The organism is Cellulosimicrobium arenosum (assembly GCF_014837295.1).
In the GTDB taxonomy this organism is placed as follows: Bacteria; Actinomycetota; Actinomycetes; order Actinomycetales; family Cellulomonadaceae; genus Cellulosimicrobium; species Cellulosimicrobium arenosum.
The window spans coordinates 115,344-230,686 of the sequence record NZ_JACYHB010000002.1 but is presented as its reverse complement, the minus strand read 5'-3'; the positions used below and the strand labels follow the sequence as shown (position 1 = coordinate 230,686).

General features: G+C 72.1%; 95 protein-coding genes (2 of these 95 cut by a window edge). 62 read left to right on the top strand and 33 right to left on the bottom strand.

The annotated features are described in order from the left end of the window. The 6 genes in view from IF651_RS03965 to IF651_RS03940 are tightly spaced (at most 34 nt apart) and all read left to right on the top strand, a layout consistent with a single transcriptional unit that may run on beyond the window. Positions 1–981, top strand: partial view of an N-6 DNA methylase gene (locus tag IF651_RS03965; protein ID WP_191827775.1) — the 3' portion only. The gene continues 861 nt to the left of window position 1, outside the view; 981 of the gene's 1,842 nt are visible here — the last part of the coding sequence; the start codon falls outside the window, past its left edge; it ends in the stop codon at positions 979–981. Continuing rightward, positions 978–2,189: a restriction endonuclease subunit S gene (locus IF651_RS03960; protein WP_191827774.1), complete on the top strand. Its 1,212-nt coding sequence runs from the start codon at positions 978–980 to the stop codon at positions 2,187–2,189. The genes IF651_RS03965 and IF651_RS03960 overlap by 4 nt, the downstream gene beginning before the upstream one ends. Continuing rightward, on the top strand, positions 2,186–5,131 hold the full coding sequence (locus IF651_RS03955; protein WP_191827773.1) for a type I restriction endonuclease subunit R: 2,946 nt from the start codon (positions 2,186–2,188) through the stop codon (positions 5,129–5,131). Before IF651_RS03960 ends, IF651_RS03955 begins: the two co-directional genes overlap by 4 nt. Further along, a complete protein-coding gene (locus tag IF651_RS03950; protein ID WP_191827772.1) occupies positions 5,131–5,460 on the top strand; it encodes a M48 metallopeptidase family protein in 330 nt (109 codons plus the stop codon). Before IF651_RS03955 ends, IF651_RS03950 begins: the two co-directional genes overlap by 1 nt. Continuing rightward, a complete protein-coding gene (locus IF651_RS03945) occupies positions 5,457–6,686 on the top strand; it encodes an AAA family ATPase (protein WP_191827771.1) in 1,230 nt (409 codons plus the stop codon). The genes IF651_RS03950 and IF651_RS03945 overlap by 4 nt, the downstream gene beginning before the upstream one ends. A 34-nt stretch (positions 6,687–6,720) precedes the next feature. Then, complete coding sequence (locus IF651_RS03940) at positions 6,721–8,037, top strand: DUF6414 family protein (RefSeq protein ID WP_191827770.1); 1,317 nt, start codon at positions 6,721–6,723, stop codon at positions 8,035–8,037. Positions 8,038–8,076: 39 nt separating this feature from the next. Here the strand turns inward: IF651_RS03940 and IF651_RS03935 are convergent, their stop codons facing one another. From IF651_RS03935 to IF651_RS03920, 4 genes are all read right to left on the bottom strand, one after another. Beyond that, entirely contained in the window at positions 8,077–8,757 is a 681-nt protein-coding gene (locus IF651_RS03935; RefSeq protein WP_206715115.1) for a site-specific integrase, read from the bottom strand. Positions 8,758–8,807: 50 nt separating this feature from the next. Further along, entirely contained in the window at positions 8,808–9,596 is a 789-nt protein-coding gene (gene istB, locus IF651_RS03930; RefSeq protein WP_191827769.1) for an IS21-like element helper ATPase IstB, read from the bottom strand. Beyond that, on the bottom strand, positions 9,593–11,110 hold the full coding sequence (gene istA / locus IF651_RS03925) for an IS21 family transposase (protein ID WP_422110441.1): 1,518 nt from the start codon (positions 11,108–11,110) through the stop codon (positions 9,593–9,595). Before istA ends, istB begins: the two co-directional genes overlap by 4 nt. 105 nt (positions 11,111–11,215) lie before the next feature. Next, positions 11,216–12,004: a hypothetical protein gene (locus tag IF651_RS03920; protein WP_206715112.1), complete on the bottom strand. Its 789-nt coding sequence runs from the start codon at positions 12,002–12,004 to the stop codon at positions 11,216–11,218. A gap of 125 nt (positions 12,005–12,129) precedes the next feature. Here IF651_RS03920 and IF651_RS03915 point away from each other — a divergent pair, with 125 nt between their 5' ends. The 5 genes from IF651_RS03915 to IF651_RS03895 all read left to right on the top strand — a co-directional run bounded on the left by IF651_RS03915 (position 12,130) and on the right by IF651_RS03895 (position 16,656). Then, positions 12,130–14,061 (top strand): thioredoxin domain-containing protein, encoded by a 1,932-nt coding sequence (locus tag IF651_RS03915; protein WP_191827768.1) that lies wholly within the window; start codon positions 12,130–12,132, stop codon positions 14,059–14,061. Between the two features lie 57 nt (positions 14,062–14,118). Beyond that, positions 14,119–14,595 (top strand): dsRBD fold-containing protein, encoded by a 477-nt coding sequence (locus IF651_RS03910; RefSeq protein ID WP_191827767.1) that lies wholly within the window; start codon positions 14,119–14,121, stop codon positions 14,593–14,595. Further along, a complete protein-coding gene (locus tag IF651_RS03905; protein WP_191827766.1) occupies positions 14,592–14,837 on the top strand; it encodes an acylphosphatase in 246 nt (81 codons plus the stop codon). The genes IF651_RS03910 and IF651_RS03905 overlap by 4 nt, the downstream gene beginning before the upstream one ends. A gap of 84 nt (positions 14,838–14,921) precedes the next feature. Then, positions 14,922–16,052, top strand: coding sequence for a DUF2235 domain-containing protein (locus IF651_RS03900; RefSeq protein ID WP_191827765.1), 1,131 nt, complete (start codon positions 14,922–14,924; stop codon positions 16,050–16,052). 49 nt (positions 16,053–16,101) lie between these two features. Continuing rightward, complete coding sequence (locus IF651_RS03895; RefSeq protein ID WP_338403759.1) at positions 16,102–16,656, top strand: DsbA family protein; 555 nt, start codon at positions 16,102–16,104, stop codon at positions 16,654–16,656. Positions 16,657–16,674: 18 nt separating this feature from the next. Here the strand turns inward: IF651_RS03895 and nhaA (IF651_RS03890) are convergent, their stop codons facing one another. Then, complete coding sequence (nhaA, locus tag IF651_RS03890) at positions 16,675–18,090, bottom strand: Na+/H+ antiporter NhaA (protein ID WP_241744081.1); 1,416 nt, start codon at positions 18,088–18,090, stop codon at positions 16,675–16,677. A 366-nt stretch (positions 18,091–18,456) separates the two neighbouring features. Here nhaA (IF651_RS03890) and IF651_RS03885 point away from each other — a divergent pair, with 366 nt between their 5' ends. Together IF651_RS03885 and IF651_RS03880 are read left to right on the top strand one after the other, a co-directional pair. After that, the gene (locus IF651_RS03885; protein WP_191827763.1) at positions 18,457–18,975 is read left to right on the top strand and encodes a nucleoside deaminase; all 519 of its coding nucleotides are present in this window, start codon (positions 18,457–18,459) and stop codon (positions 18,973–18,975) included. Between the two features lie 50 nt (positions 18,976–19,025). Next, complete coding sequence (locus tag IF651_RS03880) at positions 19,026–20,528, top strand: NCS2 family permease (protein ID WP_338403758.1); 1,503 nt, start codon at positions 19,026–19,028, stop codon at positions 20,526–20,528. A gap of 45 nt (positions 20,529–20,573) precedes the next feature. On the opposite strand, the gene IF651_RS03875 is transcribed toward IF651_RS03880, so the two are convergent. Further along, positions 20,574–21,458, bottom strand: coding sequence for a cytochrome c biogenesis protein CcdA (locus tag IF651_RS03875; RefSeq protein WP_191827762.1), 885 nt, complete (start codon positions 21,456–21,458; stop codon positions 20,574–20,576). Between the two features lie 3 nt (positions 21,459–21,461). After that, positions 21,462–22,076 carry a redoxin domain-containing protein gene (locus IF651_RS03870; protein ID WP_191827761.1) on the bottom strand — a complete coding sequence of 205 codons (615 nt, stop codon included), beginning with the start codon at positions 22,074–22,076 and terminating at the stop codon, positions 21,462–21,464. Between the two features lie 134 nt (positions 22,077–22,210). On the opposite strand from IF651_RS03870, the gene IF651_RS03865 reads away from it, so the two are divergent. Further along, the gene (locus tag IF651_RS03865) at positions 22,211–23,404 is read left to right on the top strand and encodes a molybdopterin molybdotransferase MoeA (protein WP_191827760.1); all 1,194 of its coding nucleotides are present in this window, start codon (positions 22,211–22,213) and stop codon (positions 23,402–23,404) included. Further along, entirely contained in the window at positions 23,401–23,859 is a 459-nt protein-coding gene (locus tag IF651_RS03860) for a molybdenum cofactor biosynthesis protein MoaE (protein WP_338403757.1), read from the top strand. The genes IF651_RS03865 and IF651_RS03860 overlap by 4 nt, the downstream gene beginning before the upstream one ends. 10 nt (positions 23,860–23,869) lie before the next feature. Here the strand turns inward: IF651_RS03860 and IF651_RS03855 are convergent, their stop codons facing one another. Both IF651_RS03855 and moaA read right to left on the bottom strand, forming a co-directional pair. After that, positions 23,870–24,121, bottom strand: coding sequence for a hypothetical protein (locus IF651_RS03855; protein ID WP_191827759.1), 252 nt, complete (start codon positions 24,119–24,121; stop codon positions 23,870–23,872). Positions 24,122–24,294: 173 nt separating this feature from the next. Next, positions 24,295–25,395: a GTP 3',8-cyclase MoaA gene (gene moaA, locus IF651_RS03850; RefSeq protein ID WP_191827758.1), complete on the bottom strand. Its 1,101-nt coding sequence runs from the start codon at positions 25,393–25,395 to the stop codon at positions 24,295–24,297. Positions 25,396–25,619: 224 nt separating this feature from the next. Between moaA and IF651_RS03845 the strand changes: the two genes are divergently transcribed. Genes IF651_RS03845 through IF651_RS03835 form a run of 3 tightly spaced genes read left to right on the top strand, consistent with a single transcriptional unit; the run spans position 25,620 to position 30,630 of the window. Next, positions 25,620–26,831, top strand: a complete 1,212-nt coding sequence (locus IF651_RS03845) for an XdhC family protein (protein WP_191827757.1) — start codon at positions 25,620–25,622, stop codon at positions 26,829–26,831. Continuing rightward, positions 26,831–27,724 carry an FAD binding domain-containing protein gene (locus tag IF651_RS03840; protein ID WP_191827756.1) on the top strand — a complete coding sequence of 298 codons (894 nt, stop codon included), beginning with the start codon at positions 26,831–26,833 and terminating at the stop codon, positions 27,722–27,724. The genes IF651_RS03845 and IF651_RS03840 overlap by 1 nt, the downstream gene beginning before the upstream one ends. After that, positions 27,721–30,630 carry a molybdopterin-dependent oxidoreductase gene (locus IF651_RS03835; protein ID WP_191827755.1) on the top strand — a complete coding sequence of 970 codons (2,910 nt, stop codon included), beginning with the start codon at positions 27,721–27,723 and terminating at the stop codon, positions 30,628–30,630. Before IF651_RS03840 ends, IF651_RS03835 begins: the two co-directional genes overlap by 4 nt. Before the next feature lie 58 nt (positions 30,631–30,688). On the opposite strand, the gene IF651_RS03830 is transcribed toward IF651_RS03835, so the two are convergent. Continuing rightward, positions 30,689–31,330 (bottom strand): nucleotidyltransferase family protein, encoded by a 642-nt coding sequence (locus IF651_RS03830; protein WP_191827754.1) that lies wholly within the window; start codon positions 31,328–31,330, stop codon positions 30,689–30,691. Positions 31,331–31,493: 163 nt separating this feature from the next. Between IF651_RS03830 and IF651_RS03825 the strand changes: the two genes are divergently transcribed. The 3 genes from IF651_RS03825 to IF651_RS03815 all read left to right on the top strand — a co-directional run bounded on the left by IF651_RS03825 (position 31,494) and on the right by IF651_RS03815 (position 34,737). Beyond that, positions 31,494–32,651 (top strand): SPFH domain-containing protein, encoded by a 1,158-nt coding sequence (locus IF651_RS03825; protein ID WP_191827753.1) that lies wholly within the window; start codon positions 31,494–31,496, stop codon positions 32,649–32,651. Then, positions 32,648–33,706 carry a hypothetical protein gene (locus tag IF651_RS03820; RefSeq protein WP_191827752.1) on the top strand — a complete coding sequence of 353 codons (1,059 nt, stop codon included), beginning with the start codon at positions 32,648–32,650 and terminating at the stop codon, positions 33,704–33,706. The genes IF651_RS03825 and IF651_RS03820 overlap by 4 nt, the downstream gene beginning before the upstream one ends. A gap of 128 nt (positions 33,707–33,834) precedes the next feature. After that, positions 33,835–34,737, top strand: a complete 903-nt coding sequence (locus IF651_RS03815) for a VOC family protein (RefSeq protein WP_191827914.1) — start codon at positions 33,835–33,837, stop codon at positions 34,735–34,737. 14 nt (positions 34,738–34,751) lie between these two features. On the opposite strand, the gene IF651_RS03810 is transcribed toward IF651_RS03815, so the two are convergent. Both IF651_RS03810 and IF651_RS03805 read right to left on the bottom strand, forming a co-directional pair. Then, positions 34,752–35,135, bottom strand: coding sequence for a universal stress protein (locus tag IF651_RS03810; RefSeq protein WP_191827751.1), 384 nt, complete (start codon positions 35,133–35,135; stop codon positions 34,752–34,754). A gap of 43 nt (positions 35,136–35,178) precedes the next feature. Next, positions 35,179–35,982 carry an IclR family transcriptional regulator gene (locus IF651_RS03805; protein WP_191827750.1) on the bottom strand — a complete coding sequence of 268 codons (804 nt, stop codon included), beginning with the start codon at positions 35,980–35,982 and terminating at the stop codon, positions 35,179–35,181. A 69-nt stretch (positions 35,983–36,051) separates the two neighbouring features. On the opposite strand from IF651_RS03805, the gene eda reads away from it, so the two are divergent. From eda to IF651_RS03780, 5 genes are all read left to right on the top strand, one after another. Continuing rightward, a complete protein-coding gene (gene eda, locus IF651_RS03800; protein WP_191827749.1) occupies positions 36,052–36,711 on the top strand; it encodes a bifunctional 4-hydroxy-2-oxoglutarate aldolase/2-dehydro-3-deoxy-phosphogluconate aldolase in 660 nt (219 codons plus the stop codon). A 3-nt stretch (positions 36,712–36,714) separates the two neighbouring features. After that, positions 36,715–37,842 carry a PfkB family carbohydrate kinase gene (locus IF651_RS03795; protein ID WP_191827748.1) on the top strand — a complete coding sequence of 376 codons (1,128 nt, stop codon included), beginning with the start codon at positions 36,715–36,717 and terminating at the stop codon, positions 37,840–37,842. 179 nt (positions 37,843–38,021) lie between these two features. Continuing rightward, on the top strand, positions 38,022–38,933 hold the full coding sequence (locus IF651_RS18135; RefSeq protein ID WP_338403756.1) for a TFIIB-type zinc ribbon-containing protein: 912 nt from the start codon (positions 38,022–38,024) through the stop codon (positions 38,931–38,933). A gap of 61 nt (positions 38,934–38,994) precedes the next feature. Then, positions 38,995–39,978, top strand: coding sequence for a bile acid:sodium symporter (locus IF651_RS03785; protein ID WP_191827747.1), 984 nt, complete (start codon positions 38,995–38,997; stop codon positions 39,976–39,978). Between the two features lie 114 nt (positions 39,979–40,092). Further along, the gene (locus IF651_RS03780; RefSeq protein ID WP_191827746.1) at positions 40,093–40,386 is read left to right on the top strand and encodes a DUF3175 domain-containing protein; all 294 of its coding nucleotides are present in this window, start codon (positions 40,093–40,095) and stop codon (positions 40,384–40,386) included. Between the two features lie 90 nt (positions 40,387–40,476). Here the strand turns inward: IF651_RS03780 and IF651_RS03775 are convergent, their stop codons facing one another. The 6 genes from IF651_RS03775 to IF651_RS03750 all read right to left on the bottom strand — a co-directional run bounded on the left by IF651_RS03775 (position 40,477) and on the right by IF651_RS03750 (position 44,383). After that, positions 40,477–40,950, bottom strand: coding sequence for a SufE family protein (locus IF651_RS03775; RefSeq protein ID WP_191827745.1), 474 nt, complete (start codon positions 40,948–40,950; stop codon positions 40,477–40,479). A gap of 200 nt (positions 40,951–41,150) precedes the next feature. Next, positions 41,151–42,062 (bottom strand): sulfurtransferase, encoded by a 912-nt coding sequence (locus tag IF651_RS03770; RefSeq protein ID WP_191827744.1) that lies wholly within the window; start codon positions 42,060–42,062, stop codon positions 41,151–41,153. 144 nt (positions 42,063–42,206) lie between these two features. Next, positions 42,207–42,800 (bottom strand): hypothetical protein, encoded by a 594-nt coding sequence (locus IF651_RS03765; RefSeq protein WP_191827743.1) that lies wholly within the window; start codon positions 42,798–42,800, stop codon positions 42,207–42,209. A 351-nt stretch (positions 42,801–43,151) separates the two neighbouring features. Then, complete coding sequence (locus IF651_RS03760) at positions 43,152–43,910, bottom strand: hypothetical protein (protein ID WP_191827742.1); 759 nt, start codon at positions 43,908–43,910, stop codon at positions 43,152–43,154. A 23-nt stretch (positions 43,911–43,933) separates the two neighbouring features. Further along, the gene (locus IF651_RS03755; protein WP_191827741.1) at positions 43,934–44,215 is read right to left on the bottom strand and encodes a DUF3892 domain-containing protein; all 282 of its coding nucleotides are present in this window, start codon (positions 44,213–44,215) and stop codon (positions 43,934–43,936) included. Positions 44,216–44,227: 12 nt separating this feature from the next. Beyond that, entirely contained in the window at positions 44,228–44,383 is a 156-nt protein-coding gene (locus IF651_RS03750; protein ID WP_191827740.1) for a hypothetical protein, read from the bottom strand. Positions 44,384–44,525: 142 nt separating this feature from the next. Between IF651_RS03750 and IF651_RS03745 the strand changes: the two genes are divergently transcribed. From IF651_RS03745 to IF651_RS03730, 4 genes are all read left to right on the top strand, one after another. Then, positions 44,526–46,598 carry a hypothetical protein gene (locus IF651_RS03745; RefSeq protein WP_191827739.1) on the top strand — a complete coding sequence of 691 codons (2,073 nt, stop codon included), beginning with the start codon at positions 44,526–44,528 and terminating at the stop codon, positions 46,596–46,598. A 92-nt stretch (positions 46,599–46,690) separates the two neighbouring features. Then, positions 46,691–48,271: a class I SAM-dependent DNA methyltransferase gene (locus tag IF651_RS03740; protein ID WP_194719885.1), complete on the top strand. Its 1,581-nt coding sequence runs from the start codon at positions 46,691–46,693 to the stop codon at positions 48,269–48,271. Further along, positions 48,264–49,562, top strand: coding sequence for a restriction endonuclease subunit S (locus IF651_RS03735; protein WP_191827737.1), 1,299 nt, complete (start codon positions 48,264–48,266; stop codon positions 49,560–49,562). Before IF651_RS03740 ends, IF651_RS03735 begins: the two co-directional genes overlap by 8 nt. 596 nt (positions 49,563–50,158) lie before the next feature. Then, positions 50,159–50,794 (top strand): SHOCT domain-containing protein, encoded by a 636-nt coding sequence (locus IF651_RS03730; RefSeq protein ID WP_206715110.1) that lies wholly within the window; start codon positions 50,159–50,161, stop codon positions 50,792–50,794. 135 nt (positions 50,795–50,929) lie between these two features. On the opposite strand, the gene IF651_RS03725 is transcribed toward IF651_RS03730, so the two are convergent. Continuing rightward, positions 50,930–52,459 (bottom strand): exonuclease domain-containing protein, encoded by a 1,530-nt coding sequence (locus IF651_RS03725; protein WP_191827735.1) that lies wholly within the window; start codon positions 52,457–52,459, stop codon positions 50,930–50,932. Between the two features lie 179 nt (positions 52,460–52,638). Further along, on the bottom strand, positions 52,639–54,102 hold the full coding sequence (locus IF651_RS03720) for an HNH endonuclease signature motif containing protein (RefSeq protein WP_191827734.1): 1,464 nt from the start codon (positions 54,100–54,102) through the stop codon (positions 52,639–52,641). A gap of 126 nt (positions 54,103–54,228) precedes the next feature. Here IF651_RS03720 and IF651_RS03715 point away from each other — a divergent pair, with 126 nt between their 5' ends. Together IF651_RS03715 and IF651_RS03710 are read left to right on the top strand one after the other, a co-directional pair. Further along, positions 54,229–55,419, top strand: coding sequence for a Fic family protein (locus IF651_RS03715; RefSeq protein ID WP_191827733.1), 1,191 nt, complete (start codon positions 54,229–54,231; stop codon positions 55,417–55,419). Between the two features lie 138 nt (positions 55,420–55,557). Next, positions 55,558–58,866, top strand: coding sequence for a type I restriction endonuclease subunit R (locus IF651_RS03710; protein ID WP_191827732.1), 3,309 nt, complete (start codon positions 55,558–55,560; stop codon positions 58,864–58,866). Between the two features lie 18 nt (positions 58,867–58,884). Here IF651_RS03710 and IF651_RS03705 read toward each other — a convergent pair whose 3' ends face one another. Then, the gene (locus IF651_RS03705; protein ID WP_191827731.1) at positions 58,885–60,741 is read right to left on the bottom strand and encodes a SulP family inorganic anion transporter; all 1,857 of its coding nucleotides are present in this window, start codon (positions 60,739–60,741) and stop codon (positions 58,885–58,887) included. A gap of 128 nt (positions 60,742–60,869) precedes the next feature. On the opposite strand from IF651_RS03705, the gene IF651_RS03700 reads away from it, so the two are divergent. Further along, on the top strand, positions 60,870–61,748 hold the full coding sequence (locus tag IF651_RS03700) for an aminoglycoside phosphotransferase/kinase family protein (RefSeq protein ID WP_191827730.1): 879 nt from the start codon (positions 60,870–60,872) through the stop codon (positions 61,746–61,748). Positions 61,749–61,787: 39 nt separating this feature from the next. On the opposite strand, the gene aceB is transcribed toward IF651_RS03700, so the two are convergent. Together aceB and aceA are read right to left on the bottom strand one after the other, a co-directional pair. Next, complete coding sequence (gene aceB, locus IF651_RS03695) at positions 61,788–63,530, bottom strand: malate synthase A (protein WP_191827729.1); 1,743 nt, start codon at positions 63,528–63,530, stop codon at positions 61,788–61,790. A 135-nt stretch (positions 63,531–63,665) separates the two neighbouring features. After that, on the bottom strand, positions 63,666–65,012 hold the full coding sequence (aceA, locus tag IF651_RS03690; protein ID WP_191827912.1) for an isocitrate lyase: 1,347 nt from the start codon (positions 65,010–65,012) through the stop codon (positions 63,666–63,668). Between the two features lie 206 nt (positions 65,013–65,218). On the opposite strand from aceA, the gene IF651_RS03685 reads away from it, so the two are divergent. Together IF651_RS03685 and IF651_RS03680 are read left to right on the top strand one after the other, a co-directional pair. Further along, positions 65,219–66,715: an XRE family transcriptional regulator gene (locus IF651_RS03685; protein ID WP_191827728.1), complete on the top strand. Its 1,497-nt coding sequence runs from the start codon at positions 65,219–65,221 to the stop codon at positions 66,713–66,715. A gap of 79 nt (positions 66,716–66,794) precedes the next feature. After that, positions 66,795–67,322, top strand: coding sequence for a DUF3060 domain-containing protein (locus tag IF651_RS03680; protein WP_191827727.1), 528 nt, complete (start codon positions 66,795–66,797; stop codon positions 67,320–67,322). Positions 67,323–67,344: 22 nt separating this feature from the next. Here the strand turns inward: IF651_RS03680 and nhaA (IF651_RS03675) are convergent, their stop codons facing one another. The 3 genes from nhaA (IF651_RS03675) to IF651_RS03665 form a co-directional block, all read right to left on the bottom strand. Further along, positions 67,345–68,664: a Na+/H+ antiporter NhaA gene (gene nhaA / locus IF651_RS03675; protein ID WP_338403755.1), complete on the bottom strand. Its 1,320-nt coding sequence runs from the start codon at positions 68,662–68,664 to the stop codon at positions 67,345–67,347. 89 nt (positions 68,665–68,753) lie between these two features. Next, a complete protein-coding gene (locus IF651_RS03670; protein WP_191827726.1) occupies positions 68,754–69,338 on the bottom strand; it encodes a DUF1697 domain-containing protein in 585 nt (194 codons plus the stop codon). Continuing rightward, a complete protein-coding gene (locus tag IF651_RS03665) occupies positions 69,335–70,816 on the bottom strand; it encodes an amidase (RefSeq protein ID WP_191827725.1) in 1,482 nt (493 codons plus the stop codon). Before IF651_RS03665 ends, IF651_RS03670 begins: the two co-directional genes overlap by 4 nt. A gap of 327 nt (positions 70,817–71,143) precedes the next feature. Between IF651_RS03665 and IF651_RS03660 the strand changes: the two genes are divergently transcribed. Further along, positions 71,144–72,505, top strand: coding sequence for a PhoH family protein (locus IF651_RS03660; RefSeq protein WP_191827724.1), 1,362 nt, complete (start codon positions 71,144–71,146; stop codon positions 72,503–72,505). A gap of 88 nt (positions 72,506–72,593) precedes the next feature. Here the strand turns inward: IF651_RS03660 and IF651_RS03655 are convergent, their stop codons facing one another. Together IF651_RS03655 and IF651_RS03650 are read right to left on the bottom strand one after the other, a co-directional pair. Then, complete coding sequence (locus IF651_RS03655) at positions 72,594–74,033, bottom strand: class II fumarate hydratase (RefSeq protein ID WP_191827723.1); 1,440 nt, start codon at positions 74,031–74,033, stop codon at positions 72,594–72,596. Positions 74,034–74,096: 63 nt separating this feature from the next. Then, positions 74,097–74,741, bottom strand: a complete 645-nt coding sequence (locus tag IF651_RS03650; protein ID WP_191827722.1) for a carbonic anhydrase — start codon at positions 74,739–74,741, stop codon at positions 74,097–74,099. Positions 74,742–74,856: 115 nt separating this feature from the next. On the opposite strand from IF651_RS03650, the gene IF651_RS03645 reads away from it, so the two are divergent. The 4 genes from IF651_RS03645 to IF651_RS03630 all read left to right on the top strand — a co-directional run bounded on the left by IF651_RS03645 (position 74,857) and on the right by IF651_RS03630 (position 79,301). Beyond that, positions 74,857–76,149: an extracellular solute-binding protein gene (locus tag IF651_RS03645; RefSeq protein ID WP_422110440.1), complete on the top strand. Its 1,293-nt coding sequence runs from the start codon at positions 74,857–74,859 to the stop codon at positions 76,147–76,149. Beyond that, positions 76,146–77,135 carry a carbohydrate ABC transporter permease gene (locus IF651_RS03640; protein ID WP_338403754.1) on the top strand — a complete coding sequence of 330 codons (990 nt, stop codon included), beginning with the start codon at positions 76,146–76,148 and terminating at the stop codon, positions 77,133–77,135. Before IF651_RS03645 ends, IF651_RS03640 begins: the two co-directional genes overlap by 4 nt. Next, complete coding sequence (locus IF651_RS03635) at positions 77,135–77,986, top strand: carbohydrate ABC transporter permease (RefSeq protein ID WP_191827721.1); 852 nt, start codon at positions 77,135–77,137, stop codon at positions 77,984–77,986. The genes IF651_RS03640 and IF651_RS03635 overlap by 1 nt, the downstream gene beginning before the upstream one ends. A gap of 61 nt (positions 77,987–78,047) precedes the next feature. Beyond that, the gene (locus IF651_RS03630; RefSeq protein WP_191827720.1) at positions 78,048–79,301 is read left to right on the top strand and encodes an ABC transporter ATP-binding protein; all 1,254 of its coding nucleotides are present in this window, start codon (positions 78,048–78,050) and stop codon (positions 79,299–79,301) included. Positions 79,302–79,329: 28 nt separating this feature from the next. Here IF651_RS03630 and IF651_RS03625 read toward each other — a convergent pair whose 3' ends face one another. From IF651_RS03625 to xseA, 3 genes are all read right to left on the bottom strand, one after another. Beyond that, a complete protein-coding gene (locus IF651_RS03625) occupies positions 79,330–80,328 on the bottom strand; it encodes a carbohydrate kinase family protein (RefSeq protein ID WP_191827719.1) in 999 nt (332 codons plus the stop codon). Next, complete coding sequence (locus IF651_RS03620) at positions 80,325–80,654, bottom strand: exodeoxyribonuclease VII small subunit (RefSeq protein ID WP_191827718.1); 330 nt, start codon at positions 80,652–80,654, stop codon at positions 80,325–80,327. Before IF651_RS03620 ends, IF651_RS03625 begins: the two co-directional genes overlap by 4 nt. A gap of 91 nt (positions 80,655–80,745) precedes the next feature. Beyond that, on the bottom strand, positions 80,746–82,044 hold the full coding sequence (gene xseA, locus IF651_RS03615) for an exodeoxyribonuclease VII large subunit (RefSeq protein WP_422110439.1): 1,299 nt from the start codon (positions 82,042–82,044) through the stop codon (positions 80,746–80,748). A 295-nt stretch (positions 82,045–82,339) separates the two neighbouring features. Here xseA and IF651_RS03610 point away from each other — a divergent pair, with 295 nt between their 5' ends. Continuing rightward, positions 82,340–83,377 (top strand): 4-hydroxy-3-methylbut-2-enyl diphosphate reductase, encoded by a 1,038-nt coding sequence (locus IF651_RS03610; RefSeq protein ID WP_191827908.1) that lies wholly within the window; start codon positions 82,340–82,342, stop codon positions 83,375–83,377. A gap of 9 nt (positions 83,378–83,386) precedes the next feature. On the opposite strand, the gene IF651_RS03605 is transcribed toward IF651_RS03610, so the two are convergent. Next, the gene (locus tag IF651_RS03605; protein WP_206715108.1) at positions 83,387–84,937 is read right to left on the bottom strand and encodes a DNA recombination protein RmuC; all 1,551 of its coding nucleotides are present in this window, start codon (positions 84,935–84,937) and stop codon (positions 83,387–83,389) included. A gap of 157 nt (positions 84,938–85,094) precedes the next feature. Here IF651_RS03605 and IF651_RS03600 point away from each other — a divergent pair, with 157 nt between their 5' ends. The 20 genes from IF651_RS03600 to IF651_RS03505 all read left to right on the top strand — a co-directional run bounded on the left by IF651_RS03600 (position 85,095) and on the right by IF651_RS03505 (position 114,726). After that, on the top strand, positions 85,095–85,913 hold the full coding sequence (locus IF651_RS03600; protein WP_191827716.1) for an ABC transporter ATP-binding protein: 819 nt from the start codon (positions 85,095–85,097) through the stop codon (positions 85,911–85,913). Further along, on the top strand, positions 85,895–87,475 hold the full coding sequence (locus IF651_RS03595) for a hypothetical protein (RefSeq protein ID WP_191827715.1): 1,581 nt from the start codon (positions 85,895–85,897) through the stop codon (positions 87,473–87,475). Before IF651_RS03600 ends, IF651_RS03595 begins: the two co-directional genes overlap by 19 nt. A 22-nt stretch (positions 87,476–87,497) precedes the next feature. Next, the gene (gene ychF / locus IF651_RS03590; protein WP_191827714.1) at positions 87,498–88,583 is read left to right on the top strand and encodes a redox-regulated ATPase YchF; all 1,086 of its coding nucleotides are present in this window, start codon (positions 87,498–87,500) and stop codon (positions 88,581–88,583) included. Positions 88,584–88,749: 166 nt separating this feature from the next. Continuing rightward, positions 88,750–89,253 carry an NUDIX domain-containing protein gene (locus IF651_RS03585; protein WP_206715106.1) on the top strand — a complete coding sequence of 168 codons (504 nt, stop codon included), beginning with the start codon at positions 88,750–88,752 and terminating at the stop codon, positions 89,251–89,253. A gap of 274 nt (positions 89,254–89,527) precedes the next feature. Further along, positions 89,528–91,339 carry an ABC transporter family substrate-binding protein gene (locus tag IF651_RS03580; RefSeq protein ID WP_191827712.1) on the top strand — a complete coding sequence of 604 codons (1,812 nt, stop codon included), beginning with the start codon at positions 89,528–89,530 and terminating at the stop codon, positions 91,337–91,339. A 192-nt stretch (positions 91,340–91,531) separates the two neighbouring features. Continuing rightward, positions 91,532–93,052 carry an ABC transporter permease subunit gene (locus IF651_RS03575; RefSeq protein WP_191827711.1) on the top strand — a complete coding sequence of 507 codons (1,521 nt, stop codon included), beginning with the start codon at positions 91,532–91,534 and terminating at the stop codon, positions 93,050–93,052. A 156-nt stretch (positions 93,053–93,208) separates the two neighbouring features. Further along, positions 93,209–94,120, top strand: a complete 912-nt coding sequence (locus IF651_RS03570) for an ABC transporter permease (RefSeq protein WP_422110448.1) — start codon at positions 93,209–93,211, stop codon at positions 94,118–94,120. Continuing rightward, positions 94,120–95,946 carry an ABC transporter ATP-binding protein gene (locus IF651_RS03565; RefSeq protein WP_191827709.1) on the top strand — a complete coding sequence of 609 codons (1,827 nt, stop codon included), beginning with the start codon at positions 94,120–94,122 and terminating at the stop codon, positions 95,944–95,946. The genes IF651_RS03570 and IF651_RS03565 overlap by 1 nt, the downstream gene beginning before the upstream one ends. A gap of 50 nt (positions 95,947–95,996) precedes the next feature. Further along, positions 95,997–99,290 (top strand): ABC transporter permease, encoded by a 3,294-nt coding sequence (locus IF651_RS03560; RefSeq protein ID WP_191827708.1) that lies wholly within the window; start codon positions 95,997–95,999, stop codon positions 99,288–99,290. Further along, on the top strand, positions 99,287–102,043 hold the full coding sequence (locus IF651_RS03555; RefSeq protein ID WP_191827707.1) for an ABC transporter permease: 2,757 nt from the start codon (positions 99,287–99,289) through the stop codon (positions 102,041–102,043). Before IF651_RS03560 ends, IF651_RS03555 begins: the two co-directional genes overlap by 4 nt. Position 102,044: 1 nt before the next feature. Beyond that, the gene (locus IF651_RS03550) at positions 102,045–103,004 is read left to right on the top strand and encodes an ABC transporter ATP-binding protein (RefSeq protein WP_191827706.1); all 960 of its coding nucleotides are present in this window, start codon (positions 102,045–102,047) and stop codon (positions 103,002–103,004) included. Continuing rightward, entirely contained in the window at positions 103,001–103,756 is a 756-nt protein-coding gene (locus IF651_RS03545) for an ABC transporter ATP-binding protein (RefSeq protein ID WP_191827705.1), read from the top strand. The genes IF651_RS03550 and IF651_RS03545 overlap by 4 nt, the downstream gene beginning before the upstream one ends. A gap of 54 nt (positions 103,757–103,810) precedes the next feature. Further along, the gene (locus IF651_RS03540; RefSeq protein ID WP_191827704.1) at positions 103,811–105,592 is read left to right on the top strand and encodes a BCCT family transporter; all 1,782 of its coding nucleotides are present in this window, start codon (positions 103,811–103,813) and stop codon (positions 105,590–105,592) included. Between the two features lie 118 nt (positions 105,593–105,710). After that, the gene (gene typA / locus IF651_RS03535; RefSeq protein WP_191827703.1) at positions 105,711–107,621 is read left to right on the top strand and encodes a translational GTPase TypA; all 1,911 of its coding nucleotides are present in this window, start codon (positions 105,711–105,713) and stop codon (positions 107,619–107,621) included. A gap of 7 nt (positions 107,622–107,628) precedes the next feature. Next, positions 107,629–108,654, top strand: coding sequence for a PIG-L family deacetylase (locus tag IF651_RS03530; protein ID WP_338403752.1), 1,026 nt, complete (start codon positions 107,629–107,631; stop codon positions 108,652–108,654). 24 nt (positions 108,655–108,678) lie between these two features. Beyond that, positions 108,679–109,164 carry a DUF6113 family protein gene (locus IF651_RS03525; protein ID WP_241744079.1) on the top strand — a complete coding sequence of 162 codons (486 nt, stop codon included), beginning with the start codon at positions 108,679–108,681 and terminating at the stop codon, positions 109,162–109,164. Positions 109,165–109,263: 99 nt separating this feature from the next. After that, complete coding sequence (locus IF651_RS17355) at positions 109,264–111,885, top strand: VanW family protein (protein ID WP_206715104.1); 2,622 nt, start codon at positions 109,264–109,266, stop codon at positions 111,883–111,885. After that, positions 111,882–112,814 carry an ACT domain-containing protein gene (locus IF651_RS03515; protein ID WP_338403751.1) on the top strand — a complete coding sequence of 311 codons (933 nt, stop codon included), beginning with the start codon at positions 111,882–111,884 and terminating at the stop codon, positions 112,812–112,814. The genes IF651_RS17355 and IF651_RS03515 overlap by 4 nt, the downstream gene beginning before the upstream one ends. Further along, complete coding sequence (locus IF651_RS03510; RefSeq protein WP_191827702.1) at positions 112,811–113,767, top strand: prephenate dehydratase domain-containing protein; 957 nt, start codon at positions 112,811–112,813, stop codon at positions 113,765–113,767. Before IF651_RS03515 ends, IF651_RS03510 begins: the two co-directional genes overlap by 4 nt. Further along, the gene (locus IF651_RS03505; protein WP_338403750.1) at positions 113,764–114,726 is read left to right on the top strand and encodes a prephenate dehydrogenase; all 963 of its coding nucleotides are present in this window, start codon (positions 113,764–113,766) and stop codon (positions 114,724–114,726) included. The genes IF651_RS03510 and IF651_RS03505 overlap by 4 nt, the downstream gene beginning before the upstream one ends. 53 nt (positions 114,727–114,779) lie before the next feature. Here the strand turns inward: IF651_RS03505 and IF651_RS03500 are convergent, their stop codons facing one another. Next, a complete protein-coding gene (locus IF651_RS03500; protein ID WP_191827902.1) occupies positions 114,780–115,106 on the bottom strand; it encodes a hypothetical protein in 327 nt (108 codons plus the stop codon). 128 nt (positions 115,107–115,234) lie between these two features. Here IF651_RS03500 and fdxA point away from each other — a divergent pair, with 128 nt between their 5' ends. Further along, positions 115,235–115,343, top strand: the start of a protein-coding gene (gene fdxA, locus IF651_RS03495; protein ID WP_191827700.1) for a ferredoxin. It continues 209 nt past the right edge of the window; the window shows 109 of its 318 coding nt (coding positions 1–109); the start codon lies at positions 115,235–115,237; its stop codon lies beyond the right edge, outside the window.

Genomic DNA, 115,343 nt, shown 5'->3' with positions numbered 1-115,343 from the left:
GTCGGATTCCTTATGGCCCGTATCTTGCGCCCGAAGCCCGGCCAGACCTGCCATGACTACGCCTGCGGATCGGCCGGGCTCCTTATCAAGCTCCAGCTCGTCGCCAACGAGCTCGATCCGACCGCGAAGGTGCCGTTGAAGCTCTACGGGCAGGAACTCCAAGCCGAGAGTTATGCGGTCGCGCGGATGAACGCAATCATCCACGACATGGACGTCGACCTCCGACGGGGCGACACCATGATCAACCCGAAATTCCGTACGCCCTCGGGCTCACTCGACCAGTTCGACCTCATTGTCGCCAATCCGATGTGGAACCAGCCCTTTGGCGCCAGCATCTTCGAGGACGACCCCTACGACCGTTTCATCAAGAATGGCGGGGCGACTTCAGGCAAGGGTGACTGGGCCTGGCTGCAGCACACCCTTTCGGTCCTCAAGGACGGAGGGCGTGCCGCCGTGGTTCTCGACACCGGCGCTGTCACTCGCGGCTCCGGCTCGAAGAACGAGGACAAGGAACGCAACATCCGCAAGTGGTTCGTCGACCAGGACCTCATTGAGGGCGTCATCCTCATGCCGGACAACCTCTTCTACAACACCACCGCGGCGGGCGTGATCGTGGTGCTCAACAAGCGCAAGCCCGCGTCCAAGAAGGGCAAGATCACGCTCGTCAATGCCAGCAAGCGCTTCACGAAGGGCAAGCCCAAGAATCACCTCGCTGCCGAGGACGTCGCCGATCTCGCGAGGCTCTTCAACTCGGGCGAGTCTGGAGAGGGCGAGGTCGCAGTCATCGACCTCCAGCAGGCCGCAGAAGCGGACTACAACCTCAGCCCGAGCAAATGGGTACTTCAAAGCGATGCGGCGGCTCACGCTGAGCTTCCGGAGCTGCTGGCGCAACTTGATGAGTTGACGACTGAGGACGCCAAACTCACCACGGAGTTGCTGGAGCTCCTGCGACCGCTCGCTGTGACTGGTGCCCAGCCATGAGCGCAGGGTGGAAGACGGCGACAGTCGGAGAGTCCATCGTTCCGGTGTCGGTCGCTGGGAAGTCGAAGATTCAGACGAAGGACTACAAGCACGAAGGCGCCTATCCGATCGTGGACCAAGGGCAGACGCCAATCGCGGGATGGACGGATTCCCTTGACGCGGTCATTGACGCCCCCTTGCCGCTGATCGTGTTTGGTGATCACAGCCGGACCTTCAAACACCTCGACCGGCCCTTCGCCCGAGGAGCTGACGGCACCCAATTGCTTCGCCCCGTCGACGAGATCGACCCCTTGTTCTTCTTCTACGCCTGCCGCGCGATCGACCTGCCCTCTCGGGGCTACAACCGTCACTTCACCCTTCTCAAGGAGAAGACCTTCTCGTATCCAGGGGACGGGGCAGTTCAGCGGTCGATTGCAGCTCTCCTGAGTCGCGTCGAGCGTGCGCTGCTAATCCAAGACGAACTGGTTGCGTTGCTAAAGCAGGCGAAGGCTGCGGCGATGCGCCAGTTATTCTCGCGAGGGCTACGCGGGGAGGCGCAGAAGGAGACCGAGATTGGCCCGATCCCCGAAGGTTGGGAGTTGGCCACTATCGACAAGCACTTCTCGGTCGCTTCTGGCGGTACGCCATCGCGCAGCACCCCCTCGTACTGGGTCAGTGGCACGATCCCGTGGGTCAAGACGACCGAGGTGAATTACGCCGTCATCACCGAGACGGAAGAGCACATCACACAGGCCGGTCTCGATGGGTCTGCCGCGAAGATGCTCCGGCCGGGCACGTTGCTGATGGCCATGTACGGGCAAGGCGTAACCCGCGGGAAGGTCGGGATTCTGGGTATCGAAGCAGCCTGTAACCAGGCCTGTGCGGCGATGACCCCGGTCGATGACGGCGTCCTTCCTAGCTACCTCTACCACCACTTGACGTCGCAGTACGAAGCGATCAGATCGCTCGCGCACGGTGGCCAGCAGCAGAACCTCAACCTAGACATCGTTCGCAAGATCGGCGTACCGGTGCCGCCCACGATCGATGAGCAGCAAGAGATCGTTGACCTGCTGGACGCCCTCGATCGGAAGATCGACCTGCGCCGTCGCAAGCGTGAGGTGCTCGACCAGCTCTTCAAGTCCCTGTTGAACAAGCTGATGAACGGCGAAGTTTCGGTGGAGCATCTCGACCTGAGCGCTCTGCGGACGACTGAGGGAAGCGCCGCATGAGTCAGATCAAGATCTCCGAGGCCAAGTCGGTGCAGTTCCCGATGGTCAAGCACGCCTCAGCTGTCGGTTGGGAGCAGCTCACGCCCGAAGAAGCCGAGGGGATGCGGCGCGGTCGGGCGAACATGCTGTTCCCCGAGGTGCTGGAGGACAAGCTGCGAGAGTTCAACTCGTGGCTGACCGAGGATCAGGCACGTGCCATCGTCGAGAGCATCGAGGCGCTCCCGGCGACGATCGAGGGCAACCGCGAGGTGCTGCGATGGCTGCGCGGAGAACGACAGTGGAACGACGAGAACGAGCAGCGACGACGACCAGTGCAGGTCGTCGACTACGCCTTCCCGGATCAGAACGCGCTACAGGTCACATGGGAGTGGAAGCTCGAGCCGCCCGCACGCGCAAAGGGCAACCGCGCCGATGTCATGTTCGTCGTCAATGGCATCCCGGTGACCATCGTCGAGCACAAGAACCCGAAGGATCGCGACGCCCTGACGAAGGCGGTTACGCAACTTCGTCGCTACGAGAAGGAGACGCCCGAACTCCTCACCCAGGCGCAGCTCCACAACGAGACCCACCTGATCGACTACTGGTACGGCGTTACCTGGAACGTCAATCGCCGGATGCTTTTCAAGTGGAAGCACACGAGTGATGAGTCCTACCGCGACGCGGTTCAGGCATTCTTCGAGCCGCATGAGTTCCTGCGCACGCTGCGGGAGTGGGTGCTCTTCTATGTTGAGGATGGTGAGACCCGAAAGTCCGTCCTCCGCGAGCACCAGCGCGGGGCTGTCGACGCCGTTGTCGAACGCTGCGCCGACTCGACGAAGAACCGCGGGCTGATCTGGCACACCCAGGGCTCGGGCAAGACCTTCACCTTGCTGACCGCGGCTCAGTTGATCCTGAGCCAGAAGGACCGCTTCAAGAACGCGACCGTCATCCTGGTCGTCGACCGTACGGAGCTGGAGGGCCAGCTCAAGGAATGGGTCGACAGGCTCCTTGGTGACATGCAGGCCAATGACATCCCGGTCCGGCGCGCCAACAGCAGGGACGATCTGCAGGACATCTTCGACTCAGACTTCCGCGGGCTCGTGGTCTCGATGATCCACAAGTTCGAGACGATCCGGAAGGACAGCTCTGACCGGGACAACATCTTCGTCTTCATCGACGAAGCTCACCGATCGGTCGCTGCCGACCTCGGCTCCTACCTGATGGCGGCCGTGCCCAACTCTACGATCATCGGCTTCACCGGCACACCGGTTGGCGGGACACGAGGCGGCGCCTCCGGGTCGTTCCAGATCTTCGGCGCGCAGGATGAGAACGGCTACCTGCACAAGTACTCGATCATCGAGTCCATCGACGACGAGACGACGTTGCCGATCAAGTACATGCTCGCTCCCTCGACAATGTCGATGGAGCCCGAGGATCTCGACGAACAGTTCTACGCACTCGCCAATGACGAGGACGTCACCGACATTGAGGAGCTCAACAAGGTGCTCCAGCGGGCTGTCGGCCTGCGCACCTTCCTCGGGGCAGACAGCCGCGTGAAGCAGGTGGCCGGGTTCGTCGCCAACCACTTCCGAGAGAACGTCGACCCGTTGGGGTACAAGGCCTTCCTTGTTGCCGTCGACCGGGAGACGTGCGCCAAGTACAAGCGCGCCCTCGATGACCTGCTGCCACCCGAGTGGTCCGAGGTTGTTTACAGCAAGAACGCCAACGACGTCATCGAGCGGCCGGACGTCCACGAACTCCAAGTCTCGGACGACCGCGAGAAGGAAGTGCGCCGCCAGTTCAAGAAGGCAGACCAGCAGCCCAAGATCCTCATCGTCACCGACAAGCTGCTTACCGGCTACGACGCACCCGTGCTATACGCGATGTACCTAGACAAGCCGATGCGCGACCACGTGCTGCTCCAGGCGCTTGCGCGCGTGAATCGCCCCTACGTCGACGGCGACGGTGTGCAGAAGAAGCTCGGACTCGTCGTCGACTTCGTCGGCATCCTCAAGGAGCTGCACAAGGCCTTGCGCTTCGACTCGGCCGATGTCGAGGGCGCGTTGGAAGACCTCGACGTCCTGATGGCCGACTTACTGGTCAAGATCGGCACCGCCTCGACCGAGTACCTCCAGGTGGAGAGCAGTCAGGGCGCAGATGAGCAGTTGGAGAGCCTCGTCTACGGCAAGTTCCTTACCGAGGAAGCGCGCAAGGAGTTCTTCGACGCCTACCGCGACATCGAGTCGCTGTGGGAGGTCCTGTCGCCGTCGGCAGAGCTGCGCGACCACATCGCGACGTACAAGCGGCTCTCCGTGCTGTACGCCGCCGTGCGAAACGCCTACTCCGACGCGGGCGGCTTCACCGCCGACCTGGAGCACAAGACCAAGCGGCTGATTGAAGAGAGCGCTACGCAGGATGGACTCGGGCGATTCACCAAGGTCGCCACCTTCGATGTGGACACCTTGGAGGCGCTCGGCAAGGACGATGGCCCGCCGGAGGAGAAGGTCTACAACCTCCTGCGTGGCCTGCGGAAGGAAATGGAGGACAACCCCGCTGCTGCAGTCGTGCTTCAGAGCATCAAGGACAAGGCAGACCGCGTCATCGAGAACCTCGAAGAGCGCAAGGTCAGCGGTCTGGCGGCTCTCGACGAACTCAAGGCCATCGCCGAGGAGAAAGATCGGCTGCGCGAGTTCGCGAAGCAGGCTGGACTGTCCGGTCGCGCCTTTGGCGTCTACTCGGCTCTGAGCGCAGAGCCCGCATTGAGTGGACTCAAGGTCGACATCCAGCACATCGCGACCACCATCGAGGTTGCGGTCGATCAGTTCCCTCACTGGAAGCAGAACGCCGACGAGCGCCGCCGCCTCCGCAGTGGCCTCTACAAGCCGCTGCTGGACAACAAGGTTCCTGCGAAGGCATGCAACGAGATCATCGAGAACGTCATGAACGTGTTGGAGAAGGTCTGATGGCACGCCCCAGGATGATCCTGACCGCTGACCAGGTGCTCACCCGCAAGGCGATGGCCTGGGCGGCGAAGATCCGCGTGAACCCCACCCGAGTGGTGATCGCTGAGCTGGAGACCAAGTGGGGTTCGTGCGCTCCTGACGGCGTCGTCACCCTGGCCGGAGATCTCGTCGATATGCCTGAGGGGTTCCAGGACTACGTCGTTGTCCATGAGCTCCTGCACCTGCGCTATCGCTCCCACGGCAAGGCCTTCACGGCGATGATGACCGCTCTCGTCCCAAGCTGGCGAGAGCTGGAGGCATCAAGTCCAGTGAGGGAGGTGCGCAAGTGAGCGAGGCGGGCAACGTCGAGGGGCGTTGGGACGGGCATCTGATCAAGGTGCTCGAGGTGCTCGATGGGGGCGAGGCGTTCCTAGGCCGCACTTCGAACGGCGGCACTGCCAGATTCTCGCTGGGACAACTGGCCGACCTTCGGAGGGGCTCCGTTGTCTTCGTGAGTGAGGACAGATGGGAGGTAGTTCCTGAGAGTGCCTGGCCGGAGATTCCCGAGGTTGCAATCATCCGAAAGATTCTCGATGACGGGCTTCTGATCGAGTACGGCGCTGGGATTCGGTTCGTGCCCGGTGAACCTTCTGTCGAGGTCGCCGTCGGAAACACGGTTCAGTTCAGCGAAGTCGATGGCGTGCTGCGGGTCTTCGATCAGGGTCCGGTCAGGTACCGAGATGAGGGCGTCGGAGACGACAGCATTGACGAGTATCTGGTCCCTGCTGGCGCTGACGGCCCAACGTTCGCCTCGTTCGCTGGCTACCACGAGGTTCGCCAGCGTGCCGTTGAACTGATCGAGACCCAACTGAAGAACCGCGAGCAGTTGTCGGCCATCGGTGCCCGCCCTGTGAAGGGGATCATCTTCACGGGCCCTCCCGGAACCGGCAAGACCCATCTCGCGCGCGTGATCGCCCACGAGTCCGGCGCTTCCTTCTACCTGATCAGCGGGCCCTCCATCGTGAGCAAGTGGGTCGGCGACAGCGAGCAAGCAATCCGACGGATCTTCCGCGCAGCGGCCAAGAAGGACAGCGCAATCATCTTCTTCGACGAGATCGACAGCATCGCCGAGCGCCGCACCGAGGAATCCCACGAGGCGTCCAGGCGACTCGTTGCCCAGCTCCTGACAGAGCTCGATGGCTTCGATCAGGGCGGCTCGAACCTCATCGTGATCGCGGCCACCAACCGCATCGAGAGCGTTGACGAGGCACTCCTACGACCGGGGCGGTTTGACTGGGAAATCGCGTTTGGCATGCCAACCGCTGAAGACCGACTGGAGATCCTGCAACTCGGCGCTGGCCAGATGAAGACCGAGGGAGTGCTCGGGCTGGAGGTGGTGGCGGCTGCCAGCGACGGGTGGTCTGCGGCACGGCTTGCGTCGCTCTGGACGGAGGCAGCCCTCTTGGCGGCCGGCGATGGCCGCACGGCGATCGTTGATGAAGACGTTGCTCAGGCGTTCGAGCGAGTAGCTCGGCGGCCGGTGCGAGAAGCGAAGGGAGCCTCCAATGGCGCTTAACGATTGGTGGCGTCGCTTTCGGGATCGAAGGCGAGTGAAGCGAGCGAAGAAGGTCATCGATACTGCCCGCCCTCTTCGCGAGTTCGTGTACCTCGATGAGGTCAGCCTGACGAGTCTGCTCGTGTCCCAGCGGGACACGATTCCTGAGCATGTTACGAGCGGCAGGTCCGTATCCGAACAGGCCGAGATCTCAGCAAAGGCATCGGTAGACGCCGTCGCCGCGAAGGCCGAGAGCGCAACTCGTTATCAGACCGCGAACTCAAGTTCGGTCGAAAGTTCTCGCAAGGCAGTGGTCCAGACCCTGTTCAACGAGCTACGCGATGACGCCAAGCTGCCGATCGCACTGCGCGACGACGCGGTCGGTCCAGTGTCTATTCCAGTCGACAGTGCCACCGAAGATGGCGGACACCGCGGGTGGCGTGGCGAAGACTTGCTGCGTGGACAGCTGATCGAACTAGAGGTCGTCCTTGAAGTTGACCCGGTGTTCAAACTCGGGACGATGGTGTCGGAGTTCTCCGCCATGGCCGCCGAGTACCCGCAGATGGCGGGCCCTGCAGGGCTCGCCATGCTCGATGAGATCGAACCCGTTAAGAAGGTCCTCGATCGCCTCCTCGCCGGGCTGATCCCCATCAGGGCAACTGCATGCAACTACGTCGTGGCCACCGTAGACGGGCATGAGTACGTCGTCCGGTCCAGCACTGCAAGTGAACTCGGCGTCCCCGTTCGCCCGCTCGAAATCGTCGGCGTTACGGAGCACATCGGCTACTGGAAGGACATCCGGCGCGTTCTGTTCTCGTCGGGCCAGTTCAAGCTCTTGTGCCGGGTCGCGCGGCCGGGCCTCCACGAAACCTGGACCCCAGTCAAGGTCGCTCACCTGTTTGGCGACGTCGCCCCAAGCCTGGTGGAGCAGATCGACACGCTGAGCAAGGCGGGCACCACGGGACTTGATGGACTTGCTTCGGGGCACTCGCACCCCGCCCTTGTGCGGGCGCTCGCAGCCTATGCAGATCAGATCGCTTCGATGACCAACCAGGGCCTCCGGCCATCAGCGGCGGTCGAGCTCATCGAGATTGCCGCGCGAGCCTCTGACGAAGCATCGCCTAGCGCGCAGCGGCAGGCGTTCGCTGCAGTGCGCGAACTCATCGTTGCCGGAAACCCAGACAGCGCGCCGACACCCGAACAAGACCTTGATGCCCGCCGGATTGCACGGCAGCTCGCTGGTCTGCCCGTCCTGCCGGGCGGTTCTATAGTCGCAACGGCCGACAGCACGCCTGAGCACGTCGCGGACGCCCCTGCTGATACCGACGTAGCCAAGCTGATCGACGTCGAGGTCGTTGCCATCTACTGGTGACAAGTTTGGCGCGATGCGATCTCCTCGTAGCGGAAGGCCTCATCGCCTGGCGAGCTTGTCGACCGAGTCTCGGAGGGCGTCCTCGCCGGCGCGGACGTAGTGGTTGAGGACGGTAGTGAGTTTGTCGCCGAGGTACTGGGCCACGACCTCCCAGGGCTCGCCGAGCTCGTCGTGGAACCACTTGGTCGCGGCGTGGTGGCGGAGGTTGCGGTAGACGATCGTGCGCGGCCAGGCGTTGCCGGGGTCGTTCTCCTCGACCCAAGCGCGGACGCGGTGCCAGCGCTCGTTGTGCATCTCGGGCTTCACGGGCAGGCCGGTGGCGGTGTCGACGAAGAGCCAGAGCTCGTCCTCAGGCGGCACCGGGTAGTTCCACCAGGCGAGGCCTTTGTCCTTCGCGCGCGCAGCTAGCGATGCCCGGCGCTGGCGCTCGGCCTCTTGCGCGTTGATGACCTGTTGGAGCGACGCCTTCGCGGGCAGGTCGAGCAGCTCCTTGACGCGGGGGAGGAGTTCGTCGTGCATCAGCGACTTGGGCAGCGGCACCTCGTGGAGCGTGTGGTTCTTCACCGGGCCGCGGAACCCGGCTTGGCCGCGCGGGGTGATCCACGAGCCGTTGACGTGGACATAGCCGCGATCGAAGAACACGTCGATCGCGCGGAGCGCGTTCTGCTCGCCGAGGCGGAGGCCGCCGAAACCCGCCACGCGGATCTTCGTCCCGAGCATCGGGAGGCGTGTCATCTGCGTGTAGTCAAGTGTTCTGGCCCCACTTGCCGTCACGAATTCTGGCCCCGCCTGGTTGGGTTGACGGCCGCGGATCGCCGCTTGGAGGTGCGTAGGCGGTATGACTCGGTGCCGGTCTGCAGGATGTGGGCGTTGAAGGTCACGCGGTCGACGATCGCGGCCACGAGTCTCGGGTCGGGGAAAACGGTGCCCCACTCGCTGAAGGGCAGGTTCGTCGCGATCGCGATCGAGGCTTTCTCTTCGCGTTCGGTCATGATCTGGAAGAGGAGCTCGGCGCCTCGGGGGTCGGCGTGGACGTAGCCGAGCTCGTCGAGCAGGAGCAGGTCCAGGCGTCCGTAGCGGGCGACGGTGCGGGCGAGTTGGCGGTCGTCGGCGGCCTCGACGAGTTCGTTGATGAGGTTCGCGCAGGTGGTGTAGCGCACGGCCTTGCCCATCTCGCAGGCCGCGGTGCCCAGGGCGATGAGCAGGTGGGTCTTGCCGGTGCCGGAGTCGCCGAGCAGGACGACGGGCTGGCCGGCCTCTAGGTAGGCCCCGGTGGCCAGGGTGGCTAGGGTCGCGCCGTCGATCGGCGAGCAGGTGGTGTCGAAGTCGGCGAGGCGCTTGGTGCGGGGGAACTTGGCCTCCTTGACCCGTCGCTGGCGGCGGCGTTCGGTGCGGGCGTCGACTTCGGCGGCAAGGACGTCGGCGAGATAGGCCAGGTGGGATCGCTGCTCACGCAACGCGGCGGCTGCGAGGGGCTGGGCCTCGGCGCGCACGGTCGACAGGTACAGGTCCTTGGTGGCGACGTTGATCGCGGCCAGGGCGGCATCGTTGCCGGTCATCGGTCATTCCCGGTGAGCAGGGCGTCGTAGCCGTCTAGGGTGGGTGGCTGGCGGTCGTAGCGGGCCAGGGCATCGATTGCGATGACCGGCGCGACCGGCGGCTCGGCGCCGCGACGGGCGTCGATGATCACCGAGGCCGCCTCCAGCACGCCGCTGGTGACGGCGGTGCGCATCGCGGCGATCAGCGCGGCCCGTGGCAGGGTGCGGTGGGCCAGGAGGACCTCGATCAGGTCCCGGGTGCCGGGCCCGTCCCCGCGCTTGGTGCGGGCGGCGTCCCAATAGTCCTGATGGGTGCCGCTGAACAACCCGGCCGCCTTCGCCTGGGCGAGCGCCGTCGCGCCGGGTAGCGCCCCGGGCTTGCGGGCGAGGATCTCCAGGTAGTGGTCCAGGTCGAGGACGTCGACGTACTTCGCGGTGGCCCGCTCGTGCCGTGCGACGCTCTTCGCGCCATCGAGGACCTCGACGCTGGTCGCTCCGAGGCGCACCGTCAGCCGCCGGGCCACGTACCGGATCGGGACCGAGTAGTACGCCTGACGCACGCACACCCGAGCACGGGAGTCGACCTTCGCGCTCAGGATCGTCGCGGCGTCGAACGCCTCACCTGACAGCGGCGCCAGCATCACACGTTCGGCGGTGAACTCCACGCCGATCGTCGCCTTGTGCCCGGTGACGACCCGGGCGTCGTCGGCCAGGTCGCCGGCCGCGACTAGCTCGTTCAGCTCGCCCAGCGTGGCGACGTGGGGCACTGGCACCAGGTGGCGGCGGAATCGGCCGATCTCGCCCTCGATGCCGCCCTTCTCGTGCGCGCCGTCCTTGCCTGGGACGCAGAAGAACGAGGCGAACCCGTAGTGGCTGCGCAGCGCGGCGAACCGGTCGTTCTCCACCCGGTCACGGCCCCGCCGGATCCGCACGACCGCGGGCTTGAGGTTGTCGTACCGGATCCGGGCCGGCACCCCGCCGAAGTGCGCGAGCGCGCGCACGTGCCCCTCGAGGAACGCCTCTTGGGCCTGGTTGGTGAACGCGTAGTGGAACGCCCGACCCGAGGCCGACAGCCGCATCGCGAACATCCAGACCTTCAGGTCCTGCCCACGCAACCGGACATGGAACTCGCCGAAGTCGACCTCGGCCTCCGCGCCCGCCTCGTGGGCCTGCGGGACGAACACCTCCACCTTGTCCAGGCCCAGCTCACGGCGCCGGGCCGCGACATACCGCGAGACCGTCACCTCCGAGACCTGCGCGCCATGCTCGGCAACCAGCCGTTGCCACACCCGCCGGGCCGTGTGCCGCTGCTTGGCCGGCACGTCCCGGTCGCCGGTCAGCCAGGCATCGATCACGTCCCGATACCGATCGATCGCCGGCCTGCCCCGCGGCGCGTACTCCTTGCGCGGCGGCGGCATCGGTGACGCCAACGCCTGCCGGACCGTGCGCCGATGCACCCCGTGCCGCTCAGCAAGTTCTCGGATCGAGAGCCCCTCACGGCGATGATCAACACGAATCTCCTCGAACAGCTCCACCCTGGACCTGACCATCCCGACCTCCCCGACAACGTCGTCGAGAAGATCTGAACCGGGGGTGGGGCCAAAATTCGTGACGACACGCGGTCCCACCCGCCCGCGAGATCACCGCCCAGCCGGGGCCGAGATTCGTGAAGAAATCAGCTCCAAGTGGGGCCAGATCAGGTGACCACACTCAGTCATCAGTGGATCGGTGCCATCCGGGCCGCAGAGCTTGTCGGCCGCATCAGCCATGGCCCGCACCTGGCGGGTCTCGGGACGCAGGCGCGGGTCGACGTACTGCGCCGTCGCGCCGTGCAACACGTTGGCGCGCCCGATCTCCAAGCCGTCCAGTGGGTCGATGCTCCGGTCGAGCCAGCCTAGGCGCCAGGCAAGCTTGCGCATCGCGGCGAGCTGGCCGCGCAGGTCTTCGCGGCCGCGCTGGGAGAAGAGCGTCTTGCTGCCCTTCTCCATCACACGACGGCTGTGCTCGACACGCCACTTCGTCACCGGCACGTCGCCGATCGTCGGCAGGATGTGGGCGTTGAGTCGGGACTCGCGCCCCTCCATCGTCCGGGGCTGCTTGCCTCGCTCGATGCTGTCGGCGATGTACTCCTCACCGAGCATCCGGATCGTCCTGGAGGCCCGGATGTCGGCGCCCGCCGGCGTCTCCGACTCGGTGTCGAGCGCGGCCTCCGCTTGCGCGAAGATCTTGCGCGCCTCTTCCTCGGAGCTCGCCCGTCGCAGCACGCGCTTCCAAGGCTCGCCCTCGCCAGCAGGAGCCCGGAAGTAGACCTGGTACTTGTTGCTGCCCGCGCCGGGGGCGTAGAGCCGCACCCGCCAACCACGTGTCGCGCCGCCGAGCAGGCGCTGCTTGCCCTGCGCGAGCAGCTTCGGTTGAGGGCGTGTGGCCACGAGACCGCCTCCTAGGCTGGTGACACCGGGCCTGCGGAGAAGCCCGGCGCAGATCCATAATGCATCACTCTCGTGCATCACTCAAGGAAAATTGATGCACGTGCCACTCGTTAGGAGTTACAGGAATGGCCAACCGCCTCGCCTCGGCAACGAGCCCATATCTGCTCCAACACGCAGAGAATCCGGTGGATTGGTGGGAATGGGGACCCGAAGCGTTCGCTGAGGCGAAGCGCCGTGATGCACCAGTTCTGCTGTCCGTCGGGTACGCCGCCTGCCACTGGTGCCACGTCATGGCGCGCGAGAGCTTCGCCGACCCGGAGGTCGGCGAGGCGCTGCGCGAGCGGTTCGTGGCGGTGAAGGTCGATCGCGAGGAGCACCCCGACGTCGACGCGAGCCTCATGGCGGCGGCGAGCGCCTTCACCCAGCAGCTCGGGTGGCCGCTGACGGTCTTCACCGCGCCCGACGGCGCGCCGTTCTACGCCGGGACGTACTGGCCGCCCGCCCCCGTCCACGGGCACCCGGCGTTCCGGGACGTGCTGGACGCGGTCGCGCAGGCGTGGGAGCTGCGCCGCGAGCAGGTCCTCGAGACGGGGGCGACGATCAAGGACGCGTTGCGCGAGAGCGCGGGCAGCGGCGCGGCCGGTCCGGGCGGAGGCGACGGCACGACCCCCGGGATCGACGTGCGCGAGGTGCTCGACCGGGTCGAGGCGACGCGGGACCGCGTCCACGGCGGGTTCGGCGGCGCCCCGAAGTTCCCGGTCGTGCCGGCGCTCGAGATGCTGCTCGACGTCGCGGCGTCGTCGGTCGTGGACCCGGCGGACGCGGCGCGGGCGCTCGAGCTGGCGGGCACGACGCTCGACGCGATGGCGGCGAGCCCGCTGCGCGACGCGGACGGCGGGTTCTTCCGCTACGCGACGCGGCCGGACTGGTCCGAGCCGCACTACGAGCGGATGCTCTACGACAACGCCCAGCTCCTGTCGGCGTACACGACGCTCGCGGTGCTGCGCCGCGCAGAAGCAGGCCCCGTCGCGCGTCCCGGGCCCGACGGCGGGGAGGACGGCACGTCGGCCGCCGACGTCGCGGCCGGCGTCGGGCAGTTCCTCGTGCGGTCCCTGCGCCTGCCGGGCGGCGCGTTCGCGAGCGGCCAGGACTCCGAGTCCACGATCGAGGGGCGACGCGTCGAGGGTGGGTACTACCTGCTGCCGCCCGCGGGTCGCGCCGAGCTGGAGCCGCCGCCGCTCGACGCGAAGGCCCTGACCGGGTGGAACGGTCTCGCGATCGAGGCCCTCGCCCGGGCGGGCCACCACCTCGACCTGCCCGCGCTCACCACCGCGGCGTGCGCGGCCGCCGACCATCTGCTCGCCACCCACGTGCGCGCCGACGGTTCGCTCGCCCGGGCGTCGGTGGACGGCCGGGTGTCGGACGCCGTCGCGACGCTCGAGGACCTCGGCATGCTCGCCACGGGCCTGCTCACCCTGGGCGGCACCACCGCGGAGGCCGCCTACGTGCGCGCGGGGCTGCACCTCGTCGCGGCGGCCGTGTCCGACGACGGGCACCTGCGCGCGCCGGGCGGCATCGACCCGCTCCTGGTGGAGCTCGGCCTGGACGCCGGGGCGGCCGCCGAGCCGTCGGAAGGGGCCGTGCCCTCGGGCCCGAGCGCCACGGCCCGCGCCGCGCTGACGGCCCATCTCGTCACGGGAGAGCCGCGCTACCTCGCGGCGGCGCGCGCCCACGTGGCGAGGACGCCCGGCGCGAGCGCACGCCCGCTGGCGTCGGGCGGGGTGCTGCGCGTGGCGGTCGCGCTCGCAGAACCGGCGCGTCAGCTCGTGGTCGTCGCGGACGAGCCCGACCGCGCGGGCCTGCTCGCCGTGGCACGGGACCGGTACCACCCGGCCGAGCTGCTGCTCGCGGTCTCGCCCGACGACGCGGCATCCCTCGCCGGGGACGGCGCCGAGGTCCTCGCGGGGCGCGGGCCGGGCGCCTACCTGTGCGCGGACTTCGTGTGCCTGCTGCCGGCGCACGACCCGCGGGAGCTGCGCGCACAGCTCTCCGCCTGACCACGCGTGCGGTGCCGCGTGCCGGGTCGCATCATGGGAGGACGCGGAGGAGGAGCCATGAGGGCAGCGGTCGGAGACAGGATCGTCACGGTGTCGGGCGTCGTGGGCGGTGCCGTGCGCGACGGGGTGGTGGTGGAGCTGCGGCACGACGACGGTTCGCCGCCGTACCTCGTGGAGTGGTCCGACACCGGCGAGCGCACGCTCGCCTATCCGGGCGCGGACAGCTACGTCGAGGCGGCACCGGGACTACCGCCGGTGCCGGGGGAGGACACGACGAAGGTGTGGCGGGTGCAGGTGAGCGTCGTGGAGTCTGCCGGCCGGACGACGGCAGAGGCGGTGCTCGTCGCGGACACGAGCGAGCACGTGCACGCGGTCGGGCGGGCCCGGCTCGCGCCGCAGGACGCGGACGTCCCGCTGATCGGCGACGAGATCGCGGTCGGCCGAGCGCTGCGCCGTCTGGCCGACCACCTGCTCGACGACGCCGAGACGGACATCGCGGCCTCGACCGGCGCGTCCGTGCACGTGCGCCTGTGACGGTGCCGGACGAGGTGCGGGCCGTGGTGCACGGGCACGTCCAGGGCGTGGGGTTCCGGTGGGCGACGCGGGGCAGGCTCGCGGAGCTCGGTCTGGACGGGTCGGCGACGAACCGCACGGACGGCACCGTCGAGGTCGTCGCGACGGGGGCGGGTGCCGACCTCGCCCGGCTCGTCTCGTGGCTGCGTGGCGGTGGCACTCCGGGTCGCGTGACGCGCGTGGACGTGGTGCCGCGCGCCTGACGCGTCGCATCAGGGGCCCCGTCGCGCCCTCCCTCCAGGTGTCACGGCGAGGCCGTCGGGACGACCGGAGCGTCGGGAGGCGTCATGAAGCGGCTCGTGCTGTGCTGCGACGGCACATGGAACTCGCCGGTGAACTCGAGCGTGTCGAACATCGAGAAGATCACGCGCTGCGTGCGGACCGGGGTCGGTGGCGACGGGGTCCAGCAGATGGTGTTCTCGGTCGAGGGGGTGGGTTCCCAGGGCTACCTGGTCGACCGCCTGCTCGGGGGCGCGTTCGGTTACGGGCTCACGCGCAACGTCGTCGAGGGGTACCGGCACCTGGCGCTCAACTACGAGCCGGGCGACGAGATCTACGTCTTCGGCTTCAGCCGTGGCGCGTACACGGCACGCAGCGTCGTCGGCATGATGGCGACGGTGGGGCTCCTCACGCAGGACGCGCTCGCGCGCGACCAGCTGTGCGAGGCCGAGCGGATCTACCGGACACGGGACGTGGACGCGCGCCGGGAGCTGGCGTCGTCCTTCCGCTCGGAGCACTGCCACGAGCGCGTCCCGGTCGCGTTCCTCGGGGTGTTCGACACCGTGGGGGCGCTCGGGGTGCCCGGCCTGAGCCGACGGCGCAGCAGGTTCCACAACGTGGTGCTCTCGTCCGAGGTCGAGTGCGCGCGGCAGGCGCTCGCGATCGACGACCGCCGGATCACCTACGAGCCGTGCCTGTGGTCCGTGCCCGCCACGATGGCTCCACGCGTCAAGCAGGTGTGGTTCCCGGGGGCGCACAGCGACGTGGGCGGCGGGGCGCCGACGCGCGCGCTGTCCGACGCGGCGCTGCTGTGGATGGTGGGGGAGGCGATCGCACGCGGGCTCGCGTTCGACGAGGACCGGCTCTTCGTCCAGCTGCGCCACGAGGACACGCTCCGGTTCCGGTTCCGGCCCGGGCTGCTGTTCGGCGCGATCAACCTCGTCAAGCGGTGGCGCCCGCGGCCCCGGTTCCGCGGTGACCGTCGGGTCCTGGCCGGTGTCCCCGTGCCGGTGGAGCACGTCGACGCCGTCTTCCTCGCGGAGACGGCCGACCGGCTCTGGGGCGACGGCACGTCCGACTACGCCCACCATGCGCGCAACCTCGCCTGGTGGCACGACGCCGCAGGGTCCGCCCTCGCGGAGCGGATCGAGCCGGTCCCCGGCGCGCGGACGGACACACGTCCGCTCGTCCTCGGTTGACGACCACGACCCGGGTCGCCAGGACCGGCGCGCGTGCCATGCTGGAGGCGTGACCGACCCCGCCACGGACCGCGCCGCACTCCTCGTGCCCGAGGACGCGCACGTCCTGGGTGACCGGTCCGCGCCGGTGACGATCGTGGAGTTCGGCGACCTCGAGTGCCCGTACTGCCGTGCGGCCGCGCCCGTGCTGCGGGACGTCGTCGCGTCGTCGGGCGGGCGGGTGCGTCTCGTCTTCCGGCACTTCCCGCTCTTCGAGGTGCACCCGCACGCGCTGACCGCGGCGCTCGCCGTCGAGGCGGCGGGAGCCCAGGGGAGGTTCTGGGAGATGCACGAGGCGCTGTTCGACCACCAGGCCCGGCTCGACGACGACGGGCTGGCCGATCGGGCGGTGGCGCTCGGGCTCGATGCCGAGACCGTCGTCGGCGTACCGGCCCAGCAGTTCGCCGACGTCGTGCGGCGTGACTACGCGGACGGGCTCGCTCTCGGCGTGCAGGGCACGCCCACGCTCTTCGTCGACGGCGAGCGCTACCGCGGTGCCCTGACGGCCGAAGCCCTGCGCGACGCCGTGCGTCTGTCGTCGGGGGAGAGCCCCGGTCGGCAGTAGGCAGTGCCGAGACAGGCCCTATCTCGGCGCGGGGGCGTGCCACGGGAGCGACGGGAGGGCCGACGGCGGTCCGTCGCCCCCCGGCGAGCATAGCGGCCAGCGCTCGCCGAAGGCGCGCAGGGCGATCGACCCGAGCACGGCCGCGACGAGCGAGCCCGCGAGGATGCCGATCTTCGCCTGCTCGACGAGAGCTTCGTCGTCGAACGCGAGCTCGGCGATGAACAGCGAGATCGTGAAGCCGATCCCCGCGAGGATCGCGCCACCGAACAGGTGCGAGTACCGCACGCGGCCGGGCAGGTCCCCCAGGCCCAGCCGCAGGGCCAGGAACGACGCCCCGAAGATGCCGATCGCGTTGCCCGCGACGAGCGCGACCGCGATACCGATCGTCAGCGGTGACGTCGCCGCCGTGCGCAACGACTCCGCGCCGAGGTGCACGCCCGCGTTGGCGAGCCCGAACACCGGGACGACCACGTACGCGCTCCACGGGTGCAGGACGCGTTGCAGGCGTTCGCTGGGCGCGACGGCGGCGCGGGCCGCGAGCTCGGTCACGTGCTCGCGCTCCGCCGTCGTCTCCTGGGCGAGCCGCTTGGCGTAGCGCGGGACCACGGCGACGTCGTCCGGGCGGGCGGACCGCGAGGGGACGAGCAGCCCGACGACCACTCCCGCGAGCGTCGCGTGCACGCCCGACGCGTAGACCGCGCCCCACAACGCGATCCCCACCGCGACGTACGGCGCGAGCCGCCAGACGCCGAGCCACCGCAGCACGACGATCGCCCCGACGAGCACGGCGGCGAGCAGCAGGCCCGGGAGCCACACGTCGTCGGTGTAGAACACGGCCATGACCGTGATGGCACCGATGTCGTCGACGACCGCGAGCGTGAGCAGGAACAGGCGGAGCTGGTCCGGGCAGCGGGGCCCGAACAGCGCGAGGATCCCGACGAGGAACGCGGTGTCGGTGGACATGACGATGCCCCAGCCGTGCTCGGCGGGGGAGCCGGCGTTGAACGCGACGTAGATGAGGGCGGGCACGGCGAGGCCGCCGAGCGCGCCGAGCGCGGGGACCGCGACGGTGCGCCGGTTCCGCAGCTCTCCGCTCGTCACCTCGCGGTTGATCTCGAGCCCGATGACGAGGAAGAACACGGCCATCGCCGCATCGTTGACCCAGTGGTGCAGGTCCATCTCGAACGCCCACGGCCCGACCTGCCATCCGGCGGTCGCGGACCAGAGCGCGTCGTACCCGCTCGACCACGGGGAGTTCGCCCAGACGATCGCGACGACGGCGGCGACGAGCAGCAGGACGGCGCCGCCCGCCTCGGTCGCGAGGAAGGAGCGCAGCGAGGGCGCGACGGGACGGAGCTGGAACCGCAGCGGCGGACCCGGTCGGTCCGGCACGCGCACGGTGGGCATCGAGGACAGGGTGGGGGGCTCGGCCATGCGGCCTCCGTCCGGGGCGAGGGCGGCCAGGGCGAGGAGCGCCCTGCACGGGACAACTCTCGTGGGCGTCGGATGCTTCCGCAACGGGCGGCACGGCAGGCAATCCACATCGTGGAAGCATTCTTCCAAAATGCTTGTGTTCTGGGTCACTCCGAGGTAGCGTTCCCGTTGCCAAGGCGGGCCCGGGCCGAGCGGAGAGTCGCTCGGTGGTCGACACGTTCGACCCGACACCGGCAGCTAACTACCAGGCGGCATCTGAACAATCGCCTGCAGCGTCCCGCCGTGCATCCGGACCGCACGACGAGCAGCATCGCCGAGCCTCTCGGCGCACACCTCGGGGCGCTGCCCGAACCGTGGAGACTCACCATGGACACACTTGCCGTGGAAGCAGTACACCTGGACCGTGCCGTCGCCCTCGCGGTGGACTCGGTCGCGAACGCCGGAGGGCCCTTCGGCGCCGTGATCGTCACCGCAGACGGACAGGTCTTCGAGGGCAACAACCGGGTCACGCAGGACAACGACCCGACCGCGCACGCCGAGGTCACCGCGATCCGTCGTGCGTGCGCCGCGCTGGGCACGTTCGACCTGTCGGGCGCCACGCTCTACTCGAGCTGCGAGCCCTGCCCCATGTGCCTGTCGTCCGCCCTGTGGGCGCGCGTCGGGACGGTCGCCTTCGCCGCCGACCGCCACGACGCCGCGAGCGCGGGGTTCGACGACGCGGCGTTCTACGACTTCGTCACCGCTCACCTGTGCGAACCGACGGTGGACCCGGCCCCGCACCCCGGCAGCGCAGCACCGGTGATGCAGGTCGTCCACTCTCGCAACGCCACGAGCGTCGCCCCCTTCGACGCGTGGCGTGTCCTCGCGACCCGGATCGAGTACTGACCGGCCCCGGGCCGGCCGGTACCGCACCACGACCGAAAGGACACGACGACGTGACCATCCTCGGCACCCGGCGGGAGACCGCCGAGAACGACGACCCGCGCGGCAACCGTCAGCACGACCGCGCTCCCTCCTCGCGCCTCGACCGCTTCTTCAGGATCACCGCGCGCGGCTCCACCACGGGCCGCGAGCTGCGCGGCGGACTGGTGACCTTCTTCGCGATGGCGTACATCGTCATCCTCAACCCGCTCATCCTCGGCGGGACGAGCGCCGAGAACGCCCCCGTCGACGTCGCGGGCGGGTGGCTCCAGACCGCCCAGGTCGGGGCCATGACCGGTCTCGCCGCCGGCTTCCTGACCATCCTGTTCGGCCTCGTCGCGAACCTGCCGTTCGCGCTCGCGGCGGGTCTCGGCATCAACTCGTTCCTCGCCGTCGCCGTGATCGGCGACGTCACGTGGCCGGAGGCGATGGGCCTCGTCCTCATCAACGGGCTGCTCATCGTCCTGCTGGCCGTCACCGGGGCGAGGTCGGCGATCTTCAACGCGGTGCCGCGCCAGCTCAAGGCCGCGATCACGGTCGGCATCGGCCTGTTCATCGCGTTCATCGGGTTCGTCGACTCGGGCTTCGTCACGCGCACGCCGGGCGGGCCCCCGGTCCAGCTCGGCGACGGCGGCTCGATCACGACCGTCCCGACGCTCGTGTTCGTCGTCGGCCTGCTGACCATGGGCGTCCTCGTGGCGCGCAAGGTCAAGGGCGGGCTGCTCATCGGCCTGGTCGCGACGACGATCGTCTCGGTCGTCGTCGAGGCGGTCCTGCACCTCGGTCCCGCCTCCGACGACAACCCGGGCGGGTGGCACCTGACCGTGCCGGAGCTCCCGGCCTCGCTCGCGTCCGTGCCGGACCTGAGCCTGTTCGGCCAGTTCTCGTTCGGTGCGTTCGACCGGATCGGCGCGCTCGCGGCGACGATGCTCGTGTTCACGCTGTTCTTCACGAACTTCTTCGACGCCATGGGCACGATGACGGGCCTCGCCAAGCAGGGCGGGCTCGCCGACGCGGACGGGAACTTCCCGCGCATCAAGTCGGCGCTCGTCGTCGAGGGCGTGGGCGCCGTCGTCGGCGGGGCGACCTCCTCGTCGTCCAACACGGTGTTCGTGGACTCCGCCGCGGGCGTCGGTGAGGGGGCGCGCACGGGCCTCGCGTCGGTCGTGACCGGTGGACTGTTCCTCGTCGCGATGTTCCTCACCCCGCTCACCGCCGTCGTCCCGATGGAGGTCGCGAGCGCGGTCCTCGTCGTCGTCGGCGCGATGATGATGCGCGAGATCAAGGAGATCGACTTCAGCGACTTCTCCGTCGCGCTGCCGGTCTTCCTCACTGTCGTCACCATGCCGCTCACGTACTCGATCGCGAACGGCATCGGCATCGGGTTCGTCACGTGGGTCCTGCTGCGCACCGCGTGCGGCAAGGCGCGCGAGGTGCACCCGCTGCTGTGGGTGGTCGCCGCAGGCTTCCTCGTGTACTTCGTGCGCGGACCGCTGACGGCGGTCGTCGGGGGCTGACGGACCGGGCCCGACGGGCCGCGCGGGTGACCGGTCGGTGACCGGTCACCCGCGCGCGGCGTCGGGCTCGCCCGCCGCCGCCCGCCGCCGGCGGCGCACCGCCAGCCCGGCGGCGACGGCAGCGACCGCGAGCACGGCGAGCGCCACGACGACGGCACCCGCCCCGGTCTCCGCCACGAACCGGACCACTGCGGACTGGGCCCGGACCGCGGCGTCGACCACCGGGTCCCCGGTCGCCGACCCGGCGAGGACCCGCAGCTCGTACCAGCCGTACCAGGCGACGTACGCGCCGGCGAGGACCAGCAGGACCCCCGACAGGCGGTAGACGACGGGTGCGGCGCGCCGCATCCGGCCGACGAGGCCGGCCGAGGCGGTCGCCGCCGCGAGCGCGAGCACGCCCACGACCGCTCCCATCCCGAGCGCGTACACCACGTACACCGCGAGCGCCGCGAGCGCGCCACCGGCGCTCATGGCACCGCCGGTCACGGCGAGGAAGGGCGCGATGGTGCAGCTGAGCGACGCGAGCGCGAACGTCACGCCGTACCCGACCTGGGACCACCAGGACCGGCGCGGGGCCCAGCCGTAGCGGCCGAGGGCAGCGATGCCGAGGCTGTGGCCGGTCAGGAGCCACGCACCCAGAGCCACCAGGGCGACGCCGACGGCGATCGTCAGCACGGGCAGCCAGCGCTCGATCCCGGTCGCGACGGTCGACAGCGCGAGGCCGAGCACGGCGAACACGGCCACGAACCCGGTCGTCATCGCCGCGGCGAACAGGGCACCGCGCCGGACCGCGGCGGCCGTCGAGCCCTCGCCCTCGGGCGGGCTCGCGACGAGCAGCGTGAGATAGGCGGGCAGGAGCGCGAACCCGCACGGGTTGAACGCGGCCACGGCCCCCGCCAGCAGTGCGACGGACAGGAGGACGGGATCCACGGGTCAGCCCTCGGCGAGCCGGTTCGCCTCGTCGGAGAGCTGGTCGTACCCCATCGCGCCCTGGACGCCCTCCCAGGTGCCGTCGGGCGAGACGAACACGTAGGACGGTTGGGACACGACACCGAAGTGGTTCCAGACGGTCCCGTCGTCGTCGACGAGGTGGGTGAACCCCTCCGTCCCCGTGGTGTCCACGAACTCCTGCATCGCGTCCGGCTCGCCCAGGCCCGGGACGCCCACGAACGTCACCTCGCCGTCCAGGTCGTCCGCGATCTCGGCCACGTCCGGGGCCTCGCCCCGGCACACCGTGCACCAGGGTGCCCAGAACCACAGGACGACGGGCTCGCCGGCCAGCGACGCGAGGTCGAGCTGCTCGCCGTCGAGCGTCGTGCCGGAGACCTGGAGCAGGTCGGGGTCGACGTCCGCGGGCTGCGCGTCGTCCTGCGCCGTCGTGTCGTCGGTCGCGGCGTCCTCGGGGTCCGACTCCTCGGGAGTCGCGGACGTGTCGGTCGCCGCGTCCCCGGCGCCGTCGCCCGTGTCGGACGTGCCGGAGGTGGCGCACGCACCCAAGGTCCCGGCGAGCAGCACGACCGCGGCGGCCAGGCGGGCGGTGCGGGACATGATGACTCCTTCGTCGGACGCGCCGCGCGGTCGCGCACGGTGCTCCCTCCAGTGTGCGCGCAGGGCCGGGCCCCGGGCGGTTCCGTGCACCTGACGGGTGCCTGACGCCGTCGACCACCGACTACCGTGTCCCCATGGCCACCACGCTCGACGAGCACCGCGCCGACGTCGAGGCGCTCCTGGCGCCGCTGGCGCGCCGGGAGGTCACCGGGCTGGCCGAGGCGGCGGGCCGCGTGCTCGCGGCCGACGTGGCGGCGCTCGCCCCGGTCCCGGCGTTCCGGAACGCGCAGATGGACGGCTTCGCGGTCCGCGCGGCGGACACGGCCGACGGCGCGACGCTCCGTGTGGTGGCGGAGGTCCCCGCGGGCGCGCGGGACGTCGCCGCGCTCGTCCCGGGGACCGCCGCGCGGATCATGACGGGAGCCCCGGTGCCCGACGGCGCGGACGCGGTCGTCCCCGTCGAGCGGACGTCGGTCGGGGCGTTCTCGGCCGGTGTGCGGCCACCGGAGGTCTCCTGCGAGCCGACCGTCGAGCCGGGGCAGCACGTGCGCGAGGCGGGCAGCGACGTCGGGGCGGGAGACGTCGTCGTCCCGGCCGGGAGCCTGCTGACTCCTACCCGCCTCGCGGCGTGTGCCGCGACCGGCGTGGGCCGGGTCGAGGTGTGGGCGCGACCGCACGTCGCCGTCGTGTCGACCGGTGCCGAGCTCGCCGTGCCGGGAGAGCCGCTCGCGCCCGGCCAGGTGTACGACGCGAACGCGACGGCCCTCGCGGCGGCCGTGGCCCTCGCCGGGGGTGAGCTCGTGGTGCAGGCCCGCACGGGCGACGAGCCGGGCGACCTCGAGCGGGTGCTCGCCGACGCCGCGGGTCGCGCGGACCTCGTCCTGACCTCCGGGGGCGTGAGCCAGGGGGCGTACGAGGTGGTCAAGGACGTGCTCGGCGAGCGCGGGGTGCGGTTCCGGTCCGTCGCGATGCAGCCGGGCGGCCCGCAGGGCTGGGGGACGTTCGCGGGCACGCCGCTCGTCGCGTTCCCGGGCAACCCGGTGAGCGCGCAGGTCTCCTTCGTCGTGCTCGTCCGCGACGCGCTGCGCCGCGCGGTCGGGCTGCCGCCCGCCCCGCGGGGTCGTCTGGCCCTGGCGGTGCCGGTCGCGTCACCGCCAGGGAGGCGTCAGCTGCTGCGCGGCGTGCGCGACGGCGCCCGGGTGCGTCCCGTGGGTGGCGCCGGGTCGCACCTCGTGGTGACGATGGCGCGGGCCGACGTGCTGATCGACGTCCCGCAGGACGTGACCGCCCTCGCGGAGGGCGACGAGGTGGAGGTGTGGGAGCTGTGAGCGGACCCGAGGACCTCGAGCGGGCGGAGGGCCACGCCGTGCGGGTCAGCCGCGTGACGACCGACGTGCTGGACGGTGCGGTGTCGCGGGCCGTGGAGGACGCCGTCGGCAGCCCCGGTTGCGGTGCGGTCGTGACGTTCCGCGGCGTCGTGCGGGACGTCGACGACCACCGCGGTGTGACCGGGCTCGACTACGAGGCGCACCCCGACGCGACCGCCGTGCTGCGGCGCTGCGTCGAGTCCGTGGCGGCCGAGACCGGGCTGCGGGTCGCCGCCGTGCACCGGTACGGGACGCTCGTCGTGGGAGACGTCGCGCTCGTCGCGGCGGCAGCCGCCGGCCACCGCCGCGAGGCGTTCGAGGCGTGCTCGCTGCTGGTCGAGCGCATCAAGGCCGAGGTGCCGATATGGAAGCGCCAGCACTTCACCGACGGGGTGTCGGAGTGGGTGGGCCTCTGAGCGCGGGGGATCAGCGGCGGTTGTCGAGCAGCAGGCCGATGCCGAGGCCGACGGCGGTGCCGAGGACCAGCCCGAACCAGCTGAGGGCCACGGTGCCGAGGACGGCGCCGACGGTGATGCCGATCACGGTCTTGGTGCCGACGGTCCACTGGGCGGACGCGGTGTCCTCGCGGTAGATCGGACGTGCCGACACCGTGTTGTCGGGGGCCTCGGAGGAGGTCGTCGCGGACGTGGGGGCAGGCTGGGCGGAGATCGTCGTCACGTGACCATGATAGGGTCCGCGCCGCTCGCTGACCTGGGAAAATGCATCATGGTGAGCGGGCTCACCCCGTGACGTGCGTGACACCGTCGAGGTGCCGCGACGTCGGGCGACCGTGTCGTGTCCGGTCCGCCGCCGACGAGAACGATGGTCATGGCCGCGACCCTGGCGGAGCGTCAGCCGCCGATCGCGCCCATGCTGCGCGCGGTCGGCGCGAACGCGTCCGGCGAGACCGGGGAGTCGCTGCCGTGCGCGAGCGGCTTGGCCCACATCGCGCCCTGCCACGCCACCATGATCGCGTCGTCGCGCTCGTCCTCGGTCAGGTCGGTGGAGCGCAGGATCGCGCGCAGGTCGGTCTCGTCGTCGCCGAACAGGCACGAGCGGACCGTGCCCTCCGCGGTGAGGCGCGTGCGGTCGCAGTCGCCGCAGAACGAGCGCGTGACGGACGCGATGATGCCGACGGTCTGCGGGCCGCCGTCGACCAGCCACTCCTCGGCCGGCGCGGACGGGTCGTCGCGCCCCACCTCGACGAGGTCGAAGCGCTCGCCGAGGACCCCCAGCAGGTCCGCGGCGGAGACCAGGTCGTCGCGCGTCCAGTGCCCGTCCGCGTCGAGCGGCATCTGCTCGATGAATCGCGGGTGGCACCCGTGCTCGACGGCCCAGGCGAGCAGGTCCGCAGCGCCCGCGAGGGTCTCGGGCATGAGGACGGCGTTGAGCTTGACGGGCGCGAGCCCTGCGGCGAGCGCGCCCCGGACCCCGCGCAGCACGTCGGGCAGCCGGTCGCGGCGCGTGAGGCGCGCGAAGTCGTCGCGGTCCACGGAGTCGAGCGAGATGTTCACGCGGTCGAGGCCCGCAGCGACGAGCTCCTGGACCCGCTTGTCGAGCCCGATCGCGTTGGTCGTCATGGAGATCGACACGTCCGGCGCCGCGGCGCGCGACTGGCGCAGGATCTCGGCGAGGTCGCGCCGCACGAGGGGCTCGCCGCCGGTGAAGCGCACGTCGGTGATCCCGAGCCGGCCGACGGCGACGGACACGAGCCGTGCGATCTCGGCGGGTGCGAGGAGGTCGTCGCGAGCGATCGCGGGCAGTCCCTCGGCAGGCATGCAGTACGTGCAGCGCAGCGTGCACTTCTCGGTGATCGAGATCCGCAGGTCGCGCGCGACCCGTCCGAACCGGTCCACGAGCGCGTCGGTCCCCGGGCGGTCGGCGGGGAGCGGACCGGCGCCCGACGGCGTGCCGGTGCGCATCCTGGGCATCGGGAGAACGACTGCGGCCATGCGTCGATCGTAGACACCTCTCGTGACGCGCGTGTGACGACGTGCTAGCGTGAAACCCGCCAGACGGAATCAAGATTCCATCTGGCGGAAGTCCAACGGCGGAATCAAGCCCTGTGTTTCCACCGCGTCACGGCTGACGCGGACCCGGACACGCAGGGGACTCACCGCAAGGGTTCACTGGAAGGACGTCGGTTCGCCGGCACCCTGGCGGAAGCGAGACCACGATGCTCCACATCGTCGACAGCCTCGCCCCGTGGCTCGGCCCGGGGCAGGTCCCGTTCGCCGTCGCGACCGTGGTCGCGGCGTCGGGCTCCGTGCCGCGCCCCGTGGGCACGGCGATGGCGGTGCGCGCCGACGGCGCCGTGATCGGCACCGTGTCCGGCGGCTGCGTCGAGGCCGCGGTGCACGCGGTCGCGCTCGACGCGATCGCCACGGGCGAGTGCCACCGCGAGACGTTCGGATACAGCGACGACGACGCGTTCGCCGTCGGGCTCAGCTGTGGTGGCACGCTCGACGTGCACGTCCAGCCGGTCCTCCCCGACGACGACGCCGCCCGCGTCCTCGCGTCGCTCCGGTCGGGCAACGGTCCGGTCGCGCTCGTGCGACGCATCGACGGGGCCCGGCGGACCGCCGTGGTGCTCGAGGACCCGGCGACGACCGACGCGCCGTCGGTCGCCCGCCTGCTCGCGGACCTCGTCGGTCCGGACGCCCTCGACACCGCCACGACGCAGGTCCGCGCGGTGCTCCGCACGGGCGGGACGGCGACCGTCCACGCCGCGCACCGGGGACCCGGCGCACGGCACGGCGTGCCGGGGGACGCGTGCGACGACGAGACCGAGCCGGTCACCCTGCTCGTCGAGACCCGGCTGCCTCCGCCGAGGTTCCTCGTGTGCGGGGCCAACGACTTCGCCGCCGCGCTCGTGCGCGCCGTCGGGCTGCTGGGATTCCGCACGACGCTCGTCGACGCGCGCGAGGTGTTCGCCGACCCGCGCCGCTTCCCGGGCGCGGACGAGGTCGTGGTCGAGTGGCCCGACCGCTACCTCGCCGCCGAGGTCGACGCGGGGAGGGTCGACGAGCGCACCGCCGTCGCCGTCCTGACGCACGACGCGAAGTTCGACGTCCCGCTCCTGCGCCTCGCGCTCGGCCTGCCGCTCGCGTACGTCGGGGCGATGGGGTCGCGGCGCTCGCACGAGCAGCGGGTGCACGCCCTGCGCGCCGAGGGCGTGGGCGAGGCCGGGCTGGCGCGCCTGCGCTCACCCGTCGGACTCGACCTCGGCGCCGTCACGCCCGAGGAGGTCGCCGTCGCCGTCGCCGCGGAGGTCGTCGCGACGCGGCACGGACGGGCCGGCGCCGCGGCGCTGCGACCGCTCAGCAGGACCGACGGCCCGCTGCACGCCCCGCCCACCGTCCCCCACCCGCCCGAGGAGGCCCGCTGATGGACATGAACACGGTCACGGACCTGGTCCCCACCGCCGACCCCGCCGACTGGCGCGAGGGTGACGCGTGGCTCGCGGGCGGCACGGTGCTGTTCTCCTACGGCAGCCAGACCCTGCGGCGCCTGCTCGACCTGACCGCCGCGGGCTGGCCCTCGCTGACGGTGAGCGACGACGGCCTCGAGATCGCCGCGACGTGCACGGTCGCCGAGCTGTACGCGTTCGAGGACTCGGCCGCCGCGGCGCCGGTCCGCGAGGCCTGGACCGCGCTCGACCTGGTCCGCCCGTCCTGCGACGCGTTCGTCGCGTCCTTCAAGATCTGGAACTCCTCGACCGTCGGCGGCAACGTCTGCACGTCGCTGCCGGCCGGGCCGATGACGTCCCTGACGGCTGCGCTCGACGGCGTGGCGGAGGTCTGGGGACCCGGCGGCTCGCGCCGTTCGCAGCCGGTCGCGGAGCTCGTGACGGGGGACATGCGCAACACCCTCGCGCCGGGCGAGCTGCTGCGGGCGATCCGGGTGCCGGCGCGGGCGCTGCGCTCGCGCACCGCGTTCCGGCGGCTGTCGCTGTCCAACCTGGGCCGGTCGGGCGTCCTGCTGATCGGTCGCGTCGACCCGCCCGGGGGTTCCGGGCCCGACGCCGGCGGGGGGCTCGTCCTGACCGTGACCGCCGCGACGCGCCGGCCCGTCCAGCTGCGCTTCGCGGCAGACGCGTTCCCGGCGGGCGCGGACCTGGCCGACGCGCTCGACGCCGCGATCGACGGCGACCTGTGGCACGACGACATCCACGGTCTGCCCGCGTGGCGCCGGGACATGACCTACCGCCTCGCCGAGGAGATCCGCGCCGAGCTCGCGAGACCTGCCGCCGGGCCCAGCACGGACGGAGACGACCGATGACCACGGACCGACACCTGGACGAGGCCCGGCCCCTCGTCGTCGACGGCAGGACCGTCACCGACGAGCCGCGCGCCGGCCAGTGCCTGCGCACGTTCCTGCGCGAGCAGGGCGCCCTCGGCGTCAAGAAGGGCTGCGACGGCGGCGACTGCGGCGCGTGCACGGTGCACGTCGACGGCGTGCCCGTGCACTCGTGCCTCTACCCGGCGCGGCGCGCCGCGGGGCACGAGGTCACCACGATCGCCGGGCTCGCGGCCACCTCCCACGAGCAGGGAACGGCGGACGACGAGCTGCACCCCGTCCAGCAGCAGTTCCTCGACGCGCAGGGGTTCCAGTGCGGGTTCTGCACCGCCGGGATGATCATGACGGCCGCGACCTTCGACGACGCGCAGCGCGAGGACCTGCCGCGCAACCTCAAGGGCAACCTGTGCCGCTGCACGGGCTACCGCGCGATCGGTGCGGCCGTGCTCGACGGCGCGGGCTGCGGTCGCGAGCACGCGGCGGGTGCCGTGCCGTGCGACCACGCGCACGACGGCGGGACTGCGTCCGAGCACGCGGCCGACTCGGCCGTCCGGGGGTTCGGTACCGACGTGCCCGCACCAGCCGGGCACGGGGTCGTGACCGGGGCCGTGCGGTACACGCTCGACGTCGACCCGGCCGACTACCCCGGACTGCTGCACCTGAAGCTCGTGCGCTCGCCGCACGCGCACGCACGCGTCGTGGCGATCGACACGAGCGCGGCGCTCGCGGTCCCGGGCGTGCAGGCCGTGCTCACCCATGCCGACGCTCCGAGCATCCGGTTCTCGACCGCCCAGCACGAGCTGTTCACCGACGACCCGGACGACACGCGCCTCCTCGACGACGTCGTGCGGTTCGTCGGGCAGCGTGTCGCGGCGGTCGTCGCCGACACCGTGGCCGCCGCGGAGGAGGGCGTACGCCGGGTCCGGGTCACGTACGAGGAGCTGCCCGCCGTCGTCGACCCCGAGGAGGCGATGACCCCGGGTGCTGCGCTCGTCCACCCCGACCTGGACGCGACGGCCGCGCGTGTGTCACGACCCGAGGCGAACGTCGTCGCCGAGGTGCACAGCGAGCTCGGCGACGTCGAGCGGGGGCTCGCGGAGGCCGACGTCGTGCACGAGGCGACCTACCGCACCCAGCGCGTGCAGCACGCCGCGCTCGAGACGCACTGCTCGATCGCGTCGCTGGACGACGACGGGCGGCTCGTCGTGCGCTCGTCCACCCAGGTGCCCTACCTGGCGCGCCGCCACCTCGCGCGCGTCCTCGACCTCGACCCGGAACGGGTGCGCGTGTACTGCGAGCGCGTGGGCGGCGGTTTCGGCGGCAAGCAGGAGGTCCTCACGGAGGACGTCGTGAGCCTGGCGACGCTCGCCCTGCAGCGCCCCGTCCAGCTCGAGCTCACGCGCAGCGAGCAGTTCACCGCGACGACGACGCGCCACCCGTTCCGCATCCGGGTGCGCGCCGGCGCGCGACGGGACGGCACGCTCACCGCCCTGCACCTGGACGTCCTGACCAACACCGGGGCCTACGGCAACCACGGCCCGGGCGTCATGTTCCACGGGTGCGGCGAGTCGCTCGCGGTCTACCGGTGCGAGAACAAGAAGGTCGACGCCCACAGCGTCTACACGAACACCGTGCCCGCGGGGGCGTTCCGTGGCTACGGGCTGTCGCAGATGATCTTCGCGGTCGAGTCCGCGGTCGACGAGCTCGCGCGCCAGATCGGCATGGACCCGCACGAGCTGCGGCGGCGCAACGTCGTGCGCGAGGGCGACCCGATGCTCTCGACCCACCCCACGCCCGAGGTGGACGTCCTCTACGGCAGCTACGGCCTCGACCAGTGCCTCGACCTCGCCGCCGACGCGCTCGCGCGCGGCCGGGCGCGCGACGTCGCGACCTACGGCGAGGGCGCGGACGGGCTGCCGGACGTCGGCGACGAGTGGGGCGTCGGCGAGGGGACCGCCCTGTCGATGATCGACACCGTCCCGCCGCGCGGGCACTACTCGCACGCACGCGTGCGGGTGCGCGCGGACGGCACCGTGGTGGCCGAGGTCGGCACGGCCGAGTTCGGCAACGGCACGACGACGGTCCATGCCCAGCTCGTCGCGAGCGCGCTCGGCCAGGACGCGGGCGACGTCGTCGTGCGCCAGTCGGACACCGACCTCGTCGAGCACGACACGGGCGCCTTCGGGTCGACGGGAACCGTCGTCGCCGGCAAGGCCTCGCTCGCGGCCGCGAGCGAGCTCGCCGAGACCGTGCTCAAGGTCGCGGCCGGCATGCCGGAGGCGGACGGCGCGGCGCCGGGGGACTGCCGGCTCGTGCCGGGCGGGGTCGACTGCGCAGGCACGGTCGTCGCCCTGCCCGACGTCGCGCGCGCCGCCACCGCGGCCGGGATCGAGCTCGTCGCCGAGGGGCGCTGGGGCGGCACGCCCCGGTCCGTCGCGTTCAACGTGCACGGGTTCCGCGTCGCGGTCCATCGCGGGACGGGCGAGATCCGCATCCTGCAGTCCGTCCAGGCCGCCGACGCCGGCGAGGTCGTCAACCCGCGGCAGTGCCGCGGGCAGATCGAGGGCGGCATCGCGCAGGCGCTCGGCGCAGCGCTCTACGAGAACGTCGTGGTGGACGACGCCGGCCGAGTGACGACCGACATCTTCCGTCAGTACCACCTGCCCACGTTCGCCGACGTACCCCGCAGCGAGGTCTACTTCGCGCGGACCAGCGACACGACGGGGCCGATGGGGGCCAAGTCGATGAGCGAGAGCCCGTTCAACCCGGTCGCCCCGGCGCTCGCGAACGCGATCCGCGCCGCGACCGGCGTCCGGTTCGCGGAGCTGCCGCTCGCGCGGGACCTGGTCTACCTGGGGATGAAGGCTGCCGGCGTCTGCGCCTCGTGAGCGCCGGCACGCCGCCGGACGGTCGACCTGGCTCCGGTGGTCAGGAGCGGAGCTCCGGTCAGGACAGGAGGTCGAGGTCCGACTCCGTGTCGAGGTCGCGGCCGTCGCCGGGGTGCTCGACGACGTCGATCAGGTCGGCGTGCTCGCGCAGGAACTCACGCGCGCCCCGGTCGCCGCGCGCGCTCGCGGCGGCCGGCCCCGCGAGCGCGGCGTCGAGGACGAGGGGGTGCGCCCAGCGCGTCGTGCCGGTCCCGTCCGGACCGGTGGTGCCGGCGGACGGAACATCCGACCACCGGGACACGGCCACACGCTCGGGCCGGTGGGCGGCGAGGAGGCGCGCGACGTCGTCGGGCACCGTGCCGGGCTGGTCGACGTGGGACACGACGACCCGTGCCGCGCCGAGCCCCAGCGCCGCGTCCGTGCCCGCACGCAGCGAGGACGCCATGCCGGACGCCCAGTCGTCGTTGACCACGACCTGCACACCGGGCCGGTCGAGCGCCGCCTCGGCCACGACCCGTGCCGCCTCGGCCCCGAGGACGACGACCACGGTGTCGCACCCGCCGTCGAGGAGCACGTCGACGGCGTGGTCCACGAGCGAGCGACCACGACGTGGGAGCAGCGCCTTGGGACCGCGGCCGAGCCGCGTGCCCGCACCTGCGGCGAGCAGCACCGCGACGCTCGTCCCGGGGCCGGTCGACATGGGGACAGCCTAGACGCGCGCCGATCGGCCACCCGGTGAACTTTGCCGTTCGTTGACGCAACTTCCCCCGGTGCATGCCGCTGCCACTATGCTGCCCCGGGGGACGCTCGTCGTCCCCGTCTCCGTCCGTGACCGCGGACGCACCCACGCGAAGGAGTCCCGGATGAGCTTCATGGACAAGCTGCGCGGCCAGCTGATCGACATCATCGAGTTCCTCGACGACAGCCGGGACACGATCGTGTGGCGCTTCCCCCGGCAGGGGAACGAGATCAAGAACGAGGCCCGGCTCGTGGTGCGCGAGGGCCAGACGGCCGTGTTCGTCAACGAGGGCCTGCTCGCCGACGTGTTCGAGCCGGGCACGTACACGCTCGAGACCAAGAACCTCCCGGTCCTCTCGACGCTCAAGGGCTGGAAGTACGGGTTCAGCTCGCCGTTCAAGGCCGAGGTGTACTTCGTCTCCACGCGCCAGTTCACCGACTTCACGTGGGGCACGCAGAACCCGGTGATGCTGCGCGATCCCGAGCTCGGTGCCGTGCGCCTGCGCGGGTTCGGCACGTACGCGCTCCAGGTCGTCGACCCGCCCGCCCTGCTGCGCCAGCTCGTCGGCACCGACCCGCAGTTCCGCACCGAGGAGATCGGCGACTACCTGCGGCGCACGATCGTGGGTCAGCTCGGCCCGGCGCTCGCCGAGGCCGGCGTCGCGGCGATCGACCTCGCCGCGAACCAGCGCGAGATCTCCCAGCGCCTCGCGGGACAGCTCACCGAGGACCTCCACGAGTACGGCGTCGCGGTGCCGCGGTTCGTCATCGAGAACGTGTCGTTCCCGCCCGAGGTGGAGGCGGCGCTCGACAAGCGCACGCAGATGGGCCTCGTCGGGAACCTCGACGCCTACACGAAGTTCCAGTCGGCCGACGCGATCGAGACCGCCGCCGCCAACCCGGGCGGCGCGGGCGAAGGCCTCGGCCTCGGCATGGGCATGGCGATGGGCCAGCAGATGGCGCGGTCGCTGGGGGAGCCGGCGGCTCCGGCACCGGCCTCCACCCCTGCTCCCGCCCCCGCCCAGAGCACTCCGGGCGGTCCACCGCCGCTTCCGGCCCAGGCTGCGCCGTGGTTCTGGGCGAACGGCGGGGCGCAGTCGGGGCCGGCGCCCGTCGAGGACCTCGCTACCCGCACCGCGAGCGGGGAGATCACGCGCGACACGCTCGTCTGGCAGCAGGGCATGAGCGGCTGGGAACCCGCGGGCCAGGTCGCGGTGCTCGCGCACCTGTTCGTGGCGTCGCCGCCGCCGCTGCCGCCGACCGCGGCCGGGGAGGATGCGTGAGCGAGCTGCTGAGCACGCGCTGCGACGCGTGCGGGTCGCAGATGACGTACGCGCCCGGCACGGGCGCGCTCGAGTGCGTCGCGTGCCGCTCACGCATCGAGATCGCCCACGCGCCCCACGAGCGGGTCGACGAGCACTCGTACGACACCTGGCTCGCGACGGGCGCCACGGCCCCCGTCGCCTCGGTCCCGTTGCACGAGCTGACGTGCGACGGCTGCGGCGCGACGACGGCGAGCAGCTACCTGTCCGACCACTGCCAGTTCTGCGGCGGCCACCTGGTCGCGGCCGCGGTCGCCACGGGCGTCCTCCCGCCCGAGGCCGTCCTCCCGTTCGCCGTGCCGGGGCCCGCGGCCCGTGACGAGTTCCGTCGCTGGGTGCGCTCGCGCTGGTTCGCGCCGAACGCGCTCAAGCACGTGGGCGACACCGAGGCGCTGCGCGGGACGTACGTGCCGCACTGGACGTTCGACGCGCAGACCACGTCGGAGTACTCGGGCCAGCGCGGGGACGCGTACTACGTCACCGTCGGCAGCGGGGACAACGAGAGGCGCGAGCGCCGGGTGCGATGGCGCCCGGCGTGGGGCACGGTCGCGCGCTCGTTCGACGACGTGCTCGTACCGGCGTTCACGCAGCTCCCCGAGAAGTTCGAGAAGGTGGGGCCGTGGGACCTGGGTGCCGCGGTGCCGTACCGCCCCGAGTACCTGGCCGGGTACTCGACCGCGCGCTACGACGTCGACCCGCCCGTCGGGCTCGACCGCGCGAAGGGGACGATGGAGTCCGTGATCCGCTCGGACGTCACGTCGGACATCGGCGGTGACGAGCAGCGCATCCACCGGATCGACACCGCCTACATGGCGGTGATGTTCAAGCTCGTGCTGCTCCCGCTGTGGCTCGCGACCTACGTGTACGCGGGGCGGCAGTGGCAGGTCATGGTCAACGCCAACACGGGCGAGGTCGTGGGCAACCGGCCGTACAGCCCGTGGAAGATCACGGGGGCGGTGCTCGCCGGGCTGGTGATCGTCGCGGCCGTGATCGTGCTGTACCAGCTCCTGGCATAGGGACGGGAATTCCTGCCTGACGCGGTTAGTTGAAGATGAAACTACCCGTGACGAGAGGTCCTGCCGTGAACCCACTGCCCGCACCCGCCACCCGGCCGAGCGACGACCTGCTCGCTCCGGCGACGCGCATGGCCGCCGTGACCCTGCGCGTACGCGACCTGGACCTCATGACGCGCTACTACCGCGACGCGCTGTCGCTCGCGGTCCTGCCGGCGCCCGCCACGCTCGAGCTGCCCGACGGCGTCCACGCCGCCGAGACGGTCGTCCTGGGCCGCGGCCCGACCCCGCTCGTCGTCCTGCACCGCACCCCGGACCTGCCGATCGCGGGCCGTGGCGAGGCGGGCCTGTTCCACACCGCCGTGCTGTTCGACGACGAGGTCGGGCTCGCCCACGCGCTCGCCTCGGTCGCGACGACCGCGCCGAGCACGTTCGTCGGCAGCGCGGACCATCTCGTCTCGCAGGCGTTCTACTTCACGGACCCGGAGGGGAACGGGGTCGAGCTGTACGCCGACCGGCCGCGCGAGACGTGGTCGTGGGGCGCGGACGGCGTGCGCATGGACACGACGTTCCTCGACCCGGACGGCTTCCTCTCGGAGCACCTCAGCGACGCGTCGCGCGATCTCCTGGCCGGAGACCGCAGCACGGTGGGGGAGACCGGTGCGGGTGGTGCCGACGGGTCGGCGGTCGTGGGGCACGTGCACCTGCAGGTGGGGGACGTCGCGGGTGCGCGCGCGTTCTACGTCGGCACGCTCGGCTTCGAGGAGACCGCCGCGGTGCCGGGCGCGCTGTTCGTGTCCGCCGGCGGCTACCACCACCACATGGCGATGAACTCGTGGAACAGCCGGGGTGCGGGCCCGCGGGCGTCGACGCTCGGGCTGGGCACGGTCGCGATCACGGTCCCGACCGCGGACGACGTCTCCGCCCTGCGCGAGCGGCTCGTGCGGTCCGCGACGGCGGTGCAGGACGACGGCGCGACGCTCCGGTTCGACGACCCGTGGCGCAACCGGGTCGAGGTGCGGGCCGAGCGCTGAGGCTCGGCCGGCGGTCAGTGGTCGGCCTTGACCACCAGCACGGGCGCGGGGGAGTCGAGCAGCACGCGCTGCGTCGTGCTGCCCAGCAGGAACTTGCCGACGGGCGTGCGCTTGCGGGCGCCGACGACGACGAGGTCGGGCTCCGCCCGCTCCGCGCGCTCGATGATCGACTCGGCGGGGGACTCGTGCTCGGGCCGGTAGGTGATCTCGGGACGTCCGAGCGCGGCCGGCAGGGTGTCGATCAGGTGCGCGAGGCTCGGGGGGACGCCGGCGCCCGGGGCCTGCGGGGTGAGCACGAGGATCTCCAGCCCGGTCTGCCGGCGTACCGCCTCGGCGACGGCGGCGTGGAGCGCCTTCTCGCCCTGCGGCGAGTCGTTGTACGCCACGAGGACGGTCATCGCGAGGCCCTTCCTTGGTGCGACCTGGTGCGGTTGAACTCTCTCACAGCGCGCTCCGGGGTGCCGCTCGGCGCGCCAGCTCCGCGGGCACGGTGAACGGTGCGGGCAGCAGCGGGAGGACGACGCTCGCGAGCCCGGCGACGACCTCGTCGCGCCTCTCGACGTCGAGGCGCTCCGCGGGTGCCGTCACGCTCATCGCGGCGACCGCACGCCCGTCGCGCAGGACCGGCACGGCGATGCAGTTGATCCCCGGCTCGTTCTCCTCGTTCTCGGTCGCGAACCCGTGCGCCAGGGTCGCGGCGCACACCTCGCGCAGCTGGGCCGCGGTGACGGCGTGGTCGGCCGGGCTCGCGGCCGCGTACCGGACGAGCGCGGCGTCATCGAGCGTGCGGGTCGCGAGCAGCGCGCGCCCGAGCGCCGTGGTCGCCGCCGGACGGCGCCGGCCCACCGCCGACCAGACGCGTACGGCGCGCGCGGGCTCGACCTTGTCGAGGTAGACGATCTCGGTCCCGGCGAGCGCGCCCAGGTGGACGAGCTCGTCCGTCGCGCGGCACACGGCGACGAGCGCGGGGCGCAGGAGGCCGGGGAGGTTCTCCTCGCTCAGGTAGGTGGCCGCGAGCGCCGTGGCCGCCGCCCCGAGGCGGTAGGCCCCGGTCGCCTCGTCCTGCTCGGCGTACCCGCGGAACCGCAGCGCCGCGAGCGTGCGGTGCAACGACGCCTTCTGCAGCCCCAGCTCGCGCGCGAGGGCGCCGAGACCTGCTCCCTGCGGCCCCGCGGCCCCGAGCGCGTCGAGCGCGAGCAGCGCCTTGTCCACGCTGCCCAGCGGGCTGGTCGCGGCTTCCGTCATCGTGGTCCGTCCCCTAGAGTCTGTTCCGTAGTGGACAACAGATGTTCACCATAGCGAAACGGAGTCCGGATGTCAGCCGACGGCCCCACCGTCCTGGAACAGATTCAGCGCGCCCGCGTCGTGCCCGTCGTCGTGGTCGACGACGCGAACGAGGGGCTCGGCGTCGCAGCATCGCTGCGCGACGGTGGTCTTCCCGTCGCCGAGGTCACCTTCCGCACCGCCGGTGCCGCCGCCGCGATCGAGGCGATCGCGCGCGAGCTGCCCGACGTCCTCGTCGGCGCCGGGACCGTCGTCACGCCCGCGCAGGTCGACGAGGCGGTGGAGGCCGGCGCCCGCTTCCTCGTCTCGCCCGGGCTGTCCGCGCCGGTCGTGCGCCGCGCCCAGGAGATCGGCGTGCCGATCCTGCCGGGTGTCGCCACTCCGTCGGACATCATCGCCGCCCTCGATCTCGGCCTGAGCGCCGTGAAGCTCTTCCCCGCCAACGTCGTCGGCGGCCCCGGGGCCGTCACGGCGTTCTCGGCGCCGTTCCCCGGTCTGCGGTTCGTCCCCACGGGCGGCGTGAGCGCCGCCAACCTCCTCGACTACCTGGCCCTGCCCGCCGTGCTCGCCGCCGGCGGGTCCTGGATGGTCGACCGCGCGCTCGTGCGCGCCGGCGACTGGGCCGAGATCACCCGCCGCACGCGCGAGGCCGTCGAGCTCGCCGCGACCCTCACCACCGAAGGAGCCTGACCCGTGACACAGCCGTCCAGCCCGACGACCGCCGCACCCCTGTCCCTGCGCCCGGCCGACGAGTGCGCCTACGACGTCGTCGCGCTCGGCGAGGTCATGCTGCGCCTCGACCCGGGCGAGCGCCGCATCAAGACCGCGCGCTCGTTCGACGCGTGGGAGGGCGGCGGCGAGTACAACGTCGCGCGCGGGCTGCGCCGTTGCTTCGGCCTGCGCGGCGCCGTCGTCACGGCGCTCGCGGACAACGAGGTCGGCCGGCTCGTCGAGGACCTCATGCTCACCGGCGGGCTCGACACGAGCCACGTCGTGTGGCGCTCGTACGACGGCATCGGCCGGTCGGTGCGCAACGGGCTGAACTTCACCGAGCGCGGGTTCGGCGTCCGGGGTGCCGTCGGCGTCTCGGACCGCGGGAACACCGCGATCAGCCAGCTGCGGCCCGACGACGTCGACTGGGACGCGCTGTTCTCCCGCGGGGTGCGGTGGCTCCACACGGGCGGCATCTTCGCGGCGCTCTCGGAGTCGTCCGCCGACGTCGCCGAGGCGGCGATGGCCGCGGCCCGCCGCCACGGCACGATCGTGTCCTACGACCTCAACTACCGGCCCTCGCTGTGGCAGGGCATCGGCGGGGTCGAGCGCGCGCAGGAGGTCAACCGCCGGCTCGCGCAGTACGTCGACGTGATGATCGGCAACGAGGAGGACTTCACGGCGAGCCTCGGCTTCGAGGTCGAGGGCGTGGACGAGTCGTTGACGGACCTGGACACCGGTGCGTTCCGCGCGATGATCGAGCGCGCCGCGCAGGAGTACCCGAACTTCCAGGTGATCGCGACGACGCTGCGCGGCGTCAAGACGGCCACCGTCAACGACTGGGGCGCCATCGCCTGGTCGCGCGTGCAGGGCTTCGCCGAGGCCACGCACCGCCCCGGCCTCGAGATCCTCGACCGCGTCGGCGGTGGCGACTCGTTCGCGTCCGGTCTGGCGTACGGGCTCATGGAGCTCGGCTCGATCGCCGAGGCCGTCGAGTACGGGGCCGCGCACGGCGCGTTTGCGATGACCACACCGGGAGACACGTCGACCGCGTCGCTCGCCGAGGTCCGCAAGCTCGCCTCGGGAGGCAGCGCGCGCGTCCAGCGCTGACCTCTGGCACCGAGCAGGCACCGAGCAGGCACCGAGCAGGCACCGAGCAGGCACCGAGCAGGCACCGAGCAGGCACCGAGCAGGCACCGAGCAGGCACCGAGGCTAGATGTCCGTGTCGCCCTGGTACGTCGGGGTTAGGGTGGTCGGGACGTGGCAGGGGGCTGCTCGGGAGGTGCAGGTGACCAGACCGGAGACGTTCGGGCGAACCCTGCCCCGACGCAGGGTCGAGGTGCCACCCGACCTCGCCCGCGCCGTCGAGCACGCGCGGATCCTGCGCGGCGCGGGGGACGCGGCGGGCGCGTCCCGGGTGCTCGACCGTGCGTTCGACGCGGAGGGCGTGCGCACCAGGACCGTCTCGGAACCGCTGCGGTTCCGTGCGCTGGTGCTGCGGGCGGAGCTCGCCCTCGCCCTGCACGACGGCCGCGCGGCCACCCGGTACCTCGACCGCGCCGACTCCCTCGACCTCGTCGCCGAGGCCCTCGCCGGGCTCGACGGCGACGTGCACCAGGTCGAGGAGCTGCGGGAGCAGATCGAGGGGCGTGAGGTCGCCACGGCCCACGCGGGGAGCCCGGGGGAGCGCGGGACGGGCTCCGGCGCTGGAACCTCCTCGTCCCGCGGTGCGTTGGGCAGACCGAATCCCGATCGCCGACCGCCGGAGGACCGCATGCTGTGCCCGATCGACCAGAACCTGCTCGTCATGGCCGAGCGCAAGGGTGTCGAGATCGACTACTGCCCGGCCTGTCGCGGGGTGTGGCTCGACCGCGGCGAGCTCGACAAGATCATCGACCGGTCGCTCGAGGCGGAGATCGCGGCTGAGGCTGGTGTGCCCGTCACGCCGGCGCCGGTGCCGAGCACTCCGACGTCGTACCCGCCGACACCGCCCGCTGACTACGGCACGCCGCGGGGCGACAGGGAGCGGGAACGGCCCGGGGACGGCCGCGACCGGCGCTACGACGACCGGGACCGGCGCTCGGACGACCGGGACAGGCGCTACGACGATCGTGACCGGCGGTACGACGGCCGCGACGACCCGCGCTACCGCAAGCGCAAGAAGAAGGAGTCCTGGCTCGAGGACCTCTTCGACTTCTGAGTGACGGCGGGTTCTGGACGACGGGCGGGTCGAGCGCCCGGCACACCTAGACTCGGTGCCCGTGCGTGCTGTGCTGAGTCGGTGGGTGGACCCGTTCGTGCTCACCCTCCTCGGGGTGCTGGTGCTGGGCCTCGTGGTGCCCGTGGGGCCGGAGGTGCAGCGGGCCGTCGACGTCGTCGCGGACGTCGCGGTCACGATCCTCTTCCTCGTCTACGGCATGCGGCTGTCGACCCGGGAGGTGTGGGCAGGTCTGCGCAACGTGCGCCTGCAGGGCGGGATCCTGGCGTCGACGTACGTCGTCTTCCCGGTGCTCGGTCTCGTCGTGGCGTGGGCGGCGACTCCGCTCGTCGGGGCACCGCTCGCCGCCGGGCTCCTCTATCTCTCGCTGCTGCCCTCGACGGTGCAGTCGTCCGTCGCGTTCACCTCCGTCGCGCGCGGCAACGTCGCCGGAGCGATCTGCGGGGCGACGGTCTCGAACGTGCTCGGCATGGTCATCACGCCGCTGCTCGTGCTGTGGCTCATGACCGACGCCGCCGGCGCGAGCGCGTCGGACGGTGCGGCGCACGGCCTGGACGGGTTGCAGACCGTGCTGCTGCAGCTGCTGGTGCCGTTCGTCGTCGGGCAGCTGCTGCAACCCTGGGTGGGCGACCGGGTACGTGCCCGCCGCTGGCTCACCCTCGGCGTGGACCGCGGGACGATCCTGGTCGTGGTGTTCAGCGCCGTGGCGGCTGCGACGTCGGCCGGCGTGTGGTCGACCGTCTCCGGGTGGGGGCTGGTCGCGCTGCTGGGCGTGAGCGTCGTGCTGCTCGCGGCGATGCTCGCGATCACGTGGTGGGGCGGCGCGGCGCTGCGGCTGTCCACCGAGGACCGCATCGCCCTGCTCATGTGCGGCTCCAAGAAGTCGCTGGCCACGGGTCTGCCGATGGCGAGCGTGCTCTTCCCGGTCGCGGCAGCGGGAGTGATCGCCGTCCCGGTGATCGTCTTCCACCAGCTCCAGCTGGTCGTCTGCGCACTGCTGGCCCGCCGCCTGGCCCTCCGCCCCTGACCCGTCGAGCACGACCTGAAGGTCGTTCTGGCCGCGTGGACGACCCCCATGACGTGTTCGACGGCGGGGGTCTGGGATGTGCGAGCGGCGGGTGGGCGACCTAGCGTCGAACCTATGGCCGAGAAGCAGGACGAAACCGGAGAGCGGTGGTCGCAGGACGTGACGGAGCACTCCGACGCGCTCGACCTCGAGGACGACGTGTTCACGTGGGACGACCCGGCGCGCATCGCGGCGTCGCTCAAGGAGTCCGCGGAGTCCAGCGGCCGCCGCAAGGGCACGCCGTACCAGTCCGCGATGTCGATGCTGACGTTCTACGTCAACCGCGCGGGAAAGAACCTGCCGCAGCAGCAGCTCGACGTGCTCGAGCGGGCGAAGGACGAGCTGCGGACGCTGTTCGGCCGGAACTGACCATGCGCTTCCTGCTCGCCGACCATGCGTCGGTAGCCCGTCGCAGGGCCACGACGGGACTTCACGGCATGGTCGGCGGCGGGGGTGAGGCTAGGGGTGGGTGGCCAGCTGTTCGCGGATCTGGCGCTTGGCGCGCGTGAGCATGCCGCTCATGCCGTTGAGGCGCAGCGGGCTGATCGCGCGTGTCAGGCCGATCTGCAGGGGGAACTCGTCCGGGATGTCGAGCACCTGCTGTGCGGTCAGGCCCGACACGCCCTGCGCGAGGATCGAGGCGAAGCCACGCGTCGTCGGGGCTTCCGCCGGGGCTGTCGCGTAGAAGTGCACGACGCTCTCGCCGTCGACCTCCGCGAACGCTCGCACGGGGGACTGGCACTCCTCGACGCGCTCGAGCATGCCGGGCGCGCTCGCGTACCGCTCGGGGAGGTCGGGCAGCTCGTTGGCGAACTCGAGCAGGAGCTGGAGGCGCTCGCGCTCGGGGACCGCGAGGAACTCGTCGCGGATCTCGGCGAGGGACGCGGGCAGCTCGGCCACCGGGTCGCCGGACGGGTCGGTCGTCGTGCTCATGCTCCGATCCTCGCACCCGTGGGAGGGACGGCGACAGCCGGTTCCACCCCGCGGGACGGGCGCGGGGTGCCGGAGGAGCTGCGAGCTGATGCATGTCGCGCCGCTGGCACGGAGTCCGCTCCGACCGTGCAGACGCCGACGGCGCGTGGCGAGCCCGCGGGGAGGCTCGGCCACGCGCCGTCGGGCAGCGTGCGATGTGCTCAGGCGAGCGAGGCGGGGGCCTCGCCGGGCTCGGTGCCCTTGGCGATCGGGACACGCACGGCGTTGCCCCACTCGGTCCACGAGCCGTCGTAGTTGCGGACCTTGTCGAAGCCCAGCAGGTACGTCAGGGCGAACCAGGTGTGGCTCGAGCGCTCGCCGATGCGGCAGTAGGTGACGACCTCGTCGTCGGAGGCCAGGCCGAGGCCGCCCTCCTGGTAGATCGCCTCGAGCTGCTCGCGGGACTTGTACGTGCCGTCCTCGGCGACCGCGGTCGCCCACGGGACGTTGCGCGCCGTCGGGATGTGGCCGCCGCGCAGCACGCCCTCCTCCGGGTAGTCCGGGATGTGCAGCCGCTCGCCCGTGAACTCCTGCGGCGAGCGGATGTCGACGAGCGGGCCGTTGCCGACGTGTGCGAGGACGTCCTCCTTGAACGCGCGGATCGTGACGTCGTCGCGCTCGACGACCGGGTACTCCACGGTGTCCGGCGCCGGCACGTCCGTCGTCGTCTCGCGGCCCTCGGCGATCCACTTGCCGCGGCCGCCGTCGAGCAGGCGCACGTCCTCGTGGCCGAACAGCGTGAAGACCCACGCGGCGTACGCGGCCCACCAGTTGTTCTTGTCGCCGTAGACGACGAGCGTCGTGTCGCGGCCGATGCCTTTGCTGCCCAGGAGCTGCGCGAACTCCTTGCCGTCGATGTAGTCGCGCGTGTCCGGGTCGTTGAGGTCCGTGTGCCAGTCGATCTTCACCGCGCCCGGGATGTGGCCCGTCTCGTAGAGCAGCACGTCCTCGTCCGACTCGACGACGACGATGCCCTGCTGGCCCAGGTGCTCCGCCAGCCAGTCGGTGCTCACCAGGCGGTCCGGGTGGGCGTACTGCGTGATCTTCTCGGTGGTGTCGAGCGGTGCGGGCATGGGAGTCCTCCGTCGTCGTGCCTGCTCTGAGTGCAGGTAGTCCTGTCCACCGCTCAGGCTAGGCGTCGTGTCCACACCACGGAAGGCGCGTCTGACATGGTGAGACGGTGTAACGCCGGGACGACCAGGTCGATCCTGGAGGGCTCAAGAGCGCGCGGACGCATCGGACCGATCGGCGAGGTAGACCGGATCCGACGTGCCGATCGTCAGGCGCCACACGCCGTCGGCACCGGCGGGAACGGCGACGCACGACGAACCGACGCGCGTCGAGTCGACCGGGACGCGACCCTCGGTGACGAGCTCGCCCGGGACTGCCCCGCAGGGTTGCGTGTACGTGGTGCCGTCCGCGGCGACGAACCCGAGCCGGACGGACTCGCGCTCCGACACGGAGTTCCCCGGGCCCCAGTAGTACGCCGAGGCCGGCACTACCCAGTACTCGGTGCCGGCGACCGGGGCGCCCGCCGCGGGATCGGCCGCGAGGATCTCCGCGGTGGCGTCGCGCGGCGCACCGAGGACGACGTCCCACTCGACCCCGTAGACCGTCGCGCCGACCGGCCACGGGTCGTCGCGAGTCCCGCTGCCCAGCGCGTCCGACCACACCTCGTCCGCCCACCCGTCGTCGTACGAGCCGTCGTCCGGCAGGTCGTCCGGGGAGGCGAGCAGCGTGTCGGCGTTGTCCACCGCGTACTTCAGGCCGAGTCCCAGGCCCACGACGACCGCGCCGACCACGGCTCCCACGACGACACCGATCACCACGCGCCGCCGCCGCGACCCGCGTGCCGGGACGTCACCAGGTGCGGCGAACGGGTCCGGCCGGACCTGGTGAGGCGGGGCGAAGCCCGTGGACGGGATCGGTGGAGCCGGTGGGCCGGCGAGGAGCGAGCCGGGCGACCGCGGAGACGACGGGGGTGACGGAGGGGGAAACAGATCGCTCATCGACAGCTCCGGTGCGGCGCGCAGGGACAGACGGTGTCGCTCAGCCGAGTTCTCTGCCGTGCGCAGCCGGATCCTTCCACGCCACGGGTCCGCCGAACCAGAGCGATCCGGGGTGAACTTCGGCATGGACCCCTTCCCGTCTCGGTGCGCCGTTCAGAAGGTCCAGGCGTCCTCGACCGTGGTGTAGATGACCTCGACGTGGTCCCAGTCGACCGACGCGCTCATGGTGAGGTCGTCGGGGTCGTTCACGCCGAAGCCCTGCTGCCAGCTGATGGACTGGCCGGGCAGGACGGGTCCGTCGGGGGAGCCTCCGTAGTCCTGGTCCGAGTCGTAGACCTCGTCGCCGGCGACGCCGCCGCTCGAGATCTGCGTGCTGCCCGACGACGTCCAGGTGGTGCTGGTCCCGTTCGTGACGGTGAACGTGAAGCTGAGGTAGGTGGGGTAGTCGCCGACGGCCGCCCACTCGCTCGGGGTGAACGGTCCGTCGTTCGTGACGGTCAGCTCGAGGCCGTCCTCCCATTCCATGGTCGAGCCGAACGACGTGACGGGATTCGTCGCGGCGCTGTCGGCCTCGTCCTTGCCCGTGGTGTATCCGGCGTCGTACCCGCGCCGGAACTCGGCCGTCCGTTCGGTGAGGAACGCGGGGGTCGCCTTCGCTCCCGTCCCGGACCCGTGGGTGTAGCCGAGCTCGTAGCCCTCGTCGTAGGTGCCGATGAGGCTCGGTTCGGGGCTGGGCTCCGGGCTCTGCTCGGTGGAGGGCTCCGCCGACGCGGACGGGCCGGACGTGTCGGTGCCGCCGACCGGGTCCTGGCCGACCATGCTGCACGCGGTGAGCGAGGAGGCCAGGGAGACGACGAGCAAGAGGGTGCGGGCCGTCGGGCGGACGGCGAGGGGGGAGGTGCGAGGACGCATGACTGTTCCTTTCGGAGGGGAGGTCAGTAGCGCGGGAGGTGCAGGATGTTGTCGGTCTCACGGCCGTTGGCGACGGTCGCGACGTAGCGGGTGCCGCGGGTCGAGACGCGGGCGACGACGTCGGCCTGGTTGTGCGTGACCTCGTCGACGGTGCGGAAGCGGGTGCCGGCACGGACGGCGTCGTACACCTGCTCGCGGCTCGCGGACCGCAACCGTCCGGTGGTGAGGGTCGAGTAGCGGACCTCGACCACGTGCTCGGCGTGCGTGCCTGGTTCAGCGACGCGGACCTGACGGATGAACGGCATCGTGATGTCCTCTCAGGGAGTGGTGGGTTCGGAGTCGGGGCGGGCTTCGGCCTCGCCCGCCGTCTCGGCTCGCGGGGTCGGCGGCGTCAGCGAGACGCACGCGGGGCACAGTCCCCGGCCGTCCAGGACCGGGTACACGTACCCGCAGCGGCACCGGACGTGGCTCATCGGATCTCCTTCCCGAGCGGCCCTCGTGGCCGCTGCAGGACGAGCGTGTCAGCGCGAGAGGAGGAGCCCGAATGAGCGAAGCGATAAGAGGGGTTATCGCAACTCATAGGTGCACGGGACGACTACCAACTAGTCTCGGCGCATGCTCGACGACCTGCGTCTCTCGCTGCCCGACGTCGCGGAACTGGCCCACGTGCGCCGGCCCGTCGTCTCGGTGTGGCGGCGCCGTCACGCGGACGGGCCTCGCCCTTTCCCCGCGCCGGTGTCGCAGCGCGGCGGGTCGCCGCGCTTTCGCGCGTCGGACGTCGTCGACTGGGTCGAGGCGACCGGGCTGGGCAACAACGCCGCGTTCCGCGCCGACGTCGCGCTGCGTGCAGCGCTCGACGACGCGATGGGCCCGCCCGACGACGTCGCGCTCGGCGGCCTGACCGCTCTTCTGCGCCTCAAGGCGTACGTCGACGAGCCGCTCGGAACGCTAGCCCCGGAGGACGTCCTGGATCTCGCCGACGAGCTCGACCCGGACGACGACGCGGTGTTCACCGAGGTCGACGCCCTGGGTGAGCACCTGGAGATGTTCTGCACGCTCGCCGACCTCGCCGCCGGCTCGGCCTACCACCCGGGTGCGGCCGTCGAGGCGCTGCTCGCCGACCGGTTCCGCACCGGGCGCTCGAGGCTCACGCGGTCGGCGCTCGCGGCGTCCGCCGTGGCGCTGGTCGCGGACGTCGTCGGCGCCCTGCTGCTGGGTGCGGCGAGCCAGGCCGGTACGTCGGACCACGCGCCTCTGGCCGACCCGTACCCGGGCTGCGGGGACCTGCTCGCGGCCGTGCTCGGGCGCGACGACCTCCTGGACACCCCGACCGCGCTCGTTCCCGTCGGGAACGAGCACCGGCTCGTGCGCCGCCGTCTCGGCGCGCACGGCTGGTCCGTCCGTGCCCCGCGCGCGGAGGGTGAGCCCGCGCTCGTGGTCACCCAGGTGCCGCCCGTCGGGGCCGGGCCGCTCGACGACGCGGCCGTCCTCGCGATGGTCGACGACGTCGTGCTCGACCTCGCGCCCGGGCAGCGGGCGCTCGTGGTCGGCCCGGCCTCCGCCCTGGTCGCCGCGACCTCCTCGCGGGAGGCCGAGTCCGCCCGCTCCGCGCTCCTGCGTACCGACCGGCTGCGCGCCGCGGTCCTGCTGCCAGCGGGACTCGTCGTGGAGCGGCCCCGCGAGCGCGTCGCGCTGTGGGTCCTGGGCGACGCGCACCCGGAGGTGCCGATCGCGGACCGCTGGACGATGGTCGCGGACCTCTCCGGCGTCGTACCTGTGGGCGGGCGGTTCCCGCGCGCGGTCGTCGACGACCTGTGCACCGATGTGCTGGCGGCGCTCGGCACCGCGGACGACGTCGCACGCCACGCGTTCCGGTTCGCGCGGTTCGTCCCTGCGCGGCACGTCCTCGCGAGCGGCGGCAGTCTCGTGGCTGCGGCCCGTCCGATCGCGAGCGGCGCGCGGGACGACGCGGTTGCCGCGGCGGTACGGGCCGGCGAGCTCGTGGCCCTGCTCGACGCCGCACCCCGACCGCCGCTCGACGTGCGGGTCGAACGCGGGCCGGCCGCGCCGGTACGCCGCGTGCCGCTCGGGGCGCTCGTCGAGCGCGGGATCGTGCGGCGCGTGCCCGGCAACCGGCTCGACGTCGCTGACGTGCGCGGCTCGGGCGACGTGCCCACGGGCGAGGTCCGGGTGCTCGGCGTGCCGGAGCTGTGCGGCGAGACCGAGCCCGGGGAGCGCGTCGTCGACCGGATGACCTTCGCCGCCCGCTACCCCGCGGGCCGCCTCACCGAGCCGGGCGACGTCGTCTACACCACGACGCCGCGGCCCGCCGCCCTCGTGGACGAGGAGGGCTTCTCCGTGGTCGCGTGGCCCGCCCGGGTGCTGCGGCTCGGGTCGCGCGAGCCGGAGGACGCGCCGGGCGCCGTCGGGCAGGACGGGCGGGTCGTGGCCGAGGTGCTGGCGCCCGACGTCGCCGCGCAGGCCCGGGGGACCCGGTGGCCGTCGTGGGAGGTGAGGGTCGTGCCCGCCGACCAGGCCGACGACGTCGCCGCGGCCCTCGCGCGCGTCCGCACCGGGGAGGTCCGCGCGCGGCGCGAGCTGGCGCACCTGGCGGAGCTCGCGACGACGCTGGCCGACGGCGTGACGACGGGTGTCGTACGCATGCGCAAGGATGGGCCCGGCTCGTGAGCGGGGCTGTTCACGGGATCGAACCGAGGAAGAGAGCACCAGTGCCACCGAGGACGAAGCAGGTCGTGGCGACGCCGAGCACGGCGACCACCATGAAGGAGCTCAAGGACACGCTGTGGAAGGCCGCGGACAAGCTCCGCGGCTCTATGGACGCGAGCCAGTACAAGGACGTGATCCTCGGGCTGGTGTTCCTCAAGTACGTGTCGGACGCGTTCGCCGAGCGACGCTCCGCGATCCTCGCCGAGTGCGTCGCGGACGGGCTGAACGAGGACGACGCCGCGCCCCTGCTCGAGGACCTGGACGAGTACCGGCGCGCCGGGGTGTTCTGGGTGCCGCCGCGCTCGCGGTGGGGCTACCTCGCGCAGCACGCCAAAGGTCGGGCCGCGACGCCCGACGAGCCGGGCGCGTCGATCGGCGAGCTCGTCGACGACGCGATGGCGCACATCATGGGCTCCAACCCGTCGCTCGCGGCGACGCTGCCGACGATCTTCAACTCGAACAGTGTGGATCAGCGCCGGCTCGGCGAGCTCGTCGACCTGTTCAGCTCCGCGCGCTTCACCGGCGAGGGCGTGTCCAAGGCCCGCGACCTGCTCGGCGAGGTGTACGAGTACTTCCTCGAGAAGTTCGCGCGCGCCGAGGGCAAGCGCGGCGGCGAGTTCTTCACGCCGCCCAGCGTCGTGCGCGTGCTCGTCGAGGTGCTCGAGCCTTACTCCGGCCGCGTGTACGACCCGGCGTGCGGCTCCGGCGGCATGTTCGTCCAGACCGAGAAGTTCCTCGAACGGCACGGCGCCGACCCGTTCGCCATCTCCGTCTACGGCCAAGAGCTCAACGAGCGGACCTGGAAGCTCGCGAAGATGAACCTCGCGATCCACGGCCTGTCCGGCAACCTCGGCGCTCGCTGGAACGACACGTTCGCGCGAGACCTGCACGCAGATGTCCAGATGGACTACGTCATGTCCAACCCGCCCTTCAACATCAAGGACTGGGCGCGCAGCACCGACGATTCCCGCTGGAAGTTCGGCGTCCCGCCCGCCGGGAACGCGAACTACGGCTGGATCCAGCACATCCTGTCCAAGCTCGCGCCCGGCGGTTCCGCAGGCGTCGTCATGGCCAACGGGTCCATGTCGTCGAACTCCGGGGGAGAGGGCGACATCCGCGCCCAGCTCGTCGAGGCTGATCTCGTGTCCTGCATGGTCGCCCTGCCGACCCAGCTCTTCCGCTCCACCGGGATTCCCGTGTGCGTGTGGTTCTTTGCCAAGGACAAGACGTCAGGGAACCGGGGTTCGATTCCCCGCACCGGTGAGGTGCTGTTCATCGACGCGCGCAACCTCGGCCACATGGTCGACCGCGCCGAGCGCGCGCTGTCAGACGAAGACATCGCGCAGATCGCCGGGACCTATCACGCCTGGCGCCGCACCGAGTCCGCCCGCGACGCCGGGCTGACGTACGAGGACCAGGCCGGGTTCTGCTACTCCGCGACTCTTGCCGAGATCAAAGACGCTGGTTACGCGCTCACGCCCGGCCGGTACGTCGGCGCCGCCGAGGTCGAGGACGACGGCGAGCCCATCGAGGACAAGATCGCCGGGTTGACCAAGGACCTCTTCGAGCAGTTCGACGAGTCGAGCCGGCTCGAGCAGGTCGTCCGCGAGCAGCTGGGGCGCGTCAATGGCTGAGTGGCGAACGGCAACCTTGCGTGAGCTCGTATCGCTTCAGCGCGGTCAGTCCTACAAGAGTGCGTTCCTCGATGAGCCGGGCCCCTGGCTTCTCGGGCTCGGGACGATCGGGCGAAACGGCGGGTTCCGCGGTGAAAACCTCCGCACCTATGGTGGACCAACCGCAGCGAACATCCTCCTGGGACCGGGCGACCTGTACGTGTCGCTCAAGGACGTGACTCACGCGGCCGATCTGCTGGGCGCAGTGGCGATGGTCCCAGTTGAACTCGGTAGCGCGCGACTCACACAAGACACGATCCGTCTCGACGTCGACGACGCGCTGGTCGACCAGCGATACCTCTACTGGCTCCTGCGTTCGCCTGCCTACCGTGCACATTGCAAGGCGTTGGGGACCGGGACCACAAACCTCGACCTCAGCCGAGACGACTTCTTACGGTTCCCTTTCAGACTTCCGTCGCGAACTGGGCAAGAGGCGATTGCGGACGTGCTCGGTGCGCTCGACGAAAAGATCGCGGCCAACACCCGCCTCGCCACCACCGCCGACGACCTCGCTTCTTCGATCTTCATGCGCGCGGTCCACGGACTCGAATTCTCGGCGCAGACGTTCGCAGACGTTGCACGCGTCGGCGGCGGTGGGACGCCAAAGTCTGCCGTATCGGAGTACTGGGTCGGAGACGTGCTGTGGCTCACGCCGACTGACGTCACGGCACTCCCCGGTCCGTACATCTCATCGACGAAGCGCACGATTTCGGAAGCTGGCCTCCAGTCGATCTCCTCGGCTCTCTACGACCCCGGCGCCATCTTCATGACATCACGAGCGACAATCGGAGCGTTCGCACTCGCCGAGGCGCCGATGGCGGTGAACCAAGGATTCATCGTGGTCGAGCCGCTGGATGAATCGCTACGGTACTGGCTCTTCCACGAGATGCGTAGCCGAGTGGGCGAGTTCCTCGATCACGCGAATGGCGCCACGTTCATGGAGCTCTCGCGCGGCAACTTCAAGAAGCTGCCGGTGCGACTTGCGGCGCCGGAAGTGATGACTCGCTTCAACGAGACTGCGCGAGTGCTGCATGCCCGAGCAAGTGCCGCGCTGACGGAGAACCGCGCGCTCACGGCGATGCGGGACGCGCTGTTACCGCAGCTCATGTCGGGGCGGCTGCGGGTGCGCGACGCGGTGGACGCGATCGAGTCGGGGAGCCTGCCGGAGTCCGTTTCCACCTCGGAACCGGGCGCCATGACGCCGACCCCCGCCGCTACCCCGACCACTGTCGAAGGGTCGACGCTGCGGTGACCCGGCCCGCGCGGTCGGGCATCGTGGCTAGCGGGAGCACTGCGGGCACTTCGAGCACGGGTGGAGGGGGCTGGCATCTTGCCCGGCGTGCGGAACCGGCTTGCCGTCAACCCGGACGGATCGTGGCTGCTGCACCTGAATGCGAGCGCTGCGGCACCGTGCCCCGACACAGCGCGACGTGGCGGACGGGCGGGCCGTGCGGGGTCGAGCACGACGTACCCGGCGGCGCGCGGAGATCACGCGCCGCCGGGGCGCGGCCTGCCCGACCCGCGTCGAGCGCCGCGGGTCGCGACTGCGCGAGCCCGCCCTCCTCGATCGGAAGGACGCAGCGGCCGTCGAGGACCTCGACGACACGCTCCACCGCGCCCGCGAGTCCCGCGGGGGCGTTCCGACCCTGAGGCTCGATGCGTGAGATCGACTCACGGAGACGGGAGCGAAAGAACGTGTCCGCGGACGTGAGGATCCCGTCCGATGTGGTGTGCTTCAACTCTCGCTGCCTCGCTCCTGGCCAGCGTGGTCGAGGCGATCGGAACGATGGCCTCATCTTCACCCTCGTAGCGGCGAATCAGTGGCCTTGCCTGCGCTATCGTTCCCGCATGGCGCTCATGAACGAGCTGACGAACCAGGGACGCGTCGTTGGCGGTCACCTGGCGAACGGCAGCATCTTTTCGGACCAGTTCAGTAAGGGCGGGCTCCGGATCAAGCACCCGCTCAATCCTTTCAAGCGGTACAAGGTCGACGCGGAGACGGTCCGTGAGTGGGAAGACATACCCACAAAGGAGGGCGTTGCCAGCATCATGGGCCAGGCCGCCGCGAAGGCTGCAGCGCCGGGGATGATCGGCAAGGCTGTCGGGGCCGGCTTCGGAGCCGCCATGAAGTCCGGACACACTGTTCGTGTCGAATGGATCGACGGCAAGCAGTCGATCATCGAGCTGCCTGAGAAGCAGTTCATGATCTTCTCGATGCTCCTCAAGGGACAGAAGATCGTCACCGAGGGTGCTGTGTCGCCCGAGTCCTCAGTGCCCGTCTCGGCCCAGCCCGGTATGACGGAAAAGGTGCTGGATCTCGCCGCCTCGGTCGTCCAACGAGGTAGGCCAGCAGCGTCCGCCGAGATCGCACCTCAGCCCGACGTAGTCGAGCAGATCACGAAGCTCGCCTCGCTCCACAGCGCGGGCATCGTCACGGACGAAGAGTTCGCCGCGAAGAAGGCTGAGTTGCTCAAGCGCATCTGAGGGGTGTCCTCCTGACGATCGCGGAGCGCCCCGAGGGTTTATGCCTCGCCCCGCGTGGCGACGAGGGCGGCCGCGCTGCTCACCTGCCGGTTTAACGCTCGGTCACCTGGGGAGCTCGTCAGCCTGAACTCACGGTCACGGCACCCGGCGGGCGTCGTCATCCGGCCTCGAGCCAGCCGCTGCGTGGTACGCATGGACGACGTCCAGCGGGAGTCGGCCTCTGTCGTTCACGGTGTGCCCGTTCTCCCGCGCCCAGGCGCGAATCTGCGCCGGCGAGACCTCCTGTGAGGTGCGCGCGCGGGCCGAGGCAGACGAGTGCGTCGGCGTCGTCGTCGTCGGCCTGGCGGCATGGGCTGCCCTGGCCGCGGGCTGGAGATGGCGCAGGAGCGTGTCGAAGTCGGTCGGCGCGACGACGCGTGTGCCGAGCTCACGCGCTCGCTCCGCCTTCGTCCCGATGAACGATCCGTCCGAGACGAGCATCGCCGTCTGTCGCGAGACGTTGCTGCCCACGCGCACGCCGAGCTCCTCCGCGCGCTTCTCGAGCCGGTCGCGCAGTGGGCCGTCGCTGCCCGTGAAGGCGACCTTGTCGCCGACGCGCAACGGCTCACCGAGTGACCAGCTGTCAGGCAAGGGATGCAGTCCGGCGCTCAGGCGCGCGGCGCGGGCGGCGTCGGCGTGCTCGATCAGCCGCGGGACGACCTCGCGTGGGAGGCCGAGCACCGAAGCCAGGTCGTGGAGCTCCTGCCGCTCGGCGCGAGAGACGTGGCCGTCGTCGAGCGCGCGGTGCGCGAGCGCCGTGACGAACGCCCGGTGCGCTGCGGCGACGTGGTCCGACGTCAGGCCGTAGAGCTCCACGACCTCGCGCAGGGCGGTGGCCTCGGCGTCGGTCAGCACGCCGTCCTCCAGCACCTCGGCGAGCAGCTCGAGGTAGGAGCCGGAACCCTCCGGAGCGCCCTCGTCGAGCACCTCCGCGAGCGTGAGCGCCGTGAGCTGGTGGACGAGCGGTGGTCCCTGCCGACGCGGGGGAGACGTGCGCCGGGCCGCATCCGTCCCGCCCGACGCCCCAGGGCGGAGGGGCGCCGGTGCACGGGACGGGCTGGTTGGCCACGTGACAGAACGCGCGACCGCGGTCAGCGAACGCAGGGTGTCCCCGCCGGTCGTGTTCCGGTCAGCCTCGAGATAGCAGCGCAGCAGGCCCGCCGTCGCGCGCGCATCACCGAGCGCCGAGTGCGCGTTCTCGAGCGTGACACCCGCGGCCGCGCAGCAGTCGGCCAAGCGGCGCCGGTCGAGGTCCGGCAGGTGCTGCCAGCTGTAGTCGAGCGTGCACGCGCCGTGCAGCGCTGGCACGTCCCACCCTGCCCGTGTGAGCTCGGCCTGGAGGAATGCGAGGTCGAACCGCGCGTTGTGCGCCGCGAGCGCGACCCCGCCGATCCGCTCGATCACCAGCGGCGCCACGTCACGGAACAGCGGCGCAGCGGCCACGTCGTCGTCGGTGATCCCGTGGATGTGCGTCGCGCCGACGGGACCCTCGGGATTCAGTCGCGTCGCCCACTCGTCGACGACCGCGCCGGATGCGTCGACGCGGACCACGGCGATCTCGAGAACACGGTCCCGGCGCGGAGCGAGGCCCGTCGTCTCGACGTCGAGCACGGCGAACGCCGGCATCCCCCGTTCCGCCGACCGTGTTGGTGTCGGATCGATCTCTCGCCCTCGGCCACGCAACCAGTCCCATAGACCCACGCCGGTCCCCTTCTCCGTGCTGCCGGGCAGGCAGGACCCACCCTCGTCCGGACATCCTGGCAGCGCGAGCGAACCCGCGGAGCCAGGTCGCGGGTGAATTCGCGTCAGACCCTCGACCGTCTCGTCACGGAGACGAGTCCGTAGATCTCCGCCGGGTCGATCCAGTCGGGTGGTGGGGGTTCGGGTGGCCCGAGGTCGTGGTCCGGTGCGGGCCGGGTGCCGGGCTGCGTCAGGTAGACGACGCCGGTCGGAGAGGTCCAGGACAGGACGCCGTCGGGTAGGTGCTCGACGCCCCAAGCGGTCTGGTGCTTGAGGACGTGGTGCTTGCGGCACAGGTGCGCCAGATTGTCGGTGCCCGTGGCGCCGCCGTCAGCCCAGGAGTCCGTGTGGTCGACGTCGCACCGTCGCGCCGGGACCGTGCACCCGGGGAACCGGCACGTCTCGTCCCGCACGGTCAGCCACGCGCGCAGGTCCGCCGGGACCGCGTACGACTCGCGCCCGACCGACAGCACGGCGCCGGTCTCGGGGTGGGTCAGGATCCTGCGCAGCGACGGCGCGCTCGCCGTCAGGCGACGCGCGGTGTCCGGGTCGATCGGCCCGTGTCCGTCCAGGTGCGCCGCGTCGTCCCCACCGAGCAGCGTCAGCACCGGGACCGTGACGTGCACCCGCGGGGTCACGCGGCGCGCCACGTCCGCCAGGGACGCCACCTCGCAGAGCCCACCCGCCCCGTCATCACCGGCACGGCCGTCAGGTGTGGCGAGGGCGAGGTCGACCAGGACGTCGGCGCGCAGCTGCGCCACGGTCCGGGCGTCCCCACGGTGACGGGCGTCGCGTGCGCTGGTGGTGAGGCGGTCGCAGATCGCGTGTGCGGACGTCGCGGGCAGCAGCGCGCTCAGCCATGCCATGCCGTCCTCGCCCTGGTCGACCCACACCCCGCGCTTCGCCACCGCCTTCTCGTGCCGCTGGCCGAGGGGCTCGGGGTGGACCTGCTCGCGTGCCCGGCGCACCAGGCGCCGGAACGCACCCACCGTCGTCGAGCCCGCCCGGCCCACGCACGCGGCGACGACGTCGACCGCGGCCTGCGGGTCCAGGTCGGCCACTGCGCGGGCCACGATGCTCGCGTGCGCGTAGGAGAACTCGCCCCGCGAGAGTCCGTCCAGCACCGACCCCGCCCGGTGGCACAGCACCTCCGCATCTCGCAGCAGACCGTCCGCGACGGACTCGCGTACGCGCAACGCGCAGGCGAGCTCCGCGACCACCGCCCTGTGTGCGAGCTCGACGCGTCGCGTGGGTGACGCGTCCGCGAGCCGGGCCGCCTCGTCGTCGACCAGACCGCGATGCACCGCCAGCCCTGCGAGCCGGGCCCCTTCGACGGCGACGGTCCGCGCGGCGGTCAGCGCATCGATCTTCCGCTGCAGACCCACAACCTCGTCGACCGCGACCGCCAATGCCTCCAGACTCCCGACCGGCGGCGTCACGACGACGTGCGGCGCGCGCACAGCCGCCGCGCGCGTGGCAACCCGGGGCACGGGCGCCCCGCCCGTCGCCACCTCGGTTGTCGTCGTCATGCGACTACCCAACCACCACCTACCCACACCGGTTCGAACGCTTGTTCGAGTCGAGCGGCGGGGTAAATGGCGGCCGAGGAGGCCCATAACATCGAATCTCTCCACTTCCAATGCTAACGTCGTCTCATGGCATCGGATCCGACGTGGCCCGCCTTCGGGACCGAGGCTCTCGCGTGGGAGTCGTCGGACGCCGAGTACGGCCCACGTACCGGTCGCAGCCACCGACGAGGGCCCTACGAGGCAGCCCTTCCCGCGCGGATCGCCGACGCCGAGCTCCGCCTCGACGGGGCGACGACGGCTCTGGTCGCCGAGGCGAGCGCGGAGATCGCTCGCCTCGACGGGGAGTCGTTGGGCTCGCTGATGTCGTTCGCGTCGCTCCTGCTGCGGACAGAGGCGGCGAGCTCCTCCCAGATCGAGAACCTGACGTCGTCTCCCAAAGCCATAGCGTTGGCGGAGCTCGGTCGCCGTGGGCGAGCCAACGCGGACGAGATCGTGGCCAATGTCGGGGCCATGACGCGTGCGCTCGACGTCGCCGACCGGTTGGATACCGACGCCATCCTGGCGATGCATCGTGTGCTGATGAGGGACCACATGCCGGATGCGGCCGGGCAGTGGCGTGACTCGGCTGTGTGGATCGGGGGTTCCGCCCGAAGCCCGCACGGTGCAGACTACGTCGCGCCGCGGTCCGCACTGGTACCCGACGCCATGGAAGACCTGATGCGCTTTGTCGCGCGCGATGACCTACCCGCTCTGGCCCAGGTGGCCGTCGCGCACGCACAGTTCGAGAACATCCACCCGTTTCCGGACGGCAACGGCCGGACCGGGCGCGCACTGATGCATGCTCAGCTCCGCCATGCGGCTCTGACCCGGCACGTCGTCGTGCCCATCTCAGCTGGTCTGCTCGCGGAGACGGACAGGTACTTCGCCGCCCTCACCGCCTACCGGACCGGCGATCCGGTACCGATCGTCGTGCGCGTGTGCGAGGCGGTCTTCCCGGCGTTGCAGGGAGCTCGCCTCCTCATGGACGACGTCTCGGCGGCCCGCGAGCGGTGGGCGACGAGCGTCCGCGCGCGGAGAGGTGCCTCCGCCTGGCGGCTTGCGGACGCTCTCGTCGAGAGACCCGTGATCGACTCGCGCCTCGCGGCGGAGCTTCTCGGTGTCACGATGGCGAACGCCCAGTCGGCGATCGACCGGCTGGTCGAGGACGGGGTGCTCGACCAGATCGGTCGCGGGGCGCGCGACCGAGTCTGGCAGGCGGTCGAGGTCATCGAGGCGATGGAACGGTTCGCCGACCGCGCGCATCGCCGGACGGGTTGATGAACTTGGCGCGCGACAACCCGGGATATCGGCGCGCGGATGGCTCGGCGTCGGGCGATCGCGCACGCTGATCACGAACCTGACCACCAACTAGGCTCACGACCAGCCGATGACCGGCGCAGTCGCCACGGAGGAACCATGCGCAGCACCGAGTCCGACTGGGAGCACCTGGCCCTCGACCACCTGGCCGAGATCGGGTGGCTCCCCCTCGAGGGCCGCGCGATCGCGCCGGGGGTGGCCACCGCCGTCGGGCATCCGGGGTACTCCCCGAGCGGCGAGCCGCTGCCGCAGCGCGAGTCGTGGGCCGAGCTCACGATCCCGTCCCGGATGCGCGCCGCGCTGCGGCGCCTCAACCCGGACGTGCCGCGCGACTACCTGGAGCAGGCGCTCGTCGAGGTCCTGCGGCCCACGTCGCAGGACGCCATCACGGAGAACAAGCGCATCCACGACGTCCTCGTCGACGGCTACCGCATCACCTACACCGAGGACGGACGCCAGCAGACGCCCAGCATCCGCCTGGTCTCGGCGCGCGAGGACGAGAACGAGTGGCTCGCGGTCAACCAGGTGCGCGTGGTGCAGGGGGACGTGGAGCGCCGGTTCGACATCGTGCTCTACCTCAACGGCATGCCCGTCGTCGTGATGGAGCTGAAGAACGCCGGATCCGCGCGCGCGGATGTCGCCGCCGCGCACGCGCAGCTCACCACGTACGTGCGCGAGCTGCCGATGGTCTTCCGGTTCTGCGTGCTCACGCTCGTCAGCGACGGGATCGTCGCGAAGTACGGGACGCCGTTCACACCGCTCAACCACTACGCGCCCTGGAACGTGGACGACGACGGCCGCACCGTCGGTCCGTCGGGCGCGGCCGGCGGGGTGGCCGGCACCGCGCTAGGTATTACCGACGACGTCACCGAGGGCGAGGTCACGGCCGCGACACCGCTGGAGGTGTCACTGGACGGGTTGTTCAACCCGCAGCGGTTCGTGCAGCTCCTGCGCGGCTTCGTCGCGTTCGACGAGGGCGAGGACGGGCTGGCCAAGCGCGTCGCCAAGCCGCACCAGTACTTCGCGGTGACGAAGGCTGTCGGGGCGACCGTCCAGGCCGTCGAGACCGACGGGCGCGCGGGGGTGGTGTGGCACACGCAGGGGTCGGGCAAGTCCATGGAGATGGAGCTGTACGCGGCGCACGTCGCGCGCCACCCCAAGCTCCTCAACCCCACGATCGTCGTGGTCACCGACCGTACGGAGCTCGACGGGCAACTCTACGGGACGTTCGCGCGGTCGCAGCTCCTCACCGAGGAGCCGCGGCAGATCAAGCGCCGCGCGGAGCTGCGCGACGAGCTCGCGGCCCGCACCACGGGCGGCATCTACTTCACGACGCTGCAGAAGTTCGGCCTCACGGCGGAGGAGAAGGGACGGGGCGCCAAGCACCCCGTGCTGTCCGAGCGTCGCAACGTGATCCTCGTCGTCGACGAGGCCCACCGGTCGCACTACGACGACCTCGACGGGTACGCGTGGCACCTGAAGAACGCGCTGCCCAACGCAACCCTCATCGCCTTCACCGGCACGCCGATCTCGACCGCGGACCGCAACACCGAGCAGGTGTTCGGGTCCGTCATCGACACCTACGACCTCACGCGGGCCGTCGAAGACGGCGCCACCGTCCCCGTCTACTTCGAGTCACGACTGGTCAAGGTCGCGTTCGCCGAAGACCTCGACGCCGAGGCGCTCGACGCCGCCGCCGACGAGGTGACCGTCGGGCTCGACGACGCCGAGCGCGCGCGCATCGAGAAGACCGTCGCAGTCGTCAACGCCGTCTACGGCGCGCCGGCCCGGCTGCGCGAGCTCGCGACGGACGTCGTCGCGCACTGGGAGGCCCGCCGCGAGGCGATGGGAGAGCTCGTACGCAGCACGTCCCGCAAGCCCAGCGCCGCGGAGCCGGCTCCCGGCAAGGCGCTGATCGTCGGTGCGACTCGCGACATCTGCGCCCGCCTGTACGACGAGATCGTCGCCCTGCGCCCCGACTGGCACGCGGACGACCTGTACGCCGGGCGCATCAAGGTCGTCTACTCGGGCACGCCTGCGGACCAGCCCCCGGTCGCGGACCACGTGCGCCGGGACTCCGAGAACGCCGTCGTGAAGCAGCGGCTCAAGGACCCCGACGACGAGCTCGAGGTCGTGATCGTCAAGGACATGATGCTCACGGGCTACGACTCGCCGCCCCTGCACACTCTGTACCTCGACCGACCCATGCGCGGCGCGCTGCTCATGCAGACCCTCGCGCGCGTCAACCGCACCTTCCGCGGCAAGAACGCCGGCCTGCTCGTCGCGTCCGCGCCCATCGCGGAGAACCTGCGCGCCGCGCTCGCGGAGTACACGGCGCGCGACCAGGGCGCGCGGCCGGTGGGCCGCACGGTCGAGGACGCGGCCGACGTCGCGCGCGAGCTCGTCGAGCAACTGCGCTCGCTCCTGGAACCGTCGCGCTGGCGCGAGCGCCTCGCCGCCGCGCAGCGTGCCGGGTCGGGTCGCGCCTACCTCGACACCCTCTGGGCGACCGCCGACTGGCTGCGGAGCCCGCACACCCCCGGGAACCGGCCCACCGACGAGGGCGACGAGACGCGGGAGGGGGAGTTCCGCCGTCGGGCCGCTGCACTGTCCAGGGCCTGGGCGATCGCCGGACGCACGGACGAGCTCGCCGACGTCGCGGACGAGGCGCGCTTCTACGAGGACGTGCGCGTCAGCGTCGGCAAGCTCGACGCCGAGGCGCGGCAGGCGAGCGGCGAGCCCGTGCCCGATGATGTGCAGCGCCTCCTCAACCAGCTCATGGCGACGGCGGTCACGTCCGGCGAGGTGCTCGACGTCTACGCCGCCGCCGGCCTGCCGCACCCGCGCCTGGACCAGCTCGACGACGAGTTCCTCGCCAAGGCCCAGGGCGCGCCGAACCCGCAGCTCGCGATCGAGGCGCTGCGCGCGCTCGTGACCCAGGAGTCCCGGCGACTCACCCAGGGCAACCTCGCACGACAGCAGATGTTCTCCGAACGGCTCCAGGCCGTCATGACCAAGTACGTGAACTCCAACCTCACGTCTGCGGAGGTGATCGCGGAGCTCGTCGAGCTGGCGCGCGAGGTCGCCGAGGAGGCGACGCGCGGCGAACGGTTCGATCCGCCGATCAGCCGCGACGAGCTCGCGTTCTACGACGCCGTGGCGACCAACGACTCCGCGGTCGAGGTGCTGGGCGACGGGGTGCTCGCGCAGATCGCGCGCGACCTGGTCGCCGTCGTGCGCCGCGACATGAAGACCGACTGGACGGTGCGCGACGACGTGCGGGCCAAGCTGCGGTCGTCGATCAAGCGGCTGCTCATCAGGCACGGGTACCCGCCGGACAAGCAGCCCGAGGCGATCGTCCTCGTCCTGCAGCAGATGGAGTCGATGGCGCCGCGCTACGCGGCGTGACGTCGCATCCGGCGCAGCTCACTCGCGGTCGTCGTCGGCTTCGGTGTCTGTCGACGACGGGGGTATCGCGGGCGGCCGCGACTGGTCGTGGTGAGAGGATCCCCGGTGGAACAGTCCCTCGGCACGTGACCACAGGCGCCTGAGCGGCCCGGGCGCGCGCACGATCGGGATCTGCTGCGTCTCGACGCCGTGCAGCAGCCACGCCTCGGCGTGCCGGCGCGCCTGCTCGGTGGACTCCCCGATCACTGCCTTCGCCGGGTAGACGGCGATCCGCTCGTGCTCGCGCAGGTCGATGACGCTCGCGAACTTGGCGGCGAGCGACGGGTCGACCCCGCTGACGAAGAGGCGTCCGCCGCGGTCGCCGAGCCGGTCGGCGTAGCTCGCGAGCACGGTGAACGCGGTCGCGCCGAGGCTCACGCGCCCGCGCAGGCGCAGCACGACGGCCGCGTTGCGCGACCTGGAGGGATCGGGGAGGGCGGCCTCGAGCGACCTCGCCCCGGCGTAGAAGAGGCTGCCGTAGACGTCGAGGACGGTCACGTCGTCGTCCGGCAGGCTGCGTGGTGCGGCGGCCTCGCGCACGTGGCCGTCGTCGAGCCGGGTGAGCCGCACGATCCGCAGGTCCTGCGACTCGCGGTTCGCCTGCAGGAGGATCGACAGCGCGGCACCGATGCCGACGGCGGCGGCGACGGGCAGCAGCAGCGTCGCGAGGAACGTCGTGGCCATGGCGATCTGCGACTGGCCCCCGGTGCGGACGGCCGTCGCCATGGCCGACACACGGATCGAGCCGACGGAGGCGACGAGGAGGATGGCGGCGAGCGTCGCGGACGGCACCGCCCCGACGGGCCCGGAGAGCGCGACGAGCACGACGAGCACCCACATGCCCGAGAGGATCCCCGTCCAACGGTCCTTCGCCCCGGCGGCCGTCGAGATCGCCGTCTGGCCGACGGACCCCCCGACCGGGATGCCGCGGAAGATGCCGACGGCGATGTTCGCCACGCCTTGCCCGACGAAGTTCTTGTCGGGGTCGGCGCGCCGACCGCCGGGGTTGGGCGCGGACTCGGCGACACCGGCGCCCTGCACGAGCACGATCGCCGCGACGGCGAGGGCGCCGACCACCACGTCCGTGGACAGGAGCGCGAGCTGGGGGAGCGCGGGTGCGGGAAGCCCGACGGGAATCTCCCCGGAGTCGCTCACGAGCTCGACGGAGCCGAGACCCGCCAGCCATACGCCGAGCCCGGTGACCAGCAGCGCGACGACGGCCGCGTACGGCGCGAGGGCGGTGCGCGACAGCCCGACGAGCAGCACGGCGGCCACCCCGCCGACCAGCAGCGTGGGGACGTTCCAGGTCCCGGGGGATGTGACGACCTCCCAGGCCCTGCCGACGGCGAGCGGCGCGTCGGGGTCGGCCCCGGTCAGGGGCGCGAGCTGGCCGAGGATGATGTTGACGGAGACGCCCGTGAGGAAACCGGTCATCACGGAGTGCGAGACGAAGCCCGTGAGCCGCCCGAGCCTGGCCACGCCGGCGAGCACCATGGCGACGCCCGCGAGCAGGGTCACGAGGATGATCGCCGCGACCCGGTCGTCGGGCGCCACGCCGACGACCGCGGACCCCGCGGCGAGCGCGGCGGCGCTCGTCGTCGTGACGATCATGCGCTGGGAGTCGACGGTCAGCCCGCCCGCGATCCGGCCCACCGCGGTCGCGTACAGCCCATGGATCGGGTTCACGCCGACGAGGGTGGCTGCCGCCATCCCGTCCGGCACCCCGCCGATCGCTCCGGGGACGCCGGTGCTCGCGGACCGCCGGAACGTCCCGTGGGCGGGTCGCACGCCGCGCCACCACCGGCGGGTCGCACGCAGCGGGCGAAAGCTCGTCATGTCACCTCCGAGGTAGGGTGCGTCGACTCTTCCACGAACGCCCCGTGGGCACACGGTGACGACCGCCCCGACCCGGCCTGGAGGCCCGGCCTGGTCAGCCGGCCCGAGGTGGTGCGACGATGTCCGGTATGAGTGGTGTGCGATGGTCGGACGGCGGCGCGGACGAGGTCGAGACTCCCTTGCCGGGCGGTGACGTCTCCGACGGCGTCGTGCGGCGCGGGTCCACCGTGCGGCGGCCCCGCGGACCCCACAGCCCGGCGGTCGAGTCCTACCTGGTGCACCTCGAGCGGGCGGGGTTCGACCGCGCGCCGCGGTTCCTGGGCATCGACGACGCCGGACGCGAGGTCGTGACGTTCGTGCCGGGGGAGATGGGCGGTCGGCCGCCGCACGCGTGGGCGCTCGACGTGGACGTCCTGGTCCAGCTCGGCGAGTGGCAGCGCGCGCTGCACGACGTCTCGCGCGACGTCGTCCTGCCCGACGGCGTCGCGTGGCCCGAGCGCGTCCAGTTCCCCGAGGTCCCGGAGGTATTCGACGTGCCGGACGTCGTCGGCCACAACGACGTCACGATCGAGAACGCGCTGTTCGTCCCGGCCGACGGCGACCCGGACGTCCCCGCCGACGACCCCCGACCGCGCCGTCTGGCCGCGGTGATCGACTTCGACCTCGCGGCGCCCACGACGCGCCTGCTCGACGTCGCCACGACGCTGCGCTACTGGGCGCCCGTCTCGCCGCCCGAGTCGCGGCCGGAGCTGATGCGAGACGTCGACGCCGCGCGTCGGGCGCGGATCCTGGCCGAGGCGTACGGGCTGGACCGGTCCGAGCGGCTCGCGCTGCTCGAGGTGCTCGCACAGCGGTTCGCGCGCAGCTGGTACGCGATGCGGCACGCGGCGACGGCGCGGGGCGGCGGCTGGCAGCGGATGTGGGACGACGGCGTCGGCGACCGCATCCGGGAGAGCGAGGCATGGTTCGCGGCCGAGCGAAGAACGTTCGTCTCTGCCCTGCGCTGACGCCGACGCGACCGCTGCACGCCGAACAGGGGGGTCTCGCTACCGCTGGTCCACGGCCGAGCCGACCAGGTGCTGCGAGTAGGCGCCGATCGTGAGGAACGTCGGGAAGGTCTCCGCCAGGGCGACCGTGCGGAACACCGTCGCTGCGTCGTCCACGCGGTTTCCCGGCGGGCGGGGGAGGTCGTCGACGATCTGGGCGAGCAGCGCCTCGACGCGCTCGCGCGTGATCGGCACGCCGTTCTCCGTGCGCGTGCCGGCGGCGATCCACTGCCACACCTGCGAGCGGGAGATCTCCGCGGTCGCTGCGTCCTCCATGAGGTGGTCGATCGCGGCGGCGCCCACACCGCGCAGCCACGACTCGAGGTACCGCACGCCCACCGACACGTTGGCCCGCAGCCCCGCGGCCGTGACGGTCGCGCCGCCGCGTCGCGCCGAGCCGATGTCGAGCAGCTCGTCGCGTCCCACGTGCACGTCCTCGCGCAGTCGGTGGACCTGGTGCGGGAGCTCGCCGAGCACGGCGTCGAGCTCGGCCCGGGCGACGTCGATCAGGTCGGGGTGCGCGACCCACGTCCCGTCGAACCCGTCGTCCGCCTCGCGCCGCTTGTCGGCGCGCACCTGGGCGAGCGCGCGCTCGGTGACGTCCGGACGACGCCGGTCGGGGATGAACGCGCTCATCCCGCCGATCGCGTGCGCGCCGCGCCGGTGGCACGTCGCGACGAGGAGCTCGGTGTACGCGCGCATGAACGGGGCCGTCATGGTGACCTGCGCGCGGTCGGGCAGCACGTACGCGTCCCCGCGCGTCCGGAACGCCTTGATCACGGAGAACAGGTAGTCCCAGCGTCCCGCGTTGAGCCCGGCGCAGTGGTCGCGCAGCTCGTGGAGGATCTCCTCCATCTCGAACGCCGCGGGCAGCGTCTCGATGAGCACCGTGGCGCGGATCGTCCCGTGCGGCAGCCCGACCCACTCCTGCGCGAGCTCGAACACCTCGTTCCACAGCCGCGCCTCGCGGTGCCCCTCGAGCTTGGGCAGGTAGACGTACGGCCCGCGCCCGCGGGCGACCAGCTCGCGCGCGTTGTGGTAGACGTACAGCCCGAAGTCCACGAGCGACGCCGACGCCGACACGCTCACCCCGGCCCGGTCGACGTACCGCACGTGCTTCTCGACGAGGTGCCACCCGCGCGGGCGGAACACGATCGTCGGCAGGTCGGTGAGCGTGGCCGAGCGGAGCCGGTACTGCTTGCCCTCGGTGCTCGTGTGCTCCAGCGTCCCGCGGATCGCGTCGTGCAGTGCGAGCTGACCCTCGATCACGTTGCGCCACGTCGGGCTCGACGCGTCCTCGGCGTCCGCGAGCCACACCTTGGCCCCGGAGTTGAGCGCGTTGATCGCCATCTTTGGGTCGGTCGGTCCGGTGATCTCGACGCGGCGGTCCTCGAGGCCCGGCGCCCCGGTCGAGCCGGCGACACGCCACGTCGGGTCGTCGCGCACAGGCCGGGTCGACGCGCGGAAGTCCGGGTCGATCCCGTCCGCGACGTCCTGCCGGCCCTGCTGGCGGTCCATGAGCAGCTCGTGGCGCCGGGCGACGAACCGGTCGTGCAGCGCGGTGAGGAAGTCGAGCGCCGCGGGCGTGAGGATCTCGCGGTACCGCTCGCCGAGCGCGCCCGTGACGCGCAGGCTGCCCGACGGCGGACGGCGGGCCGGGTGCCCGCCCCGCGGGCCGTCGTCGGGCCGGGTCCCGCTCGGGGAGGTCGGGGGTGAGCTGGTGGACGTGGTGAGCGTGGTCATGGCTGTCTCCGAGGGATCGTGGTCGCGAGGTAGTACCGGGGTCCGCCGAGGTAGTACCGCTGTCGGGACTGAGGTACTACCTCGCGGGACTGAGGTACTACCTCGCGGGACTGAGGTACTACCTCGCGGAGAGGCTTAGTGGAACTGGGCGGTCTCGGTGGAACCGGCGAGCGCGAGGGTGGCGGCGTGGGGGTTGAGGGCGGTGGCGACCCGGTCGAAGTAGCCGGTACCGACCTCGCGCTGGTGGCGGGTGGCGGTGTAGCCGTCGGCCTCGGAGGCGAGCTCGGCCTCCTGGAGCTCGACGTAGGCGCTCATGCCACGCTCGTCGTAGCCGCGCGCGAGCTCGAACATGGAGTGCGAGACGGCGTGGAAGCCGGCCAGCGTGATGAACTGGAACGCGTAGCCCATCGCGGCGAGCTCCTTCTGGAAGGTCGCGATCTGCGCGTCGTCGAGGTGCTGCTTCCAGTTGAACGACGGCGAGCAGTTGTACGCGAGCTTCTTGCCCGGGTGCTCGGCGTGGATCGCCTCCGCGAACCTGCGGGCGAGGCCGAGGTCCGGCGTGCCGGTCTCGACCCAGAGGAGGTCGGAGTACGGCGCGTAGGCGAGCCCGCGAGCGATGACCGCGTCCTCGCCCGGGCGCACCCGGTGGAACCCCTCGGACGTGCGCTCGCCCGTGAGGAACGGCCGGTCGCGCTCGTCGACGTCGGACGTGAGGAGGTCTGCGGCGAGCGAGTCGGTCCGCGCGATGATCACCGCCGGCACGCCCGCGACGTCGGCCGCGAGGCGCGCGGCGTTCAGCGTGCGGACGTGCTGCGACGTCGGGACGAGCACCTTGCCGCCGAGGTGGCCGCACTTCTTCTCCGACGCGAGCTGGTCCTCCCAGTGCACGCCGGCTGCACCGGCCTCGAGCATCGAGTGCATGAGCTCGTAGGCGTTGAGCGGCCCGCCGAACCCGGCCTCGGCGTCGGCCACGACCGGGGCGAGCCACTCCCGGCTCGTGCGGCCGGACTCGGCGGTCTCGATCTGGTCCGCGCGCAGCAGCGCGTTGTTGATGCGGCGTACGACGGCGGGGACCGAGTTCGCGGGGTACAGGGACTGGTCGGGGTAGGTCTGACCGGACAGGTTCGCGTCCGCGGCGACCTGCCAACCCGAGAGGTAGACGGCCTTGAGCCCGGCGCGCACCTGCTGCACGGCCTGGTTGCCGGTCATGGCGCCGAGCGCGGCGACCCACTCCTCGGAGTGGATCAGCGTCCACAACCGTTCCGCGCCCCGGCGGGCCAGGGTGCGGTCCTCGCGGACCGAGCCGCGGAGCGCGACGACGTCCGCGGCGGTGTGGTCGCGGAGCAGGCCGGCCCACCTCGGGTCCTGCCCCCACGAGCGGGCGAGCTCGTCGGCGGTCTGGGTCTGGTCGCCGGGCCGGGTGGGGGCCGAGGGGGGTGCGCCCGCGCCCCCGTACTCGGACGGCGAGCGGCGGCTGACGATGGTGGGCTCGTTGACGAGTGCCACGGGTGCCTCCTGGGACTGTGCCGGCCCGCGCTGCTCGCGGGCCGTGCGGCCGGTGCGTGGACCCCGTTCGAGGTCCGTGACTCGACCTTCGTGCCTCCACGAGCGGGACGACAAGCACGATCGGGCGAAAGAATCGCCAATCTTCTGCTGTACGCACATCGTGGCGTGTGTCACTCTCAGTCATGGCAATCCCGACCTCGAGGCCTCCCGGAACCGTGGAACATGCGCAGCTCCCGCTCGAGAGCGAGCCCGACGCGCTCACCATCGGTCGCAGGATCCGGCACCTGCGTACCGCGAAGCACATGACCCTGGGCGACCTCGGCGCCGCGATCGGTCGCGCACCATCGCAGGTCTCCCTGCTGGAGAACGGCCGGCGCGAGCCCCGGTTCTCCCAGCTCCAGGCGATCGCGCGGGCGCTCGACGCGGACCTCGACGACCTCCTGGCCGCGGAGCCGCCCTCGCGGCGCGACGCCCTCGAGATCGAGCTCGAGCGCGCGCAGCGCGGCCCGCTGCTCGACGCGCTCGGCCTGCGGCCGGTGCGTGTCGGCAAGTCGCTCCCGACCGACGCGCTCGAGACGATCGTCGCGCTCCGGCGCGAGCTCGAACGCCTCCACGCGCAGCGCGCGGCGACGCCCGAGGAGGCGCGCCGCGCCAACGCCGAGCTGCGTGCGACCATGCGCGCGCAGGACAACCACTTCCCCGAGCTGGAGGACGCCGCGGCCGAGCTGCTGTCCGGCGTCGGGCACACGGGCGGACCGCTGCCGCAGCGGGTCGCGACCGAGATCGCCGCCCACCTCGGCTTCACGCTGCACTACGTGCCGGACCTGCCGCACTCGACCCGGTCGGTGCTCGACCTGCACCATCGCCGGGTGTACCTGCCGAGCGACCGGATGCGGGGCCGGTCCAACGCGACGTCGGCCCTGCTCCAGGCGCTCGCGCCGCACGTGCTCGGCCATGCCGAGCCCACGGACTACGGCGAGTTCCTGCGCCAGCGGGTCGAGGCGAACTACCTCGCCGCGGCTCTGCTCCTGCCGGAGCGCCACACCGTGAAGGTGCTGCGCGCGGCCAAGGAGGCGCGCGCCATCTCCATCGAGGACCTGCGCGACGCGTTCGCCGTGTCGTACGAGACCGCGGCCCACCGCTTCACCAACCTCGCCACGAAGCACCTCGGCATCCCGGTGCACTTCATGAAGGTCCACGAGTCCGGGGTGATCCACAAGGCGTACGAGAACGACGGCGTCCGGTTCCCGGCCGACCCGCTCGGTGCGGTCGAGGGCCAGTACGTGTGCCGCTCGTGGACGGCGCGCACGATCTTCGGGATGGAGGACCGTCTCAGCCCGTTCAGCCAGTACACCGACACACCCAGCGGGACGTACTGGTGCACGAGCCGGGTGCAGGACGGCGCCGACGGGCCGTTCTCGGTGAGCGTCGGCGTCCCGTTCGCGCACGTGCGCTGGTTCCTGGGCCGGGACACGACGTCGCGGCTCGCCTCTCGCTGCCCCGACGAGGCGTGCTGCCGCCGGCCGCCGGACGCGCTCGCCGACCGCTGGGCCGGGCACGCGTGGCCCAGCGCGCGTCCGCACGCGTCGATGCTCGCCGCGATGCCCGTCGGGGCCTTCCCAGGGGTCGACCAGACCGAGGTGTACGCGTTCCTCGAGGCCCGCGCGCCCTCGTCGTGAGGCACCCCGCGAGGCACCGGTGACGTTCGCCGCCGTCCGCGGTGCTGCGCCTGCCGGCCGCCGTCCCTAGGCTGGGAGGATGCACATGCCTCCCGGGTCCGCCGTCCGTACCAGCACCGCCGTGGCCGCCGGAGCGCTCCTGCTGCTGGCCACGGCCGCGTGCGGCGCCGACCAGGACGCGCAGCCGACGGTCACGCAGAAGGTGACGGACTCGTCGGGCAACGACCGCGACCGGCAGGTCTTCGACGAGAGCGGCGTGCGCGACGCGCGCGTCGACTGCGGGGGCGGGGACGTCGAGATCGCGGGGAACGACGTCGTCGTGGACCTCACCGGGGAGTGCGTGAGCGTGCTCGTCACCGGCGACGGCAACGACGTCGACGTGGACGAGGGAGACCTCGAGAGCATCGCGGTCTCCGGGAACGGCACCCTGGTGGAGATCGAGGACCACGTGGACACCGTGCTCGTCTCCGGCGACGGCGCGCACGTCGAGGTGGGCAGCACGGACAGCGTCCAGGTGAGCGGGAACGGAGCACGCGTCGAGTACGGCTCCGGCCCGGCCCCCGACGTGGAGGACACCGGGAGCGGCACCGAAGTCGTGCAGGACTGACCTCGGCGCCGCCCGCGAGACGTCAGCGGTTGACGTCCTCCGGGTCGCCGATGAAGCCGTCCACCAGGTCGTCCCGGCCGTCGCGGTTCATGTCCTTCGACCGCTGCTGCTTCGCGTCCCACCGCAGGGTGAACGCAGCGACGAGCGCCGCGACGACGGACGCCGTGAGGATGCCCAGCTTCGCCGCCCCGGTGTGCTCGGCGTCGGGGAAGGACAGCTCGGCGATGAGCAGCGACACCGTGAACCCGATCCCCGCGAGGAAGCCCACCGGCAGCAGGTCGCGGACCCCGATGCCCTGCGCCAGCCGCAGGCCGGTGAACCGCACCAGGAGCCAGGTGACACTGAGGATCCCGACGAGCTTGCCCAGCAGCAGGCCGGCGATGATCGCGATCGCGACCGGCTGGACGATCAGCTCGGTGAAACCGCCCTCGTCGACGATCGACACGCCCGCCGCGAAGAACGCGAAGATCGGCAGCGCGATGCCGGCGGACACCGGCCGCCACAGATGCTCCATCGACGACGTGCGCGACAGGTCCTCGCCGTACATCGCCAGGGCGGGGACGGCGAAGCCGAGCAGCACGCCCGCGATCGTGGCGTGCACGCCGGACGCGTGCATGAGGGCCCACGCGACGAACGCGAGCGGCAGCAGGATCCACCAGCGGGTGCGGCGACGGCGCACCATGTACGTGAACACCGCGACGGTGACGAGGGACAGCCCGAGCCACGCCCAGTGGATCTCGGCCGTGTAGAAGATCGCGATGATGATGATGGCGAGCAGGTCGTCCACGACCGCGAGCGTCATGAGGAACGTGCGGACCGCCGTCGGGAGCCCCTTGCCGAACACGGCCAGGACCGCGAGCGCGAACGCGATGTCCGTCGCGGTGGGGATCGCCCAGCCGTCCGTCGCGGCGTTGTCGCCCATGACGTTGAGCACGACGACGAAGATGATCGCGGGCAGGGCCATCCCACCCACCGCCGCGATCATGGGCACCCCCGCCTGGCGGGGGTTGCGCAGGCTCCCGGCGACGAACTCGTGCTTGAGCTCGAGACCGACGACGAAGAAGAAGATCGCCAGCAGGCCGTCGGCCGCCCAGGTCGCGAGGCTGAGGTGCAGGTGCAGGGCCTCCGGCCCGACCTCGGTCCCCGCGAGGTCGAAGTACACCTCGCGCCAGGGGGAGTTCGCCCAGATCAGCGCGATCACCGCGGCACCGATGAGGAGCGCACCGCCGGTCGTCTCTCGCGTGACCCAGCTCCGGGTGCGGTTGCGGGCGCGCTTCACGGTCGGTTTGATGCCGTCGCCCTCGGGGAGCGGGTAGGGGTAGTGGGTGGGCTCGTGGCTCACGGGGCTCCTGTCGGTCGGGGTTCGGCGCGCGACCGGGCGCGCTCGGGTACGGACGCCGACCAGTCTTCCCGGCACACCAGACGTCCAGTCTAGGGGGTCGCCGTCCCGGCGCCCGCGGACTCCTCGGTCTCGCGCGCCAGCTCGAGCAGGCGCGTCACCGTGTTCCAGTTGCGGCCGGTGACGGGCGTGCCCGCGGCGCGCGAGAGCGCCGTCGTGGTGAGCCTCGACCGGCCGATCCCGTCCGGGAAGGTCGCGTACAAGACGTCGTGGGCCACGGCGAGGCGCTCGCGGCCCGCGTTCGAGAGGTCCAGGGCGGCGACTCCTGCGGCGTCGACGGGTCGTTCGCCCACGAGCACGAGCAGGTGCGCGGGGTCCTCGCGGGCCGACGTCGGGAAGGGGACGTCGGCCACGATCCGGGCCAGGTCCGCGGTCGTGAGCACGACGACGGTCGCGTCGACGTCGAACTCGTCGACCACGCCGTCGTGCACGAGGCGCGCGACGTCCGCGCGCGACGTCGCGCCCGACGTCCCGGGAGCGACGACCAGGTTGCCGCTGTTGACGAGGGTGCGCGGCGCCGCGAGGCCGAGCCGCGTCGCGAGGGCCCGGAGCCGGGTCGAGGGCACCTTCCGTCCGCCCACGTTGACGGCGAAGAGCAGGGCGACGTAGGCGGTCATGGCACCTCCGGTGGGTGGCGGTCGAACCAGGGCTGGTCAGGGCAGGACTCCTCGAGCCGTGCCGCGAGGGCGATCAGGAGCGCGTCGGCACCGTGGGCGCCGCCGAGCATCACGCCGACGGGCACCGTAGCCGCTCCGGAGGGGCCGTCCACGCGCGTCTCACCGAGCGGGAGGCTGATCGCCGGCCGACCCGTCAGGTTCCACACGCTCGTCCAGGGCGTGAAGGCCGTCTGCGCCGCGAAGTCCGCAGCGGGGTCGTCGTCGCGCCGCTGCGAGCCGACGAGGGCCGGGGGCTGGGCGAGGGTCGGGGACAGGACGACGTCGACGTCGGCCCACGCGGTGGCGACCTCGCGCGTCAGCTGCTGCACCGCGGCGAGCGCCGTCGCGTGCTCGAGACCGGTCACCGCGCGTCCCTGCTCGCGCAGCCACCGGGTGAGCGGGACGAGGTCGTCCTCGCGTCCGTCGGTCACGGGTGCTTGCAGCGCCCCCACGGACCACAGTGCGGCGAACGCGGCCCAGCGCTCGGCGGGGAACGGCGGTGCGACCGGGACGACGTCGTGGCCGGCCGCCGCGAGGAGCGTCGCCGCGGTCCGGGCCGCGTCGAGGCACGCGGGGTGCACGGGTGCGGCCGGGTCGATCACCGGGTCCAGGAGCAGCCCGACGCGCACCGGCCCCGGCGACGTCGTGCACGCCGCGGTGAACGACGTCGGCCCACGGCCCGCCACGAACGTGTCGCCCGGCCAGGGCCGGGCGAGGACGTCCAGGAACGCGGCCGTGTCCCGCACCGTACGGGTGAGCACCCCGTGGGTGGCGAGCCCGGGGCCGTCGACGCCGAGGGGCCCGGGGCTGACGAGGCCGCGCGACGGCTTGTGCCCGACGAGCCCGCACGCGCTCGCCGGGATGCGCAGCGACCCGCCGCCGTCGCTGCCGTGCGCGACGGGCACGATCCGCGCGGCCACGGCCGCGGCGGCGCCGCCGCTCGACCCGCCCGCCGACCGGCTCGGGTCCCAGGGCGTGCGGGCCGGGGGGCCGACGTCGGGCTCGGTGTAGCAGGGCAGGCCGAACTCCGGGGTCGCGGTCTTGCCGACCATCACGGTCCCCGCAGCGCGCAGGAGGGTCACGACGCCGTCGTCGTCCGGCGGGGTGAACGGGTCGATCGCCGCCGAGCCTGCGCGCAGGGGCACGCCCGCGACCGCGTTGAGGTCCTTGACCGGGCACGGCACACCGAGGAAGGGCGGCAGCGCGCCGGGATCGTCGGCGGTGCCGTCGCGTCGCGCCGCGACGAGAGCCGACTCCGCGGCGCGCGCCTGCGCGCGGGCGAGCTCGGGAGCGAGCACGGTGAACGCACCGAGAGCCGCGCCGCGGCCTGCCGCCGCGTCGAGGGTCGCGTCGAGGACCTCCGTGGGGGACGTCGCTCCCGTCCGCAGCACGTGCGCGAGAGCGGTCGCGCCGAGCTCGAGGACGTCCGGACTGCTCATGCTCCCGAACCTACGCCGCCCGGCGGGAGTCGTCGCGCCGCCCGGGCCACCGGCCGTCGGGCACCCGTCTGCGGGGGCGCACGTGAACGCCGGGTTAAACCTCCGCGACACGGGCCCGCACCGCTGGTGATCGGAATGACAGCGGCGTAGTTTCTGCAGGGACGGACGGCACCATCGCCGTCCTCCGGGAGGCCAACCGATGGGGTTCACGCTCCGCTCAGGAGGGCCGGCACCGGCGCTGCTGAGTCTCGGCACGTGCGGCTCAGCGGCCGGTAGCCCGCCACACCCTGGAAGAGCACGGCGCTCACGCGCCGGAGGGGAGCCCCCGTGGTCCACGCCTCATCCACCCCCAGCCCGGCCATCGTGCCGGACGACGGCACGCGGACGTTCGTCATCGACACGTCGGTCCTGCTGAGCGACCCGCGCGCGTTCGCCCGCTTCGCCGAGCACGACGTCGTCCTGCCGGTCGTCGTCATCACCGAGCTCGAGGCGAAACGTCACCACGCCGAGCTCGGGTACTTCGCCCGCAGCGCGCTGCGGATGCTCGACGACCTGCGGATCCAGCACGGCCGGCTCGACGCGCCGATCCCCGTCGGTGACGTCGGCGGGACGCTCCGCGTGGAGCTCAACCACACCGACCCGACCGTCCTGCCGGCCGGCTTCCGCCTCGGCGACAACGACACCCGGATCCTGTCGGTCGCCGCGAACCTCGCGTCCGAGGGACACGACGTGACGGTCGTGTCCAAGGACCTGCCGATGCGGGTCAAGGCGTCGGCCGTGGGGCTGGCCGCAGAGGAGTACCGCGCAGAGCTCGCGGTCGACTCGGGCTGGACGGGCATGGGTGAGGTCTCGTTCACCGACGAGGAGATGGGCCGCCTGTGGGAGCACGAGTCGGTCGAGGTCGCCGAGCTCGACCCCGCCGCGGCGGAGGCCGCCGGCCCGCTGCTGTGCCACACGGGGCTCGTGGTGCACTCGCCGGGAAGCTCGGCGCTCGGCCGCGTGACCGCCGACAAGCACGTGCAGCTCGTCCGGGGGGACCGGGAGGTGTTCGGGCTGCACGGCCGCTCGGCCGAGCAGCGGGTGGCGATCGACCTGCTGCTCGACGACTCGGTCGGGATCGTCTCGCTCGGTGGCCGGGCGGGCACGGGCAAGTCGGCGCTCGCGCTGTGCGCGGGGCTCGACGCCGTCATGGAGCGGCGCAAGCACCGCAAGGTCATGGTGTTCCGCCCCCTGTACGCGGTGGGCGGGCAGGAGCTCGGGTACCTGCCCGGCTCGGAGTCCGAGAAGATGAACCCGTGGGCGCAGGCGGTCTACGACACGCTCGGCGCCCTCGTCCCGCCGCAGGTGCTCGACGAGGTCATCGACCGCGAGATGCTCGAGGTGCTCCCGCTGACGCACATCCGGGGCCGGTCGCTGCACGACGCGTTCGTGATCGTCGACGAGGCGCAGTCGCTCGAGCGCAACGTGCTGCTCACCGTCCTGTCGCGGATCGGGCAGTCGTCCCGCGTCGTCCTCACGCACGACGTCGCGCAGCGTGACAACCTGCGGGTCGGCCGGCACGACGGCGTCGCCGCGGTCATCGAGGCCCTCAAGGGCCACCCGCTGTTCGCGCACGTGACCCTGACGCGGTCCGAACGCTCGCCGGTCGCCGCGCTCGTCACCGAGATGCTCGAGTCGATCGAGGTCTGAACCGGAGCCTCGTGGTGGAACCCTGGTCGTGGGACCGGGGTTCCACCACGAAGCGGGGTCCGTTCTCCCGGACCGGGCACGGATCGCGTCAGGCTCGCGGCGGCCTCGTCATCGAGAGCACGTCGAGCGCGTCGTCGAGCTGCGCCTCGGTGACCTCGCCGCGCTCGACGTAGCCGAGCTCGACGACGGCCTCGCGGACGGTGATTCCCGCCGTGACCGAGTGCTTCGCGATCTTCGCGGCCGCCTCGTAGCCGATCACGCGGTTGAGCGGCGTGACGATCGACGGCGAGGACTCGGCGAGCGCGCGCGCACGGTCCACGTTCGCGACGATGCCGACGACGGTCTTGTCGGCGAGCACGCGCGACGCGTTGGCCAGGAGCCGGATCGACTCGAGCACGCCCTGGGCGATCACCGGGATCTGCACGTTGAGCTCGAAGCTGCCCGACGCACCCGCCCACGCGACCGTCGCGTCGTTGCCGACGACACGCGCCGCGACCATGAGCACCGCCTCCGGGATGACCGGGTTGACCTTGCCGGGCATGATCGAGCTCCCGGGCTGGAGGTCGGGGAGCGAGATCTCGCCGAGCCCGGTGTTGGGACCCGAGCCCATCCAGCGCAGGTCGTTGCAGATCTTGGTGAGCGAGACCGCGATCGTGCGCAGCGCGCCGGAGAGCTCGACGAGGCCGTCGCGCGCCGACTGCGCCTCGAAGTGGTCGCGCGCCTCGGTGAGCGGCAGCCCGGTGTCCTCGACGAGGAGCGCGATGACGCGCTGCGGGAACCCTGCGGGCGTGTTGATGCCGGTGCCGACGGCCGTGCCCCCGAGGGGGACCTCGCCCGCGCGGGGGAGCGCGGCCTGGAGCCGCTCCACGCCGTAGCGGACCGCTGCGGCGTACCCGCCGAACTCCTGGCCGAGAGTCACGGGGGTGGCATCCATCAGGTGGGTGCGCCCGGACTTCACGACCGTCGCGAGCTCGGTGGCCTTCGCGTCGAGCGCGGTCGCGAGGTGCTCGAGCGCAGGGGCGAGGTCGCGCACCACTCCGGACGTCGCGGCGACGTGCACCGAGGTGGGGAAGACGTCGTTCGACGACTGCGAGGCGTTGACGTGGTCGTTCGGGTGGACCTCGCGGCCCAGCGAACGCGTCGCGATCGTCGCGAGGACCTCGTTCGTGTTCATGTTCGACGACGTCCCCGAGCCGGTCTGGAACACGTCCACCGGGAAGTGCTCGTCGTGGCGGCCGGACGCCACCTCGTCGGCGGCGGCGACGATGGCGTCCGCGACGTCCGCGTCGAGGACGCCGAGCTCGGCGTTCGCCCGCGCGGCGGCCTTCTTGACGCGCGCCAGGGCCTCGATGTGCCCACGCTCGAGCGGGGTGCCGGAGATGGGGAAGTTCTCCACGGCGCGCTGGGTCTGCGCGCGGTAGAGGGCGTGCGCGGGGACGCGCACCTCGCCCATCGTGTCGTGCTCGATGCGGAACTCGTTCGTCGCGTCGTCGGCGTCCGCGCCGGTCGCGTCGGGGTGTGCAGTCATGGGCTCATCCTGCCGCACGGTGCCGTGCGACGGGCAAGGGCCGGGCGCGCACCGTGAGCGAGGTCACGGCTGCTCGCCGACGTCCCCCACGACCTCGACGACCCGGGCACGCCCGTCCGCGAAGTCGTACTCCGCGCCCATGATCGCGCACCTGCCCTGCGCGACCGCCTCGGCGAGCCCGGAGGAGTACGAGTGCAGCATGTCGACGGTGTTGCGCACGTGCTCGCGCCGCAGGACCGCGGGGTCCAGCGTGTCCAGCGAGCCGCCGTGCGTGCTCGTGATGTTGACGATCGACGGGATGACGCGGTCTACGACGGCCCGCACGAACCCGCCGGCCTGCTCGCCCGTCGTCAGCGTGTGCACCGCGGCGCCGACCGCGCCGCACGAGTCGTGGCCGAGCACGACGACGAGCGGCACCTGCAGGACGTCGACCCCGTACTCGATCGACCCGATGGTCGCGGTGTCGAGCACGTGCCCCGCGGTGCGGACCACGAACAGGTCGCCGAGCCCCTGGTCGAAGACGAACTCCGCGGCGACGCGCGAGTCGGAGCAGCCGAAGATCACGGCGTGCGGGTGCTGCGCCGTGGACAGCTCCTGGCGCCTGGCCGCGCCCTGGGAGGGGTGCTGGAGGTCGTCGGCGACGAACCGGTCGTTCCCGGCGCGCAGCGTCGCCCAGGCTTCCTGCGGGGTGAGCGGGGGAGTCGTCATGGGGACATGCTCCCGCACGTCGCATCCGGTGCACACGTCTCGTTCACATGGCGAAACTGCAGGCGCAGGTGTGACATAGGGGGAACACGGCGCAGCAACCGGCGAAGGAGTCCACGTGCGACGACGTCAGCGAACGCTCGCGGCCTGCCTGGCCCTGGCCACGGCCGCGCCGATGGCGGCGTGCGCCTCGGGGGACGGAGGCACCCCGACGCTCACGTGGTACATCAACCCGGACGCGGGCGGACAGGCGGACATCGCGGCGTCGTGCACCGAGGACGCCGACGGCGCCTACCGGATCGTGACCGAGCTCCTGCCGCGCGACGCGTCGTCGCAGCGCGAACAGCTCGCCCGGCGCATGGCGGCGAAGGACTCCTCGATCGACCTGATGAGCCTCGACCCGGTGTTCGTCGCTGAGTTCGCCGAGGCGGGCTTCCTCGCGCCCGTCCCCGACGACGTCGCGGACGCCACGACGAAGGACGTCGTGCAGGGGGCGGTCGACGCGTCGACGTGGAAGGACGAGCTGGTCGCGATCCCGTTCTGGGCCAACACGCAGCTCCTCTGGTACCGCAAGTCGGTCGCCGACGCGGCCGGGCTGGACATGTCGAAGCCCGTCACGTGGGACCAGCTGATCGAGGCCGCGGGTGACCAGGACAAGCTGCTCGGGGTGCAGGGCGTCAAGGCGGAGTCCCTGACCGTCTGGATCAACGCGCTCGTGGAGGGCGGTGGGGGTCACGTCCTGGACAACCCGGAGGCTCCCGCGGACCAGCTGAAGCTCGGCCTCGACAGCGAGGCGGGCAAGGAGGCGGCCCGGATCATGGGAGACATCGGGACGTCCGGGGTCGGTGGCGCGGGGCTGCCCAGCGAGGACGAGCCGGCGTCCCTCACGAAGTTCCAGGGAGACCGCGGGTCGTTCATGGTCAACTGGCCGTTCGTGTGGTCGTCGACCGTGACGGCGGTCGACGACGGCTCGCAGGACCAGGACCTGCTCGACGACATCGGCTGGGCCATGTACCCGCAGACGGTCGAGGGCGAGGACGCGCGGCCGCCGTACGGCGGCATCAGCCTCGGCATCGGGGCGTACGGCGCGCACACCGATCTCGCGTACGAGGCGTCGGAGTGCATCGTGAGCCCGGAGAACCAGGCCGAGTACTTCGTCACCAACGGGAACCCGGCGGCCAGCATCGCGGCGTACGACGACCCGGACGTCCAGGACGCCTTCCCCATGTACGACGTCATCCGGGACTCCCTCGACCAGGCCGCACCCCGGCCGCAGACGCCGTTCTACAACGAGATCTCGACCGGTCTGCAGCAGACCTGGTACCCGCCGGCCGACGTCGACCCCGACACGACGCCCCAGCAGTCCACCGAGTTCATCACCGCCGTCCTGCGAGGGGAGCGACTCCTGTGAGCACCTCCACCGAACGGTCGGGCCGGTCGTCGGGCCGGTCCTCCGGAACCGACCACGGCGCACCCGACGCAGCGGCGAAGGCCGCGCGCAGCGACCGGGCACGGTCGGAGGCGCGCCTCGGCTGGCTCCTCGCCGGTCCGGCGTTCGTCGTCATGCTCGCCGTCACGCTGTACCCGATCCTGCAGGCGACCTACGACTCGCTGTTCAACTACAAGCTCACGGCCCCCGACGACCGCACCTTCGTCGGGCTGAACAACTACCTCGTCATCCTGACCGACTCGGTGTGGTGGCGGGACCTGGGCGTGACGGTCTTCATCACGGTCGTGACGGTCGCCGTCGAGCTCGTGCTGGGCTTCGCGCTCGCGCTCGTCATGCACCGCGCCATCAAGCGGCTGCGCGGCCTGCTGCGCACCGCGATCCTCGTCCCGTACGGCATCATCACGGTGGTCTCGGCGTTCGCGTGGTTCTACGCGTTCGACATCACCTCGGGCTATGTCAACAACTGGTTCGACTGGGTGCCCGGCATCGGTCCGGACCTCAACTGGTTCGCCCAGCAGGGCACGAGCCTGTTCGTCATCATCGCGTCCGAGGTCTGGAAGACGACGCCGTTCATCTCGCTCCTCCTCCTGGCCGGGCTCGCCCAGGTCCCCGGTGAGCTCGAGGAGGCCGCGAAGGTCGACGGCGCGACCGCGTGGCAGCGGTTCACGCGGGTCATCGTCCCGAACATGAAGGCCGCGATCATGGTCGCCGTCCTGTTCCGGGCGCTCGACGCGTTCCGCATCTTCGACAACGTGTTCATCATGACCAACGGCGCGAACAACACCGAGGTCCTGTCCCTGCTCGCGTATCGCACGTCGATCGGCCAGCTGCAGATCGGCATGGGCTCCGCGATCTCCGTGCTGCTGTTCCTGTGCGTCGTGGTGATCTGCTTCGTCGCGATCAAGCTCTTCAAGGTCGATCTGGCCGGCGCGAGAGGGGAGAAGTGATGGGCGGCGTCCTGAGCACGAGAGCGAAGGTCTGGTGGGCGGTCATCACGGTCGTCGTGCTCGTCGGTGCCCTCTTCCCGGTGCTGTCGATCTTCATGACGAGCTTCAAGTCGTCGAGCGACCTCAACTCGGGGACGTTCCTGCCGCCGCGCTGGAGCACCGACAACTATGAGCAGATCCTCTCCACGGGGGGATCGGCGCAGGACCTGTTCCTGTCCGCGCTGCGCAACTCGATCGGGATCTCGCTCATCGCGACCGTGATCGCCGTCGTCCTCGCCACCCTGTGCGCGTACGCGATCGCGCGGCTCGACTTCCCGGGCAAGCGGCTCATCCTGACCACCGCGCTCGGGGTGTCGATCTTCCCCGTCGTCTCGATCGTCACGCCGCTGTTCAACCTGTGGCGCAACATCGGCCTGTACGACACGTGGATCGGACTGATCATCCCGTACCTGTCGCTCACGCTGCCGATCTCTATCTGGACGCTCGCGGCGTTCTTCCGCCAGATCCCGTGGGAGCTCGAGCAGGCCGCGCAGGTCGACGGGGCGACGCCGTGGCAGGCGTTCCGCAAGGCGATCGTGCCGCTCGCAGCGCCCGGGGTGTTCACGACGGCGCTCATCGCGTTCTTCATCGCGTGGAACGACTTCGTGTACGGCATCTCGCTCACGTCGACCGATGCGGCCCGCCCGGTGCCCGCGGCGCTGGCGTTCTTCACGGGTGCGTCGTACTTCGAGGAGCCGACCGGGGCGATCTCCGCAGCCGCCGTCGTGGTGACGATCCCCGTCGTCGCGCTCGTGATCCTGTTCCAACGTCAGATCGTGTCGGGGCTGACGCAGGGGGCGGTCAAGGGATGAGCGACCTGCGAGCCTCCCGCACCCCGATCCCCGCACCGCGCGCACCACGAGGAGAGAGCTGATGGCGTCGATCACCCTGAAGGACATCGTCAAGCGCTACGGCGACGGCTTCCTCGCCGTGGACGACGTGAGCCTCGACATCGCCGACGGCGAGTTCGTCATCCTCGTCGGGCCGTCCGGCTCGGGGAAGTCGACGGTCCTGCGCATGATCGTGGGGCTCGAGGACATCACGGCCGGCGAGCTCGACATCGACGGCGAACGCGTGAACGAGAAGGCGCCTCGCGACCGCGACCTCGCGATGGTGTTCCAGAACTACGCGCTGTACCCGCACCTGACGGTTGCCGAGAACATCGCGTTCCCGCTCCGCCTGGCCAAGGGCAAGCACTCCGAGCAGGAGATCCGCGACAAGGTCGAGAACGCGGCCGACCTGCTCGACCTGCGCGAGCACCTCGACCGCAAGCCGGCGAACCTCTCGGGCGGTCAGCGACAGCGCGTCGCCATGGGGCGAGCGATCGTCCGCGACGCCAAGGCGTTCCTGTTCGACGAGCCGTTGTCCAACCTCGACGCCAAGCTCCGGGGGCAGACGCGCACCGAGATCGCGCGGCTGCAGCGCCGGCTCGGCACGACGACCGTCTACGTGACGCACGACCAGACGGAGGCCATGACGCTCGGTGACCGGGTCGCGGTGCTGCGCCGTGGCGTGCTGCAGCAGGTCGCGAGCCCGCGAGGGCTGTACGAGCAGCCGATCAACCTGTTCGTCGCCGGATTCATCGGCACGCCGCCGATGAACTTCCTGCCCGGCGAGGTCTCGGGCGGACGGATCTCGCTGCCGTTCGGCGAGTTCGACCTGCCCGACCGCATCCGCGACGCCATCGGCGACCGGGAGCTGGTCATCGTCGGGCTGCGACCGGAGCACTTCGAGGACGCGCGGCTCGTCGACCCGTCCAAGAAGGACCGCGGGCACACCTTCGAGATCCAGATCGACGTCACCGAGTGGCTCGGTGCCGAGCTCTACGCCTACGTGCCCTTCGACATGCACCAGTCGGTGAAGGGGCAGCTCGAGGACCTCGACCGTGAGCTCGACGGGGAGGGGATGCGCACCCAGTTCGTCGTCGCCCTCGACTCGCAGTCGCGCGTCCGGGACGGCGACACGACGGACCTGTGGTTCGACCCGACGAAGATGCTGGTGTTCGACCCGGAGACGAGCGAGAACCTCACGCGCGACGACGACGAGGCGGAGCGGATCGAGCAGGAGAACCAGGAGGACCGCAAGCGGTCGCTGGAGCGCGCCAAGAAGCAGGAGCAGGACGCCTGAGGCGCCCTGCCCCGCAACGTCCCGCGGCTCAGACGGCCCCGGTCGTGGGTGCGAGCTCCGCGCGCCGCGGGGGGTTGGCCCCGGCGCGGGAGACGGTGACGGCAGCGACTGCGGCGCACCGCTCGAGCAGTCCCGTCAGCGTGTGCGCGTCGATCGCGCGCAGCGCCTCGCGGCGTCCGGCACCGAGCAGGTCCGCGTCCCACAGCCCGTCGACGAGCGCGCCCATGAACGAGTCCCCGGCACCGACCGTGTCGACGACGGTCACGCGCGGCGCCGCGACGTGCAGCTCCCCGGCGGCCGTGAGGGCGACGGCGCCCTCGCCCCCCAGGGTCACGACCACGAGGGCAGGTCCGAGCGAGCGCCAGCGCCGTGCCACGGCGAGCGGGTCCGCGTCCGGGACCAGCCACTCGAGGTCCTCGTCGCTGACCTTCACGACGTCGGACAGGGCCACGAGCTCCTCGATGCGGACGCGAGTGTCGGCCGGTTCGCCCATGAGCGCCGGTCGTGCGTTCGGGTCGTAGGTGATCGTGGCCGAGTCGCGCGCCGCGGCGACGAGAGCGCGCACGGCGGTCGCCCCCGGCTCGAGGACGGCCGCGATCGAGCCGGTGTGCACGGCGAGCGTGCTCGGCGCGACGTCGGTGCCCGGGGGCACCTGCCACTCGAGGTCGAACTCGTACGTCGCGGCGCCCTGGTCGTCGAGGTGGGCGGTCGCGACGCTCGTCGACGGTGCGTCCGCACTGCCCTCGGTGAGCGTCACGTGCGACTCGTCGAGCCAGGACCGGAGCACGGCGCCGTGCGCGTCGTCGCCGATCCACGTGACCAGGCGCGCGTCGCGGCCCAGGCGACCGAGCGTGAGGGCGACGTTCGCGAGGCTCCCGCCCGGGTGCTCGTCGATGCTCCCGTCGGCACGGTGCACGACGTCGATCAGGGCTTCGCCGACGACGAGCACGTGCCCGTCCGGCACGCCACCGGGCGTCGTCCGGTGGGGGTGCGCCGCGGTCGGTGCGGCGTCGGGCGTGGTGCTCATCGGAGTCCTCCGGAGATGTCGTCGTCGATCGTGGCCTGCGCTGCGTGACCCGCTGCGGACGCCTGGGCGGGGTCCTGGCCGCGCGCGGCGTCGAGGCGCGCGCGGGCGCCGTCGAGCCACTCCTGGCACCGCCTGGCGAGGGCTTCGCCACGTTCCCAGAGGGCGAGCGAGGCCTCGAGCGGCTCGCCGCCGGCCTCGAGGCGCGAGACGACCTGCACGAGCTCGTCCCGTGCCTGCTCGTAGGTGAGGTCGGCGACGCCGCCGGTCGTGGCGTCGTCGGTGTTGACAGCGATGTCGTCGTCGGTCACGGCAGTAGTGAACCCCATCTGTGCGTGGTGGTCGGGCAGGGTGTCCGCAGTGCGGACACCCCTGCCCGGTCCGATCGGTCGTCCGGCAGGTCGGCGGACCGCGGGCGGGTCATCGGGCCGTGCTCGCGAGGACGGTGACGTCGAACGCGCCGCCCGCGACGCGCACGTGCAGCGCGTCGTCCGTCGCGACGTCGTCCGGGGTGCGGACGACGTGGCCGTCGCCGCGCTGGACGACGGCGTAGCCCCGCTCGAGCGTCGAGGCGGGCGAGAGCGCCCGGACCTGCGCCTCGAGCCGGTCCACCTCGCCCGCGGCCCGCAGCAGCCGTGCGTCCAGCGCGCGGCGGCCACGGTCGCGGGCCGAGACGACCTGCTCGGCGTGCGCGTCGACGAGCACGTGCGGGGCGGCGAGGACGGGGCGCGACCGCGCGGCGTCGAGCCCCGCCTGCTCCCGGGCGACGAGCGCCGCGACGGCCGAGCGGATCCGGTCGCGGGACTGGACCACCCGCGCCCGCTCCTCGGACACGTCCGGCACGATCCGCTTGGCGGCGTCCGTGGGCGTCGACGCGCGATGGTCGGCGACCAGGTCGAGCAGCGGGCAGTCGGTCTCGTGCCCGATCGCGCTCACCAGCGGCGTGCGGCACGCCGCGGCGGCCCGGACGAGCGTCTCGTTGGAGAACGGCAGCAGGTCCTCGACCGCGCCGCCTCCGCGGGCGACCACGATCACCTCGACGTCGGGACGTGCGTCGAGGTCGGCGATCGCCGCGCTCACCTGCCCGACGGCATCGACTCCCTGGACGGCGACCTCCCGGATCTCGAAACGCACCTGCGGCCAGCGCTCGCGCGCGTTGACGACGACGTCGTGCTCGGCCTTCGACCCGCGCCCGCAGACGAGACCGACCACCGCGGGCAGGAAGGGGAGCGCGACCTTGCGGCTCGCGTCGAACACGCCCTCGGCGGCCAGCACGCTCTTGAGCCGCTCGATGCGCGCGAGCAGCTCACCGACTCCCACGGGCCGGATCTCGCTCGCCTTGAGCTGCAAGGACCCACGCTTCGCCCAGTACTCGGGCCGGGCGTGCACGACCACGTGCGCGCCCTCCTCCAACGGCACCGGGACGCGCTGGACGACGCGGGACAGGGCCGCGACCGGGACCGACATGTCCTGGTCCGTGTCGCGGAGCGTGAGGAACGCCATCCCCCCTCCGCGGCGGCTGAGCTGCACGACCTGCCCCTCCACCCAGAGCGCCGGCATCCTCGCGACGTACGACTCGATGTTGTGCGCCAGCAGGCGCACCGGCCAGGGGTGCTCCGGGCTGGTCTCGACCGCGCGGGCCGGGACCGCTCCCGACGCCCCGGCGCGGGACGAGCCCGGGACAGGTCCGGCGTCGGGCAGGGGGAGCGATGCGGTCACGACCCCAGCCTGCCTCATGACACCCACACGTCCCACCCCGTCCCCGTGTCAGCGCCGCGTGCGTCCCCGGGCTCACGCAGCGCTGACAGCTGCTGCACCACGGAAGGTGTCAGCGTCCGGTGAGGCTCGGGGATCGTCGGGCGCTGACAACTCGTGGAGCGTTGGTGACGGTGGGGTGCCGGGTGCGGGGGGAGAGCACAGGGCGCAGGGTGCTTCGAGGCCGGTCGACGCGTGCTCGCCTAGACTCGGTGGCGTGAGCTCCTTCCCCGCGACTCCTTCCGCCGACCGAACCGCCCTGCCCGACGGCGGGGCCACCGCTCCCGGCAAGCGCGTCCTGCTCGCCGCGCCGCGCGGATACTGCGCCGGTGTCGACCGGGCCGTGGTGGCCGTCGAGAAGGCGCTCGAGCACTACGGGGCCCCGGTGTACGTGCGCAAGGAGATCGTGCACAACAAGCACGTCGTCGAGACCCTGAGCGAGCGGGGCGCGATCTTCGTCGAGGAGACCGACGAGGTGCCCCGCGGCGCCCGCGTCGTCTTCTCCGCGCACGGCGTCTCGCCCGCGGTGAAGGAGTCCGCCGCCGAGCGCGAGCTCGACACGATCGACGCGACGTGCCCGCTCGTGACCAAGGTGCACAAGGAGGCCGTGCGCTTCGCGAAGGACGACTACGACATCCTGCTGATCGGGCACGACGGGCACGAGGAGGTCGAGGGCACCGCGGGCGAGGCACCGGAGCACGTGCAGGTCGTCAACTCGCCCGACGCGGTCGACGACGTCGTCGTGCGCGACCCCGACAAGGTCGTGTGGATCTCGCAGACCACGCTCTCGGTCGACGAGACGATGGAGACGGTGCGACGCCTGCGCGAGAAGTTCCCGACGTTGCAGGACCCGCCGAGCGACGACATCTGCTACGCGACGCAGAACCGCCAGGTCGCGGTGAAGAAGCTCGCGCCGGAGTGCGACGTCGTGGTCGTCGTCGGCTCGGCGAACTCGTCCAACTCGGTGCGCCTCGTCGAGGTCGCGCTCCAGGCGGGAGCGCGGACGTCCTACCGCGTCGACCGCGCCGCGGAGCTCGACGAGTCCTGGTTCGACGGCGCCACGACCGTCGGCGTCACCTCGGGGGCGTCGGTCCCCGAGATCCTCGTGGAGGACGTGCTCGCCTACCTCGCGGAGCGCGGGTTCGGCTCGGTCGAGGAGGTGCGCACCGCGACGGAGGACCTCATGTTCTCGCTCCCGCGGGAGCTGCGCACCGACCTCGCCGGCACCGGCGGCGGGGCGGGCAGCGACCGCCCGACGCGCGGCGGGCGTCGCCCGTTGTCCGTCCAGCCCGTCTGAACGGAGGGCTCAGCCCCAGGCCTCCTCGCGCCGGCGAGCAGCGTCCGCTCGCGGTGCCCCGTCGATCTCCAGGTCCAGCTGTCCGTCGTTCTCGTCGTGCCGAGAGGCGCGGTCGTCGATCGCCACGACCGCGTCGGACGCGGCGGCGACCAGCTCCGGCTGGGAGACCAGGCGCGGCACGTCCTCGACGGCCCGCATCTCCGTGATCCGTTCGGACTCGTCCACGACGTTCAGGTCGACCATGCGTCGCGCCTGCGGCAGCACCCGGGTCTCGAGCGAGCCGACGAACACGTTGAAGTCCTTCGTCGCGGTGCTCAGCGAGCGCCCGAGCTTGGTGACGTGCCTCGCGGTCGTCACGAGCCGCGAGTGCAGCTCCTTGCCGGCCCTGAGCACCTCGTGCGCGTTGTCCGCCACCGCGTCCTGCTGCCACGCGTAGGCGACGGTGCGCAGGAGCGCGACGAGCGTCATCGGCGTCGCGATGATGACGTTGCGGCTCACGCCGTACTCGAGCAGGTCGGGGCGGCGCTCGACCGCGGCGGCGAGGAAGGGCTCGGCCGGCACGAACATCACCACGAACTCCGGCGAGTGGCTGAACTGCGACCAGTAGCGCTTGGAGGCGAGGTCGTCGACGTGCTTGACCATGTGGCGCACGTGCGCGTCCAGGCGTGCCTCCCGTTCCGCCGGGTCGGTCGCCTGCTGCGCCTCCAGGTAGCCGAGGAACGCGACCTTGGAGTCCACGACGACGTTCTTGCCGCCGGCGAGGTGGACGACCATGTCCGGCCGCAGCGCTCCGTCACCCGTGTCGACCTGCGCCTGCTCGGTGAAGTCGACGCGCGAGAGCATGCCCGTCGCCTCGACGACCCGACGCAGCTGCAGCTCTCCCCACGCGCCGCGCGTCTGGGACGAGCGCAACGCGGTCACGAGGTCGTCCGTGCCGCTGCGCAGCTCCGAGTTCGCCTGCGCGAGCTGGCGCAGGTTCTCCGTCAGCGCCGAGTGGCCGGCCGCGCGGGACTTCTCGGCCTCGGCGACCTCAGCACGCATCTTCTCGAGCGAGAGCGCGAGCGGCTCGACGAGTGTGCGCACGGCCTGCTCGCGCTTCGCGAGCTCGGCCGCGCCCGTCTCCTGGCTGCGCCGGAACCGCTCCTCGGCCTGCGCGAGGAACTGCTGGGAGGTCTCGGCGAGCGCCTTGCGCGACAGCGCCGCGAACCGCTCCTCGAGTCGCTGGTGGTCGCCCTGCACCTGGCCGAGCCGCTCCTCGTACTGCGCCCGGACGCCGTCGACGCGCTCGTCGGCGGTGCGTCGGGCGGTCTCGAGCTGGCGCGCGAACGCCTCTCTCTCGGAGCCGATCTGGCGGTCGAAGCCGGCCCGTTCCGCGTCGAGGCGCTCCGCGAGACCTGCGCCGCGGGTGGCCTCGGCACGAGCCGCGTCGAGCTGGGCCGCGAGCCGGCGGACCTCGGCGGCCGCGCCGTCGGGGGACGTGCGGCGCACGACGAGGACGAGCACGGCCCCGACGACCAGGCCGAGCACGAGACCGATCGAGAAGAGCGCCCAGGTGTCCATGCCTCGAACCCTCCCACGCACCACCGACACGCCGGGTGACCGGCGCGCGGACGGCGTCACGACGAGCGGTCCGGGGGTCGGGCGGGCCGGCGCGCCCGCGGACACCTCATGACAAACCACACCGCGCGGCGTCCGACCTCTCCACTAGGTTGGACGCATGGTCGAGCCGACACCCGCCCCGCAGAGCCCCGCGGTGGACTCCCCGTCCGCGCCCCCCGATCCCCGTGCGGCCCTCTCGCTGCGCGGACTCTGGAAGCGGTTCGGTGAGAAGACCGCCGTCGCGGGCATCGACCTGGACGTCCCCGCGGGCTCGTTCTACGGGCTCGTCGGCCCCAACGGCGCGGGCAAGACGACGACCCTGTCCATGGCGACCGGCCTGCTGCGCCCCGATCACGGCACCGCCCACGTGCACGGCACGGACCTGTGGGCGGACCCGGTCGCGGGCAAGGCCCGGCTCGGCGTGCTGCCCGACGGCGTGCGCCTGTTCGACCGGCTCACCGGCGCCCAGCTCATCACCTACGCCGGGCTGCTGCGCGGGATGGACCGCGACACGGTCGCCGAGCGGACCACGGACCTGCTGGCCGCGCTCGACCTCACCGCCGACGCCGACACGTTCGTCGTCGACTACTCCGCGGGCATGACCAAGAAGATCGCGCTCGCGACCGCTCTCATCCACGCGCCGCGCACGCTCGTGCTCGACGAGCCGTTCGAGGCCGTCGACCCCGTCTCGGCCGCGAACATCCGCGACATCCTCGCGGACTACGTGCGGTCCGGCGGCACGGTGGTGGTGTCCTCGCACGTCATGGACCTCGTCCAGCGCATGTGCGACCACGTGGCCGTGGTCGCCGGCGGGCACCTGCTCGCCGCCGGGACGATCGACGAGGTGCGCGGCGGGGCGAGCCTGGAAGACCGGTTCGTCGAGCTCGTCGGCGGCCGGCAGAGCACGGAAGGGCTGGCATGGTTGCGCAGTTCGTGAGGCTCAAGCTGCGGCTCATGGCCAACGGCTTCCGCCGCAGCGCGTGGCAGACCATCGCGTTCCTGCTCGGACTCCTGTACGGGGTCGGCATCGTCGGCCTGGTCGTCGTCGGCACGATCGTGCTCGGGTCGAGCGACCCGGTCATGGCGGGTGCGATCACCGTGCTCGTGGGTGCGGTGGTGGTGCTCGGGTGGTGGGTCGTCCCGCTGTTCGCGTTCGGCGTGGACGCGACGCTCGACCCGCAGCGCTTCGTCCTGTTCGGGATCCCGCAGCGTCGGCTGCTGGCGGGCCTCGCGGCCGCGGGGGTGGTGTCGATCCCCGGCATCGTGACCGCGGTCTCCGCGCTCGGCGTGTCGTTCGCCTGGTGGCGCACGCCCCTGGCGGTCCTCGCCGCGCTCGTGGGCGCGGTGCTCGCCGTGTCGCTGTGCGTCGTGGGATCCCGCGCGACGACCACGGCGCTCGCCCCGCTGCTGGAGTCGCGGCGCTACCGCGAGGTCGTGACCGTCGCGGCGTTCGTCCCGCTCGTGCTGATCGGGCCGGCGTTCGCCGGGCTCATGTCCGGTCTCGACGGCGTGGACGGCGACGGCGCCCGCGCCGCCGTCGTGGGCCTGGGCGACGTCGTGGCGTGGACGCCGTTCGGCGCCCCGTGGGGTCTGGGTGCCGCGGTGCACGACGGCGCGTGGGGCCTCGCGCTCGCCCGGCTGGTCGTCTCGCTGGCGACGCTCGGCGTCGGCTGGGTCGTGTGGGACCGTGCCCTGCGCAGGGCGCTCGTCACCCCGCCGACCGCGGGTGCCGGGGGCAGGGCGAAGGGCCTGGGCTTCTTCTCCCGCTTCCCGGCGACGCCGACGGGGGCGGTCGCGGCGCGCACGGCGACCTACTGGCTGCGTGACCCGCGCTACTCGGGCTCGATCGCCGTCATCCCGCTGCTGCCCGTGGTGCTGCTCGTGCTCGGCGGCGGGCCCGGCTCGGAGGTGTTCCTCGTCCTCGCCCCGGTCACCGCCTGGATGCTCGGGTTCGCCATCTCTGCCGACGTCGCCTACGACCACACCGCGTTCGCGCTGCACGTCTCGACCGGGGTCGACGGCCGGGCGGACCGGTGGGGCCGCGTCCTGCCGGTCCTCGTGGCCGGCGTCCCGGTGACGATCGCGTTCGCGATCGCCTCGGTGTGGGTCGCGGGGCGCTGGGACGCGCTGCCCGCGGAGCTGGGTCTGACCCTCGGCACGCTCCTGGTCTCGCTCGGGGTGTCGAGCGCGGCGTCCGCCCGGCTCGTGTACCCGGTGCCCAAGCCGGGGGACAGCCCGTTCAAGCAGCCGCAGGGAGCCGGCATGGCCGTCATGGTCTCCCAGTCGGCGGCGCTGGCGATCATGTTCGCCCTCACCCTCCCTGTCCTGGTCCTGGGCGTGCTCGCCATCGTCCTGCCCTCGGCGGTGCTCGGCTGGGTCACGCTCGTGGTCGGCCTGGGGCTCGGGGCCGTCGTCCTCGTGCTCGGCGCGCGCTGGGGAGCGCGGGTCTACGACCGGCGCTCGCCCGAGCTGCTCCAACGCATCGTGTCCTTCGCGTGAGCCCCACGTAGACTCCCTCCACGTGGCTCTCTCAATCGGCATCGTCGGCCTGCCCAACGTCGGCAAGTCCACCCTCTTCAACGCCCTGACGCGCAACCAGGTCCTCGCGGCGAACTATCCGTTCGCGACGATCGACCCCAACGTGGGAGTCGTCCCGCTGCCCGACCCGCGTCTCGACAAGCTCGCGGAGATCTTCGGCAGCCAGCGCGTCCTGCCCGCGACGGTGTCGTTCGTCGACATCGCGGGCATCGTGAAGGGTGCGAGCGAGGGGGAGGGGCTCGGCAACAAGTTCCTCGCGAACATCCGCGAGGCCGACGCGATCTGCCAGGTGACGCGAGCTTTCGCCGACCCCGACGTGGTGCGCGTGGACGGGTCGGTCGACGCCGACGGAGACATGGAGACGATCAGCACCGAGCTGATCCTCGCGGACCTCCAGACCCTCGAGAAGACGCTGCCGCGCCTCGAGAAGGAGGCCAGGATCAAGAAGGGCGACCCTGCCCTCGTCGAGGCGGCCCAGAAGGCGCAGACGGTCCTCGAGGCGGGCCGGACGCTCTACCAGGGCGCCGGGGACGCCGGTCTCGACCTGGCCGACGTCGCGAGCTTCCAGCTGCTGACGGCCAAGCCGTTCATCTTCGTGTTCAACACGGACGACGACGGCCTGGCGGACACCGCGATGCAGGAGCGCCTGCGGGCGCTCGTCGCCCCGGCGCAGGCGATCTTCCTCGACGCCAAGTTCGAGTCCGAGCTCGTCGAGCTCGAGCCGGACGAGGCCAAGGAGATGCTCGCCGAGTCGGGAGTCGAGGAGGCCGGGCTGGACCAGCTCGCGCGCGTCGGGTTCGACACCCTCGGCCTGCAGACCTACCTCACCGCCGGTCCCAAGGAGTCGCGCGCGTGGACCATCGGCAAGGGGTGGACGGCGCCCCAGGCGGCCGGCGTCATCCACACCGACTTCGAGCGCGGCTTCATCAAGGCCGAGGTGGTCTCGTTCGACGACCTCGTCGAGGCCGGGTCGGTCCAGGCGGCCCGTGCGGCGGGCAAGGCGCGGATCGAGGGCAAGGACTACACGATGGCCGACGGCGACGTCGTGGAGTTCCGGTTCAACGTCTAGCGTCGACACGGCGATCCGTCCGGCGCAGCACCTCGGAGGAGTCCTCGATGCACCTGCGGTCGAACCACGAGCAGCGGCTCGGACGCGGGATCCGGCGCGACGTGGCGGCTGCGACCAACCCGTCGGTCCCGTGACCGCGGGACCGGCGAGGACTCTCGTCAGGAAGGTGGTCGCCTACGTCGTCCACGGCAGGCGCCTCCTGGTCCTCACCCACGACGACGTGCCGCTCGAGATCGCGGGAGTGCAGGTCCCGGCGGGAACGATCGAGCACGGGGAGGCTCCGGACGTCGCGGTGGTGCGTGAGGTGCTCGAAGAGACGGGGCTGAGGACGCGCGTCGTCCGCGCGCTGGGCGTCGAGCGGTTCGACGTCTGGCCCTCGAAGCCCGAGGTGCACGAGCGGCACTTCTTCCAGCTCGCCAGCGTCGAGGACGTCCCGACTCGTTGGAGCGCCGGGGAGCAGCATCCGTCGGGGGGCGGCGCGTCGCAGCGCTGGACCTGTTGGTGGACCCCGATGGAGCACGCACACGTGCTGTGCGCAGGTCTCGGCGCCCGCCTCGGTGAGATCCGGCCCGATGGACCTGTCGACCCGGACGACTCCTCCGCCCGGGACGTGCTCGGCGCCGACGGGGTTCCTCCGCGCTCTGCGCACCCGCCGCATGGTGAGACGTGAGTAACGTCACGCTCGTCGCCGAGGGTGTTTCCGGCCCGTTTCGTCCCGATGACAGCGTGGCCACACCATCGTACCGGCCAGTATCAACTCGGTAACGATCACCCTCTCGAACCTCGCAAGGGGGAGAAGCCTCGCAAGCCGGTATGTAGCGTTGCCCCAAACCATGGTGGGTGTACCCGACGGACGGACTCGGCAACGACCGGGCGAGGCGGCGGGGCGACCGGGGGGCGATGCGTCCCGCGTGCGTGCCCACCATCCCCCTGGAGGAGGAACATTGAAGATCAGGCGAATGAGCGCCGCAGTCGCGGTCGCCGCCACGGGAGCACTGCTGTTCTCGGCGTGCTCCAGCCCTGCCAGCAACGACGACGACGACAACGCGAGCGAGACGACGCCGTCCGCCGCCGAGATCGACGAGAGCGATCCCTGCAAGCAGGACTCGGGTGTGACGGAGACGCAGGACGGCAACGTCTCGTACTCGGTCGGTGAGGACGAGTTCCTCGGCTACAACACGTTCACCCCGGAGACCTACTCGACGTACAACAGCGTCGTGACCGAGCGGATCCTGGGCGCCTTCACGTACTTCGGTACGGACGGCACGATCTGCCAGGACGAGAGCTTCGGCACGTACGAGGTCACGAGCGAGGACCCGCTGCAGGTCACCTACACGATCGCGGACGACGCCGTGTGGTCCGACGGCACCCCGGTCACGAACGCGGACTTCATCCTGGACTGGGCCGCGCAGGCGATCCCCACCGAGGACGACGAGGCCACGCCGCTGTTCAACCACGTCTCGGGTCTCACGTACGGCGAGTACGTCCCGGACGGGCCGCAGGGCGACCCCGACGGCAAGGAGTTCGTGCTGGACTACCCGGTCGTCTACGCCGACTGGGAGATTCTCGTCGCCGCTCCGATGCCGGCGCACGTCGCCGCCGAGCAGGCGGGAATGACGACCGAGGAGATGGCCACGGCCATCCGGGACCGCGACTACACCGCGCTCGAGCCGCTCGCCGAGTTCTGGAACACCGGCTGGCTCTCCCCGACCCCGGGTGAGCTCCCCGACCCGGCCCTCGTGCCGTCCTCGGGCCCGTACGCGTTCAAGGAGAACGGCTGGACCGCCGGTCAGTCCCTCACGCTCACCGCGAACGAGGAGTTCTGGGGCACGCCCGCAGCCACCAAGGAGATGACGTTCCGCTTCACGGCGGCCGACACGCACGTCCAGGCGCTGCAGAACGGTGACCTCGACGTCATCCAGCCGCAGGCGACGGTCGACACGCTCGGCCAGCTCGAGGCCATCGGCGAGTCCGTCACGGTCCTCACCGGTCCGACGCTGACCTGGGAGCACCTCGACTACAACTTCCGCGAGGGCAACGTGTTCGCGGACAGCCTGGAGCTGCGCGAGGCGTTCGCCATGTGCGTCCCGCGCCAGAAGATCGTGGACAACCTCATCACGCCGATCGACCCCGAGGCAGTCGTGATGAACGCCCGCGAGGTCTTCCCGTTCCAGGACAACTACGACGAGGTCGTCGAGGCGTCCTACGACGGCCGCTACGACGAGGTCGACATCGACGGTGCCAAGGCCAAGATCGAGGAGGCCGGCGTCGACACGCCGGTCACCGTCCGCATCGGCTACTCGGCGCCCAACCCGCGCCGTAGCGACGAGGTCGCGCTCATCAAGTCCAGCTGCGACGAGGCCGGTTTCGAGATCCAGGACGTCGGCTCGGAGGACTTCTTCGACAAGACCCTCCCGAACGGTGACTACGAGATCGCACTGTTCGCGTGGGCCGGTTCCGGTCAGAAGGCCTCGGGCCAGAACATCTACGCCACGGGCCAGCCGCAGAACTACGGCGAGTACAGCGACGCCACGGTCGACGAGGCGTGGGACACGCTCGCCTCGACGATCGACGAGAGCGTCCAGCTCGAGCAGGTGAAGGTCATCGAGAAGGGCCTGTGGGACACGCTCTACGGCATCCCGCTGTTCGCCCACCCGGGCGTCGTGGGCTACAACACGAACCTGCAGAACGTGCGCGACACCGCCACGCAGAGCCAGGTCGTGTGGAACTCGGAGCAGTGGTACCGCGCGTCCTGACGCGTGCAGTCCGTAGCTCACGCTCCATGAGCTCGTCCTGACGGGCAACCCTGTGGGGCAGGAGGTCCACCTCCTGCCCCACAGGGGCGCTCGGACGGACGATGCTGGAGTCCGACCTCCGGTGGCCTACAGTGATCTGTCGTCCCACACGGAGCAGGCGCCCGACCGGCGCCGGGCCTGAAGGGTAAACCCGTGGTCAGATTCATCCTGCGGCGCATCGGGATCTCGTTCCTGGTGCTCCTCGGCGCGTCCCTCCTGCTGTACTTCATGGTCGTCCACTCGGGCGACCCGCTGGAGGACCTGCGGGAGTCGAACGCCAAGAACCGTGAGCAGCTCATCAATGCCCGTATCGAGTTCATGGATCTCAACGATCCGTGGTGGGTGCGGTACTGGGGCTGGCTCACCGGCGTGGCGAAGTGCTTCACGCTCAACTGCGACTTCGGCGTCGACCGGACCGGCCGTGACGTCGGCAGCCTCCTCACCCAGGCCGCGGGCTCGACGCTGCGCCTCGTGGTCCTGGCGACGGTGCTCGCCATCATCATCGGCATCGCGCTCGGGATCCTCACCGCGATCCGGCAGTACTCGGGGTTCGACTACGCGGTCACCTTCGGCGCCTTCCTCTTCTTCTCCCTGCCGGTCTTCTGGGCGGCGGTGCTCCTCAAGGAGTACGGCGCCATCAAGTTCAACGACTGGATCGCCGAGGGGTGGGTGAACCCGGTCACGATCCTGGTCGTGGCGGCGCTGCTCGGGTTCGTCGTGCAAGCGGTGATCGGCGGCGAGACACGTCGACGGCTGTGGACCGCGCTCGCCACGTTCGGGTTCGTCGCCGTCGTGATGTTCGTGTTCAACGCGACCGACTGGTACCGCAACCCGTCCATGGGCCCGATCGTCGTCCTGCTGTTCGGTGCCGGTGCCGCCGTGCTCGTCACCTCGCTCGTCACCGGCCTGGCGAACCGTCGCGTGCTGTACGCCGCGCTGACCACCGCGGTCGTGGCCGTGATCTCGTACTTCATCGTCGGAGGCGCGCTCGCGGAGCCCAGCGGCTGGTGGCTCATCGTCGGGCTGTTCGCGGTCGCGATCGTCGTGTCGCTCGCGATCGGCTACGCCTGGGGCGGGTACTCGCGGCGGCAGGCGATGTTCGCCTCGGCCGTCACGGGCGTGATCATGAGCGTCATCATCTTCGCGGACGTGGCGATGACGCACGTCCCGACCTTCCTCGAGCTCAAGCCACGCCCGATCTCGACGATCGGCTCCGAGACCCCGAACTTCACGGGTGGCTTCTGGGAGTCGTTCCTCGACCAGGGCGCCCAGATCATCCTGCCGACCATCCTCCTCACCCTCATCTCGGTGGCGTCCTACAGCCGGTACACGCGCTCGTCGATGCTCGAGGTCATGGGCCAGGACTACGTGCGCACCGCACGGTCCAAGGGGCTCTCGGAGCGTGCCGTCATCACCAAGCACGCGTTCCGCAACGCCCTGATCCCCATCACGACGATCGTCGCGTTCGACTTCGCAGGCCTCATCGGGGGCGCGGTCATCACCGAGACGGTGTTCGGCTGGAAGGGAATGGGCGAGCTGTTCCGAACGGGTCTCGACAACGTCGACCCGAACCCGGTCATGGCGTTCTTCCTCGTCACCGGGATCGCTGCGATCGTCATGAACATGGTGGCGGACATCGCCTACGCGTACCTCGACCCGCGGATCAGGCGGTGACCGCGATGAGTGCACAGACCATGTCGGCGGCCGCCAGGCCCAGCGCAACACCCGGAGGCCGGGATGAGTGAACAGGACAAGCGCTCGCAGCGCGGGGACGAGTCGTTCGAGCCGATCCCCGGCGTGCAGGGGATCGACGCCGAAGGCGCGAAGCCGATGGCCATCTCGGTCGACGACGAGCCCGGCCACGACAAGTCCTACAGCCAGGGACAGCTCGTGCGCCGGCGCTTCTTCCGGCACAAGGGGGCGATGGCGTCGATCGTCGTCCTCGCGGTGATCGTCGTCGTGGCGTTCACCTCGATCGGCATCGGCCCGATCCCCGGCTGGTGGCCGTACGACTACACCCACGCCGGGACGGTCGTGAACGGCGGCAGCCCCACCTGGCAGCACCCGTTCGGCCAGGACACCATCGGCAAGGACTACTTCGCGCTCGTCATGCGCGGGACGCAGCAGTCGATCATCATCGCCGTCGGCGTCGGCCTGATCTCGACCTTCCTGGGCACGGTCATCGGCGCGCTCGCGGGGTACTACCGTGGCTGGATCGAGTCGGTGCTCATGCGGCTCACCGACCTGTTCATCATCATCCCGCTCCTGGTCTTCGCCGCCGTCGTCGGCAAGATCGCGAGCGGCTGGGGCATCTGGGGTCTGACCCTCGTGCTCGGCGCCATCACCTGGACCGGGCTCGCCCGGCTGGTGCGGGGCGAGGTCCTCTCGCTGCGCGAGCGCGACTTCGTCACGGCCGCGCGCGCCGTCGGCACCGGTGCCTACAGGATCGTCACCAAGCACGTGCTGCCCAACGCGATCGGGGTCATCATCGTCTCGGCGACGCTGACGATCGCGCAGGCGATCCTGCTCGAGACGTCCCTGTCCTACCTCGGGTTCGGCGTGCAGGCACCCGACACGTCCCTCGGTCTGCTGATCTCCGAGTACCAGAACGCGTTCACCACGCGCCCGTGGCTCTTCTGGTGGCCCGGGATGATGATCCTCGCCATCGCCCTCGCGGTGAACTTCCTCGGCGACGGTCTGCGCGACGCGTTCGACCCCCGCCAGAACAGGAGCAAGGACTGATGACCACCCTCGACATCTCCACGGAGGGCGAGGCCGGCTACCGCTCCGACGCCGTCCTGTCGTTCGAGGACCTCCACGTCCGCTTCGGTACGGAGTTCGGTACGGTCCACGCCGTCAAGGGCATCTCGCTGGACGTGCAGCCCGGTGAGGTCGTCGCGCTCGTCGGCGAGTCCGGGTCGGGCAAGTCCGTCACGTCGATGACCGCGCTCGGGCTCCTGCCGAGCAACGCCAAGGTCTCCGGAACGATCCGTGTGGGCGACAAGGTCGTGGGCGACCTCGACCTGCGCGGTCTGCGACGCATGCGCGGCAACGACGTGGCGATGGTCTTCCAGGAGCCGATGACGGCGCTCAACCCCGTGCTGACCATCGGCGACCAGCTCACCGAGGCGCTCCAGCTGCACGGCATCGCGTTCGGCAAGCTGGCCGACGCGCGTGCCGCGGAGCTGTTGCACATGGTGGGGATTCCGGAGCCGGAGCGGCGGCTGAAGCAGTATCCGCACGAGCTCTCCGGCGGGCAGCGGCAGCGTGTCGTCATCGCGCTCGCGATCAGCTGCGACCCGAAGGTGATCATCGCCGACGAGCCGACGACGGCCCTCGACGTCACCGTCCAGGCCGACATCCTCGACCTGCTGCGCTCGCTCAAGGACAAGCTGAACACCGGCATCCTGCTCATCACCCACAACATGGGCGTCGTCGCCGACATGGCCGACCGCGTCGCGGTGATGCTCAAGGGCGACCTGGTGGAGATGGGCACCGCGGACCAGGTGCTCAACCACCCGCAGCACGAGTACACGCGCAAGCTCCTCGGCGCGGTGCCGCACCTCGGCTCCGGCCCGGGCCAGTTCGGCACGTCCGACGACCACGCGGGTGAGGGCGTCACCGAAGCCGTCGAGCGGCCCGCGCTCGACCTGCGGAACCTCGTGATCGAGTACCAGAGGCTCGGCAAGCCGCCGTTCCGCGCGGTCGACGACGTGTCGTTCGAGGTGCACAAGGGCGAGATCGTCGGTCTCGTCGGCGAGTCCGGCTCCGGCAAGTCGACGATCGCGCGCTGCGCGCTCGGGCTCATCCCCGCAGCGAGCGGGTCCGTGTCGATCTTCGGCACGGACTTCGGCCGCATGCGCAAGCGCGAGCTCAAGGACCTGCGCAAGCGCATCGGGGTGGTCTTCCAGGACCCCGCGGCGTCGCTCAACCCGCGCATGCCCATCGGTGAGTGCATCGCCGAGCCGCTCGTCGTGCACCAGGTCGGCGACGCGACGTCGCAGCAGGAGCGCGTCTACGAGCTGCTCGACGCCGTCGAGCTGCCGCGGGCAGCGTTCAACCGGTACCCGCACGAGATGTCCGGCGGTCAGCGCCAGCGCGTGAGCATCGCCCGCGCGCTCACGCTCGACCCCGAGCTCCTGGTCGCGGACGAGCCCACGTCTGCCCTCGACGTGTCCGTGCAGGCGAGCGTCCTGCAGATGTTCACGCACCTGCAGGAGCGGTACCAGTTCGCGTGCCTGTTCGTCAGCCACGACCTCGCCGTGATCGACCTGCTCGCGCACCGCGTCGTCGTCATGCAGAACGGCAAGATCGTCGAGCAGGGACTGCGGTCCGAGGTCCTGCACGACCCGCGCGAGGAGTACACCAAGCGGCTGCTCGCCGCGGCGCCCGTGCCGGAACCGGGGGAGCAGCGTCGTCGCCGCGAGGCGCGGCACGAGCTCCTGCGCTCGCTGGGCGACCAGGTCGCGGAGCTCGACTACGACGGCGGGGTCATCAAGTCGCTGAAGCCAGGTGCCGGGACCGGCGTCGACCCGCACACCCGTGACGGTGGCGTCCCCGGGGCCTGAGCCACGACGACAGGAGAGTCGACGGCGGGGAGGCGAGAGTGCGGAGGTCCGTGGTCGCGCGACGGCGCGCACGCGCTCACGGCGGCCTCCTGCTGACGATCCTGCTGCTCGCGGCGGCGATCGTCGCGACCGTCGGCGCGACGATCGGGTCCGTGCAGGTCGCGGCGACCGACGGCTCCCGAGCCGCGCTGACGAGCGTCGGTCCGACGGCCTCGGCGGTCCAGGTCCGCACACGGCTCGCCGACGACCCGCAGGAGCAGGACGCGCGCGTCCGCTCGACGCTCGAGGCGGACCTCGCCGACGCCCCCCTCGAGATCGACCGGGTCGTGCGGACCGAGCCGCTCCCGCTGTCGACCACGCCGGAGGGGTCCCAGCGGGACGACGAGCCGGGCGACGAGCGGGCCGTCGTCGCCTCCGACCCCCGTATCGACGACGTCGCCGAGCTCGTCGAGGGCTCGTGGCCGCAGGCCGCTGGCGAGACGGCGCTGCAGGCCGACGCCGCGGCCGCGCTCGGGCTGACCCCGGGGGACGACGTCGTCGTCGGCGCCGGGGTCGACGAGGTCGACCAGGCCGGTGCGACCGGTGCGACAGATGACGTGTCGGGGACGAGCCTGACCGTGGTCGGTACCTGGCGACCGGCCGATCCCGCCGCCCCCCGCTGGTTCGACGACCCGCTCGTGCTGGGTGGCGTCGACGGCTCGACGGTCGGCCCGTTCGTGGTCGACGAGGCGACGCTCGCCACCATCGACACCGCCCCGTTCGCGGTCTGGACCGTCGTGCCCGACGCGGACCGGATCGAGTCGGCGGACCTGTCCGTGCTCGCGGACGGTGCCGAGGAGCTCCGCGACGACCTACGCGGCGACGAGGCGGTGGCGGTCCGCGGGCTCACCGTGACCGGTGACCTGGCGACGACGGCCCGTGACGCGCACGCCGCGCTACGTGCGGCCGACGCGGTGACCCTCGTGCCGGTGGGGCTGCTCGTGGTGGTGAGTCTCGTCGCGCTCGTCCAGGTCGCGCGCCTGCTCGCGCAGAACCGCGCGGGTGACGCGGCGCTGCTCGTCGCGCGCGGAGCCGCCGTGCGCCAGGTCACCGCCCTGGCCGCGGTCGAGTCGGCGGTGGTCGTGGGACTCGGAGCCGTGCTCGGCGTCGCCGCGGCGCGCTTGGTGCTCGGACTCGTGATCGCGCCGGGTTCGGCGGGTGCGCCGATGGCGACGTCGGTGCTGGTCGCCGTGGCGAGCGCGGTCGTCGGGAGCGTCCTCATGACGGCCGTGGCCTGGTGGCAGGCACGGGGGATCGCCCGGAGGGTCCGGGCCGACTCCGGCGACCGTTCCGGCCGGGTCCGCTCCGCCGCGGCGCTCGGCACGGTCGTGGTCGTCGTGGCCGTCGCGCTGCTGTGCGCGTGGCAGCTGCGCCGGTACGGCTCGCCCGTCGTCGTCGTCGGAGCCACGACGCAGGCCGACCCGCTCGCCGTGCTCGCCCCGGCCGCCGTGCTCACGGCGGCCGCCCTCGTCGCGACGGCGGCGGTCCTCGGCCCCGCCGCGGCGCTCGTCGAGCGGCTCGCGTCCCGCCGCCGCGGCATCCAGCCCGTCCTCGCCGCCCGGCAGGTCGCGCGCCGGGTCGTCGTCGTCGCCGTGCCGGTCGTGCTGGTCGTGCTCGCGTCGGGCGCGGCGACGCTCGCCGGTGCCTACGCGGGCACGACGGCCTCCTCGCGCGCTGCCGTGGACGAGCTGCGCGCCGGCACCGACGTGCGGGTCGTGACCGGCGGTGGTGCGACGGTCACGCAGACCGAGAACCCACCGGTCGTCGCCCGGTACGCCGCGCTCGACGGCGCACGCGGGGCGACGAGCGTGCTGCGGTCCTCCGGCGTGCTGGGCGAGGACCCGGTGGCCCTGCTCGCGCTCGACGCCGAGGCCGCGCCCGACGTCCTGCGCCTGCCCGTCGGCATGTCGGCGGACGACGTCACCGGGGACCTGCGCGACCCGTCGGCCGACCTCGGCGCGGCACTCCCCGACGGCGCGACCGGCATGTCGGTCGACGTCACCGCCGCGGTGTCCTTGACGGAGGAGGTCACGCCCGACCTCCCGTGGTACTGGGACGACGTGCACCATGCCCGGACCGCACGGGTCGCGGCATGGGTCGCGGACGAGTCCGGTGCGCTCCACCGTGTCTCCCTCGGCTCGCTGAGCCTCGGGTACGTCGACGACGTCGCCGCCGACGTCGGGCAGACCCCCTCCTCGCACGCGATGAGCGGTGACCTGCCCGGTCCGGGCGCGTGGCGGTTCGTGGGCCTCGACCTGGAGATCGGCACGCCCCTCCCCGGCGCACGGGCCACCGTCACGCTCGACGCGGCGTCGGCCCGGACGCCCGCGGGCGCGGAGCCGCTCGATCTCGCGGGCACCACCGGGGCCGCGTGGGTGCCGGTCGACACGCTCGTGCGTGACGAGCTCGCCGACCTCGCACCGAGCGGCCCGGCAGGGGTGGACGCGACGTTCTCGGCGCGCGGCCTGCCGCTCGACGTCCGGCTGGCCCCGGAGGCCGACGCGACGGCGCCCGTGCCCGTCACGCTCCCCGCCGCCCTGGCCGACTCCTACGACCTGGCTCCCGGCGACGAGTCGGTGCTCACGGTGTCCGGGACCGACGTCCCGGTCCGGGTCCAGCACGTCGTCGAGGTCGTCCCCGGAGCGGTCGAGCAGACCGCGGTGCTCGCGGACCTGGCGACGTGGCTGCAGCACGGCCTGCGCGTCGCACAGGCCGTGCCCCGACCGGACGCCGTCTGGATCGGTACCGACGACGACCTCGCTGCCCGCGCACAGGTCGCCGACGAGGCCGCGGGTCTCGCGGCCACGCAGGCGTCCGCCACCGACGAGGGCGTCGCCCAGGCCGCGGGGGGCGACGCCGGGCCCGACGCCGCCGCACCCGTGCGGGTGGCGTTCTGGCTCGCCGCGGCGGGCGCCGTCGTGCTCGCGCTCGCCGGTGTCCTCGCGGTCGCGCTGTCCCAGCTCCGGGCGCGGCGCGCAGAGGTCGCGGTGCTGCGCGCGCTCGGGACGCTCCCGGGTGTGCAGGCCCGCGGTCGCGCGTTCGAGCTGGCCGCGGTCGGCGCCCTCGCGCTCGTGCTCGGAGTCGTGGCGGGCTGGGCGGTCGCCGCCCTCACCGTCCCTGCGCTCGCTCGCGCGACCCTCGGGAGCGCGGCGCAGGTGCTCCCGGTCCCGCTCGTGCAGGCGGTCGGGCCCACCGCCGTCGTGCTCGTCGCCCTCACCGCCGGCCTCGCCGCCGTCGTGCTCGTCGTCGCCGCGCGCGTGCGCGCCCAGGCGCTCGACGCCCACTACCGGGAGGAGATCCGGTGAGGCTCGTGCGCCTCGGACGGCGCCAGTTCGCCGCGCACCGGTCGGTGTCGATCGCGCTCGCCGTGGTCGTGGCCGTCGTCGCGCTCGTCGTGACCGCCTGGCCGCGCGCGGTCGCCGCGACGAACGCGGACCAGGTCGCGTACGAGCTCGCCGACTCGACGCCTCAGCAGCGCGACGTGATCGCCGTGACCCCGAGCGGTCCCGATCTCGGCCCGGCCGAACCACCCGGATCGACAACGCTGGGGCCGGAGGCCGAGGCGACGTGGGGAGCGTTCGAGCAGGGGCTCGTCCGGCTGCGCGACGACCAGCTCGAGCCGCTGCGCTCGGTGCTGGGCCCACCCGCGTACACGGTCGAGGACGACCCGCGCGACCTGCCGCGGGTCCCGGGGAACGACGTGCGCTTCCCGTCCGGCGTGATCAAGGTCGACCCGCACCTCGCGGAGCACGTCACGCTGGTCGACGGGGCGTGGCCCGCACAGGCCGACGGGCTGTCGGAGGCGGAGGACGGGACCGAGATCGTCGACGAGACGGGGGCGGTGCGCGTCGTGGGGAAGCAGGTGATCGACGTCGCCACGTCTGCCGAGGCCGCCGAGGTCCTCGGATGGCCGGTCGGCGACGTGCGAGCGATGGACGACGTCACCTCGGTCCGCCTCGCCGGGACGTTCGAGGCCGTCGACCCGGAGGGGGACTACTGGGCGCACAACCCGTACTCCGCGGCGCCGTCGGTGGACGAGGACCTGAACATGGGCACGTCCGTGCGGACCGCGCTCTACGTCCACCCGGCGAGCGTCGAGCGGATGCTCTGGCTCAGCCCGTCGACCAGGGTCTGGTACCCCGTGTCGGGCGACGACGTCGGTGCGGACGACGTCGCACCGCTCCTGGCTCAGCTCCGCGGCTTCACGTCCGTGCCGCACACCGTCGTACCCGGCGGAAGCTTCCAGCTCGCGCCCGCGAGCGAGCTGACCGAGGTGCTCACGACGCTGCTCGCCCAGCAGCGGTCCTCGGCCGCGATCCTCGCGGTGCTCGCCGTCGGTCCGCTCGGCGTGACCGTCGCGGTGCTGCTGCTCGGCGCGCAGCTCGTCGTCTCCCGACGCCGCGCGTCCCTCGCGCTCCTGGGCGCGCGCGGCGCGTCGGGTGCACAGCTGCGCGGACTCATGGCGGCGGAGGGCCTCGCGCTCGGGCTGCCCGCGGCCGCGGTCGGGGCGCTCGCGGCGGTGCTCGCCGTCCCCGTGTCCGCGGGCGGGGGAGAAGTCGGCGCCTCGACGTTCGTCCCCGCGCTGTGCACCGCCCTCGCGCCCGCGCTGCTCTTCGCCCTGACCACCTCGCCGCGCGGCCTGCGCGGGGAGCGCGCGGACCTCGGGTCGCGCCGCAGCAGGCTCGCCACCCTGGCGGGCCTCCTCGTCGTCGTGGCCGCCACCGTCTCCGTCGTCCTGCTCCTGCAGCGCGGGGTGCTCGTCGGGCCGGACTCCGGCGGCGTGGACCCGCTGCTCGCGGCCGCGCCGCTGCTGCTCGCGCTCGCGACCGCGCTGGTCGTGGTGCGGCTCGCCCCCTGGCCCGTGCGGGCACTGGAACGCGTGCTGCGCAGGCGACGTGATCTCGTGCCGTTCCTCGGTGCCGCGCGCGCCGTGCGGGACCCGGCGGCCGGGGCCGTCCCCGCGCTCGCGCTCGTCGTCGGGGTGTCGATCGCCTTGGCCTCCGGTGTCCTGTCCACGACGGTGCGCGACGGCGTCGAGTCGCTCGCCTGGCAGGAGGCCGGCGCGGACCTGCGCGTCGACGGTCCCGTCCTGGACGACGACCTCGTCGCCGAGCTCGACGCGATCGAGGGTGTCGACGCGGTCGCGACCGTCGCCGACGCGGGCAGCGTCCTGCTGCGCGGGGGGGCCTCGGGCGAGCGGGTGCGCCTCGTCGCGGTCGACGCCGTCGCGCTCGCGGCCGTGCAGTCGGACACGCCCGGGGCACGACCTCTCCCGGCCGGTCTCGGCACCGCGACCGGTGCTCTGCCGGTGCTCGTGTCCGCCGGGACGGGGGTCGCGACGGGCGACCAGGGGGTCACGGTCGCGGCCGAGGACAGTGCCGACGTCGAGGTCCTGGGCACGGTCACCGACTCGCCCGGCATCCGCTCGCCCGGGACGTTCGTCGTCGTGGACCGCGCGCTCGCGCAGGACGAGCTCGGCGTGAGCGTCCACCCGCGCCTCGCGCTGCTCGCGGTGGACGACGGGGCGGACGAGACCGCGGTCCGTGCCGAGATCGCCCGCATCCTCCCGACGTCCGCGGTGACGAGCCCGCACGAGATCGCCGCCGAGACGCTCGAGTCGCCGCTCGCCGCCGGGACCGACCGGGCCTTCGTCGTCGCGGTCGCGCTGTCCGGGCTGCTGAGCGCGGTCGCGGTCGTGCTGACGCTCATGATCGGTGCGCCCGCCCGCACCCGCCTGCTCGCCGTGCTGCGCACGCTCGGGCTCGACCGACGGCGCACCCCCGGTCTCGTGGCGTGGGAGATCGGGCCCTGGGCGCTCGCGTCGCTCGTCGTCGGCGCGGTGCTCGGTCTCGCCATCCCCGCGCTCGTGCTCGCGGCGGTCGACCTGACGCCGTTCACGGGTGGAGATGCGCAGCCCGCGCTCGCGCTCGACCCGGTGCTGCTGGGCATGGTCGTCGTCGGTCTGGTCCTGGTGGTGGCCGGGGCGGTCGGGGTCGCGACGCTGGTGAGCCGACGCGGGGACCCCGCGACGGCACTGCGGATCGATGAGGAGAGATGACATGACCCAGGGTGCTGCGGGCCCGGACATCCTGTGCCTGGACCTCGTGCGGATCTTCTCCGCCGACGGTGTCGAGGTGCAGGCGCTGCAGGGGCTGAACCTGCGCGTCGAGCCGGGCGAGCTCGTCGCGATCGTCGGCGCGTCCGGCTCCGGCAAGTCGACGCTGCTGACGATCCTGTCCGGCCTCGACCGGCCGACGGGCGGTTCCGCCGTCGTCGCGGGGACCGACCTGCTGACCATGGGGCGTCGCGAACGGGTGCGGTACCAACGTCACACCGTCGGGTTCGTCTGGCAGCAGACGAGCCGCAACCTCCTGCCGTACCTGACGGCGGCCGAGAACGTCGCGGTGCCCCTCACCCTCGCCGGCGACCGGGCGGCTCCCGAGCGGGCCGCGCGGGTCGACGCGCTGTGCGAGCTGCTCGAGATCTCCCACGTGCGCGACCGTCGACCCGACCAGATGTCCGGCGGCGAGCAGCAGCGCACCGCGCTCGCCGTCGCCGTGGCGAACGCGCCGCGGGTGCTCCTCGCCGACGAGCCCACCGGCGAGCTCGACGAGGCGACGTCGGTCGAGGTGCTCGAGGCCATGCGCGCCATGAACGCCGAGCTCGGCGTCACCACCCTCATCGTCACGCACGACCCCACGGTGTCCGACCACGTGCGCCGCACCGTCCAGATCCGTGACGGGCGTACGTCCACGGAGGTGCTGCGGCGCACCGAGCTCGACGAGCACGGCTCCGAGCGGCACGTCGCGGAGGAGTTCGCGGTCCTCGACCGGGTCGGCCGGCTCCAGCTCCCGCCCGACTTCGTCGCGAGCCTCGACCTGCGCGACCGCGTCCGGCTCGCGCTCGAGACCGACCACGTCGGCGTGTGGCCCGGCCACGGCGGACGACAGGCGACGGACGCGGGCGGGGCACCGGCGTCGGGCACCGGGGACCAGCCGACCGACGGGAGCGGACGATGACGGACGAGGCACGGACCACTCCGGACGACGCACGGACCACGCCTGACGCGGCACGGGCGGCACCCGACGGGGCGCCCGTGCTGCGCGCGGACCGTGTCGGGCGCGTGTTCGGACGCGGTGCGACGGCGGTGCACGCGCTGAGCGACGTCTCGCTCGCCGCGCACGCCGGCGAGCTGCTCGTCGTGCGCGGCCCGTCCGGGTCCGGCAAGACGACGCTGCTCAACATCCTCGGCGGACTCGACCGCCCGACCAGCGGGGGCGTGCACCTCGCGGACGGGCGCGAGCTGTCCGCGCTGCCCGAGACCGAGGTCCTCGACGTGCGGCGGCGACGGATCGGCTACGTGTTCCAGTCGTTCGGCCTGATCCCGGTCCTGTCCGCGGCGGAGAACGTCGAGGTCCCGTTGCGCCTGCAGGGCGTGGACCCGGCGGAGCGCGCCGAGCGCGTCGACCGCGCGCTCGCGCTCGTCGGGCTCGACGGGCACGCCGCGCAGCGCCCGTACGAGCTCTCGGGGGGCCAGCAGCAGCGCGTCGGCATCGCCCGCGCGCTCGTGGCCGAGCCGTCGATCCTCGTCGCCGACGAGCCGACCGGGCAGCTCGACTCCGGGACCGCCGCGACGGTCATGGACCTGATCCGCGACGTCGTCCACTCCCGCGGCGTCGCGGCCGTCGTCTCCACGCACGACCCGCTGCTGGTGCGTCGCGCGGACCGTGTCCTCGAGCTGCACGACGGGCGCGTCCTGACCGCGGGCTGACCGGCGACAGGCGCTCCGGTTGCCGACGGGACCGGGCGGGGCAAGCCTGGGGACATGACGAGCATCGAGGACGCTGCCCCGTCGCAGCCTGCGGACGCCGACGGGGCGGGTGCGCGCGGGACAGGCGACGCGCACGACCCCGACGCGCCGCGCTCGGGGCGCCCCCACCCGGCCGTCTTCTACCCCGCCGCGGGGCTGATCCTGCTGTTCGTGCTGGCCACGGTCATGTTCACGGACACGGTCACGGGTGTCATGAGCACGCTGCAGAGCGACGTCATCGGGGTCTTCGGCTGGTACTACATCATCATCGTCGTCGCGTTCGTCGTGTTCTCGCTCTGGATGGGCGTGAGCCGGTTCGGCGACATCGTGCTCGGCAAGGACGACGACGAGCCGCTGTTCCGGCTGCCCGTATGGTTCGCGATGCTGTTCGCGACGGGCATGGGGATCGGGCTCGTCTACTGGGGCGTCGCCGAGCCCGTCTCGCTGTACGTGTCGCCGAAGCCCGGCCTCGAGGGCAGCAGCGACGCCGTCCTCGCGCAGTCCGCGATGGCGCAGAGCTACCTGCACTGGGGGATCCACGCCTGGGCGATCTACGTCGTCGCCGGCCTCGCGCTCGCCTACGCGATCCATCGCAAGGGCCGGCCCGTCTCGATCCGATGGGCGCTCGAGCCGCTCCTCGGCAACCGGGTCAAGGGCTGGCTCGGCGACGTGATCGACGTCATCGCCGTCGTCGGGACCGTGTTCGGGGTCGCGACCTCGCTCGGGTTCGGGGTCCTGCAGATCGCCGCGGGACTGGGCTATCTCGACGTCGTCGACGCGGGGCTGCCGCTCGAGATCGGGCTCGTCGCCGCCATCACCGCGATCGCCACGATGTCCGTCGTGTCCGGGCTCGGCAAGGGCATCAAGTGGCTGTCCAACGGCAACATGATCCTCGCGGGCGTCGTCATGGTCGTCGTCCTGGTCCTCGGCCCCACGCTGTTCCTCATGCGCGAGTGGGTGCAGTCGATCGGCTACTACCTCCAGAGCTTCATCCGTCTCAGCTTCGACACGACGGCGTTCCAGGGCGAGGCGGGCCTGGACTGGCAGTCGAGCTGGACGATCTTCTACTGGGGCTGGTGGATCTCCTGGGCCCCGTTCGTCGGCGTCTTCATCGCACGCATCTCGCGGGGGCGCACCGTCCGCGAGTTCGTCATGGGCACGCTGTTCGTCCCCACCATCGTCACGACGCTCTGGTTCGCGGTCTTCGGCGGCGCCGGCCTCTCGCAGGAGATGGCGTCCCCGGGCAGCATGCAGGACGGCGCCGGTGGCGTGGACCAGAACACCGCGCTCTTCCAGCTCCTCGACACGTTCCCGGCCGGTGCGGTGCTGTCGGTGGCCGCGATCGTGCTCATCGTCGTCTTCTTCGTGACGTCCTCGGACTCCGGGTCGCTGGTCGTCGACATGCTCGCGTCCGGGGGCAACCCCAACCCGCCGACCTGGAGCCGGATCTTCTGGGCCGTGGTGGAGGGCCTCGTCGCCATCGCGCTCCTCGTCGCCGGCGGGCTCCAGGCGCTGCAGACCGTCGCGATCCTCATCGCCCTTCCCTTCTCCGTGATCATGATCGGGATGGCCGTGGCGACCGTTCGCGCGCTCAGCGCCGAGCACGCCGCCCTCATGCGCTCCGAGCGGCGCCAGGCTCGGGCCGCGCTGACCGACCAGGTGACCACCCGCGTGACGGAGTCGATCTCCGAGCAGTGGGAAGAGCTCTACCCGGACCGGCCGAGGCAGCCGAGGCACGAGGCACAGCACGGGTCCAGGGCCCGACGACGGACGCGGGACGACGACCCGGTAGGATAGCCGTGCCCGGGCGACGACCCGAGCGCCCTCCGGAGTTCCGCGGTCGAGTGCCGCGCGGCCCGGGAGCGGCGTCGGCCGATCGTCGCCCCCGTCGACCTCCATGAAATGAGAACCGTAGATGTCTGTGCGCTCCGACCTGCGCAACGTGGCGATCGTCGCCCACGTCGACCACGGCAAGACGACCCTCGTCGACGCCATGCTGCGCCAGTCCGGCGCCTTCACGGCGCACCAGCACGTGGACGACCGTGTCATGGACTCCGGCGACCTCGAACGCGAGAAGGGCATCACCATCCTCGCGAAGAACACCGCCGTGCGGTACGCGGGTCCGTCCGCGGCCGCGGCGGGCGAGCCCGGTGGCATCACGATCAACGTCATCGACACCCCCGGTCACGCCGACTTCGGCGGCGAGGTCGAGCGCGGCCTGTCGATGGTCGACGGCGTCGTCCTCCTCGTCGACGCGTCCGAGGGCCCCCTGCCCCAGACGCGGTTCGTGCTGCGCAAGGCGCTCGCGGCGAAGCTCCCGGTGATCATCGTGGTCAACAAGGTCGACCGCCCCGACTCGCGCATCACCGAGGTCGTCGCCGAGGCGACCGACCTGCTGCTCGGCCTCGCGAGCGACCTGTCCGACGAGGTGCCGGACCTCGACCTCGACGCCGTCCTCGACGTCCCGGTCGTGTACGCCTCGGCCAAGGCCGGTCGCGCGTCGGTCGACCAGCCCCTCGACGGCCAGCTCCCCGCGAGCGAGGACCTCGAGCCGCTGTTCGAGACGATCCTCACGAAGATCCCCGCGCCGACCTACGACGAGGGCGCGCCCCTGCAGGCGCACGTCACCAACCTCGACGCCTCCCCGTTCCTCGGCCGCCTCGCGCTGCTGCGGGTCTTCAACGGGACGCTGCGCAAGGGACAGGTCGTGGCGTGGGCGCGACAGGACGGCACCATGCAGAACGTCAAGATCACCGAGCTCCTCGAGACCAAGGCGCTCGACCGCGTCCCGACCGACTCCGCGGCCCCCGGCGACATCGTCGCCGTCGCGGGCATCGCCGACATCACCATCGGTGAGACGTTGACGGACCCGGACGACCCGCGCCCCCTGCCGCTCATCACCGTCGACGACCCGGCGATCTCCATGACCATCGGGATCAACACGGCACCCCTCGCAGGCAAGGGCGGCAAGGGCCACAAGGTCACCGCGCGCCAGGTCAAGGACCGCCTCGACTCCGAGCTCGTCGGCAACGTGTCGCTGCGCGTCCTGCCGACCGAGCGCCCCGACGCGTGGGAGGTCCAGGGCCGCGGGGAGCTCGCGCTCGCGATCCTCGTCGAGCAGATGCGTCGCGAGGGCTTCGAGCTCACGGTCGGCAAGCCGCAGGTCGTCACGCGCACGGTCGACGGCAAGACGCACGAGCCCATGGAGCGCATGACGATCGACGTGCCCGAGGAGTACCTGGGTGCGGTCACGCAGCTCATGGCGGCTCGCAAGGGTCGCATGGAGACCATGTCGAACCACGGCACGGGCTGGATCCGCATGGAGTTCATGGTCCCGGCCCGCGGGCTCATCGGCTTCCGCACCCGCTTCCTCACCGAGACGCGCGGGACCGGGATCGCGTCGTCGATCTCCGAGGGCTACGAGCCCTGGGCAGGGCCGATCGAGACCCGCACCACGGGCTCTCTCGTCGCCGACCGCGCGGGCAAGGTCACTCCGTTCGCGATGATCAACCTCCAGGAGCGCGGCTCGTTCTTCGTCGACCCGACCCAGGAGGTGTACACCGGCATGATCGTCGGCGAGAACTCGCGCAACGAGGACATGGACGTGAACATCACCAAGGAGAAGAAGCTCACGAACATGCGGTCCTCCACGGCCGACAACTTCGAGAACCTCATCCCGCCGCGTCACCTCACGCTCGAGGAGTCCCTCGAGTTCGCCCGCGAGGACGAGTGCGTCGAGGTCACGCCCGAGGTCGTGCGGATCCGCAAGGTCCTGCTCGACCCGACGGAGCGCGCACGCGCGACGGCGCGGGCCAAGCGCGCCTGATCCCGGCGTGACGACGATCGGGGGGATCGGCACGGTGGTGCCGGCCGGCGGCCTGCTGGCCGTGCACGCCCACCCGGACGACGAGACCCTCGCGACCGGCGCGCTGCTCGCCACGTGGGCCGCGGCCGAGGAGCCCGTCACCGTCGTCACGTGCACGCGCGGGGAGCGAGGCGAGGTGATCGACACCCCAGCGCACCCGACCGGCGTCGGGCAGCTGGAGGGGGACGGGCCCGCCCTCGCCGCCCATCGCGAGGGCGAGCTCGCGCGGGCGCTCGCCGCGCTCGGGGTCCGCGACCACGTCTTCCTCGACGCGGCGGACGCAGGGCCCGCGCCGGAGATCGAGGACGGCTCGGCCGGCGCCCGGGCCCGGACCGGGCGCTACGTCGACTCCGGGATGGCCTGGGCGGCGCCGGGCGTCGCGCGGGCCGAGGCCGCGGCCGCGCTCGAGCCGGGCGCGTTCGTCGGCGCGGACCTCGACGAGTCCGCGGGCCGGCTCGCCGCGGTCGTGCGCAGCCGTCGGCCCGTCGTCGTCGTGACGTACGAGCCGGGCGGCGGGTACGGCCACCCTGACCACGTGCGCGCGCACGACGTGACCGCACGCGCCCTCGAGCTGCTCGACGCGGCGGGCGACCCGGTGCCCGATCTCTGGGCCGCCGTCGTGCCGGCCGAGGAGCTGCGCCGCGCTCGGCGCGCGCTCGCCGACACGCCGGCCGTCGCGGCGATCCTGCACAGCGTGCCGGGACTCTCGCTCCCCGACCCGGACGAGCCGCTGCCGCCCGTGGCGAAGGCGCCGGACGAGCTGCGCGGGCCGCGAGCGGTACCCGTCGCGCCCGTGCTCGACGCGCTGCTCGCCGCGATGCGCGCGCACGCGACCCAGATCCAGGCGGTCGGGACCGCCCTCGACCGTCCCGGTCTCGCCGCCTGGTACGCGCTGAGCAACGACGTCCTCGCGCCCGTCCCTTCACACGAGTTCTACGCGCTCTCCCGTCCCGCTGTACGGGAAGTCGGCACGTCGCCCCCCGGCGCCACGTAGCCTGGTGCGGCGACGACGGGAGACATGAGCATGCCTGAGTCCGCACCGCGGATCACGAGCACGAGGAGCACGTCCGGCACGTCCGGCACCGTCGGCACGGTCGGCATGGTCCTGCGCGGCGTGGCGTGCGCGGTCCTGGGGATCGTCGTGGGGGTCGTCGGCACCGTCGCGCACCGTGCCTCGATGCTCGACGGCGCGGTGCCCGTCGGGCTCGTCCTGGCCCTCCTCGTGGTCCTGTCCGCCGGGGTGCTCGCGCGCGCGTGGGCGGGTTTCCCCGGCCTCGCGGGGTACGGGATCGGTTGGGTCGTGGTGGTCCAGCTCCTGTCGTTGCAGGGACCGGGCGGCGACGTCCTGATCCCCGGCCAGGCCGTCGGGTACGTGTGGATCTACGGCGGCCTCGTGCTCGTCGCGGTGGTGGCCTTCTGCCCGCGCTCGTGGTTCAGCGACCGGCCGGTGCGCGGACCGGCGCACCGTCGGTCGGCCGCCCTCGAGGGCACCGCCGAGAGGTGACGCAGTCCGGTAGAATCCGGACACCGCGGGCCACCGCACACTCTCATCGTCCTCATCATCGCGTGGATGCCTGCGCGCCCTTCGTCACGGAGACAGTGGATGGGTCAGCCGACCGACCGAGACAACGAGCCCGACCCCGCCGAGCAGGACGCGCCGGGGCACCTCGGTGACGACGAGACGACGGCGCCGCCGCAGGCGGGGTCGGCCGAGCCGGGCGAGCGGGTTCCCGCCGCAGCGCAGACCACCGAACCGGCACCCGGTACGCAGGCCCCGGGCGACGACGGGGCGACCGGCGACCGCACGTCGCCATCGCGGCCCGACGCCGCATCCTCGGGAGGCGGGGAGCCACCGCCCGGTCCGGGCGACCCGGAGGAGCCGACGACCGCGGACGGCGGGGCCGATCCCGCCGCCGCGGCGGACGAGTCCGTCGAGCCGGGCACGGCGGCGGAGCCGGGCACGGCTGCTGGACCGGACACGGCCGTCGGGCCGGTCGTGGGAGCCGACCCGGAGGTCCCGGGCGAGCCGGATGGTTCTGCATCGCCCGGCTCGAGCGACGCGTCGGAGCCGGCCGACCCCGACGCGGACGACGAGACCCCGTACGTGCCGCGCGTCTTCGCGTTCGGCGCGGACGAGCCGGCGGTGGAGGGTGCCGCCGCCGCCGAGGCGGAGTCCGCGAACCAGAGTGCGGACCGGCCCTCGGGCCCGTCGACCGACGCGCAGGTGGCGCAGCCCGAGCCTGCTCTCGAGCAGGCGAACCCGGGCGAGGACGACACCGCGGTGATCGCCCCGGTGAGCGCCGAGCCCTGGGTGCGACCCGAGAGCACGGTCGGGTCGTCGACCCCCGCGCCTCCGAGCACCGCCCTTCCGGCCACCGTTCCCGAGGTGCCGGCGTCGAGCGGGCCTGCAGGCCCGCACGACGCCCCGACCGCGAGGCTCGACCCGGTGCCGGCCGCGAGCGCACCGCCGGTCGGCCCCGAGGCGGCCGCGGCCGGGTTTACCCCGGTGCCCCCCGACGACTCGCGCGACGCGTCGGTGTTCGAGGGGTTCGACGACGGTGCGCCGCGCCACGGCTGGGTCCGCGGGCTCGTGTGGACGGGACTCGCGGTCCTGGTCCTCGGTGGTCTGTACACCGGTGCGCAGTGGTTCTACTCGGACAAGGTGCCGACCGGCACCACGGTGGCCGGCGTCGACGTCGGGGGGATGACGGGCGACGCCGCCGAGGACGAGCTGGCGAGCACGGTCGGTGCCCGCGCGGCGGAGCCGGTCGACCTGACGGCGGGCGACTCCGGGACGACGATGGACCCGGCAGCGGCGGGCCTCGCGTTCGACGCGCACGCCACGGCGCAGGAGCTCACCGCCTTCTCGATGAACCCCTCGCGCCTGTGGCAGCACCTGTTCGGCGGCGAGGCGGCCGACCCGGTGGTCACGGTCGACGACACGGTGCTCGACGAGCAGGTCGAGACCTTGCACGGCAGCCTCGACGTGGCTGCGGTCGACGGCACCGTGCAGTTCGTCGACGGTGCGCCGAGCGCGACCGACGCCGCCGACGGCGCGGCGCTCGTCACCGACGAGGCGGCGGACCGGATCGTCGCGGGGTGGCTCGTCACCGACGGCGCGATCGACCTGCCGACCGAACCCGTCGCTCCCGAGATCACGCAGGAGGAGACGGACGCGGCGCTCGAGCAGGCGCAGACGGTGGTCTCCGCCCCCGTCGTGGTGTCCGTCGGCGGGCAGGACCCGGAGCTTCCGGCCGAGGTCGTCGCGGGTGCGGCGTCGTACCCGGCCGCCGACGGCGAGCTGGCCCTCTCGCTCGACGGACCGACCCTCGTCGAGGCGGTCGTCGACCGGACGAACGACCTGCTCACGACCGCCGACGACGCGCACTTCGTCTTCTCGGGCGGCAAGCCCGTGATCGAGGGTGGCGAGCCGGGCACGACGATCGATCCGGACGCGCTCGCGGCCGCAGTCGGCGAGGCGGCGACGAGCGACGAGCGGACCGCGGACGTCGAGCTCACCGAGTCCGATCCCGAGCAGTCGCGGGAGGCGCTGGAGGAGCTCGGCGTCAAGGAGAAGATCTCGGAGTTCGCCACCCCGCTCACCAACGACGCGGTCCGTACCGACAACCTGCGCGTCGGCGCGAGCAAGGTCGACGAGACGCTCGTGCTCCCGGGCGAGACCTTCTCGTTGATCGACACCCTGTCACCGATCACGATCGCCGGGGGCTACCACGCGTCGGGCATCGTGCAGGACGGAAAGCACACCGAGGGCGTGGGCGGCGGGCTCTCGCAGATGGCGACCACGACCTACAACGCCGGCTTCTTCGCCGGTCTCGAGGACGTCGAGCACCGCCAGCACAGCTACTGGTTCACGCGGTACCCGGCGGGTCGCGAGGCGACGATCTACGTCGGCGCGCTCGACATGAGGTTCAAGAACGACACCCCGTACGGTGTGCTCATGCAGTCGTGGGTGTCCGGTGGTCAGCTGCACGTCGCGACCTGGAGCACGAAGTACTACGAGGTCGAGACTTCCGCGAGCCCGAAGACGAACGTCGTCCCGACCACCACGGTGACCCACAAGGGCAGCGACTGCGAGCCGATCCCGGCCGGCAACCCAGGGTTCTCCATCACGAACTACCGCAAGGTCTACCTGGACGGGGATCTCGTCAAGGACGAGGCGGACCACTGGACCTACAAGCCGGACAACGAGGTGGTCTGCGAGTGACCGAGCAGAACGGGATGTCGCGCGGCCGCATGCTGGGGCGCACCGAGCGGGAGTCCGGCGCACAGGCGCTGCTCGCCGCGACCGGGGCCGGGTGGACCGGTGCCGACGCCGCCGGGGCGGAGGCGCTGCTCGACCTCGGTTCGACGTCGGCCACCCTGTCGACGGTCGCGAGCATCGAGGGGCTCGCGGCAGTCGTCCACCTGGGTCACCCGGCGCAGCCCTCCCACGACCTCGAGCGGGCGCTGCTCGCCGCGCCGCCCAGCGTGGTGCTGACCGACGCCGCCGCCGTGGAGGCGCAGTGGGTGTGGGTCGGACGGACCGGCGACCGCGAGCTCACCGGGCACGTCGTCGTCGACGAGGCGGGCGTCCGCGACCGGCGGCACGCGCTGCGGACCATGGGGATCAGCCCGCGCCTCGTCCCCGGCCGCATGACGGTCGCGGAGCGCGTCGCGCTCGCGGGCGCCGACGGGAGCCTCGTGGTCGAGGCGTCCGTCGCCGCCGACGAGCTCGCGCCGCTCGGGTTCGTCGAGCTCTCGGGCAGCGAGACCCTGCGCGACGGTGCGCCCGTCTGGTACGGGCTGCTCGAGTCGCGCGACCCGGCTCCCCGGTCCGAGGGGACGGCGCAGGTGTGGCTCGCCTTCGGCCCGCGCGACGACCACCGGGGCTCCCTGCAGCAGACGCTCGGCGTCGTGGCGGAGCACGGGGTCGACCTCCAGCACCTGCGCAGCCACCGCTCCCAGGCCGGGCCGCACATCTTCTTCACGTCCTTCTCGTGCCCCGACGCGGGCACGCTCGACGCCCTGGTCCGGAGCCTCGCGGAGCGAGGCGTGTCCCACCGCGTGCTCGCGGTGCTGCCCGGGCGGGACTTCGTCCCCGGTCCCGACGCGCTCGCACCGCGCTGGGACGTCGGCGAGCAGCAGGCACCGTGACCCGCGTCGGGTACCTCGGTCCGGAGGGGACGTTCACCCACCAGGCAGCCGCCGAGTGGGCCCGCGCCGGAGCGGGCACGCAGGCCGCGACGGGGGAGCTCGTCGCGCTCCCCACCGTGACCGACGTGTTCGCCGGGGTCGCGAGCGGCGCGCAGGAGCGCGGCGTGGTGGCGATCGAGAACACCGTCGAGGGCTACGTGGTCCCGTCCCTCGACGCGATCGTGGGGAGCCCCGACGTCGTCGCGGTGGACGAGGTCGTGCTCGACGTCTCCTTCGACGCCTTCGTCCGCGACGGCCGTGGCGAGCTGGTCGAGGTGAGCGCGCACCCGCACGGTCTCGCACAGTGCCAGGGCTTCGTCGCGCGCACGGGGCTGCGCGCCGTCCCCGCCGCCTCGAACGCCGCAGCGTGCCGCGACGTGACGGACCGGCAGGTCGCGCTCGGTCCCGCGATCTGCGGGCCCCTCTACGGGCTGCAGACGTACGAGCGGGCGGTGGAGGACTTCCACGGCGCCCGGACGCGCTTCCTCGTGCTCGCGCCGCGCTCGGTCGCGCCGTCCGTGCTGAGCCCCGCGCGGGGGACCGCCGTCACCTGGCGCACGATGCTCGCGGTGACGCCCGTCGTGACCGGGCCCGGCGTGCTCGCCCGCATCACGCGGACGTTCGGCGAGCGCGCCGTCAACATGTCGAGCCTGATCACCCGACCGCTCAAGGCGGTCGAGGGAACGTACGTCTTCGTCGTCACGCTCGACGGTGCACCCTGGGCGCCGACGGTGCGCGACGCCCTGGGCGACCTGCTGCGCGCGGGCGACTCGCTCAAGACGCTCGGCGTGATGCCGACCCGCGGTGAGCTGGACGAGTCCGTGCACGCCGACGTCGACGCCGCGCACGTCCCCGTCGCCGGGGTCGACGCGTCGTCGTCGGCCACCGTGCTCGAGCGAGGTCTGCTGTGGTGAGCGTCGGGGTCCTCGGCCTCGGTCTCGTCGGCGGGTCGGTCGCGCGCGCCCTCCGGCGCGCCGGGGTGGACGTCGTCGGGTTCGACGCCGTCCCCGCGACCCGGGTCGCGGCGCGCGCCGCAGGGCTCTCGGTGACCGACGACGTGGCGAGCCTGTGCCGGACCGCACCGGACGTCCTCGTCCTCGCGGTGCCGCTGCGTGCCGTGCGGCCCGTCGCCGCGGAGGTCGCCCGGCACGTCGGCGGTCCGACCGTCGTGACCGACGTGGGCAGCGTCAAGTCGGCCGTGCGGGACGCCGTGGAGGCAGCGGGACTCGGCGAGCGGTACGTGGGCGCGCACCCGATGGCCGGCACGGAGCGGTCGGGGTTCGCCGCGTCGAGCGAGGACCTGCTCGACGGCGCCCACTGGGCCGTCACCGTCGGACCGACGACTCGTGCGGACGCGCTCGTGCGCGTGCTGGGACTCCTCACCGGGGCGCTCGGCGGCACGGTCCACGTGCTGACCGACGAGGTGCACGACGAGGCCGCCGCCCTGGTCAGCCACGTCCCGCACGTCCTGGCGACCGAGCTGCTGGGCGTCGTCGCCGACGCGCCGGTGCGCGACGTGGCGCTCGCGCTCGCGGCAGGCAGCTTCCGCGACACCACGCGCGTCGCCCGGACCGACGCGCGGCGCACCGAGGCCATGGTGACCGACAACGCGGCCTGGGTCGCCGCCGGCCTGCGGGTCGTGGTGCGCGACCTGGAGCGGCTGGCCCTCGCGCTCGAGACGAACGCGGGCGTCGCCCCGTTCTTCGACCGGCCCGACCCGGTGCGGCAGGTCGTGCGGCCCGACAGCACCCACCGCACCGAGCACCGGGTCGTGCTGGACGAGCAGGGGGAGTGGCGGACGACGCTCACCGGGCTGGGTGCCCGCGGTGCCGTCGTCGTGCGGGTGCAGGACGACGCGGTCCACGTCGTCTGAGCCGCCCGGGGCCGGTGGTCGGGGGCCAGCCGCCCGGAACCCGGGCGATCGCGTCAGCGGTCGTCCGCCGTACGGCCGCCGGCCGGGCGCCGCACCGGTCGGGGCGGCACGATCTTGCCGCCGACGATCCGGTCGACCGGGACGACCACGACCTCGCCGCGCGTGTCCCGGGCGCCGTGCCCGGCGTGCGGGAGGTGCCCCGCGCGCCCCGCGTCGCGACGCAGCACGAGCTCGCGCTCGTCGGCGCCGAGCACGATCCCGATGACGTCGGTCAGGGGCTCGCCGGAGGCAGGGACCTCGTGGTCCTCGAGCCGACGTCGGACGACGACACGGGTCCCGGGAGGCCACGACGTCCAGGGCCGTGCGTGCTCGTCGGTCATGTCACGTTCGTCCACGGGTTGGTCCTCGGTGGTCGAGCACCGCCCGACCTGAGCGATACTAGTCGTGCACACCCGTGCGGGCCCCGCGCCCGCAGCATCCACACCCCCGTCAGGAAGGTGCCCGCGTCGTGACCTACGTGATCGCCCAGCCGTGCGTCGACGTCAAGGACAAGGCGTGCATCGAGGAATGCCCTGTCGACTGCATCTACGAGGGGAAGCGGTCGCTGTACATCCACC

Bases quoted from the DNA above. Each gene is read 5' to 3' on its own strand.
- IF651_RS03625 (WP_191827719.1), bottom strand. From the start codon at position 80,328: ATGAGCACCACGCCCGACGCCGCACCGACCGCGGCGCACCCCCACCGG.
- IF651_RS03565 (WP_191827709.1), top strand. From the start codon at position 94,120: ATGACCACCCTCGACATCTCCACGGAGGGCGAGGCCGGCTACCGCTCC.
- IF651_RS03870 (WP_191827761.1), bottom strand. From the start codon at position 22,076: ATGTCCCGCACCGCCCGCCTGGCCGCCGCGGTCGTGCTGCTCGCCGGG.
- IF651_RS03750 (WP_191827740.1), bottom strand. From the start codon at position 44,383: ATGAGCCACGTCCGGTGCCGCTGCGGGTACGTGTACCCGGTCCTGGAC.
- IF651_RS03680 (WP_191827727.1), top strand. From the start codon at position 66,795: ATGCACATGCCTCCCGGGTCCGCCGTCCGTACCAGCACCGCCGTGGCC.
- IF651_RS03900 (WP_191827765.1), top strand. From the start codon at position 14,922: ATGAAGCGGCTCGTGCTGTGCTGCGACGGCACATGGAACTCGCCGGTG.
- IF651_RS03635 (WP_191827721.1), top strand. From the start codon at position 77,135: ATGGGCGGCGTCCTGAGCACGAGAGCGAAGGTCTGGTGGGCGGTCATC.
- IF651_RS03730 (WP_206715110.1), top strand. From the start codon at position 50,159: ATGGCGCTCATGAACGAGCTGACGAACCAGGGACGCGTCGTTGGCGGT.
- IF651_RS03830 (WP_191827754.1), bottom strand. From the start codon at position 31,330: ATGTCGACCGGCCCCGGGACGAGCGTCGCGGTGCTGCTCGCCGCAGGT.
- IF651_RS03550 (WP_191827706.1), top strand. From the start codon at position 102,045: ATGACCCAGGGTGCTGCGGGCCCGGACATCCTGTGCCTGGACCTCGTG.
- IF651_RS03600 (WP_191827716.1), top strand. From the start codon at position 85,095: ATGGTCGAGCCGACACCCGCCCCGCAGAGCCCCGCGGTGGACTCCCCG.
- eda (WP_191827749.1), top strand. From the start codon at position 36,052: ATGTCAGCCGACGGCCCCACCGTCCTGGAACAGATTCAGCGCGCCCGC.
- IF651_RS03885 (WP_191827763.1), top strand. From the start codon at position 18,457: ATGGACACACTTGCCGTGGAAGCAGTACACCTGGACCGTGCCGTCGCC.
- IF651_RS03760 (WP_191827742.1), bottom strand. From the start codon at position 43,910: ATGCGTCCTCGCACCTCCCCCCTCGCCGTCCGCCCGACGGCCCGCACC.
- nhaA (WP_241744081.1), bottom strand. From the start codon at position 18,090: ATGGCCGAGCCCCCCACCCTGTCCTCGATGCCCACCGTGCGCGTGCCG.
- IF651_RS03770 (WP_191827744.1), bottom strand. From the start codon at position 42,062: ATGCCCGCACCGCTCGACACCACCGAGAAGATCACGCAGTACGCCCAC.
- IF651_RS03525 (WP_241744079.1), top strand. From the start codon at position 108,679: ATGAGCATGCCTGAGTCCGCACCGCGGATCACGAGCACGAGGAGCACG.
- IF651_RS03620 (WP_191827718.1), bottom strand. From the start codon at position 80,654: ATGGGGTTCACTACTGCCGTGACCGACGACGACATCGCTGTCAACACC.
- IF651_RS03815 (WP_191827914.1), top strand. From the start codon at position 33,835: ATGGCCGCCGTGACCCTGCGCGTACGCGACCTGGACCTCATGACGCGC.
- IF651_RS03630 (WP_191827720.1), top strand. From the start codon at position 78,048: ATGGCGTCGATCACCCTGAAGGACATCGTCAAGCGCTACGGCGACGGC.
- IF651_RS03540 (WP_191827704.1), top strand. From the start codon at position 103,811: ATGACGAGCATCGAGGACGCTGCCCCGTCGCAGCCTGCGGACGCCGAC.
- IF651_RS03570 (WP_422110448.1), top strand. From the start codon at position 93,209: ATGGCCATCTCGGTCGACGACGAGCCCGGCCACGACAAGTCCTACAGC.
- IF651_RS03705 (WP_191827731.1), bottom strand. From the start codon at position 60,741: ATGACGAGCTTTCGCCCGCTGCGTGCGACCCGCCGGTGGTGGCGCGGC.
- IF651_RS03720 (WP_191827734.1), bottom strand. From the start codon at position 54,102: ATGACGACGACAACCGAGGTGGCGACGGGCGGGGCGCCCGTGCCCCGG.
- IF651_RS03840 (WP_191827756.1), top strand. From the start codon at position 26,831: ATGGACATGAACACGGTCACGGACCTGGTCCCCACCGCCGACCCCGCC.
- IF651_RS03715 (WP_191827733.1), top strand. From the start codon at position 54,229: ATGGCATCGGATCCGACGTGGCCCGCCTTCGGGACCGAGGCTCTCGCG.
- IF651_RS03775 (WP_191827745.1), bottom strand. From the start codon at position 40,950: ATGAGCACGACGACCGACCCGTCCGGCGACCCGGTGGCCGAGCTGCCC.
- typA (WP_191827703.1), top strand. From the start codon at position 105,711: ATGTCTGTGCGCTCCGACCTGCGCAACGTGGCGATCGTCGCCCACGTC.
- IF651_RS17355 (WP_206715104.1), top strand. From the start codon at position 109,264: ATGGGTCAGCCGACCGACCGAGACAACGAGCCCGACCCCGCCGAGCAG.
- IF651_RS03810 (WP_191827751.1), bottom strand. From the start codon at position 35,135: ATGACCGTCCTCGTGGCGTACAACGACTCGCCGCAGGGCGAGAAGGCG.
- IF651_RS03835 (WP_191827755.1), top strand. From the start codon at position 27,721: ATGACCACGGACCGACACCTGGACGAGGCCCGGCCCCTCGTCGTCGAC.
- IF651_RS03595 (WP_191827715.1), top strand. From the start codon at position 85,895: ATGGTTGCGCAGTTCGTGAGGCTCAAGCTGCGGCTCATGGCCAACGGC.
- IF651_RS03950 (WP_191827772.1), top strand. From the start codon at position 5,131: ATGGCACGCCCCAGGATGATCCTGACCGCTGACCAGGTGCTCACCCGC.
- IF651_RS03710 (WP_191827732.1), top strand. From the start codon at position 55,558: ATGCGCAGCACCGAGTCCGACTGGGAGCACCTGGCCCTCGACCACCTG.
- IF651_RS03700 (WP_191827730.1), top strand. From the start codon at position 60,870: ATGAGTGGTGTGCGATGGTCGGACGGCGGCGCGGACGAGGTCGAGACT.
- IF651_RS03845 (WP_191827757.1), top strand. From the start codon at position 25,620: ATGCTCCACATCGTCGACAGCCTCGCCCCGTGGCTCGGCCCGGGGCAG.
- IF651_RS03825 (WP_191827753.1), top strand. From the start codon at position 31,494: ATGAGCTTCATGGACAAGCTGCGCGGCCAGCTGATCGACATCATCGAG.
- aceB (WP_191827729.1), bottom strand. From the start codon at position 63,530: ATGACCACGCTCACCACGTCCACCAGCTCACCCCCGACCTCCCCGAGC.
- IF651_RS03740 (WP_194719885.1), top strand. From the start codon at position 46,691: ATGAAGGAGCTCAAGGACACGCTGTGGAAGGCCGCGGACAAGCTCCGC.
- IF651_RS03685 (WP_191827728.1), top strand. From the start codon at position 65,219: ATGGCAATCCCGACCTCGAGGCCTCCCGGAACCGTGGAACATGCGCAG.
- IF651_RS03545 (WP_191827705.1), top strand. From the start codon at position 103,001: ATGACGGACGAGGCACGGACCACTCCGGACGACGCACGGACCACGCCT.
- IF651_RS03780 (WP_191827746.1), top strand. From the start codon at position 40,093: ATGGCCGAGAAGCAGGACGAAACCGGAGAGCGGTGGTCGCAGGACGTG.
- IF651_RS03725 (WP_191827735.1), bottom strand. From the start codon at position 52,459: ATGCCGGCGTTCGCCGTGCTCGACGTCGAGACGACGGGCCTCGCTCCG.
- moaA (WP_191827758.1), bottom strand. From the start codon at position 25,395: ATGGCCGCAGTCGTTCTCCCGATGCCCAGGATGCGCACCGGCACGCCG.
- IF651_RS03805 (WP_191827750.1), bottom strand. From the start codon at position 35,982: ATGACGGAAGCCGCGACCAGCCCGCTGGGCAGCGTGGACAAGGCGCTG.
- IF651_RS03670 (WP_191827726.1), bottom strand. From the start codon at position 69,338: ATGACCGCCTACGTCGCCCTGCTCTTCGCCGTCAACGTGGGCGGACGG.
- IF651_RS03500 (WP_191827902.1), bottom strand. From the start codon at position 115,106: ATGACCGACGAGCACGCACGGCCCTGGACGTCGTGGCCTCCCGGGACC.
- IF651_RS03915 (WP_191827768.1), top strand. From the start codon at position 12,130: ATGGCCAACCGCCTCGCCTCGGCAACGAGCCCATATCTGCTCCAACAC.
- IF651_RS03655 (WP_191827723.1), bottom strand. From the start codon at position 74,033: ATGACTGCACACCCCGACGCGACCGGCGCGGACGCCGACGACGCGACG.
- IF651_RS03910 (WP_191827767.1), top strand. From the start codon at position 14,119: ATGAGGGCAGCGGTCGGAGACAGGATCGTCACGGTGTCGGGCGTCGTG.
- IF651_RS03755 (WP_191827741.1), bottom strand. From the start codon at position 44,215: ATGCCGTTCATCCGTCAGGTCCGCGTCGCTGAACCAGGCACGCACGCC.
- IF651_RS03650 (WP_191827722.1), bottom strand. From the start codon at position 74,741: ATGACGACTCCCCCGCTCACCCCGCAGGAAGCCTGGGCGACGCTGCGC.
- IF651_RS03960 (WP_191827774.1), top strand. From the start codon at position 978: ATGAGCGCAGGGTGGAAGACGGCGACAGTCGGAGAGTCCATCGTTCCG.
- IF651_RS03735 (WP_191827737.1), top strand. From the start codon at position 48,264: ATGGCTGAGTGGCGAACGGCAACCTTGCGTGAGCTCGTATCGCTTCAG.
- IF651_RS03605 (WP_206715108.1), bottom strand. From the start codon at position 84,937: ATGGACACCTGGGCGCTCTTCTCGATCGGTCTCGTGCTCGGCCTGGTC.
- IF651_RS03745 (WP_191827739.1), top strand. From the start codon at position 44,526: ATGCTCGACGACCTGCGTCTCTCGCTGCCCGACGTCGCGGAACTGGCC.
- IF651_RS03665 (WP_191827725.1), bottom strand. From the start codon at position 70,816: ATGAGCAGTCCGGACGTCCTCGAGCTCGGCGCGACCGCTCTCGCGCAC.
- IF651_RS03865 (WP_191827760.1), top strand. From the start codon at position 22,211: ATGGCCACCACGCTCGACGAGCACCGCGCCGACGTCGAGGCGCTCCTG.
- IF651_RS03955 (WP_191827773.1), top strand. From the start codon at position 2,186: ATGAGTCAGATCAAGATCTCCGAGGCCAAGTCGGTGCAGTTCCCGATG.
- IF651_RS03935 (WP_206715115.1), bottom strand. From the start codon at position 8,757: ATGCTCGGGACGAAGATCCGCGTGGCGGGTTTCGGCGGCCTCCGCCTC.
- istB (WP_191827769.1), bottom strand. From the start codon at position 9,596: ATGACCGGCAACGATGCCGCCCTGGCCGCGATCAACGTCGCCACCAAG.